Source organism: Hydrogenophaga intermedia (assembly GCF_023715105.1).
Taxonomy (GTDB): Bacteria; Pseudomonadota; Gammaproteobacteria; order Burkholderiales; family Burkholderiaceae_C; genus Hydrogenophaga; species Hydrogenophaga intermedia_A.
Window position 1 is genome coordinate 1 of record NZ_JAMBNO010000018.1, and the last position, 86,901, is coordinate 86,901.

79 protein-coding genes and 4 tRNA genes are annotated in these 86,901 nt (G+C 68.1%); 40 read left to right on the forward strand and 43 right to left on the reverse strand.

The genetic code is table 11. The annotated features are described in order from the left end of the window. Nucleotides 1–277, forward strand: a 277-nt coding sequence (locus tag M3149_RS16715; RefSeq protein WP_251710683.1) for an IS3 family transposase, incomplete at its 5' end; no start/stop codon positions are given. Nucleotides 278–438: 161 nt separating this feature from the next. On the opposite strand, the gene M3149_RS16720 is transcribed toward M3149_RS16715, so the two are convergent. Next, nucleotides 439–1,008, reverse strand: coding sequence for an HNH endonuclease (locus tag M3149_RS16720; protein WP_251710684.1), 570 nt, complete (start codon nt 1,006–1,008; stop codon nt 439–441). Further along, nucleotides 1,005–1,517: an HNH endonuclease gene (locus tag M3149_RS16725; RefSeq protein ID WP_251710685.1), complete on the reverse strand. Its 513-nt coding sequence runs from the start codon at nt 1,515–1,517 to the stop codon at nt 1,005–1,007. The genes M3149_RS16720 and M3149_RS16725 overlap by 4 nt, the downstream gene beginning before the upstream one ends. A gap of 159 nt (nt 1,518–1,676) precedes the next feature. On the opposite strand from M3149_RS16725, the gene M3149_RS16730 reads away from it, so the two are divergent. The 6 genes from M3149_RS16730 to M3149_RS16755 all read left to right on the forward strand — a co-directional run bounded on the left by M3149_RS16730 (nt 1,677) and on the right by M3149_RS16755 (nt 9,245). Next, a complete protein-coding gene (locus M3149_RS16730; protein WP_251710686.1) occupies nt 1,677–2,741 on the forward strand; it encodes a bifunctional riboflavin kinase/FAD synthetase in 1,065 nt (354 codons plus the stop codon). A 120-nt stretch (nt 2,742–2,861) separates the two neighbouring features. Then, nucleotides 2,862–5,726, forward strand: coding sequence for an isoleucine--tRNA ligase (ileS, locus tag M3149_RS16735; RefSeq protein WP_251710687.1), 2,865 nt, complete (start codon nt 2,862–2,864; stop codon nt 5,724–5,726). Further along, a complete protein-coding gene (gene lspA / locus M3149_RS16740; RefSeq protein WP_251710688.1) occupies nt 5,726–6,241 on the forward strand; it encodes a signal peptidase II in 516 nt (171 codons plus the stop codon). Before ileS ends, lspA begins: the two co-directional genes overlap by 1 nt. Before the next feature lie 80 nt (nt 6,242–6,321). After that, nucleotides 6,322–7,473, forward strand: a complete 1,152-nt coding sequence (locus M3149_RS16745; RefSeq protein WP_251710689.1) for an aminotransferase class V-fold PLP-dependent enzyme — start codon at nt 6,322–6,324, stop codon at nt 7,471–7,473. Between the two features lie 111 nt (nt 7,474–7,584). After that, complete coding sequence (locus M3149_RS16750; RefSeq protein ID WP_251710690.1) at nt 7,585–7,929, forward strand: helix-turn-helix domain-containing protein; 345 nt, start codon at nt 7,585–7,587, stop codon at nt 7,927–7,929. Further along, nucleotides 7,926–9,245 (forward strand): type II toxin-antitoxin system HipA family toxin, encoded by a 1,320-nt coding sequence (locus M3149_RS16755; protein ID WP_251710691.1) that lies wholly within the window; start codon nt 7,926–7,928, stop codon nt 9,243–9,245. The genes M3149_RS16750 and M3149_RS16755 overlap by 4 nt, the downstream gene beginning before the upstream one ends. A gap of 30 nt (nt 9,246–9,275) precedes the next feature. Here M3149_RS16755 and M3149_RS16760 read toward each other — a convergent pair whose 3' ends face one another. After that, complete coding sequence (locus M3149_RS16760; protein WP_251710692.1) at nt 9,276–10,268, reverse strand: quinone oxidoreductase family protein; 993 nt, start codon at nt 10,266–10,268, stop codon at nt 9,276–9,278. Nucleotides 10,269–10,371: 103 nt separating this feature from the next. Between M3149_RS16760 and M3149_RS16765 the strand changes: the two genes are divergently transcribed. Continuing rightward, nucleotides 10,372–11,310, forward strand: a complete 939-nt coding sequence (locus tag M3149_RS16765; RefSeq protein ID WP_251710693.1) for a DMT family transporter — start codon at nt 10,372–10,374, stop codon at nt 11,308–11,310. A 12-nt stretch (nt 11,311–11,322) separates the two neighbouring features. Here the strand turns inward: M3149_RS16765 and M3149_RS16770 are convergent, their stop codons facing one another. The 6 genes from M3149_RS16770 to M3149_RS16795 form a co-directional block, all read right to left on the reverse strand. Continuing rightward, nucleotides 11,323–12,120, reverse strand: a complete 798-nt coding sequence (locus M3149_RS16770; protein WP_251710694.1) for an SDR family oxidoreductase — start codon at nt 12,118–12,120, stop codon at nt 11,323–11,325. A 5-nt stretch (nt 12,121–12,125) separates the two neighbouring features. Then, nucleotides 12,126–13,064 (reverse strand): DMT family transporter, encoded by a 939-nt coding sequence (locus tag M3149_RS16775; protein WP_251710695.1) that lies wholly within the window; start codon nt 13,062–13,064, stop codon nt 12,126–12,128. Nucleotides 13,065–13,586: 522 nt separating this feature from the next. Next, on the reverse strand, nt 13,587–15,398 hold the full coding sequence (locus tag M3149_RS16780) for a GspE/PulE family protein (RefSeq protein WP_251710696.1): 1,812 nt from the start codon (nt 15,396–15,398) through the stop codon (nt 13,587–13,589). 7 nt (nt 15,399–15,405) lie between these two features. Then, the gene (locus M3149_RS16785; protein WP_251710697.1) at nt 15,406–16,158 is read right to left on the reverse strand and encodes a spermidine synthase; all 753 of its coding nucleotides are present in this window, start codon (nt 16,156–16,158) and stop codon (nt 15,406–15,408) included. Nucleotides 16,159–16,213: 55 nt separating this feature from the next. Next, nucleotides 16,214–16,708: a DNA-deoxyinosine glycosylase gene (locus M3149_RS16790; RefSeq protein ID WP_251710698.1), complete on the reverse strand. Its 495-nt coding sequence runs from the start codon at nt 16,706–16,708 to the stop codon at nt 16,214–16,216. A gap of 36 nt (nt 16,709–16,744) precedes the next feature. Then, nucleotides 16,745–17,575 (reverse strand): TatD family hydrolase, encoded by an 831-nt coding sequence (locus M3149_RS16795; protein WP_251710699.1) that lies wholly within the window; start codon nt 17,573–17,575, stop codon nt 16,745–16,747. A 71-nt stretch (nt 17,576–17,646) separates the two neighbouring features. On the opposite strand from M3149_RS16795, the gene M3149_RS16800 reads away from it, so the two are divergent. After that, nucleotides 17,647–18,069: an META domain-containing protein gene (locus M3149_RS16800; RefSeq protein WP_251710700.1), complete on the forward strand. Its 423-nt coding sequence runs from the start codon at nt 17,647–17,649 to the stop codon at nt 18,067–18,069. Here the strand turns inward: M3149_RS16800 and M3149_RS16805 are convergent, their stop codons facing one another. From M3149_RS16805 to M3149_RS16815, 3 genes are all read right to left on the reverse strand, one after another. Then, on the reverse strand, nt 18,070–18,471 hold the full coding sequence (locus tag M3149_RS16805) for a GreA/GreB family elongation factor (protein WP_251710701.1): 402 nt from the start codon (nt 18,469–18,471) through the stop codon (nt 18,070–18,072). It lies immediately after the preceding gene. 245 nt (nt 18,472–18,716) lie between these two features. Continuing rightward, nucleotides 18,717–19,391: a lipoprotein-releasing ABC transporter ATP-binding protein LolD gene (gene lolD / locus M3149_RS16810; protein WP_251710702.1), complete on the reverse strand. Its 675-nt coding sequence runs from the start codon at nt 19,389–19,391 to the stop codon at nt 18,717–18,719. An 84-nt stretch (nt 19,392–19,475) separates the two neighbouring features. After that, complete coding sequence (locus M3149_RS16815; RefSeq protein WP_251710703.1) at nt 19,476–20,732, reverse strand: lipoprotein-releasing ABC transporter permease subunit; 1,257 nt, start codon at nt 20,730–20,732, stop codon at nt 19,476–19,478. A 40-nt stretch (nt 20,733–20,772) separates the two neighbouring features. Here M3149_RS16815 and M3149_RS16820 point away from each other — a divergent pair, with 40 nt between their 5' ends. Both M3149_RS16820 and recJ read left to right on the forward strand, forming a co-directional pair. Continuing rightward, nucleotides 20,773–21,720: a phosphoglycerate mutase gene (locus tag M3149_RS16820; RefSeq protein WP_251710704.1), complete on the forward strand. Its 948-nt coding sequence runs from the start codon at nt 20,773–20,775 to the stop codon at nt 21,718–21,720. Beyond that, the gene (gene recJ / locus M3149_RS16825) at nt 21,717–23,453 is read left to right on the forward strand and encodes a single-stranded-DNA-specific exonuclease RecJ (protein ID WP_251710705.1); all 1,737 of its coding nucleotides are present in this window, start codon (nt 21,717–21,719) and stop codon (nt 23,451–23,453) included. The genes M3149_RS16820 and recJ overlap by 4 nt, the downstream gene beginning before the upstream one ends. Before the next feature lies 1 nt (nt 23,454). On the opposite strand, the gene msrA is transcribed toward recJ, so the two are convergent. Next, complete coding sequence (gene msrA, locus M3149_RS16830; protein ID WP_251710706.1) at nt 23,455–23,991, reverse strand: peptide-methionine (S)-S-oxide reductase MsrA; 537 nt, start codon at nt 23,989–23,991, stop codon at nt 23,455–23,457. Between the two features lie 54 nt (nt 23,992–24,045). After that, nucleotides 24,046–24,945 carry a LysR family transcriptional regulator gene (locus tag M3149_RS16835; protein WP_251710707.1) on the reverse strand — a complete coding sequence of 300 codons (900 nt, stop codon included), beginning with the start codon at nt 24,943–24,945 and terminating at the stop codon, nt 24,046–24,048. 100 nt (nt 24,946–25,045) lie between these two features. Between M3149_RS16835 and M3149_RS16840 the strand changes: the two genes are divergently transcribed. The 11 genes from M3149_RS16840 (at nt 25,046) to M3149_RS16890 (ending at nt 39,031) form a co-directional block, all read left to right on the forward strand. Continuing rightward, a complete protein-coding gene (locus M3149_RS16840; RefSeq protein ID WP_251710708.1) occupies nt 25,046–26,239 on the forward strand; it encodes an acyl-CoA dehydrogenase in 1,194 nt (397 codons plus the stop codon). An 82-nt stretch (nt 26,240–26,321) separates the two neighbouring features. Then, nucleotides 26,322–26,984 carry a TetR/AcrR family transcriptional regulator gene (locus tag M3149_RS16845; RefSeq protein WP_251710709.1) on the forward strand — a complete coding sequence of 221 codons (663 nt, stop codon included), beginning with the start codon at nt 26,322–26,324 and terminating at the stop codon, nt 26,982–26,984. Then, on the forward strand, nt 26,981–28,147 hold the full coding sequence (locus tag M3149_RS16850; protein WP_251710710.1) for an efflux RND transporter periplasmic adaptor subunit: 1,167 nt from the start codon (nt 26,981–26,983) through the stop codon (nt 28,145–28,147). Before M3149_RS16845 ends, M3149_RS16850 begins: the two co-directional genes overlap by 4 nt. Before the next feature lie 16 nt (nt 28,148–28,163). Then, nucleotides 28,164–31,343, forward strand: a complete 3,180-nt coding sequence (locus M3149_RS16855; RefSeq protein ID WP_251710711.1) for an efflux RND transporter permease subunit — start codon at nt 28,164–28,166, stop codon at nt 31,341–31,343. 38 nt (nt 31,344–31,381) lie between these two features. Beyond that, nucleotides 31,382–32,059, forward strand: coding sequence for a protein-L-isoaspartate O-methyltransferase family protein (locus tag M3149_RS16860; protein ID WP_251710712.1), 678 nt, complete (start codon nt 31,382–31,384; stop codon nt 32,057–32,059). A 13-nt stretch (nt 32,060–32,072) separates the two neighbouring features. Continuing rightward, on the forward strand, nt 32,073–32,417 hold the full coding sequence (locus M3149_RS16865; protein ID WP_251710713.1) for a rhodanese-like domain-containing protein: 345 nt from the start codon (nt 32,073–32,075) through the stop codon (nt 32,415–32,417). Between the two features lie 25 nt (nt 32,418–32,442). Next, the gene (locus tag M3149_RS16870; RefSeq protein ID WP_251710714.1) at nt 32,443–33,843 is read left to right on the forward strand and encodes a TolC family outer membrane protein; all 1,401 of its coding nucleotides are present in this window, start codon (nt 32,443–32,445) and stop codon (nt 33,841–33,843) included. Nucleotides 33,844–33,901: 58 nt separating this feature from the next. Further along, entirely contained in the window at nt 33,902–34,672 is a 771-nt protein-coding gene (locus M3149_RS16875; protein WP_251710715.1) for a glycosyltransferase, read from the forward strand. Further along, nucleotides 34,648–36,720 (forward strand): 3-deoxy-D-manno-octulosonic acid kinase, encoded by a 2,073-nt coding sequence (locus M3149_RS16880; RefSeq protein WP_251710716.1) that lies wholly within the window; start codon nt 34,648–34,650, stop codon nt 36,718–36,720. The genes M3149_RS16875 and M3149_RS16880 overlap by 25 nt, the downstream gene beginning before the upstream one ends. Continuing rightward, complete coding sequence (locus tag M3149_RS16885; RefSeq protein ID WP_251710717.1) at nt 36,717–37,964, forward strand: O-antigen ligase family protein; 1,248 nt, start codon at nt 36,717–36,719, stop codon at nt 37,962–37,964. Before M3149_RS16880 ends, M3149_RS16885 begins: the two co-directional genes overlap by 4 nt. Further along, the gene (locus M3149_RS16890; RefSeq protein WP_251710718.1) at nt 37,961–39,031 is read left to right on the forward strand and encodes a hypothetical protein; all 1,071 of its coding nucleotides are present in this window, start codon (nt 37,961–37,963) and stop codon (nt 39,029–39,031) included. Before M3149_RS16885 ends, M3149_RS16890 begins: the two co-directional genes overlap by 4 nt. 29 nt (nt 39,032–39,060) lie before the next feature. On the opposite strand, the gene M3149_RS16895 is transcribed toward M3149_RS16890, so the two are convergent. The 3 genes from M3149_RS16895 to M3149_RS16905 are packed head-to-tail and all read right to left on the reverse strand — an operon-like array spanning nt 39,061 to nt 42,089. Further along, on the reverse strand, nt 39,061–39,846 hold the full coding sequence (locus tag M3149_RS16895; protein WP_251710719.1) for a glycosyltransferase family 2 protein: 786 nt from the start codon (nt 39,844–39,846) through the stop codon (nt 39,061–39,063). After that, nucleotides 39,839–40,705, reverse strand: a complete 867-nt coding sequence (locus M3149_RS16900) for a glycosyltransferase family 2 protein (RefSeq protein WP_251710720.1) — start codon at nt 40,703–40,705, stop codon at nt 39,839–39,841. The genes M3149_RS16895 and M3149_RS16900 overlap by 8 nt, the downstream gene beginning before the upstream one ends. Before the next feature lies 1 nt (nt 40,706). Further along, complete coding sequence (locus tag M3149_RS16905; RefSeq protein ID WP_251710721.1) at nt 40,707–42,089, reverse strand: phosphomannomutase/phosphoglucomutase; 1,383 nt, start codon at nt 42,087–42,089, stop codon at nt 40,707–40,709. A gap of 123 nt (nt 42,090–42,212) precedes the next feature. On the opposite strand from M3149_RS16905, the gene M3149_RS16910 reads away from it, so the two are divergent. The 3 genes from M3149_RS16910 to M3149_RS16920 are packed head-to-tail and all read left to right on the forward strand — an operon-like array spanning nt 42,213 to nt 45,141. Further along, nucleotides 42,213–43,715, forward strand: a complete 1,503-nt coding sequence (locus M3149_RS16910; RefSeq protein WP_251710722.1) for a DNA-3-methyladenine glycosylase 2 family protein — start codon at nt 42,213–42,215, stop codon at nt 43,713–43,715. Then, nucleotides 43,712–44,233: a methylated-DNA--[protein]-cysteine S-methyltransferase gene (locus M3149_RS16915; protein ID WP_251710723.1), complete on the forward strand. Its 522-nt coding sequence runs from the start codon at nt 43,712–43,714 to the stop codon at nt 44,231–44,233. The genes M3149_RS16910 and M3149_RS16915 overlap by 4 nt, the downstream gene beginning before the upstream one ends. After that, nucleotides 44,230–45,141: a DMT family transporter gene (locus M3149_RS16920; RefSeq protein WP_251710724.1), complete on the forward strand. Its 912-nt coding sequence runs from the start codon at nt 44,230–44,232 to the stop codon at nt 45,139–45,141. The genes M3149_RS16915 and M3149_RS16920 overlap by 4 nt, the downstream gene beginning before the upstream one ends. A 34-nt stretch (nt 45,142–45,175) precedes the next feature. Here M3149_RS16920 and cphA (M3149_RS16925) read toward each other — a convergent pair whose 3' ends face one another. The 3 genes from cphA (M3149_RS16925) to M3149_RS23320 form a co-directional block, all read right to left on the reverse strand. Beyond that, on the reverse strand, nt 45,176–47,749 hold the full coding sequence (cphA, locus tag M3149_RS16925; RefSeq protein ID WP_251710725.1) for a cyanophycin synthetase: 2,574 nt from the start codon (nt 47,747–47,749) through the stop codon (nt 45,176–45,178). Continuing rightward, the gene (cphA, locus tag M3149_RS16930) at nt 47,749–49,989 is read right to left on the reverse strand and encodes a cyanophycin synthetase (RefSeq protein WP_251710726.1); all 2,241 of its coding nucleotides are present in this window, start codon (nt 49,987–49,989) and stop codon (nt 47,749–47,751) included. Before cphA (M3149_RS16930) ends, cphA (M3149_RS16925) begins: the two co-directional genes overlap by 1 nt. 202 nt (nt 49,990–50,191) lie before the next feature. Continuing rightward, nucleotides 50,192–50,593 carry a hypothetical protein gene (locus tag M3149_RS23320; protein ID WP_435370755.1) on the reverse strand — a complete coding sequence of 134 codons (402 nt, stop codon included), beginning with the start codon at nt 50,591–50,593 and terminating at the stop codon, nt 50,192–50,194. 24 nt (nt 50,594–50,617) lie between these two features. Here M3149_RS23320 and M3149_RS16935 point away from each other — a divergent pair, with 24 nt between their 5' ends. Together M3149_RS16935 and M3149_RS16940 are read left to right on the forward strand one after the other, a co-directional pair. After that, a complete protein-coding gene (locus M3149_RS16935; protein ID WP_435370756.1) occupies nt 50,618–52,423 on the forward strand; it encodes an ABC transporter ATP-binding protein in 1,806 nt (601 codons plus the stop codon). Beyond that, nucleotides 52,420–52,905 carry a DUF1854 domain-containing protein gene (locus M3149_RS16940; RefSeq protein WP_251710728.1) on the forward strand — a complete coding sequence of 162 codons (486 nt, stop codon included), beginning with the start codon at nt 52,420–52,422 and terminating at the stop codon, nt 52,903–52,905. Before M3149_RS16935 ends, M3149_RS16940 begins: the two co-directional genes overlap by 4 nt. A 9-nt stretch (nt 52,906–52,914) precedes the next feature. Here the strand turns inward: M3149_RS16940 and M3149_RS16945 are convergent, their stop codons facing one another. The 10 genes from M3149_RS16945 to folC all read right to left on the reverse strand — a co-directional run bounded on the left by M3149_RS16945 (nt 52,915) and on the right by folC (nt 60,803). After that, a complete protein-coding gene (locus tag M3149_RS16945) occupies nt 52,915–53,316 on the reverse strand; it encodes a hypothetical protein (protein ID WP_251710729.1) in 402 nt (133 codons plus the stop codon). 336 nt (nt 53,317–53,652) lie between these two features. Then, nucleotides 53,653–53,729: transfer RNA gene (locus tag M3149_RS16950), tRNA-Asp, on the reverse strand. A 67-nt stretch (nt 53,730–53,796) separates the two neighbouring features. Then, a tRNA-Glu gene (locus M3149_RS16955) sits at nt 53,797–53,872 on the reverse strand. Between the two features lie 83 nt (nt 53,873–53,955). Beyond that, nucleotides 53,956–54,031 (reverse strand) — tRNA-Ala (locus M3149_RS16960). A gap of 75 nt (nt 54,032–54,106) precedes the next feature. Next, nucleotides 54,107–55,489, reverse strand: coding sequence for a glutamate--tRNA ligase (gltX, locus tag M3149_RS16965; RefSeq protein ID WP_251710730.1), 1,383 nt, complete (start codon nt 55,487–55,489; stop codon nt 54,107–54,109). Further along, nucleotides 55,486–56,697, reverse strand: a complete 1,212-nt coding sequence (locus M3149_RS16970; protein ID WP_251710731.1) for an O-succinylhomoserine sulfhydrylase — start codon at nt 56,695–56,697, stop codon at nt 55,486–55,488. Before M3149_RS16970 ends, gltX begins: the two co-directional genes overlap by 4 nt. A 3-nt stretch (nt 56,698–56,700) precedes the next feature. Beyond that, on the reverse strand, nt 56,701–58,203 hold the full coding sequence (purF, locus tag M3149_RS16975) for an amidophosphoribosyltransferase (protein WP_251710732.1): 1,503 nt from the start codon (nt 58,201–58,203) through the stop codon (nt 56,701–56,703). Nucleotides 58,204–58,219: 16 nt separating this feature from the next. Beyond that, nucleotides 58,220–58,705 (reverse strand): CvpA family protein, encoded by a 486-nt coding sequence (locus tag M3149_RS16980; protein ID WP_251710733.1) that lies wholly within the window; start codon nt 58,703–58,705, stop codon nt 58,220–58,222. 13 nt (nt 58,706–58,718) lie between these two features. After that, entirely contained in the window at nt 58,719–59,408 is a 690-nt protein-coding gene (locus tag M3149_RS16985; protein WP_251710734.1) for an SPOR domain-containing protein, read from the reverse strand. A gap of 48 nt (nt 59,409–59,456) precedes the next feature. Next, nucleotides 59,457–60,803 (reverse strand): bifunctional tetrahydrofolate synthase/dihydrofolate synthase, encoded by a 1,347-nt coding sequence (folC, locus tag M3149_RS16990; RefSeq protein ID WP_251710735.1) that lies wholly within the window; start codon nt 60,801–60,803, stop codon nt 59,457–59,459. A gap of 56 nt (nt 60,804–60,859) precedes the next feature. Between folC and M3149_RS16995 the strand changes: the two genes are divergently transcribed. The 3 genes from M3149_RS16995 (at nt 60,860) to argG (ending at nt 62,973) form a co-directional block, all read left to right on the forward strand. Continuing rightward, nucleotides 60,860–61,207: an ArsC family reductase gene (locus M3149_RS16995; RefSeq protein ID WP_251710736.1), complete on the forward strand. Its 348-nt coding sequence runs from the start codon at nt 60,860–60,862 to the stop codon at nt 61,205–61,207. 92 nt (nt 61,208–61,299) lie between these two features. Beyond that, complete coding sequence (locus M3149_RS17000; protein ID WP_251710737.1) at nt 61,300–61,617, forward strand: pyrimidine/purine nucleoside phosphorylase; 318 nt, start codon at nt 61,300–61,302, stop codon at nt 61,615–61,617. A gap of 24 nt (nt 61,618–61,641) precedes the next feature. Further along, a complete protein-coding gene (gene argG / locus M3149_RS17005; RefSeq protein WP_251710738.1) occupies nt 61,642–62,973 on the forward strand; it encodes an argininosuccinate synthase in 1,332 nt (443 codons plus the stop codon). A gap of 53 nt (nt 62,974–63,026) precedes the next feature. Here the strand turns inward: argG and murB are convergent, their stop codons facing one another. Beyond that, nucleotides 63,027–64,079 (reverse strand): UDP-N-acetylmuramate dehydrogenase, encoded by a 1,053-nt coding sequence (gene murB / locus M3149_RS17010; RefSeq protein WP_251710739.1) that lies wholly within the window; start codon nt 64,077–64,079, stop codon nt 63,027–63,029. A gap of 33 nt (nt 64,080–64,112) precedes the next feature. Between murB and M3149_RS17015 the strand changes: the two genes are divergently transcribed. Together M3149_RS17015 and M3149_RS17020 are read left to right on the forward strand one after the other, a co-directional pair. Further along, nucleotides 64,113–64,598, forward strand: coding sequence for a YajQ family cyclic di-GMP-binding protein (locus M3149_RS17015; RefSeq protein ID WP_251710740.1), 486 nt, complete (start codon nt 64,113–64,115; stop codon nt 64,596–64,598). Nucleotides 64,599–64,600: 2 nt separating this feature from the next. Further along, on the forward strand, nt 64,601–65,245 hold the full coding sequence (locus M3149_RS17020) for a retropepsin-like aspartic protease family protein (protein WP_251710741.1): 645 nt from the start codon (nt 64,601–64,603) through the stop codon (nt 65,243–65,245). Here the strand turns inward: M3149_RS17020 and M3149_RS17025 are convergent, their stop codons facing one another. The 4 genes from M3149_RS17025 to M3149_RS17040 are packed head-to-tail and all read right to left on the reverse strand — an operon-like array spanning nt 65,246 to nt 67,805. After that, nucleotides 65,246–65,602, reverse strand: a complete 357-nt coding sequence (locus tag M3149_RS17025; RefSeq protein ID WP_251710742.1) for a RidA family protein — start codon at nt 65,600–65,602, stop codon at nt 65,246–65,248. After that, nucleotides 65,599–66,228 carry a glycerol-3-phosphate 1-O-acyltransferase PlsY gene (gene plsY, locus M3149_RS17030; RefSeq protein ID WP_251710743.1) on the reverse strand — a complete coding sequence of 210 codons (630 nt, stop codon included), beginning with the start codon at nt 66,226–66,228 and terminating at the stop codon, nt 65,599–65,601. The genes M3149_RS17025 and plsY overlap by 4 nt, the downstream gene beginning before the upstream one ends. Before the next feature lie 33 nt (nt 66,229–66,261). Further along, entirely contained in the window at nt 66,262–66,756 is a 495-nt protein-coding gene (locus M3149_RS17035; RefSeq protein ID WP_251710744.1) for an aminoacyl-tRNA deacylase, read from the reverse strand. After that, on the reverse strand, nt 66,753–67,805 hold the full coding sequence (locus M3149_RS17040; RefSeq protein ID WP_251710745.1) for an aldo/keto reductase: 1,053 nt from the start codon (nt 67,803–67,805) through the stop codon (nt 66,753–66,755). Before M3149_RS17040 ends, M3149_RS17035 begins: the two co-directional genes overlap by 4 nt. A 156-nt stretch (nt 67,806–67,961) precedes the next feature. On the opposite strand from M3149_RS17040, the gene M3149_RS17045 reads away from it, so the two are divergent. Continuing rightward, complete coding sequence (locus M3149_RS17045; protein WP_251710746.1) at nt 67,962–68,633, forward strand: OmpA family protein; 672 nt, start codon at nt 67,962–67,964, stop codon at nt 68,631–68,633. A 48-nt stretch (nt 68,634–68,681) separates the two neighbouring features. Here the strand turns inward: M3149_RS17045 and M3149_RS17050 are convergent, their stop codons facing one another. The 7 genes from M3149_RS17050 to M3149_RS17080 form a co-directional block, all read right to left on the reverse strand. Beyond that, on the reverse strand, nt 68,682–70,040 hold the full coding sequence (locus M3149_RS17050) for an Ig-like domain-containing protein (protein ID WP_251710747.1): 1,359 nt from the start codon (nt 70,038–70,040) through the stop codon (nt 68,682–68,684). 1 nt (nt 70,041) lies between these two features. Next, nucleotides 70,042–71,463, reverse strand: coding sequence for a hypothetical protein (locus M3149_RS17055; protein ID WP_251710748.1), 1,422 nt, complete (start codon nt 71,461–71,463; stop codon nt 70,042–70,044). Between the two features lie 267 nt (nt 71,464–71,730). Beyond that, nucleotides 71,731–73,185, reverse strand: a complete 1,455-nt coding sequence (locus M3149_RS17060; protein ID WP_435370757.1) for a gamma-aminobutyraldehyde dehydrogenase — start codon at nt 73,183–73,185, stop codon at nt 71,731–71,733. Between the two features lie 29 nt (nt 73,186–73,214). Beyond that, on the reverse strand, nt 73,215–74,021 hold the full coding sequence (locus M3149_RS17065; RefSeq protein ID WP_251710749.1) for an ABC transporter permease: 807 nt from the start codon (nt 74,019–74,021) through the stop codon (nt 73,215–73,217). 138 nt (nt 74,022–74,159) lie between these two features. Then, nucleotides 74,160–75,110, reverse strand: coding sequence for an ABC transporter permease (locus M3149_RS17070; protein ID WP_251710750.1), 951 nt, complete (start codon nt 75,108–75,110; stop codon nt 74,160–74,162). Nucleotides 75,111–75,112: 2 nt separating this feature from the next. Next, nucleotides 75,113–76,132: an ABC transporter ATP-binding protein gene (locus M3149_RS17075; protein WP_251710751.1), complete on the reverse strand. Its 1,020-nt coding sequence runs from the start codon at nt 76,130–76,132 to the stop codon at nt 75,113–75,115. Between the two features lie 4 nt (nt 76,133–76,136). After that, a complete protein-coding gene (locus tag M3149_RS17080; RefSeq protein WP_251710752.1) occupies nt 76,137–77,336 on the reverse strand; it encodes an ABC transporter substrate-binding protein in 1,200 nt (399 codons plus the stop codon). Nucleotides 77,337–77,550: 214 nt separating this feature from the next. On the opposite strand from M3149_RS17080, the gene M3149_RS17085 reads away from it, so the two are divergent. Continuing rightward, nucleotides 77,551–78,471 carry a LysR substrate-binding domain-containing protein gene (locus M3149_RS17085; RefSeq protein ID WP_251710753.1) on the forward strand — a complete coding sequence of 307 codons (921 nt, stop codon included), beginning with the start codon at nt 77,551–77,553 and terminating at the stop codon, nt 78,469–78,471. Between the two features lie 51 nt (nt 78,472–78,522). Here M3149_RS17085 and M3149_RS17090 read toward each other — a convergent pair whose 3' ends face one another. Then, nucleotides 78,523–80,247 carry an acyl-CoA synthetase gene (locus M3149_RS17090; RefSeq protein WP_251710754.1) on the reverse strand — a complete coding sequence of 575 codons (1,725 nt, stop codon included), beginning with the start codon at nt 80,245–80,247 and terminating at the stop codon, nt 78,523–78,525. Nucleotides 80,248–80,282: 35 nt separating this feature from the next. Here M3149_RS17090 and M3149_RS17095 point away from each other — a divergent pair, with 35 nt between their 5' ends. The 6 genes from M3149_RS17095 to M3149_RS17120 all read left to right on the forward strand — a co-directional run bounded on the left by M3149_RS17095 (nt 80,283) and on the right by M3149_RS17120 (nt 86,745). Further along, a complete protein-coding gene (locus tag M3149_RS17095; RefSeq protein WP_251710755.1) occupies nt 80,283–81,200 on the forward strand; it encodes an alpha/beta fold hydrolase in 918 nt (305 codons plus the stop codon). Between the two features lie 70 nt (nt 81,201–81,270). Further along, the gene (locus M3149_RS17100; RefSeq protein ID WP_251710756.1) at nt 81,271–81,777 is read left to right on the forward strand and encodes a hypothetical protein; all 507 of its coding nucleotides are present in this window, start codon (nt 81,271–81,273) and stop codon (nt 81,775–81,777) included. Nucleotides 81,778–81,844: 67 nt separating this feature from the next. Beyond that, a protein-coding gene (prfB, locus tag M3149_RS17105) for a peptide chain release factor 2 (RefSeq protein ID WP_251710757.1) occupies nt 81,845–82,949 on the forward strand; the annotation gives its coding sequence in 2 pieces (ribosomal slippage) (nt 81,845–81,925 and nt 81,927–82,949; 1,104 coding nt in all). Between the two features lie 3 nt (nt 82,950–82,952). Next, a complete protein-coding gene (gene pepN, locus M3149_RS17110; RefSeq protein WP_251710758.1) occupies nt 82,953–85,625 on the forward strand; it encodes an aminopeptidase N in 2,673 nt (890 codons plus the stop codon). Nucleotides 85,626–85,627: 2 nt separating this feature from the next. Then, nucleotides 85,628–86,635: a class 1 fructose-bisphosphatase gene (locus tag M3149_RS17115; RefSeq protein ID WP_251710759.1), complete on the forward strand. Its 1,008-nt coding sequence runs from the start codon at nt 85,628–85,630 to the stop codon at nt 86,633–86,635. 34 nt (nt 86,636–86,669) lie between these two features. Beyond that, a tRNA-Thr gene (locus M3149_RS17120) sits at nt 86,670–86,745 on the forward strand. The last annotated feature ends 156 nt before the right edge of the window (nt 86,746–86,901 follow it).

The following is an 86,901-nucleotide window of genomic DNA, read 5'->3' on the forward strand; positions in this document are numbered from 1 at the left end:
CCGCTGGCCGGGTTGGCTCAAGCGCATGGCCGACGCAAAGCTGGTGCGCTCTATGTCGCGCAAGGGGTACTCGCCAGACAACGCAGCGTGTGAAGGCTTCTTCGGCCGGCTGAAGACCGAGCACTTCTATCCCCGAGACTGGCAGTCCGCCACCATCGAACAGTTCATGCAGGCCTTGGACGCCTACATTCGCTGGTACAACGAGAAGCGGATCAAGATCTCTCTGGGCTCTCTCAGTCCAGTCGAGTACCGACGCAGCCTCGGAATCGTCGCTTAACCAGTCCAAGATTTGTACCGCACCCCCCCCCTGACTTACTGGGTCACTTCTGGGTGGAAATCAACACGTGATGGTCAAGGACAAGCGGTGGGAGTCGATCGAGGCGAGCTTCTAGCCGCTGATCCGTGGCTGCCCGGCGAGCCAAGACTTGTCTAGGCTTGTCAGGCTGTCTTTGACGCCAAGCGGGAGTGCTTTGGCAGCATCGCCCGGAGCAGTTCCATCTGATCGGCCAGGATCTGCCTGTTCTGGAGGATCAGGCCTTCCTGATGGCTTGGCGCGTACGGCACGTACAGCAAGTCCCAGCCTAACTCGTCCAGCGTGTGCGAACCCTTGGCTGCATTGCAGGACGAGCAACAGGCGCAGCAGTTCTGCCAAGAGTCGAGCCCGCCTTTGGACAGTGGCTTGATGTGATCTCGCGTCAGGCCCCTCAATCCGACCTTGCCGCAGTACGCGCACATGTTGCGATCCCGGCGGAACAAGGCCTCATTGGTCAGCGCGATGGTCGGTTGCTTGCAGGCCTCTGGTGTGCGTCCCTTGAGCACCAGGATGCTCTTCAGCTCGATCCGCGACTGCACGCCTGACTGGCGGTTCGTACCGCCCCGGAAGGCGAACTCGAAGTCTCCGAAGCCGTAGGCGAACTTCCCCAGCACGTCATCAACGATGGCCTCCTGCCAGGTCAGCCAGCGTGCTGGGAACCCGGCGCTGTCGATGGCGAGAAGTAGGGGTGTCATTGGGCCTCCTTGCGAACTCGTAGCGCCAACTGGTAACGTTTACGGGTTCGGTTCGAGACCCTGCGCGCCTCTCTACGAGGAGCCCACTCACTCACATCATGTACTGGTAGTGCTTTTGATCGGTATAATGAGCAGGCCGTGACCACGTTCATCCACATGTCGCGTCCGCTCTGGGCCAGCGGCACGATGTGCTCGCGCGTGAGGTCTTCCTCGTGGAAGTGGTCGCCACAGTAGGCGCACACATTGCGGTCGCGCGCGAACAGCTTGTGGTTCGTGAGCGTGGGCCGCAGGTCGAAGGGGTTGATGCGCGGCACGCCCTGGGTGCCGATGATGGAGTTGACCGTGATGATCGACTGGCGGCCGGTGATGGCGTTGTGCCCACCGTGAAAGACCGCGATCTCGGCGCCCATCTCCCAGCGCACCTCGTCGGCCGCGTAGTGCAGCACGGCTTCTTCGAGGCTGATCCAGGACTGCGGCAGTCCCTGGGCCGAGAGCTTGAGTACCTTCAAAACGGGCTCCTTCGTGCGATCAAGACACTGGAAGAACCCGGAACCCGCGAGGGGCCCGGGGCCTGCGTTTTCGTGTGCCAATATAACAATCTTTGATGACCCATCGCGCCCATGTGGGACATGGCCCCGCGATGTGACAAAACCACCCCCGAGCGACCCATGCAGATCATCCGCGGCCTCTGGAACCGCCCCCATGGCACGCCCGACGGCGTGCGCGGCTGCGCCCTCACGATTGGCAACTTCGACGGCGTTCACCGCGGCCACCAGGCCATGCTGGCCCTGCTGCAGAACGAGGCCCGCCACCGCGGCGTGCCCAGCTGCGTGATGACCTTCGAGCCGCACCCGCGCGACCATTTCGCGGCGGTGCACCGCAAGCCCGAACTCGCGCCCGCGCGCATCGCCACGCTGCGCGACAAGCTGGAGGAGTTGGCCCGCTGCGGCGTCGACCGCTGCGTCATCCTGCCCTTCAACGAGCGCCTGGCAGCGCAGAGCGCCACCTCGTTCATCGAGGACACGCTGGTGGGCGCGCTGGGGGTGAAGTACGTGCTGGTGGGCGACGACTTCCGCTTCGGTGCACAGCGAAAGGGCGACTACGCCATGCTCGACGCCGCTGGCGCGCGCCTGGGCTTCGACGTGGCGCGCATGCAGAGCTACGAGGTGCACGGCCTGCGCGTGTCGAGCTCGGCCGTGCGCGAGGCCCTGGCGCAAGGGCGCATGGGCGATGCTGCCGCCCTGCTGGGCCGGCCCTACGCCATCAGCGGCCACGTGGTGCACGGTCGCAAGCTCGGGCGCGCGCTGGCCGAATCGGCGCCCGGCAAAGGCGACGGTTTTCGCACCCTCAACCTGCGCTTTGCGCACTGGAAGCCCGCGGCCAGCGGGATCTTCGCGGTGTGGGTGCACGGGCTGTGGCACGAGCCCCTGCCCGGCGTGGCCAACCTGGGCGTGCGGCCCTCGCTCGACCCGAACGACGTCAACGGCGGGCGTGTGCTGCTCGAAACCCATTGCCTCGAGTGGCCGGCGGGCCTGGCGGCCAGCCTGCCCGGCGGGGAGGCCTACGGTAAAATCGTGCGCGTGGAACTGCTGCACAAACTGCACGACGAGCTCAAGTACGACGGCCTGGACGCCCTCACACAGGGGATCGCCAAGGACGTCGCCGACGCGCGTGCCTTCTTCGAGGCCATGCACGGCCGCACGCACCGGCAGACCACCCGCGACCGAATTTGACGGGCCCCGGCCCCGCTCGCCGCCCTTCGACAAGCTCAGGGCGAACGGCTGCTGAACCTCTCGCACACGCGCTCCTCCCCCGCTCGGGCTGAGCTTGTCGAAGCCAACACGCGAACCACCATGTCCGAGACGAAGAACGCCTACCCCGTCAACCTGCTCGACACGCCCTTCCCCATGCGCGGCGACCTGCCCAAGCGCGAACCGGGCTGGGTGAAGCAATGGAACGACGAGGGCCTGTACCAGCGTCTGCGCGATGCGCGCCGCGGCGCGCCCCTGTTCGTGCTGCACGACGGCCCGCCCTACGCCAACGGCCAGATCCACATGGGCCACGCGGTGAACAAGGTGCTCAAGGACATGATCGTCAAAAGCCGACAGCTCGCCGGCTTCGACGCGCAATACATCCCGGGCTGGGATTGCCACGGCCTGCCGATCGAGAACGCGATCGAGAAGAAGCACGGGCGCCACCTGAGCCGCGACGACATGCAGGCGAAAAGCCGCGCCTACGCCACCGAGCAGATCGGCCAGCAGCGCGAGGACTTCAAACGCCTGGGCGTGCTCGGCGACTGGGAGCGCCCGTACCTGACGATGGCGCCCGGCAACGAGGCCGGCGAGATCCGCGCCTTCAAGCGCGTCATCGAGCGTGGCTTCGTCTACCGTGGCCTGAAACCCGTGTACTGGTGCTTCGACTGCGGCAGCTCGCTCGCGGAGTTCGAGATCGAGTACGCCGACAAGGCCAGCGACACGCTGGACGTGGCGTTCGAGACGGACGACGCGGCCAAGCTCGCGGCCGCCTTCGGCCTACCCGCCCTGCCCGCGGGCAAGAGCGGCTTCGCTGTCATCTGGACCACCACCGCCTGGACGATTCCCGCCAACCAGGCGCTCAACGCCCACCCCGAACTCAACTACGCCCTGGTCGACACGCCCAAGGGTTGCCTGGTGCTGGCCGAGACGCTGGTGGTGAAATGCCTGGAGCGCTTCGGCCTCGAGGGCAAGGTCATCGCCACCGCCCTGGGCGAGAAGCTCGGCGGCCTGAATTTCCGCCACCCGCTGTACGACGCCGACAAGGGTTACCGGCGCCTGTCGCCCGTGTTCCTGGCCGACTACGTGAGCGACAGCGACGGCACCGGCATCGTGCACTCCTCGCCCGCCTACGGCCTGGACGACTTCAACTCCTGCATCGCCAATGGCTTCACCGTTGACCAGGTGCTCAACCCGGTGCAGGGCAACGGCGTCTACGCGGCCGATTTCCCGCTCTTCGGCGGCCAGCACATCTGGAAGGCCGTGCCCGTGATCATCGCGGCGCTCAAGGCCGCAGGCCGGTTGATGAGCACCGTGGGCATCACCCACAGCTACCCGCACTGCTGGCGCCACAAGTCGCCGGTGATCTACCGCGCCGCCGCGCAGTGGTTCATCCGCATGGACGAAGGCGAGGGCGTGTTCACCAAGGACAAGGCGCCCAAGACCTTGCGCCAGCTGGCGCTCGATGCCATCGAACAGACCGGCTTCTACCCCGAGAACGGCCGTGCCCGCCTGCGCGACATGATCGCCAACCGGCCCGACTGGTGCATCTCGCGCCAGCGCAGCTGGGGCGTGCCGATCCCGTTCTTCCTGCACAAGGCCACGGGCGAGCTGCACCCGCGCACCATGGAGATCCTCGACCAGGCCGCCGACATCGTCGAGAAAGGCGGCATCGAGGCCTGGAGCCGCGTGACGGCCGAAGAGATTCTTGGCGCCGAAGACGCGCCCCACTACGACAAGAGCAGCGACATCCTGGAGGTCTGGTTCGACTCGGGCTCCACCTTCTGGCACGTGCTCAACAGGCAGGAAGGCAGCCACGCCCACGCTTACCCCAATGGCGCTTGCCACTCGCAAGGTCCAGAGGCCGACCTCTACCTCGAAGGTCACGACCAGCACCGCGGCTGGTTCCACAGCTCGCTGCTGCTGGGCTGCGCCATCTTCGACCGCGCGCCCTACCGCGGCCTGCTCACGCACGGCTTCACGGTCGACAGCCAGGGCCGCAAGATGAGCAAGTCGCTCGGCAACGGCATCGACCCGCAAGAGGTCAACAAGAAGCTCGGCGCCGAGATCATCCGCCTGTGGGTGGCCGCGAGCGACTATTCCGGCGACATCGCGGGCGACGACAAGATCCTCGCGCGCGTGGTCGACGCCTACCGCCGCATCCGCAACACGCTGCGTTTCCTGCTCGCCAACCTGAGCGATTTCGACGCTGCGCAGCACGCGGTGCCGCTGGGCGAACTGCTCGAGATCGACCGCTGGGTGCTGGCGCGCACGGCGCAGTTCCAGGCCGAGGTGCTGGCGCACTACGAGCGCTACGAGTTCCACCCGGTGGTGGCCAAGCTGCAGGTGTTCTGCTCCGAAGACCTCGGTGCGTTCTACCTTGACGTGCTGAAGGACCGGCTCTACACCACCGCGCCCGCCAGCCACGCGCGCCGCAGCGCCCAGACCGCGCTGCACCACATTGCCCACGCCATGCTGCGCTGGATGGCCCCCTTCATGAGCTTCACCGCCGAAGAGGCGTGGCCCGTGCTGGCTGGGGCGCAGAACCGCGGTTCGATCTTCTTCGAGACCTGGGCCGACCTGCCGCCGGCCGAGGAAGGCCTGCTCGCCAAGTGGGCGCGCATCGGGGAGATCCGCGCCCTGGCCAACAAGGAAATCGAGGCGGTGCGCACGCAGGGGGCGGTGGGTTCGTCGCTGCAGGCGCTGCTCACCATCGCCGCACCGGCCGACGACGCCGCCCTGCTGCGCTCGCTCGGCGACGACCTGCGCTTCGTCACCATCACCTCGGCCGCCACGGTGGTCGACGGCGACGCGTTGACGGTGACGGTCACGCCCGCCAGCGCCGCCAAGTGCGAACGCTGCTGGCACTACCGCGACGACGTGGGCCACGACCCGGCGCACCCGACGATCTGTGGCCGCTGCACCAGCAACCTGTTCGGCGCGGGCGAAGCGCGCACGGCGGCCTGATGGCGCGCACCGGCCTGCGCGAGATCGCGCCCTGGCTCGGGTTGGCAGGCCTGGCCTTCGTGCTGGACCAGCTCACCAAGTGGCTCATCCTCGCGAGTTTCGCGCTCGGCGACAGCGTGACCGTGACGTCGTTCTTCAACGTGGTTCGGGTGCACAACCCGGGGGCGGCCTTCTCCTTCCTCGCGGGCGCGGGCGGCTGGCAGCGCTGGTTTTTCACCGCCATCGGCGTCGCGGCCTCGGTGTTCATCGTCTGGATGCTGCGCAGCCACCCGGGGCAACGCCTGTTCAGCTTCTCGCTGGCCTGCATCCTGGGTGGCGCGCTCGGCAACGTGCTCGACCGCCTGGTGCATGGCTACGTGGTCGACTGGCTCGATTTCCACTGGGGCTTTCTGGCCGGGCTGTTCCCGGGTGGGCATTTCCCCGCCTTCAACCTGGCCGACACCTTCATCTCCATCGGCGCGGCCTGCCTGATCCTCGACGAACTGCTGCGCCTGCGCAAACCGCGCCCGGCCTGACAAAGTCCGCGAGCCGTGCAATGGCGCGGCCGCGATGCCAGAATGGCCGGCCCGAAGCCCGCCCTTGTGAGGAGACAGCCATGCCCGGCCTGCTGCCCGACGTCGATCCCGACGGCCTGTACGAGTTCTCCGTGGTCTACACCGACCGCGCGCTCAACCACATGTCCAAGCGCTTCCAGGGCGTCATGACCGGCATCTCGGCCATGCTCAAGCGCGTGTACGGCGCCCACTCGGCGGTGCTGGTGCCCGGCAGCGGCACCTTCGGCATGGAATCGGTGGCGCGCCAGTTCGCGCACGGCAAGCACGTCCTCGTCATCCGCAACGGCTGGTTCAGCTACCGCTGGACGCAGATCTTCGACATGGGGTCCATCCCCGCGAGCCACACGGTTCTGAAGGCGCGGCCCCAGCACAAGGGCGCGCAGGCCCCGTGGGCGCCGGCGCCGATCGACGAGGTGGTCGCCACCATCGCGCGTGAGAAGCCCGCGCTGGTGTTTGCGCCGCACGTGGAAACCGCTGCCGGCATGATCCTGCCGGACAACTACCTCAAGGCCGTGGCCGACGCGGTGCACGCGGTGGGTGGCCTGTTCGTGCTCGACTGCATCGCCTCCGGTGCCATGTGGGTGGACATGAAGGCCACCGGCGTCGACATCCTCATCAGCGCGCCGCAGAAAGGCTGGAGCAGCTCGCCCTGCTGCGCGATGGTGATGCTCAGCGAGCGCGCCCGCACTGCCATCGATGCCACGCAGAGCACCACTTTCGCGATGGACCTCAAGAAGTGGCTGCAGATCATGGAGACCTACGAAGGCGGCGGCCACGCCTACCACACGACCTTGCCCACCGACGCGCTGGCGCGCCTGCACGCCACGATGCTCGAGACCGAGGCCTACGGCTTCGACCGCGTGCGCCAGGAGCAGATCGCGCTGGGCCAGGCGGTGCGTGCCCTGGTGGAGCGCCACGGTTTCGCCAGCGTGGCGGCCGAGGGCTTCAAGGCCCCGGGCGTGGTGGTGAGCCACACCACCGATGCCGAGGTGCAGTCCAGCAAGGCCTTCCTGGCCCTGGGCCTGCAAACGGCGGCTGGCGTGCCCCTGCAATGCGACGAAGGCCCCGACTTCAAGACCTTCCGCCTGGGCCTGTTCGGCCTCGACAAATGGCACGACGTGCCCGCCACGGTGGCGCGGCTGGAGGTCGCGCTGCGGCAAGTGGCGCCGTTGCAGGAAGCGCGGGCGGCTTGATCCAGCCCGCTCCGATCATGCAAAACCATGATCGGAGTCGAAAATCATAGTCAACTTTTATCAGTAAGCATGATTTACCATGCTAGCGTTCGATCATGAAAGGAAACTTTTATGAAAACGCTGGCAGAACTGGGCCGTGCCCTCGATGAAGCCCGTCGCCGAAAGGGGCTGAGCAACAAGGAGTTGGCCGAGCGCGTCGGCCTCACGCCCTTGACGGTGGGCCACGTGCTGAACGGCAAGTCGGCTGTGCGCGCCACCAACCTCATGGCCATGGCCGACGAACTCGATCTGGCGCTCGTCCTGCTGCCCAAGGCCATGGCCGAAGCGGTCGAGCAGGCGCCGCCCCCGGCTGTGCCGGGCTACATGAGCCCGCTGGAGCGCGTGCTGCAGCCATTGAACGACGACCGCGCAGGCCACCCGGCACGCAGCGCCAAGCCCGGGGAACAAAGCCGATGAGGTACCGCGCGCTGCGCATCGCCATCGGGGAGCGGCATTGCGGGCTGTTGTTCCAGTATGGGCAGGGCCACTCGGCGCTGATGCGCTTCGTGCCGGACCGTGACTTCTGGCTGGACCCGGGGGCACCCGTGGTGTCGTGGGCGGTTCGCGCCAGCGACGAACGCGATCGCGAACGGCTCCTGGCGCACGCCGCCGATCACCCGTTCTTCCAGGGCAGTGGCGAGCGCCTGCCGCCCTTCTTCCAGAACCTGCTGCCCGAAGGGCCCTTGCGCAAGCACCTGGAGCAACTGCGCGGATGCCCCCCGGACGACCACATGGAGATCCTTGCCATGTGCGGCACGGACCTGCCAGGCAATGTGTATGCCTCACCCGCGCCCGAAGACCGCGAGGCCGTAGCCAGGGTGGTCACCCAGGGGCACGACGCGCTGGAGATGACCGTGATCGAAGCCCCGGTGGCGGGTGCAACCTCCCTGTCCGGCATCCAGCCCAAACTCGGTCTGGTCGAGCACGGTGGACGTTACGTTGCCCGCACGCGGGATTCGCGCAGCAGCACCCACATCATTGCCAAGCTGCCGGCCAACGGGTATCCGCTGCTGCCGGAGGTGGAGGCGTTGTCACTTCGCCTGGCCCGCGCGGCCGGCGTGAACACCTGCGACGCCGAACTGCGCCCGATGTCGGACATCGTTGCGCATGACCAGCCGTTCGCCCTGGACCCCGAGCACCGTTTCCTCGCCGTGCGCCGCTTCGACCGCGGGCCGGGCGGGCACATCCACTGCGAGGACTTCGCGCAGATCCTGGGGCTGGACCCGGAGAACAAATACACGGACCGCGAAGGCCGGGCGAACTACGCGTCCGTGCTGTTGACACTGCACGCCGCCATGGGCATTGCCGACGCAGCCGGCGCTCACGAGGTGATGCGACGCCTCATGGTCAACGAGATGCTGGGCAACTACGACGCCCACCTCAAGAACGTCGGCGTGCTGTACCCGGACGGCGTCACGCCGGTGCTGTCCCCCGCGTACGACGTGGTGGCCTACGCGGCTTACCTCGGTGGTCGCGGGCATGCGCTGAGGTTTCACCCGGGCGCGCCCGAGCGTGCGCAGATCACGCCCGCACTGGTGCGCGATCTCTGCAATCGGGTGGGCCTGGTGGAAACCAAGGTCAAGGCCGTGCTGGCCGACGCGGTGGAACGCGCCAGAACGCTCTGGCCCGCGATGATCGAGGACAGTGCCCTCACCGACGCGCAGCGCTCGCGGCTGCTCGAACACTTTCATCAGGTGCCGGCGGTGCAGGCACAGGCGCGTCGCACCCGATGAGGCGCTGAAACGCCGCCCGGCCCGCCGCGGTCAGGGCAGCAGCACCGTGCAACCGGTGGTGGCCCGAGCCTCGAGGCTTTCGTGGGCCTTGCGCACGTCCGTGAGCGCAAAGCGCTGGTCGATGCGGATCTTCACCGCGCCGCTACTCACCACGCCAAACAGGTCATCGGCCATGCGCTGCGTGCGCTCGCGGCTGGTGATGTGGGAGAACAGCGTCTGGCGCGTCACGTAGATCGAGCCCTTGGGACCCAGGATGCCGGGCGCGAACGGCGCCACCGGGCCCGAGGCGTTGCCGAAGCTGGCCATCAGGCCGAAGGGGCGCAGGCAGTCGAGCGATTTGTCCCAGGTGTCCTTGCCCACCGAGTCGTAGACCACCTTCACGCCCTTGCCACTAGTGATCTCCTTCACCTTCGCGGCAAAGTCGTCCTTGCGGTAGTTGATGGCGTGGGCCGCGCCGTGCGCCAGTGCGAGCTGGCACTTGTCGTCCGAGCCGGCGGTGGCGATGAGCTGCAGACCCAGGTGCTTCGCCCACTGGCAGGCGATCAGCCCGACCCCGCCGGCAGCGGCGTGGAACAGCACATGGTCGCCCGGCTCCAGGCCTTCCACCGGCTTGCAGTGCTTGAGCAGGTACTGCGCGGTCAGGCCCTTGAGCATCATGGCCGCGCCGGTCTCGAAGTCGATGGCGTCGGGCAGCTTGCACACGTTCATGGCGGGCATCACGCGCACGTCGCAATAGCTGCCGGGCGGGTTCGATGCGTAGGCCGCGCGGTCGCCCGCCTTGAGGTGCGTCACGCCCTCACCCACCGCTTCGATCACGCCCGCGCCTTCCATGCCCAGCGCCAGCGGCATGGCGTTCGGGTACAGGCCGGTGCGCTGGTAGACATCGATGAAGTTCAGGCCCACCGCATGGTGGCGGATACGCACCTGGCCCGGGCCGGGCTCGCCCACGTCCACGGTGTCGATCACGAGTTGTTCGGGGCCGCCGTGGGCGTGGATGCGCACGGCGCGGCTGGGGGTGCTCATGGGAGGTCTCCTCGTTGTGGTTGTCGCGGGCGCGATGCTGCCACGATTGCGCCGGCCCCGTGCCGCGTGCGGACATGCCCGTGGGTTGTTACAGTCGCGCCCCATGTCTGTTGCACCCCAAGGAAGGCTCTCCGCCTCGACCATCGCCCTGCTGCTGTTGCCACCGCTCATGTGGGCCGGCAACGCGATCGTGGGGCGGATGATGCAGGACGTCGTGCCGCCCATCACGCTGAATTTCCTGCGCTGGGTGCTGGCCTTCGTGCTGCTGCTGCCCGTGGCCGGCTGGGTGCTGCGCCGCGGCAGTCCGCTGTGGCCGCACTGGAAGCGCTTTGCGTTGCTGGGGCTGCTGAGCGTGGGTTGCTACAACGCGCTGCAATACCTGGCGCTCAAGACGTCCACCCCCATGAACGTGACGCTGGTGGCCGCCAGCATGCCGGTGTGGATGTTGCTGCTCGGACGCGTGCTGTACGGCGTGCCCGTGTCGCGCCGTGCGGCGCTGGGCACGGCGCTCTCGCTCGCGGGCGTGGCGGTGGTGCTCACGCGCGGCGAACTGGCCAACCTGCTGTCGGTGAAGCTGGTGCCGGGCGACGGCTGGATCGTGCTCGCCTCCATCCTGTGGGCCTGGTACAGCTGGCTGCTGGCGCGCCCCGCGCCCGGCAGCGAGCCGGCGCAGATCAAGGCCGACTGGGCCGCCTTCCTGTTCGCACAGATCGCCATGGGGGTGGTCTGGTCGGGCCTGTTCGCCGCCGGCGAATGGCTCACATTGCCCACCCTGCCCGAGGGGCAACAGCACATCCAGTGGGGCTGGCCGCTGGCGCTGGCGCTGCTGTACGTGGCGGTGGGGCCGTCGCTGGTGGCCTACCGCGCCTGGGGCGCGGCCGTGGGCCGCGTGGGGCCGGCCATGGCGGCCATCTTCAACAACATCACACCGCTGTTCGCGGCGCTCATGTCGGCCACGCTGCTGGGCGAGCCGCCGCGGGGATACCACGCGGCGAGCTTCGTGCTCATCGTCGGCGGCATTCTGGTGTCGTCGCGGCGCTGAACGCCGCGGGCATCAGAACGTGCCCGGGTATGCGCCGCCGTCGGCCAGGATGTTCTGGCCGTTGATGTAGGCGGCCTGCGCGCTGCACAGGAACGCGCAGATGGAGCCGAACTCGGCCGGGTGGCCATAACGACGGGCCGGAATCTGGGCCACTTGCTGGGCACGGACCTGCTCCTCGCTCAGGCCGCTCTTGGTGGCCGTGCCCGCAATCGTTCCCTTGAGGCGATCGGTGTCGAACTTGCCCGGCAGCAGGTTGTTGATGGTGATGCCGCGAGCGGCCAGGCCGCTGCGCGACAAACCCGCCACGAAACCCGTGAGCCCGGTGCGCGCGCCATTGGACAGACCCAGGATGTCGATCGGCGCCTTCACGGCACTCGACGTGATGTTCACGACGCGCCCGAAGCCGCGCTCGGCCATGCCGTCGATGGTGGCCTTGATGAGCTCGATCGGCGTGAGCATGTTGGCGTCCAGCGCGGCGATCCAGGCGTCGCGGTCCCACTGGCGGAAGTCGCCCGGCGGGGGGCCACCCGCGTTGGTGACCACGATGTCGAACGCCTTGCCCGGCCCCCCGGCCGCACCGAACACCGCCTCACGCCCCGCGGGCGTGGTGATGTCGGCCGCCACCGGCAGCACCTGCACACCGGGGCATGCCTCGCGAATGCCGGCCGCCGCGGCCTGCAGCGCCTCGGCGCCGCGCGCGATCATCACGACGTTCACGCCCTCGGCCGCGAGCGCTTGCGCGCAACCCAGCCCCAGGCCCTTGCTCGAACCGCCCACCAGGGCCCACTTGCCTTTGATACCCAGATCCATTTCGATCAATCTCCGGTTTTCTCGATCACCCTGGGCGCGCCGAAGCGCGTCACCAGATACACACCCGCGAGCACGAGCACCGTGCCCACGATGATCCACGCATTGAACGGCTCGCCGAGGATGAACACCCCCATCACGATGGTCGACATCGGCCCGATCATTCCGGTCTGCGCCGTCAGCCCCGAGCCGATACGCTCGATCGCCATCATCACCAGCAGCACCGGCACGAAGGTGCACAGCGAGGCGTTGAGCAGTGACAGCCAGATCACCTCGGGCGCCACCACGGCCGACGACAGCGGCCGCAGCAGCGCAAACTGCGCAATGCACAACACACAGGCCACGCTCGTGGCCAGCCCCACCAGCCGCAACGAGCCCAGGCGCTTCACCAGTTCACCGCTGTAGACGAGGTAGATGGCGTAGCTGATGGCACTGCCGAACACCAGCGCCGCGCCCAGCGCGGCGTCCGGCCCTTGTTGGCCGGCCTCATGCCCGAACACGAGCAGCACCCCCGCGTAACTGACGGCCATGGCCACGGCCTGCAGCCGCGTGATGCGCCGGCCGTACAGCAGCCAGCCGAGCACGAGCACGATGGTGGGGTTGAGGTAAAGGATCAGCCGCTCCAGGCTGGCGGTGATGTACTCCAGCCCCCAGAAATCGAGAAAGCTCGCGAGGTAGTAACCCGTGACGCCCAGGCCGATGACGCCCACCCAGTCACGCTGCGTGAGCGGCGCCGGCCGCACACCATTGCGTGGCCGCCCGGCCCACCACACCAGCGCCAGGAACAGCGGCAGCGCGAACAGCATGCGATACATGATGAGCGTGACCGCATCCACCCCATGCCGATACGCCAGCTTCACGATGATCGCCTTGCCACTGAACGCGATGGAGCCGAGCGAGGCGAACAGCAGGCCGGTGGCGAGGTGGGGGTGGGGGGTGGTCTGCATGAAGCCGTGGATTATCGGCGGGCGTGTTGCTTCGCCTTCGTGGCGGGGGTTTGTTCGCGGCGGCTTGCTTCGCGCGACCACCTCGCGCACGCCCGCGGTCGCCGGGTACGCTGCTCCGCGAATGTCCCCCGGGCCGGCTGCGCCGACCCTCCTCCTTTATTTCGCTGCGCAGCGCACCCGACACCCGCGGGCTGAAGTGTTGGGTTGGCGGGCCAGCAAGACGCGGCCCTGGACATGCTGAGCGAGGTGGTCGCTATCGTGTTGCGGACCATTGGCCGCCGGCAGCTTCCGGCCAAGAGCGGGCTGTCATCCTGCGGCATTCCCACTGCAACGGTCGACACCGAGACGGCCCATGACCACCGTCCTGACCAGATCGTTCGCTCACCCACGAGGGCCTCGGTGATCGGGGTGTCCGATGGAGCGAAGTAAAGGAGGAGGATCGGGCTGCAGGCCCGATCCGGGGGACATGAGCGGAATCGGACACCCCGGTCGCCGAGGCCCGTCGCATCCGGAGACAACAACCTATTGCAGCGGAGGCGTCGCCGCCAGCACCTCATCCAGCGTCGTCAGCCCCTCCGCCACCCTCGCCGCCCCCGCCAACCGCAACGGCCGCATCCCATCCGCAATGCCCTGCGCGCGCAGGGCTTCCATCTTCGGCTCGCGGCTTACCTTGTCCTTGAAGGCCTCGGTGACGGACAGCAACTCATACAGCCCCATGCGCCCGCGATACCCGGTCATGCGGCAGTCGATGCAGCCCACGGGTTGGTAGGGGCGGTAGCCGCCGGATATCTGCCAGGGTTTGACGATGTCGGCGAGTTGCTCGCGGCTGCTGGCGATGTCGTCCTTGTCCAGCGGTTGCTTGCAGGCGGGGCACAGCGTGCGCACCAGGCGTTGCGCCAGCACGCCCAGCACGGTGGCGTTGATGAGGTACGGCGGGATGCCGAGTTCCATCAGGCGCATCACGGCCGAGGGCGCGTCGTTGGTGTGCAGCGTGGAGAACACCAGGTGGCCGGTGAGCGCGGCCTGCACCGCCATTTCGGCGGTGGCCAGATCGCGGATCTCGCCGACCATGATGATGTCGGGGTCCTGCCGCATGAGGGCACGCAGGCCCTGCGCGAAATCCAGGTCGAGCTGCGGTTGCACCTGGGTCTGGTTGAAGGCCGGCTCGATCATCTCGATCGGGTCTTCCACCGTGCTCACGTTCACCTCCTCGGTGGCCAGGCGCTTGAGCGTGGCGTAGAGCGTGGTCGTCTTGCCCGAGCCGGTGGGGCCGGTCACGAGCACGATGCCGTGCGGGCGGCGCGTGAGCCCTTCCCAGCGTTGCGCATCGTGCGCGGCGAAGCCCAACGCCGACAGATCCTTCACCGTCGACTCGGGGTCAAAGATGCGCATCACCAGCTTTTCGCCGAAGGCGGTGGGCAAGGTGGACAAGCGCATCTCCACCTCGTCGCCCTTGGCCCCACCACTCGCGGGCTTGAGCGTCTTGATGCGCCCGTCTTGCGGGCGGCGGCGTTCCACCACGTCCATGCGGCCGAGCAGCTTGATGCGCGCGGTCATCGCGTTCATCACGCCGATCGGCATCTGGTAGACCGGGTGCAGCACGCCGTCGATGCGGAAGCGGATCACGCCCTGGTCGCGCCGCGGCTCGAGGTGGATGTCGCTCGCGCGCTGATCGAAGGCGTACTGCCAGAGCCAGTCCACCACCTGCACCACGCCCTGGTCGTTGGCGTCGAGCTGTTTGTTGGTCTTGCCGAGTTCGACCAGTTGCTCGAAGCTCTGCAACCCCCCACCGCTGCCCGATTTGTTCGCCGCGCGAACCGATTTTGCGAGCGCGAAGAACTCGCCCGTGTAGCGGGCGATGTCGGCCGGGCTCGCCAGCACCAGACGCACGCGCTTGCGGGTCTGGCGTTCCACCTCACCCACCCAGTCGCGCACGAAGGGCTCGCCGGTGGCCACCACCACTTCGGTGGGGCCCACCTGCACCGGCAGCACGCGGTGGCGCTCGGCGTAGGCGGCGCTCATCACATCGGCCACCTTGCCCACGTCCACCTTCAGCGGATCGATGCGCAGGTAGTCCAACCCACTACGCTGCGCCAGCCACTGTGTGAGCGTTTCGGCGTCGAGCACGTGGCCGTCGGCCGCGCGCGCCATGCCGACCACCGCCAGCCGCTGCAGCGGGTGCTGCGCGCTGTGGGCAGACCCGATGCGCGCCTCGGTGCGTTGCGCTTCGGCCTCGTCGATGACGCCATCCTCGCGCAGCCATTGCAGCAGGCGGCGCCAGTCCAGCGGGCCCTGGTGGGCAGGCAGGTCGGGCTTGGCGTTGGGGGTTTTCATGGCGGGATCAACGGACCAGGGGATGGAACAGGCGCAGCCACTTCACCGCGGGCAGGCCCCAGCGCTGCTGCACGGCCTCGGCGCGGGCCAGCATGTCCAGCCGCGCGGGGCGGCTGGCGTGGCGCTGGGCGAGCACCACGGTGTTGCCTTCGCGCGTGGACTTGAACGGCCACACCGCGTCCGCGCCGAAGGCGTCGGCGATGTGACGCAGCGAGCGCTCGAAGCTGGCGTCGCGCCCGAACAGGTTGACGGTGAGGCAACCCTCGTCGGTGAGGGCATTGCGGCAGTCGGCATAGAAGTCGGTGCTGTCGAGCACAGGCGCGGCGGCCTCGTGGTCGTACAGGTCGACCTGCAGCGCGTCGTAGCGACCGCGGTGTTCGGGTGCGCGGATGGCCTCGCCCGCATCGGCCAGCAACACGCGCAGGCGCGCGCTGTCGGGCGGCAGCTTGAACCAGCGACGGCACACCGCCACCACCTGCGGGTTGATCTCGATGGCCGTGGTGTCCATGCGCAGGCGCTTGAAGCAGAACTTGGTGAGCGCAGCCGAGCCGAGGCCGAGCTGCAACACGCGGCGCTTGTGTACGGTGTCGGGCTCCACGAACAGCAGCCATGCCATCATGCGCTGCACGTACTCCAGCTCGATATCGAACGGTGCGTCGAGCAGCATGGATCCCTGGATCCATTCGGTGCCCAGGTGCAGGAAGCGCACCTCGCCGTCTTCGGAAATGTTGACTTCGGGCAAGTGGGTCGTGGCTTTCATGGGCGGGCGCAAAAGGCCATTATGAACAGTCGTTCTGCATTGCTGCGAGCACTGCTCAGGCCACCCCGTGGCGCTGCAGCACCTCGGCCCAGGCAGCGAGCTTGCGCTCGAACGACCAGCCCGCGTTGGCCGGGCTGGTGGAAGGCAGGCGGTACACCGGCAGGCCAAGCGTGCGCGTGTGGCGCGCGTGGCGATAGCTCTCGCCGCCGTTGTGCGCCACCGCCTGCAGTTGCGGGCATAGCGCTCGCAGGCCGGGAAGGTCGTTGAGGGTGGCATCGCGGATGTCGGCGTCCAGGCTGCCTTCGCGCTCACAACTGGCGTACACGTCCCACACGCCCAGGCCGTGCTCGCGCAACGCAGCCAGGCGCCCGGCGTAGTCGGCCTGCAGCAGGGGCCGCTGCCACAACGCGCCAAGGATGCGCCAGAACGCGTTTTGCGGATGGCCGTAGTACTGCTGCGCGCGCAGCGAGGCCACGCCAGGAAAACTGCCCAGCACGATCAAGCGCGTGTTGGCGTCGGCAACAGGAGGCAGGCCGTGCAGGCGTGTCATGCGGGTGTCATGCAGGCATCGGGCGCAGGTCGGCAATCACGCCATGGCAGCCAGGCGTGGCAGCACGCGCCGCGCGTTGTCGCTCGTGGCGCGGGCCACGTCGGCGACGTTCTGGCCGCGCAATGCCGCCAGTGCCGCGCCGATGCGGGGCAGCTCGCGCGGGTGGTTGATGCCCTGCGGCACGCCCGCCGCGCGATCGGCCGCGGGCACGTACAGCCACTGCGGCGGGATGTCGGGCGCATCGGTCTCGAGCACCAGCGCGCTCATCGGCAGTTCGCTGGCCAACCGGCGCAACTGGCGCGCGGGCTCGAAGGTGAGCGCGCCGCCAAAACCCAGCGCGAAGCCCTGGTCAATGAAGGCCTGTGCCTGCTGCGCACTGCCGTTGAAGGCGTGTGCGATGCCGCCGCCCGGGGGCAGCTCGCGCAAGGCCTTGAGCAGCGCGTCGGCACTGCGCCGCACATGCAGGATGACCGGCAGGCCATGTTTGCGCGCGAGCCGCAGTTGCGCGCGGTAGAAGCGGGTCTGGCGCTCGCGCATGGCGGGCTCGGTGAGCGCGGACACGAAGAAGTCGAGCCCGATCTCCCCCACGGCCACGAGGCGCGGGTCGTCACGGTGCTCGCTGAGTGCGGCGTCGAGAGCGTCCAGGTCGTCGTCCCGCGCGCGCGGCACGTACAGCGGGTGGATACCCAATGCATACGCATCGCCCAACCGGTGAGCGAGCGCACGCACGGCGTCCCAGTTGCTGCGTTCCACGGCCGGAATGACACAGCGCGCCACGCCGAGCGCGCGTGCCTCATCGCGCTGCGCGGCGGCGCAAGCCGGGTCGAACTCCGGCGCGTCGAGATGGCAGTGCGTGTCGGTCCACATTGGGCGTTGGCGGCGCTTTCGGCGGTATAAGTTGCGCGGTCACGCATTGTCACCCCCGAAGGAGGAAGCCCATGAGCCCGATCCGTATCGCCTTGCTGTTGCCTGTGTTTGCCGGCCTGATGGCCTGCGCCATGCCCGGTGCGCCGGGCGCCACCCCCAACCTCGTGGGCACCGAATGGCGCCTGCAGGACATCGGCGGCGCGCCAGCGCTGCCCGAGGTGCAGGCCACGCTGGCGTTCCCGGAGGCCGGCCGTGTGGCGGGCTTCAGCTCATGCAACCGCTTCTTCGGCACCTACACGCTGGTGCAGGACAAGGTCGCGTTCGGCCAGATGGGCATGACACGCATGGCCTGCATGGGCCCGGCGGGCGAGCAGGAGACACGCTACATGGCCGCGCTGCAGAAAGCGCAGACGCTGCGCGTGGACGGCAGCACGCTGCTGATCGCGGTGCAGGGGCAGGACAAGCCGCTGCGCTTTGCGCGCAGCAAGCCCTGATCAGGTGGTGTAGTCGCCGCTGGCTTCGGGCTGGAACAGCAGCGCCACGATCTCGGCGCTGTGCTGCGTTCCGTCAGGCGTCTGCCAACGTGCCACGCTGCCCACGTGCAGGCCCAGCAGGGCCAGGCCCACGGGCGAGAGCACGGAGATGAAACCCTGCGCGGGCTCCGCGTCGTCCGGGTAGCACAGCGTGAGGCGGTTTTCGCCGCCTTGTGCGTCGCGCACCAGCACCTGGGAATACATGGTCACCACGTCGGGGGCGACGTCGCGCGAGGGCACGACGCTGGCGGTGTCGAGCAGGTCATCCATGCGCAGGGCGGCGCCCTGGCGACGCAAGCGCTCAAGGCGCACGGCGTCCAGTTCGGTGAGGGTGCGATCGTTCAGGGAGAGTACGTTTGCCATGTTCGGCTCCATCGGGTGGCCGCCGCGCGATTGCGACAGGGACGGCCAAAGCTGCGCCTGGGCGGTGGCCCGGCGATCAGAGGAAGCGCGAAATGGGGGGGTGGGGGGTGATCGCCGGGCTCAGGAATGTGCGTCGGGCTGCACGGCACGCGCCCACGCGAGGGGGCGGTATCGGGACAGAGGAAGCACACGAGCGGGCGAAAACATGCCGTCGATGGTACCAGCCGGGGGGAAATCGCGCTCGCTCAGGTCAGGCGACCCGCCGAGAGATGCAACACGCGCCCGCAGCGCGCAGCCAGCGTTTCGTCGTGGGTGACGACCACGAACGCCGTGCCCTGATCGCGCGCGAGCTCGAGCATGAGCTCGAACACGCCGTCGGCGGTGTTGCGGTCGAGGTTGCCGGTGGGCTCATCGGCCAGCACGCAGGCGGGTTGCGTGACGAGGGCGCGCGCGATGGCCACGCGCTGGCGCTCGCCGCCCGAGAGCTCGGACGGCCGGTGCGCCACGCGCTCGCCCAGGCCCACGCGCGTGAGCATTTGCGTGGCGCGCTCGCCCGCCTCGGCGCGCGGCTGGCGGCGGATCCACAGCGGCATGGCCACGTTGTCGCGCGCGCTGAACTCGGGCAACAGGTGGTGGAACTGGTAAACGAAGCCCAGGTGGCGGTTGCGCAGCTCGCCCTGTTGAGCCGCACTGAGCGCCGACAGCGCCTGACCCTTGAGCGTGACCTCGCCGCTGCTGGGCGCGTCAAGCCCGCCCAGCAGGTGCAGCAGCGTGCTCTTGCCCGAACCGGAGGCACCGACGATGGCCACCGTTTCGCCCGCGCGCACGTCCAGGTCCACGCCCTGGAGCACGGTGACGTCGATCAGGCCTTCGTGGAAACGTTTGGTGAGGCCGCGCGCTTGTAAGACAGTAGAAGTCATAGGGGTTTCGCCGCCGGGCCGCCCCAAGGCGAAACGCGCCCCCTCGGGGGGCAGCGACCCGCGCAGCGGCGGAGCGTGGGGGCTTTATTCATATCGCAGGGCCTCGGCGGGGTTGACGCGGCTGGCGCGCCAGCTCGGATAGAGCGTGGCCGCAAAGGCCAGCACGAGCGAGATCACGGCCACGGGCACGATGTCGGCCTGCTGCGGATCGCTGGGCATGCGGCTGATGAGGTAGATGTCCTGCGGCAGGAAGCTCGCACCGAGCAGGCGCTCCAGCGCTGGTACCAGGGTGTCGATGTTGAACGCCACGCCCAGGCCGAGCAGCAGCCCCAGCCCGGTGCCGATGACGCCCACCGCCGCGCCCTGCACCACGAAGATGCCCATGATGCTGCGCGGGCTCGCGCCCAGCGTGCGCAGGATGGCGATGTCGGCGCGCTTGTCGGTCACCGTCATCACCAACGTGGAGACGAGGTTGAACGCGGCCACCGCCACGATCAGCGTGAGGATGATGAACATCATGCGTTTCTCGAGCTGCACGGCAGCGAACCAGGTGCGGTTCTGGCGCGTCCAGTCGCGCACCACCAGACCGGGCGGCAAGTCGGCCGCCATGTGCACGGCCACTTCGCGCGCGGCGTGCAGGTCGCGGATCTTCACGCGCACGCCCGTGGGCCCTTCGACGCGGAAGATGCGCGCGGCATCGTCCTGGTGCAGCATGGCCAGCGCCGAGTCGTATTCGTAGTGGCCCGAATCGAAGGTGCCCACCACCGTCATGCTGCGCACGCGCGGCACCACGCCGGCGGGCGTGACCTGCCCGCTGGGTGCGATCAGTGTGACCGTGTCGCCCGCGATCACGCCCAGGCTGCGCGCAAGCTCGCCGCCGAGCACGATGCCGAACTCGCCGGGTTTGAGGCGCGGCAGCACGGTGTCGGCCAGCTCGGCTGCCAGATCCGTCACCTTGGGCTCCAGCGCCGGGTCGATGCCACGCACCAGCGCGCCTTTCATGTCCTCACCGCGCGCGATCAGCGCCTGCGCGCCCACGAAGGGCGCCGCACCCAGCACCTCGGGGCGCGCCTCGATGGTCGCCAGCGTGGTGGCCAGGTCGGGGATCGCCTGGCCGTTGCCCTCGAACACCTCGATGTGCGAGAGCACGCCGAGCATGCGGTCACGCACTTCCTTCTGGAAGCCGTTCATGACCGAGAGCACGATGATGAGCGCGGCCACGCCGAGCGCGATGCCCAACATGGACACGCCCGAGATGAAGGAGATGAAGCCGTTGCGCCGCGTGGCGCGGCCGGCGCGCGTGTAGCGCCAGCCCAGCAGGAGTTCGTAGGGGGTTTGCATGGGTGTCGGCGGGCATTGTGGCATCCCCGACAATCGCGGCATGCCCATTGCCCCGGATCCCGAACACCACTGGGTGGTTCCGTTTGCCGCCATCGGCACGGGCGATGCGCGCCCCGAATGGCCTGCCCTGCCCCATCTGCAGGCCCTGCTGCTGCGCGTGCGCGAATCGCAGCGCAGCGATGGCGAAGACACCAGCTACACCGCCCCGCATGAACGCGCGCTGGCCGACGCGCGCGGCGTGCCGCTGCGCGATGGCCATTGGCCTGGCGCCGCGCTGCACAGCGATCAACCGCACACACCGCAGGCCTGGGTGCATCCGGTGCACCTGCAGGTCGGCATGGGTGAGGTCAGCTTGCAGGCAGCCACGCTGTTCGGGCTCGACGAAACCGCCTCTCGCCGCCTGTTCGATGCCCTGGCACCGCTGTGTGCCGAGGACGGCGTGGCGTTGCATTTCGACCACCCCACGCGTTGGCGCGCGAGCGGTGAACGCCTGCGTGGTCTGCGCTGCGCCAGCATCGACCGCGTGGTGGGCCGCTCCATTGCGCCCTGGCTGCCCGGGGGCAGCGAGGCGCGCTGGCTGCAGCGCCTCACCAGCGAAGCGCAGATGCTGTTCTACACGCACGCCGTGAACGATGCGCGCGAGGCCGCGCGGCAGCTGCCGGTCAATGGTGTGTGGTTCAGCGCGGCGGGCGCGGTGGAGGCGGACGTGGTGCCGGGTCCGGCGCCCGTGCTGGCCGATGCCCTGCGCGAGCCTGCCCTGCGCGGCGACGCCGCTGCGTGGCGCGCGGCCTGGGAGGCGCTGGACGCCACGCTCATCGCCGGCCTGCACGAGCGCGCCTTGCGCGGGGAAGCCTTTGCGCTCACCCTGTGCGGTGAGCGCGGCACCACCACGCTGGAGCCCGTCGCACCGGGCATGGGGCAGCGCCTGGCGCGCGCCCTGCGCCTGGCGCGCACACCGACCGTTCAAGACCTGTTGACCACCCTATGAAGATCATCACCCGCGACGTGCCGCCCCGCGCCGCCTGGGCGCTCGAACAGAGCGGCCTGCACCCGCTGCTGGCACGCCTGTTTGCCGCGCGCGGCATTTCGCAGCGCGAAGAGCTCGACGACGCGCTCGCGCAGTTGCTGCCGCCCTCCACCATGAAGGGCGCCGACGAGGCTGCGCGCGCGCTGGCCGACGCCATGGCCGCCAAGCGGCGCATCTGCATCGTGGCCGACTACGACTGCGACGGCGCCACCGCCTGCGCGGTCGGCGTGCGCGGCTTGCGCCTGCTCGGCGCGGCCCTGGGCTTTGACGCGGTGCAGTACCTGGTGCCCGACCGCGTGGTCGACGGCTACGGCCTCACGCCTTCGATCGCACAGCGCGTGAAGGCCGCGGGCGCCGACCTGCTGGTGACGGTGGACAACGGGATCGCCAGCCTCGATGGCGTGCGCGCAGCGCGCGAGCTTGGCCTGCAGGTGATCGTGACCGATCACCACCTGCCCGCGCAGCACGATGGCCGCGTGGTGCTGCCTGCCGATTGCATCATCGTCAACCCCAACCAGCCGGGCTGCGACTTCCAGAGCAAGAGCATCGCCGGCGTGGGCGTGATGTTCTATGTGCTGTTGGCGCTGCGCGCCGAGCTTCGCGCGCGCGGGGTCTTCGATCAACAAACCCAGCCCAAGATCGACACCCTGCTGCCCCTGGTGGCCCTGGGCACCGTGGCCGACGTGGTGAAGCTCGACACCAACAACCGCCGTCTGGTGGCGCAGGGTTTGAAGCGCGTGCGCGCAGGCGCCCTGCCCGCCGGCATGACTGCACTGTTCAACGCCGCCAGCCGCCGCCCCGAGGCCGCCACCACCTTCGACTTCGGCTTTGCGCTGGGCCCCCGCCTGAACGCCGCCGGCCGGCTGGCCGACATGACGCTGGGCATCGAATGCCTGCTCACCGACGACGCCACGCGCGCCGACGAACTCGCGCGCACGCTCGACGGCATCAACCGCGAACGCAAGGTGATCGAGGGCGAGATGCGCGAGCAGGCGCTGCAGATGGTGGATGAGATGTTCGACGAGAGCGAGCAGCCGCCGCCCGCGCTGGTGGTGTTCGACCCCGACTTCCACGAAGGCGTGGTGGGCATCGTGGCCTCGCGGCTGAAGGACAAGCTGCACCGCCCGAGCTTCGTGTTCGCGGCCAGCAGCGCGCCGGGCAAGGAGCACGAGCTCAAGGGGTCGGGCCGCTCCATCGCGGGCTTTCACCTGCGCGACGCGCTGGACCTGGTGGCCAAGCGCCACCCGGGCGTGCTGCTGCGCTTCGGCGGGCATGCCATGGCCGCGGGCTGCACCATCGCGGAGGAACACCTGGACACCTTCGAGCAGGCCCTGCAGCAGGTGGCGCACGAATGGCTGGACGCCGCCACGCTGCAGCGTCGCGTGGAAACCGACGGCCCGCTGGACCGCCAGTACCGCCGCCCGGATCTGGTGGACACGCTGCACGGCCAGGTGTGGGGCCAGGGCTTCGCGCCGCCGGTGTTCAGCGAAGAGGTGCGCGTGGTCAGCCAGCGCATCGTGGGCGAGAAGCACCTGGCGCTGAAGCTGCAGCACCAGGGCGATGCGGTGGACGGCATCTGGTTCGGCCACACCGAGCCGCTGCCCGAGCGCGTGCGCATTGCATTCCGCCTCGACGCTGACGAGTGGCAGGGCCAGCGGCGTGTGCGCTTTCTGGTCGAGGCGGCGGAGCTCTGAACTACTTCGCCAGCCGCGCGAAGGTCTTGCGGAACTTGGCCACCTTGGGCGCGGCCACGGCCATGCAGTAGCCCTGGTGCGGGTTGCGCTCGAAGAAATCCTGGTGGTAGGCCTCGGCGGGCCAGTAGTTCTGCAAGGGCAGCACCTCGGTCACGATGGGACGGCCGAAAGCGTCGTCGCGCGCGAGTTCGGCGATCAGCGCGCGCGCCTCGGCTTCCTGCTCGGGCGTGGTGAAGTAGATGCCGCTGCGGTATTGCGTGCCGACATCGTTGCCCTGGCGGTTCAGCGTGGTCGGGTCGTGCACCACGAAGAAGATCTCCAGCAGCTCGCGCGTGCTCACCTCGGCCGGGTCGTATTCCAGCCGCACCACCTCGTTGTGGCCGGTGGTGCCGGTGCAGACCTGCTCGTAGCTCGGCTGCTTCGCGTGGCCGTTGCTGTAGCCCGACTCGACGTCGCTCACGCCGCGCACGTCCTTGTAGACCGCCTCGGTGCACCAGAAACAGCCTCCGCCCAGCACCAGCACTTGTTTGTCGCTCATCGTGAACTCCGCTTTTTGTGTACCCCGGTGCGTCGGGCGACGCGCCGTTTTCTTTCAAGCACCCGATTCTGAGGCGGGCGCGAAGCCCCGCACGGCGTCCAGGAATGCGGCGAGCGCAGCGCTTTCGTCACCGCTGCGCCAGAGGCAGCGTGTCTCGTAGGGCGGCGTCTCGCCTTGCAGCGGCAGGAAGGCCGCGCCCGGCAGGCCGGCCTGCTGCAGGGCGGCCGGCACCAGCGACACGCCCAGCCCCTGCGCCACCAGCGAGACCACGCTGAGCCAGTGGCGTAACTCGAAGCGCACGTCGGGCTCGAAGCCGTGGTCGGCACACAGGGCCAGCAGGCGGTCGTGGTAATCGGGCGAGACGGCGCGCGAGATGGCCACGAAGGGCTCGCCCGCCAACGCGGCGGGCAGCACGCGGCGCTTGCGCGCCAGCGGGTGCTGCGCCGGCACGCAGGCCACGAAGGCCTGGCGCGACACCAAGATCTGCGCGCAACCCGGTGGCACGCGCGTGGTGTGCACAAAGCCGGCCTCGAGCCGGCCGTGCTGCAGGTCGATCAGCTGGTCGCTCGAACTCATCTCGCGCAGCACCAGCTTCAGGCGCGGGTGGTGCTGCGCAAAGCCGCGCAGGATTTGTGGCAGCCCGCGGTAAAGCACGGTGCCGGCAAAACCCACGCGCAACTGACCGCTCACGCCTTGCGCCACCTCGCGCGCCTCTCGCGCGGCGGCCCCGGCGGCGTCCAGCAGCGCCCGCGCGCGCGGCACGAACGCCAGGCCCGCCGGGGTGAGCGCCACGCCGCGGCTGTTGCGCACGAACAGCGGCGCGCCCACCGAGGCCTCAAGCTGCTGGATGTTGAGCGACAGCGGCGGCTGCGTCATGGCCAGGCGCGCCGCGGCGCGGCCAAAGTGCAATTCCTCGGCCAGGGCCAGGAAACAACGCAGGTGGCGGAATTCCATCAATACACCAAGCAGATCGTTGAATACAGGATCGATATTAGACAGCTATGGCCTGCGGGCGGACAATCCGCCGATTCACCACCGTACCCGGAGACAGACCATGCTCTCGCCGACCAAGACCAAAGCCAGCTTCAGCTGGGAAGACCCGTTCCAGCTCGACGGCCAGTTGAGCGACGACGAGCGCGCCGTGCGCGACGCCGCCCACACCTACTGCCAGGAGCGCCTGCTGCCGCGCGTGACCGAGGCTTTCCGCCACGAAAAGACCGACCCGGCGATCTTTCGCGAGATGGGCGAGCTCGGCCTGCTGGGCGTGACGATCCCGGAGCAGTACGGCGGCGCCGGCCTCAACTACGTGTGCTACGGCCTGGTGGCGCGCGAGGTCGAGCGCATCGATTCGGGCTATCGCTCGATGATGAGCGTGCAGAGCTCGCTGGTGATGGTGCCGATCAACGAGTTCGGCACCGAGGCGCAGAAACAGAAGTACCTGCCCAAGCTGGCCAGCGGCCAGTGGATCGGCTGCTTTGGCCTGACCGAACCCAACCACGGCTCCGACCCGGGCAGCATGGTCACCCGCGCGAAAAAGGTCGACGGCGGCTACAGCCTGTCGGGTGCCAAGATGTGGATCACCAACAGCCCGATCGCCGACGTGTTCGTGGTCTGGGCCAAGGACGACGAAGGTTCGATCCGCGGCTTCATCCTGGAGAAGGGCTGGAAGGGCCTGTCGGCTCCGGCCATCCACAGCAAGGTCGGCCTGCGCGCCTCCATCACTGGCGAGATCGTGATGGACAACGTGTTCGTGCCCGAAGAGAACGCCTTCCCCGAGGTTCGCGGCTTGAAGGGCCCGTTCACCTGCCTCAACAGCGCGCGCTACGGCATTGCCTGGGGCGCACTCGGTGCCGCCGAGGACTGCTACTTCCGCGCCCGCCAGTACGTGCTGGACCGCCAGCAGTTCGGCCGCCCGCTGGCGGCCAACCAGCTGATCCAGAAGAAGCTGGCCGACATGCTGACCGAGATCAGCCTGGGCCTGCAGGGCTGCCTGCGCCTGGGCCGCATGAAGGACGAAGGCACGGCCGCGGTGGAAGTGACCTCGATCCTCAAGCGCAACAGCTGCGGCAAGGCGCTCGACATCGCCCGCCTGGCGCGCGACATGATGGGCGGCAATGGGATCAGCGACGAGTTCGGCGTGGCGCGCCACCTGGTCAACCTCGAGGTGGTCAACACCTACGAAGGCACGCACGACATCCACGCGCTCATCCTGGGCCGCGCGATCACCGGCATCGCCGCGTTCAACTGACGTTTCCTTTACCCGGCGGACATCGCCGGTACAGGGGGGTGGGGTATATTACTAACCGATCGGTCAGTAATTGCCCCCACCCATGCCCACGAACCGCCCGTCAGACGAACCCGCCACGCACCGCCGTGCGCGGCGCAAGGAGGCGCGCCCGGGCGAACTGATCGAGGCCGCCCTTCACCTGTTCGTGGAGAAGGGCTTTGCCGCCACCCGCGTCGAAGAGGTGGCCGCGCACGCCGGTGTGTCCAAGGGCACGCTGTTCCTGTACTTCCCGAGCAAGGAAGACCTGTTCAAGGCCGTGGTGCGCGAGAACATCGCGGGCCGCTTCACCGAGTGGAACGAGGAATTCGAGCAGTTCACCGGTGACAGCGTGGAACTGGTGCGCTACGCCATGCAATCCTGGTGGGAGCGCATCGGCATGACCCCGGCCTCCGGCATCACCAAGCTGGTGATGAGCGAGGCAGGCACCTTCCCCGAAATCGCGGCCTTCTACCAGCAGGAGGTCATCGGCCCCGGCCATGCGCTGATCCGCCGCATCCTGCAGCGCGGCGTGGATCGGGGCGAGTTCCGTGACCTGCCGCTGGACTACGCGGTCTACAGCCTGATCGCACCCATGATCTTCCTGCTGATGTGGAAGCACTCCATGGCGCCGTGCTGCCCGCCGTCGCACCAGCTCGACCCGGTTTCTTTCATCGACACGCAGGTCGACCTGATCCTGCGCGGCATGCTCAAGCACCCCCGACCATGACCACCTCGCGTACCCGGACGTTCATCTACTGGCTGCTGCCGGTGCTGCTGGTTGCCGGCCTGGCCTGGGGCGTGGTGCGTGCGCTCGACAAGCGGGCCACCAAGGCCGAGCAGGCGCAGGCCGCAGCCCAGGCGCTGCAGACCGCGCCGGTCTACGAGGTGAACGAACGCGACGTGGTGCGCGTGCGCAGCGTGGCGCTGTTGCAGACAGCCAGCGTCTCGGGCTCCATCGAAGCACTGCAGACAGTGGCGATCAAGGCCCGTGTGGCGGGCGAGCTGCAAGGCCTCACCAAACGCGAGGGCGACAGCGTCGCGGCGGGCGAGGTGGTGGCACGCATCGATCCCACCGAGGCCCAGGCGCGCGTGCGCCAGGCCGAGCAGCAGGCCGAGTCGGCCCTGGCGCAGGTGCGCATCGCGCAACGCAGCCAAGCCAACAACCAGGCCCTGGTCCAGCAAGGCTTCATCTCGGCCACGGCGCTGGAGAACTCGCAGGCCAACCTGGCCGCGGCCGAGGCCACGCACCGCGCGGCCGTGGCGGCGCTGGACATTGCGCGCAAGGGGCTGGGTGACACCGTGCTGCGTTCTCCCATCGCGGGGCAGATCGCTGCACGGCTGGTGCAGAACGGCGAGCGCGTGGGCCTGGACGCCCGCGTCGTGGACGTGGTGGACCTCTCGGCCTTCGAGATGGAGGCAGCGCTCAGTCCCTCGGATGCCGCGAGCGTGCAGGTGGGCCAGAAGGCGCGGTTGCAGGTGGAGGGTCTGGCCGCACCGGTGGACGCCACCGTGGTGCGCATCAACCCCAGCGTGCAACCCGGCAGCCGCAGCGTGCTGGTGTACCTGCGCCTGCCGGCAACCTCCGGCATGCGCCAGGGCCTGTTCGCGCGCGGCGAGATTCTGGCCGGCAGCACAGCCGCGCTCGCGGTGCCGGCATCGGCCGTGCGCAACGACCGCCCCGCGCCTTACGTGCAGGTGGTGCGCGAAAACACGGTGCGCCACGTGAATCTGCCCGAGCCGCTGCCACCGCGGGGCCTGGCCGATGGCGTGCCACACCAGGCCGTGCCCATGCTGGCCGATGGTGACGTGGTCCTGGCCGCCACGGCCGGTGCCATTCGCGACGGCACGCGCGTGAAACTCGCGGCCACGCCGACGAACAGCCCCAACTGAACAGGCGCACACCGCGATGTGGTTCACCCAGGTCTCGCTGCGCAACCCGGTCTTTGCGACCATGGTGATGCTGGCCTTCGTGGTGCTGGGCGCTTTCTCGTACCAGCGTCTGCAGGTCGACCAGTTCCCGAACATCGACTTCCCGGTGGTGGTGGTGACCACCGCCTACCCCGGCGCCTCGCCCGAGATCGTGGAGAGCGAGGTCACCAAGAAGGTGGAGGAGGCTGTCAACGCCATCGCAGGCGTGAACACGCTCACCTCGCGCAGTTACGAGGGCAGCTCGGTGGTGATCATCGAGTTCCAGCTCACGGTCGACGGTCGCAAGGCCGCCGACGACGTACGCGAGCGCATCGGCATCCTGCGCCCGCTGCTGCGCGACGAGGTGGAAGAACCGCGCGTGCTGCGCTTCGACCCGGCCAGCCGCGCCATCTGGTCGGTGGCGGTGGTGCCCGAGGCGGTGAACGGCGCGCGCGCGCCCAGCCCGGTGGAACTCACCACCTGGGCCGAACAGGTGCTCAAGAAGCGGCTGGAGAACGTGCGCGGCGTGGGTGCCGTCAACCTGGTGGGCGGTACCGAGCGCGCCATCAACATCGAGCTCGACCCGGTGGCCATGCAGGCCCTGGGCGTGACGCCCGAGCAGGTGAACGCCGCGCTGCGCAGCGACAACCAGGACGTGCCGGTGGGCACGCTCAAGACGCGCGACGCCGAGCGCGTGGTGCAGGTGCTCTCGCGTGCACAGAACCCGCGCGACTTCGAAAACATCATCGTCACCCGCCGCGGCGGCACACCGGTGCGTCTGGGCCAGGTGGCGCGCGTGGTGGACGGCACGCAGGAGGTGGAGAGCCTGGCGCTCTACAACGGCCAGCGCACGCTGCTGCTGCAGGTGCAGAAATCGCAGGATGAAAACACCATCGCCGTGGTCGATGGCCTCAACGCCGCCATCCAGGCCGTGGGGCCCGAGTTGCCCGCGGGCGTGAAGCTCGAACCCATTGCCGACGGCTCGCGCCCGATCCGCGTGTCGGTGCAGAACGTGCGCCAGACCCTGATCGAGGGCGCCATCCTCACGGTGCTGATCGTCTTCCTGTTCCTCAACTCCTGGCGCTCCACCGTCATCACCGGGCTCACCCTGCCGATCGCGGTGATCGGCACCTTCTTCTTCATGAACCTGCTCGGGTTCACGATCAACATGATCACGCTGATGGCCCTCACGCTGTCGGTGGGCCTGCTGATCGACGACGCCATCGTCGTGCGCGAAAACATCGTGCGCCACGTGCAGATGGGCAAGAAGCCGTTCCAGGCCGCCATGGACGGCACGCAGGAGATCGGGCTGGCTGTGCTCGCCACCACGCTGTCGATCGTGGCGGTGTTCCTGCCCATCGGCTTCATGGGCGGCATCATCGGCAAGTTCTTCCACGAGTTCGGCATCACCATGGTGGCGGCCGTGCTGATCTCGATGCTCGTGAGCTTCACGCTCGACCCGATGCTGTCCTCGGTGTGGCACGACCCGGCGATCGACGCGCACGGCAAGCCGCCCGGCAAGGGCCTGTACGACCGCACGCTGGGTCGCGTCACGCATTGGTTCGATCGCTTCCAGGACGACCTCGCCGAGGGTTATCAGGGCGCGCTGCGCTGGTCGCTCAAGCACAAGCTGGCCACGCTCGGGCTCGCGCTGGCCACCTTCGTCTCCAGCATCTTCATGCTGCCGCTGCTGGGCACCGAGTTCGTGCCCAAGGCCGATTTCTCCGAAACCTCGTTGAGTTTTCACACACCGGTGGGTTCGTCGATCCAGGCCACCGAAGCCAAGGCGCGCGAGGTGGAGTCCATCCTGCGCGAGTTCCCCGAGGTGCGCTACACCCTGGCCACCATCAACACCGGCAACGCGCAGGGCCCCATGTACGCCAGCGTCTACGTGCGCCTGGTGGACCGCAAGGACCGCTCGCGAAATGCCGACGCCATGTCGGCCCTGCTGCGCGAACGCCTGCGCAGCGTGCCGGGCATCACCGTCACGCACGTGGGGCTGCTCGACGCCGTGGGCGGCAACAAGCAGATCGAGTTTTCGCTGCAGGGCGACGACCTGGGCGAGCTGGAGCGGCTCAGCCGCCTGGTGCGCGAGAAGCTCGAACCCATTGTCGGCCTGGTCGACCTCGACGCCAGCGTGAAGCCCGACAAACCCACGGTGGACGTGGTGCTCAACCGCGAGCTCGCTTCCGACCTCGGCCTGTCCACCGCCGCCGTGGGTGGCGCGCTGCGCACCCTGGTGGCCGGCACCACGGTGGGCAACTGGCGCGCGCAGAACGGCGAGACCTACGACGTGATCGTGCGCCTGGCGCCGGACGCGCGCCAGCGCACCACCGACCTCGCTCAGCTGCCGCTCATGGTGGGCAGCGCGGCCGACGGCACCGCGCGCACGGTGCCGCTGTCGCAGGTGGCGCAGCTGGTGGAGACCACCGGTCCGAACCAGATCAACCGCAAGAACCTCAACCGCGAGGTGGCCTTCAACGCCAACGTCTATGGCCGATCGGCCGGCGAGGTCACGGCCGACATCCGCGCAGCGCTGGACGGCATCGCGCTGCCGCCGGGCTATCGCTACGAGTTCGGCGGCTCCACCAAGAACATGCAGGAATCCTTCAACTACGCGCTGTCGGCGCTGGCGCTGGCCATCATCTTCATCTACATGATCCTGGCCAGCCAGTTCCAGAGCTTCCTGCAGCCGCTCTCGCTCATGACCTCGCTGCCGCTCACGCTCATCGGCGTGGTGCTGGCGCTGCTGATGTTCGGCTCCACCATGAGCATGTTCTCCATCATCGGCATCGTGCTGCTCATGGGTCTGGTGACCAAGAACGCCATCCTGCTGGTGGACTTCGCCATCCGCGCCCGCGAAGGCCGCGCCGGCGGGCCCGCGCTGCCACGCGACGAGGCCCTGCTGCTGGCCGCCAAGGTGCGGCTGCGTCCGATCCTCATGACCACGCTGGCCATGGTGTTCGGCATGGTGCCGCTGGCCTTTGCGCTCACCGAGGGCTCGGAGCAGCGCGCGCCCATGGGCCAGGCCGTCATCGGCGGCGTCATCACCTCGTCGCTGCTGACGCTGGTGGTGGTGCCCGTGGTGTATGGCTACCTCGACGACTTCGCCGCCTGGTTGCGCCGCAAGGCGGGTCTGCCGCCCGCCTTCACCGCGCCGAGCGGGTCCGCCTCCTAAAATTTGCGGGTTTTGCCGAACACACCTGGAGAACCGAGATGAACACCGCGATGAGCCTCGAGCAGGCCCGCTTCAACATGATCGAGCAACAGATCCGCCCCTGGGAGGTGCTCGACGCCCGCGTCCTCGACCTGCTGGCCCGCGTGCCGCGCGAGGCCTTCGTGCCCGAGGCGCACCGCGCCCTGGCCTTCGCCGACCTGGAACTGCCGCTGACCGGTGACGCCTGCATGCTGGCGCCGCGCGTGCAGGCTCGTCTGGTGCAGGACCTGGCGCTCCAGCCCACCGACAACGTGCTCGAGATCGGCACTGGCAGCGGCTACACCGCCGCCCTGCTCGCCAGCCTCTCGCAGCGTGTGGTCAGCATCGAGATCGACCCCGCGCTGGCCCGCGGCGCACGCGAGAACCTGCAGCGCGCCGGGATCGGCAACGTGCAGGTGCGCGAGGGCGATGCTTGCGCAAACGACTTCGCCCTGTGCCGCACCGACGCGCCGTTCAACGCCATCGTGCTGGGCGGCTCGGTCGCCGAGGTGCCGCCCGCGCTGCTGAGCCTGCTCGCCCCGGGCGGACGCCTGTTCGCGATCGTCGGCGAGGAACCGGTGATGCGCGCCACGCTCATCACGCGCCGCGCCGAGGCCGACTTCCACACCGCCCAGCCCTGGGACACGGTGGCACAGCGCTTGCGGAACTTCCCGGCGCCGTCGCGCTTCCGTTTCTGAGCCGACGCGCACCATGCAGGCCATCACCCCCGCCCAGCTCGACGACTGGGTCCGCCAGCACCAGACGGACGGCGCCGCGCTGCCCGTGGTGCTCGACGTGCGCGAGCCCTGGGAGCTGCAGACCGCCAGCGTCACACCGCAAGGCTTCGAGCTCGTGCACATGCCGATGCGCAGCATTCCGCAACGCCTGGGCGAGCTCGACCCCGAACGGCCCATCGCCTGCCTGTGCCACCACGGTGCGCGCAGTGCGCAGGTCACGCACTTCCTGACGAACCAGGGCTTCACCCAGGTCGTCAACATCCATGGCGGTATCGACCTGTGGTCGCGCGAGCGCGACCCCTCGGTACCGCTCTACTGACCATCCCCGCCCAAGGACCCCGACCATGCACGCCGCCCTGCCCGACCGCCGCCCCGCCCGACGACGACTGCATCCGCTCGTGCTGGCCGCCTGCCTGGCCCTGGGCGGCATGTCGGCGGCGCAAGCGCAGAGCCTGGCCGAGCTGTTCGAGGCCGCGCGCGGCTACGACGCCACTTACCTGGCCGCGCGCTCGCAGTACGACGCCAACCTGGCGCAGTCCGCGCAGGCGCGTGCCGGGTTGCTGCCCGAGGTGGGCCTGGGTGCCGGCGCCAACTGGAGCCGCCGCGACAGCAACAACAACCTGCTCGACGGCACGAGCAACAGCCAGAACGTCACGCTCTCGGCCAGCCAGCCGCTCTACCGCCCCGCCAACAAGCTCGCCAACTACCAGGCCCAGCTGTCGATCGACATCGCCCAGGCCCAGCTCACGCAGGCCGAGCAGGACCTGATCATCCGCACCTCGCAGGCCTACTTTGACGTGCTCGCGGCGCAGGACACGCTGACCTTCGTGCGTGCGCAGAAAACCGCCGTGGCCGAGCAGCTGGCCGCCGCACGGCGCAACTTCGAGGTCGGCACCGCGACCGTGACCGACGCCCGCGAGGCGCAAGCCAGCTTCGACCTGGTGGTCGCGCAGGAAATCGCTTCGGAAAACGACCTGCGCGTCAAGCGCCTGGCACTTGACCAGCTGGTGGGCCGCAGCGGGGTCACGCCGCGCCCGCTGGCCGCCCCCGTGAACCTGCCGCCGCTGCAGCCCGCCGAGCCGCAGGCCTGGCTCGAGCGCGCCGGCGAGAACCACCCCACCGTGCTGCAGGCGCGTCGCAACCTGGAGATCGCACAGCTCGAAACACAGCGTGCCGAGGCGGGTCACAAGCCCACGCTGGACCTCGTGGGCCAGTACCAGGTCAGCCGCGCACCCTCGAGCATCCAGGGCATCCCGGGCAACGTGCGCAACAACAACGCCAGCGTCGTCCAGGGCATCCCGGGCAACGTGCGCAACAACAACGCCAGCGTCGGCCTGCAATTCAACCTGCCGCTGTTCGCGGGCTTCGCGATCCAGAACCGTGTGAAGCAGACGCTCGCGCTGGAGGAAAAGGCCCGCGCCGATCTCGAATCGGCGCGCCGCGGTGTCGACCTCGCCACGCGCAGCGCCTTCTTCGGTGTGGTCTCGGGCCAGGGCCAGGTCAAGGCGCTGGAAGCCGCCGAAGCGTCCAGCCAGAGCGCGCTCGAAGCCAACCAACTCGGATACCAGGTCGGCGTTCGCATCAACATCGACGTGCTCAACGCCCAGAGTCAGCTGTTCCAGACCAAGCGCGACCTCGCGCAGGCGCGCTACAACGTGCTCCTGGGCACGCTGCGGCTGAAGCAGGCGAGCGGAGAGCTCACGCCCACGGATCTGCAGCCGGTGGATGCGCTGCTGGCGCGCTGAGGCAGCCAGCGCGGGCGGGGCGGCCCGACCCGCGAGCCAGAACCGATAAACTCCCGCGATGCCCGCCCAACCCCCCTCCGGAGACGACGTGCAAGCCGTCAACGTGCTGTGCATCAAATGGGGCCGCAAGTACGGCCCCGAATACGTCAACAAGCTCCACAGCATGGTGTCGCGGCACCTGCAGCGGCCGTTCCGCTTTGTCTGCCTCACCGACGACGGTACCGGCATCGATCCGTCCATCGAAGTCAAGCCGATCCCGGCCGTGGGGTTCGACGAATTCGACCAGCGCAAACCCTGGACCTTCGGTCACGGCTGGCTCAAGCTCACGAGCTTTGCCGATCCGCTGTACGACCTGAAGGGCCGCACGCTCTTCCTCGACCTCGACATCGTCATCGTCGACAGCCTGGATCCGTTCTTCGATGAGCCGGGCGAGTTCATCGTGATCAAGGAATGGGACAAGCAGGACGGCACAGGCAACACCTCGTGCTACCTCTACACGATCGGCGCCCACACCGACGCGCTCGAACATCTCAAGCGCGGCTACCCGCAGTCCATCGCTGACGTGCGCAACGAGCAGGAATACATCACCGGCTTCCTGGGCCGCCAGGGCAAGGTGCGCTACTGGCCCGAGGGCTGGTGCGTGAGCTTCAAGCGCCATTGCATGCGCCGTGGCCTCATGGGCTGGTTCCAGCCACCGGTGATTCCACCGGGCGCGCGGATCATCGCTTTCCACGGCAAACCCAATCCGCCCGACGCCATCGCCGGCGTGAGCGGCAAGTGGTACCGGCGCGTGCTACCCACGCAATGGGTGGCCGACCACTGGCGTTGAGCCCGCCGCGCGCCACCGCCGCGCTGCGCGCCTGGCGGCTGCTCATGCGCGGACTCGCGCTCCCCCTGCTGGGCTGGTTCTGGTGGCGCGGTCGGCGCGAGCCAGGCTACCGCGAACGGCTGCGCGAACGGCTGGGTTTCATCCCGGTAGAGCCACGCCACATGGGCGGCCTGTGGCTGCACGCCGCCTCGTTGGGTGAGGTGCAGGCCGCGCGGCCCTTGATCGAAGCCTTGCTGCAGGAATGGCCGGACCACACGATCGTGGTCACCACACAGACACCCACCGGCCTGGGCGCCTTGCGTGCCGCCTGGGGGGATCGCATCGCGCACCGTTACGCGCCGCTCGACACGCCGGGCGCGGTGAGCCGCTTTCTGGACCGCCTGCAACCGCAGGCGCTGGTGCTGATCGAGCGCGAACTCTGGCCGCAGTGGCTGTTCGCCTGCGCCGATCGGGCCATGCCGCTGGTGCTGTTGAACGCGCGCCTCACCGAGGCTGCGGCGCGCCGCTACCAACGATGGCGGGGCGTGATGGCCCACGCCTGGCCGCGCCTGCAGGTGGCCGCGGTCGACGCGGCCAGCGGCACGCGGTTCGCGGCGCTCGGTGTGCCAGCGTCGCAACTGGCCGTGAGCGGCAACCTCAAGTTCGACATCGCCCCACCAGCCAACCTGCCACCTCTGCCGCCCGATCTGCAGGGCCGCCCACTGGTGGTGGCGGGCAGCACCCACGAAGGCGACGAGGCCGTGTGGCTGACGGCCTGGCAGGCCATCGCCAGGACGCATCCCGACGCGTTGCTGGTGCTGGTACCACGCCACCCGCAGCGCTTTGACGACGTGTCGCAGGCGCTGAGCCGCGCTGGCTGGGCCCACGCGCGGCGCAGCCGCGGTGAGGCGGTGCGCGCCGAACACCACGTGCTGCTGGCCGACACCATGGGCGAGCTGCTGTTCTGGTACCGCCACGCGGCGTTGTGCTTCGTGGGGGGCACGCTTGCGCCCGTGGGCGGGCACAACCCCCTGGAGCCCTTGTCGCTGGGGCAGCCCGTGTTGTTCGGCCCGCACACGCACAACGCGCCCGCGCTGTTCGACGAGGCTGCGCAATCGGGAGCCGGCCTGTGCGTGGACGATGCCGCGACGCTGCAAGCCGCCGTCACACAGGCACTGGCAAACCCCGCTGGCTGGATGGCGCGCGGCAAAGCCGCGCAGGCACTGATGGCGCGCCACCGCGGTGCGACCGCGCGTTGCCTGAGCACGTTGCACGCAGCCATCGGGTTGGTGCGAGCGCAACGCCTTTGCAACGTGGTGGCCGGCACGCTCGACGACGGCAGCATCGTGTGGCGCGATCCCGCGCGTGCGGCCACTCTGTCACCCCGTGATTTCGCGCCGCCCGCGGACAAGGCGGGCGATGCACCGCAGGCGTCCGCGCAAGCCGTGCAACGCCTGGCCACTGGCAGCGGTCGCGGACAGGCCGCGCTGGTGCCCTCGCCCTTGGGCGCGTACGTGCTGCGCCACTACCGCCGCGGTGGCCTGGTGGCACGCCTGAGCGACGATCGCTTCGCCCACGAACCCGTGCACCGCGGCCGCGCCATGCGCGAATTCGCGCTGCTGCGCCTGATGCAGGCCTGGGATCTGCCCGTGCCCGCACCCGTGGCCGCCAGGCACCATCCTCACGCCTTCAGCTACAGCGCCGACATCGCCGTGGCGTGGCTGCCCGGCACGCGCAACCTCGTGCAATGCCTGCGCGAGGCGCGACCCACACCCGACACCTGGGCGGCTCTGGGCGATGCGATTCGACAGCTGCACGCGCGCCAGATCTTCCACGCCGACCTCAACGCCCACAACCTGCTGCTCGACACCCAGGGCCAGGCCTGGGTGGTGGATTTCGACAAATGCGAACGCCGACCCGGTGACGAATGGAAAGCCACCAATCTGGCCCGCCTGCTGCGCTCGCTGCGCAAGGAAGCGAAGCGCGAGCCGGTGTTTCATTGGCATGAAGACGACTGGGCCTTGCTGAACAAGGCATACCGGACGCACCGGGAGCCGGAATCCACATGACCCTGGAACGATCACTCACCCTCGCAGCACAGGCGAGCCTTGCACTGGTGTTCCTTGCCTTCCCGATGTCGGTGGCGCTGGCCAACGTCGGCCTGCTGCTGATGCTGGCATTCTGGTTGCCCACCCTGGCGTGGCCTGGCGCGCGCTCTCGATTGCGTGAGGCGATGCGCAACCCGCTGGCTGTGTGCGCTGTGGCCCTGTTTGCATGGATTCTGCTCGCCAGTGCCTGGTCCCCGGCCCAGGACAGGGACATCCTTGGTTTCTGGCAGAAGTACCTCAAGTTCCTGATGGTGCCGGTGTTCATTGCGCTGATGCACGATGAAGCGGTGCGCCGCCGGTGCTGGCAAGGCTTTGCATTGGCGCTTCTGATCACGCTCACCATCTCATGGCTGGATGTGTTCCTCGACTTCCCATGGACACGGGGCCACCGCATGGGTCTGGCGTCCGATCACACCGTCTTCAAGGACTACATCTCGCAGGGCCTGATGATGACACTGTTCACCACGATATGCGCCTTCACGGTGGTCACCTCTGCGTCACGCGTGAAGCAGGCGATGGCCATGGCCCTCTGGGTGCTGGCCGCAATATCGATCGTCGCCCTCTCCCATGGGCGCACGGGGTACTTGACGCTGACCGCCGCCACCGTGGTATTCGGTCTGACCTTCGTGGCCTCGCGCTCACGCATGCAGGCCTGGTCGATCGGTGCCGGGTTGTTGGTCCTGATCCTGATGACCTGGTGGCTCTCGCCGGTTCTGCACGAGCGGCTGGCCAACGCCTGGACAGACGCAATGGCCGCCTTGGCACAGTCCGGCCTGGGGAACGTGACGTCCGCCGGGGCGCGCGTGGAGATGATCAAACTGGCACTCAGCGCGGCGGGAGAAGCACCCTTCTTCGGCCAAGGCACGGCGGCATACCCGGTGCTTGCCAGCAAGTATTTTTCGACCGTCGAGTGGTGCTCGGTGACCTGCCCACACCCGCACAACCAGTTCCTGTTCTTCCTGGTCGAGCAAGGCCTCATCGGCCTGAGCCTCTTTCTGGCCTACCTGGCCGTCATCGGGCGCACGGCCTTGCGGCAACCACCCGCACACAAGGCCTTCACACTGGCCTTCGTGGCCGTGGCTGTCGTGGCGGCCAGCACGCACAGTGCCTTCTGGCTCTCCACAGAAAGCCACTGCCTCATCCTCATGAGCGCACTCATCATGGCAGGGCTGCGTGCGCGGCGGACGGCGGGAGCGCCGACATGACCGCGCTCACCATCGCCTTCCACTCCAACCAGCTTTCGCTGCGCGGCACCGAGGTTGCCTTGTACGACTACGCCGAGGGCGCAGAACAACAGCTCGGCCATCGCAGCGTGGTGCTGTACCCGGCCGACAGCGCACACAACGATCCGCAGGCGGTCGACAGATTCGCACACCGCTTCGAGCTGCTGTGCTACCGAGACCGAAGCGAAATCGATGGGCTTTTGCAGCGCTGTGGTGCGAACCTGCTTTACGCCATCAAGGCCGGGCGGCCTGACGGCTTGCTCTCGCTGCGTGTGCCAACCATGGTCCACGCGGTGTTCCCCACCGCGCCGCGCCAGGCGCACGGCGCGTCCTTTGCCTTCATTTCCAACTGGCTCAGCGAGCGCTGTTCGCGCGGCAACATTCCAGCCGTTCCACACATCGTCACGCTGCCTGCGGTCGATGACGACCTGCGCGCCGAACTGGGCATTCCCGATGAGGCCACGGTGCTGGGTTGCCACGGCGGTGCAAAAAGCTTCGACGTGCCTTGCGCCGTCGAGGCCGTGCGTCGCGTTCTCGACACCGCCCCCGCGGTGTGGTTCGTCTTCCTCAACATCGAGCGTTTCGTGGATCACCCGCGAGCGATCTTCCTGCCTGGCACCGGTGACCTGCTGCGCAAGACGCGCTTCATCAACAGTTGCGACGCCATGCTGCACGCGCGCCTGCAGGGCGAATCCTTCGGCCTGGCGTGCGGCGAGTTCTCGGTGCGCAACAAGCCGGTGTTCACCTACGCATACAGCAAGCACCGCCATCACCTGGCCGTGCTGGGCGACGCGGGCTGGCCTTACCACGACGCCGACGGTCTGGTGCACGCCATCACCACGCTCGACAAGATTGCCGTGCGCGCCGGCCATTGGGACCGCTACACCGCGCTCTACAACCCCGCGCGCGTGATGAACCTGTTTGACCGGCACCTGATCCAGCCCGCGTTGCGCAACCCCGACCGCCGCCACCCGCAACTGACGATCGGCTGGCGCGATACGCTCGCATACTGGCAACTCAAACTGGAAATGCGCCTGGGCGGCAACTGAGCCGCGCTGAGCCGGATCCGATACTGCGCTCAGCGGCGCGCCAATTCGCTCGCGGCGTCGACATCGTAGTGCAGCGCGGCGTAACGGAAGAAGGTTTCCAGCGCGATGAACTGTGCGTACAGGAACCCCGGCCCCCCGCACAGGAAGGCGCGCTGGAACAGATAGACGCGCAGGAACACCACGCCGCCCATCACCAAGCCCCGCAGCACACCGCCTTTCTTGCCCTGCGCACCACGCTTGGCCGCGCCGAGTTGCACGTACTGCGCGAGCTTGCGCAGGCTGCCGTACACCGTGGGACGCGAGTGGTGCAGCAGTCGCTCACGCAACGAACGAACCGGCACCGAGTGACGCAGCACCGGCGCCTCGTGCACCACACCCTCGAAGCGTTCCAGCGTTTCGCGCTTGAACAGACGTTGTATGCCGCCGCGTGGCTTCATGCGCGATAGCGCGCGGCCAAAGGCCACCTCGTCCCACCACACGCGCCAGGCTGCGTCATCGCCCGATGCGACCGCGGCTTCGATCTCGGCACGCAGCGCGGGCGATATCTCCTCGTCAGCGTCGAGGAAGAAAACGAAATCGGTATGCAGCCGTTGCAACGCGCGCGTGCGCTGCAGCGCAAACCCCTGCCAGTCGGCGTGCAGATGCACTTCGGCACCCAGCGCTGCGGCTTTCTCGCGCGTTCCGTCGGTGCTGCCGCTGTCGACCACGACCAGTTGATCGGCGAATGCGGCGCTTCGCAGGCAGGCCTCGATGCGCTGCGCTTCGTTGAGCGTGAGGACCGCAATGCCCAGCGTGGGACGAGGTACGTCAGGCATCGTGCCTCCAGCGCAGCAACCCCACCCACCGCCCCGCCATGCGCGCCAGCAGCCGCGGCGACCACGCGATGGCACGCAGTGGCAGGACCAGCGTGGTGCCCGCCAGCACACGCCAGCGCTGGCTGCGCGCCTGCGTCACCGAGCGGTGCTTGGCGGTGTAGATGAGCTTGGATTGCGCGTGGTGGTAGCCGCGCAGGTATTCGCTTTTCCACGGTTTGCTGCCCTTGACCGAGCCGCGCGCTCGGTGCACCGCGGCCACGGCGGGCCAGACCACGATGGGACGGCGCGCCTGGAACAGGCGCAGGCAGAGATCGTCGTCTTCGTAGTAGAGAAAGAAGCGTTCGTCGAAGAAGCCCACGCCGTCGAAGCGCTCGAGGCGAAACAGCATGGCCGCGCCAACCACGAAACCCACGCAGGCCGGCGCGTCGGCGCCGGGGCCGCTGGACTTCCACAGCACATTGGGCCAGCGGTAGTTCACGTCGGGCTGTCCGGGGGCGCCTTCGAGCTGCGGGGCCAGGATGGCCGCTTCGGGCATGTCGTGCGCAGCGCGGACCAGCGCACCCAGTCCATCGGGCGTCACCTCGCAATCGGGGTTGAGCAGGAAAGCGAAGGGCGTCTTCACCTGCGCCAGCGCACGGTTGTTCGCGGTGCCGAAGCCGAGGTTGCGACCATGCTCGAGCACCACGGCGTGCGGCCAGCGCGCGCGCGCCTTGGCGGGTGTGCCGTCGCCACTGCCGTTGTCGGAGACCACCACGTGCGGGCAGTGTGCGATCAGCGCGTCGAGCGCATCGAGGCAGTGGGCACTGTGGTAGGTCACCAATACCACCGTGACCTGATCGAGCGGATCGCCGGCGTTCATGTCAATGGGCGCTGGCACCGACCACCGCGTCGGGTTTGGCCCGCTTGAGCAGTTCGAGCATGGTGCTCTCGATGCGCTTGAGCGCCTCGGGTGTCTGACCTTCGAAGCGCAGCACCAGCACCGGTGTGGTGTTGGAGGCGCGGATCAGACCGAAGCCGTCGGGCCAGTCCACGCGCACGCCGTCGATGGTGGACAACTGCGCGGGCGCATCGAAGCGCGCGAGATCGACTAGCGTCTTCACCACCGCATGCGGCTCGCCTTCGGCGCAGGCCACGTTGAGCTCGGGCGTGCTGTGGCTGGTGGGCAGGGCTTCGAGCACCGCGCTGGCGTCGGCGTGGCGGCTCAGGATCTCGAGCAGGCGCGCGCCCGCATAGGTGCCATCGTCGAAACCGAACCAGCGCTCCTTGAAGAAGATGTGGCCGCTCATTTCACCACCGAGCGGGCTGTCGAGCTCCTTCATGCGCGCCTTGATCAGCGAGTGGCCGGTCTTGTAGATGTGTGGCACGCCCCCCGCGGCCTCGATGGCCGGGCCCAGGCGCTGCGAGCACTTCACGTCGTAGATGATGTTGCCACCCGGCACGCGCGAGAGCACGTCCTGCGCGAACAGGATCATCTGGCGGTCGGGGAAGATGTTGTCGCCCCGCTTGGTGACGATGCCCAGGCGGTCGCCGTCGCCGTCGAACGCGAGGCCGAGTTCGGCATCGGTCTCGGCCAGCGTGCGGATCAGGTCGCGCAGGTTCTCGGGCTTGCTGGGGTCGGGGTGATGGTTGGGGAAGTTGCCGTCGACCTCGCTGAAGAGTTCAATCACCTCGCAGCCCAGGGCACGCAAGATCGCCGGTGCCGACGCCCCTGCCACGCCGTTGCCGCAGTCGACCACGATCTTCATCGAGCGCGCGAGCTTGACATCGCCCACGATGCGGTCACGGTAAGGGCCCTCGATGTTGACGTTGCGCACGCGCCCCCCATCGGCACGCAGGCCACCTTCGCTCTCGATCAGCTTGCGCAGTGCCTGAATGTCCTCACCGTAGATGGCACGGCCGCCCAGCACCATCTTGAAGCCGTTGTAGTCCTTGGGATTGTGGCTGCCTGTGACCTGAATGCCACTGTTGCACAGCGTGGCGGCCGCGAAGTACAGCATGGGCGTGGTCACCATGCCGACATCGATCACGTCGATGCCTGCCGCCACCAACCCACGGATCAGGGCCGATGACAGCGCCGGCCCGCTCAAGCGTCCGTCGCGTCCCACGGCCACGCTGCGCTCGCCCTGCTGCCGCGCCACGGTGCCAAAGGTCAGACCCAGGGCCTCGGCCACACGCTCGTCGAGGGTGCTGGGCACGATGCCGCGCACGTCATAGGCCTTGAAGATGGAGGCGGACACTTGCATGCAGGGGCTCCCGTTTCGATTCCACAAAAGCGGCCATTGTAGAAAGCACGTACTTCACCGCGGCGAAGGATCATGTCCGGAAACGGCGAGTCGGGCGGCCCGCCGTGGCCTAGGATGTACCCCATGGACCAGCCCGAAGCCCTCGACGACGACGCCCGCTACCTGGCGCTGTGCACGCGCGACGCGCGCTTCGATGGCCGCTTCTTCACCGGCGTCACCTCCACCGGCATCTACTGCCGTCCGGTGTGCTCGGTGCGTACGCCACGGCGCGCCAACTGCCGTTTCTTCGACGGCCCGGCACAGGCCGAGCGCGCGGGTTTTCGTCCCTGCCTGCGCTGTCGCCCCGAGCTGGCGCCGCAAGCACGCACCTGGAGCACGCAGGACGCTGGCGAACTGCTGGTGCAACACGCCAGCCGCCTGCTCGACGACCCGGCGCAATGGAGCGGCGACGACGGCCCCGCCATGCAGCGCCTGGCCGCCCGCCTGGGCGTGAGCGATCGACACTTGCGCCGCGTGTTCGAAGCGCGGCTGGGCGTGTCGCCGTTGCAGGTGCTGCACACACGCCGCCTGCTGGCGGCCAAGCAATTGCTCACCGACACCACCCTGCCGGTGGGTGCGGTGGCACAGGCCAGCGGCTTTGCGAGCCTGCGACGTTTCAACGCCGCGCTCAAGGAGCGCTACGGCCTGAACCCGCTCGCGCTGCGGCGGCGTGGCACCGACGTCGGCGGCAGCCGGGCCATCGCATTGGGCTGGCGGCCGCCGTTGGACACCACAGCCATGCTGCGCTTCCTGGCCGATCGACTGCTGCCCGGCGTGGACGCGATCGACCTTGATGCCTTGCGTTACTGGCGCACGCTGCGCATCACCAGTGGTCACGGTACCCACAGCGGCTGGTTCGGCCTGCAGTTCGAACCCGCGCGCCACCGCGTCTGGTTGCACGCCAGCGACGGGCTGTTGCCCGCCCTGCCCGCACTGATCTGGCGCGTTCGAGCGCTGTGCGACCTGGACGCCGACCCGCAAGCCATCGATGCCGTGCTGGGCGCGCACTTCCCCGGCGGCACCGGCCTGCGCGTCCCAGGTGCCATCGACGGCTTCGAGCTTGCGGTGCGCGCGGTGCTGGGCCAGCAGGTCACGGTGGCGGCGGCTCGCACGTTGGCGGCGCGGCTGGTGTCGCGCTTCGGCGAGCCCATCGACACGCCCGACACCGGCCTCACGCGCTTGTTCCCGGCGCCCCAGGCACTGGCCGCAGCCGACGCCGACGCGCTCGGCGAACTGGGCATCGTGCGCCAGCGTCAGGGCGCGATCCAGGCCCTGGCGCGCGCCGTGCACAGCGGCACACTCGACCTCGGCCCGCATGCCGACCCGACACACACCGTTCAGGCGCTGCAAGCCCTGCCCGGCATCGGCGCCTGGACGGCGCAGTACATCGCCATGCGCGCGCTGCGCTGGCCCGATGCCTGGCCCGCGGGCGACATTGCCTTGCACCACGCGCTGGGCCTGCAGGGCACACCGCGCGAGCGCGAACGCGCCTGCGAGGCCGCCGCGCAGGCCTGGCGGCCCTGGCGCAGCTACGCCGTGCTGCGTGCCTGGGCCGGTCTGCATCAACCTTCCACGAGCACGCCATGAAACTGCCCGCCGACCTGCATTGCACCGAGCTTTCCACACCGCTGGGCCAGATGCGCGTGGCCGCCACCGACGATGCGCTGGTGGGCGTGTGGTTCCACGACCAACGCCACGCGCCCGATGCGGCCGTGGTGCAACGATGGAAGCCGAACCCGGCGCACCCCGTTCTGCGCGAAGCGAGGCAACAACTGCTGGCCTACTTCACGCGTCAGCGAACGGTGTTCGATCTGCCGCTGGACCTGTCGACCGGCACGCCGTTCCAGCGCGCGGTGTGGCAGGCGCTGCGCGGCATCGAGGCTGGCCACACGCTGAGCTATGGCGCGCTCGCGCAACGACTGGATGCACCCAGCGCGGTGCGCGCCGTGGCCGCCGCGGTGGGACGCAACCCGCTGTCCATCGTGGTGCCCTGCCACCGCGTGCTGGGCGCGCGCGGCGATCTCACCGGCTATGCTGGCGGGCTGCCGCGCAAGGCCGCGCTGCTGCAACTCGAGGCCGACGCCGCACAACCCCTGCTCGCATGACCCCGCTCCTCCTGCTCGAATTCATCGTCCTGGCCGCGCTCTGGGGCGCGTCCTTCCTGTTCATGCGCCTGGGTGCGGCCGAGTTCGGGCCGGTGGCCACGGCGGGGCTGCGCGTGGGCATCGCGGCGCTGTGCCTGCTGCCGGTGTTCCTGCGGCCTGCGGTGTGGCAAGGCTTCGTGGCGCGTTGGCGGCCCATCCTCATCGTCGGCTTGCTCAATTCGGGGCTGCCCTTCCTGCTGTTCTCGTTCGCGGTGCTGCACATCCCCACCGGCATCTCGGCCATCCTCAACGCCACGGTGCCGCTCACCGGCGCGCTGGTGGCCTGGCTCTGGCTGAAGGACCGCCCGGGTGGTTCGCGCGTGCTCGGTCTGGCAATCGGTTTCGTGGGCGTCACCCTGCTGGTGCTGGGAAAGTCCGGCGTGGATGCGCGTGGCGTGGTGAGCGCGGGTGGCCACGCGATGTCGCTGGTGGCCATGGGTGCCTGCCTGTTGGCCACGCTGTGCTACGGCGTCGCGGCCAGCTTCACCAAGCGCTACCTCACGGGCGTGCACCCGATGGCTTCGGCCACGGGCAGCCAGATCGGCGCCACACTGGCCCTGGCCCTGCCCACCTGGTGGCTGTGGCCTGCGCAGGCACCCGGCGCCGGGGCGTGGCTGGCGGTTGCGGCGCTGGCCGTGCTGTGCACATCGATCGCCTACATCCTGTACTTCCACCTGATCGAGCGCGCCGGCCCGGCCCGGGCGCTGACCGTGACCTTCCTGATCCCGGTGTTCGCGCTGTTCTACGGTGCGGTGTTCCTGGGCGAGACGATCAGCGCCTGGATGCTGACCTGCGGCGTCGTGATCGTCTGCGGCACGGCGCTGTCCACCGGACTGGTGCGGTTGCGGTGGCTGGAACCGGTGCGTTGAGCGCCGATCCACAAGGCGGCATCACACCACTGCGTCAGGCCGCCACCGGCTCGGGCTGAACGCTGGCCTGCAGGTGGGCCAGCGCAGCCTCCACCTGGTCGACCAGAACGAGACACAGATCGCCCGGTTGCAGCCGCTCCAGCGCCGTGTCGATGGCCTTGAATTCGCCCTGGATCTCCAGCACGTCGCGCGCGCGCGTGGCGCCCGCCAGCCCCTCGCGCAGCAGCGCAATCACCTCGCCATCGGCACGGCCACGCTGGCACGCGTCCTGGTAGAGGATCACCTCGTCGAACGCCGCACCCAGGATCTGCGTCTGCTCGCGGATGTCCTGGTCGCGCCGGTCGCCTGCGCCGCTGATGACCACCGAGCGGCGGCGCGCCGGCAGCGCCTCGACCGCCTGCACCAATGCGCGCATGGCGTCGGGGTTGTGGCCGTAGTCGGCGATGACGGTGGCGCCGTGGTGCTCCATCACGTTGAAGCGACCCGGCGCGTTGTGCGAATCGCTCAGGAAGCTCGCCAGGCCGCGACGCACCGCGCCCCAGGACAGGCCGACGCCCCAGGCCGCGCCGATGGCGGCCATCACGTTGTCCACCTGGAAGCCGATCTGGCCATTGCGCGTGATGGGAATGGCGCGCAGGTCGAAGCGCTCGCTGAAGTCACCCTGCTCCACCACCACGCTGCCATCGTCCACATAGACCACGCGGCGGCCCTGCGCGCGGTGTGTGGCCATCACCGGCTGCTGGCGATCGCGCGCGAAGTAGATCACCTCGCCCGGGCAGTTGTGGATCATGTCGGCCACGATCGGGTCGGCCGCATTGAGCACCGCAAATCCCTGGTCGGCCACGTTCTGCACGATCACGCGCTTGAGCACCGCGAGGTCCTCGACGGTGGTGATGTAGTTCAGCCCCAGGTGGTCGCCCGCGCCCACGTTGGTGACGACCGCCACCTGGCAGCGGTCGAAGCCCAGGCCTTCGCGCAGGATGCCGCCGCGGGCCGTCTCGAACACCGCCGCGTCGACGTCGGGGTGGGCCAGCACGTTGCGTGCGCTGCGCGGGCCGGCGCAGTCACCGCTGTCGGTCTGGCGGCCATTGACGTACACGCCATCGGTGTTGGTCATGCCCACGCCCAGGCCGCTGGCAGCCAGCAGGTGGGCAATCAAACGCACGGTGGTGGTCTTGCCGTTGGTGCCGGTCACGGCCACCACGGGAATGCGCCCGTCGTCGCCCGGGGCGAACATGTCGTCGATGACGGCCTTGCCGACATCGCGCGGATGGCCGTAGGAGGGCGAGAGGTGCATGCGCAGGCCAGGCGCGGCATTGACCTCGACCACACCACCGGACTGCTCTACCAGCGGGGCAAGCACGGTTTCGCAGACCACGTCGACACCGCAGATGTCCAGGCCGATCATCTGCGCGGCGGCCACCGCACGCGCGGCCACCTCCGGGTGCACGTCGTCGGTGACGTCGGTGGCGGTGCCACCGGTGCTCAGGTTGGCGTTGTTGCGCAACACCACGCGGCGGCCCTTGGCGGGCACGCTGTCGGCCTGCAGGCCCTGCGTGGCCAGGCAACCCAGGGCGATGTCGTCGAAGCGGATCTTGGTAAGCGCGGTGCCGTGGCCTTCGCCGCGGCGCGGATCGGTGTTCACGCTGTCGACCAGCTCGCGCACGGTGTGCTCGCCGTCGCCGATGACCTGCGGCGGGTCGCGGCGCGCCGCCGCCACCAGGCGATCACCGACCACGAGCAAACGGTAGTCGCTGCCGGGCAGGAATTTCTCGACCATCACATCGCCATAGGCAGCGGCACCGGCGAACGCGGCGTCCAGCTGCTCGCGGGTGTTCACGTTCACCGTGACGCCCTTGCCCTGGTTGCCGTCACGCGGCTTGAGCACCACGGGCAGGCCCACCTCCAGTGCGGCCGCCCAGGCATCGTCGGCGTCGCTCACGGGGCGCCCGGTGGGCACCGGTACACCCGCCGCCTGCAGCAAGCGCTTGGTGAGCTCCTTGTCCTGCGCGATCGATTCGGACACCGCGCTGGTGCGGTCCACCTCGGCGGCCTGGATGCGGCGCGCGCGGCTGCCCCAGCCCAGTTGCACCAGGCTGCCGCTGGTGAGGCGGCGATAAGGAATCCCGCGCGCGACGGCCGCGTTGACGATGGAGCCGGTGCTGGGCCCCAGGCGCTCGTGTTCGTCGAGCTCACGCAATTCGGCCACCGCCGCGTCGAGGTCGAAATCGCCACCGGCCAGCACGGCCTCGATCAGCGCATGGGCGAGGGCCAACGCACGGCGGCCCACGGCCTCCTCGCTGTACTGCACCACCACCTGGTAGACACCCGCATCGACGGTAGCCGAGGTGCGGCTGAAGGTGACCGGACAGCCGGCCTGCGCCTGCAGCGACAGCGTGGCCACCTCAAGCACGTGGGCCAGCGAGAGGGAGCCGCCGGCCTTGTGCAGCGCGCCGGGGTGCGGAAACTGCGCGCGCAGCCGCGCCTCGAAACCGGGCAGGCTGGCCAGCGCGCGCTCGTTGTCGTCGCAGCGCACCACCGTCTCGATGGCGGTGTGGCGGCTCCAGAGGTTGGGCCCGCGCAGGGCCCGGATACGGGTGAGTTCCATCAGGCACTTTCAAGAGGTTCGGTTGTGGTGCTGGCGCGAGCCGTTTCCATGGCACGGCGCACCGGCGCGAGCGCGATCGGGGCTTCACGCGCGAAGGTCTGCAGGCCGGCGCCCATGAGCTCTGGCGAGATGCCCAGCGCCCAGGCCGCGGCCAGTGCGGCCAGCAGCACCGGCGCCTTGTCTTCGGCCGACACGTCCTCGCCGAGCGAGACATCGGTGAGCGCGGCCACGGCGCGCTCGCTCTGGCCGTCGCCCAGCACCACCACGCCATGGCGCAGATACACCGCGCGGCGGTACTGCGCCAGGTGCTCGACGATCACGGGCAGTGCCGGGTCCTGCGCGAAGAAGATCACCTCGCCATCGCACAGGGGCGCCATCTCGGCCACCACCGGGTCGGCGGCGTTGAGCACGGCCACGCCATCGGGCAGGACCACGTCGACCTGCGTGCGCAGCACCTTGAACAGGTGCTCGTCCTCACGGATGTGGAAGGCCTCGAGCGCGGGACTGCCGGTGGCGTCGGTCACCACACCCACGTGGCAGCGGTCGTAGGCCAGGCCTTCGCTGACGATGGTCAGCGGCGGGTTCTCGAACACGGCGGCCTCGACGCCACGATTCATCAGCAGGCGCTTCGCGGCGCGCGCCTGGGAGAAATCGCCGTGCTGCAGCGGGCGGCGCCCCACGAACAGGCCGGCGCGGCAGGCCAGTCCCACCTGCGGTCCATTGAGGTTGGCCAGCCAGGCGATCAGGCGCGCCACCGCGGTGGTGCCGCGGCTGCCCGCCACGCCCACCACCGGCACGCGACCGCTGTCGCCAGGTGCGAACAAGTGATCGACGATGGCGCGTCCCACCGGGCGCGGTGTGCCCACGGCCGGCTTGAGGTGCATCAGCAGCCCCGGGCCGGCGTTGACCTCGACGATCGCACCTCCCTGCTCGTGCAGCGGACGCGAAATGTCTTGCGCAACCAGGTCCACGCCGGCGATGTCGAGCCCGATCACGCGCGCGGCCAGCGCAACCAGGGCGGCCACGTCGGGGTGCACATCGTCGGTGCAATCGATGGCGTGGTTGCCGTTGCGCATGATCAGCACGCGCTCGCCCTCGGCGGGCACGCTGTCGGTTGACTTGCCCTGGCGCTGCAGTTCCACCGCCACTGCGGGGTACTCCTCCAGGCGGATGGCGTTGAGCGGGAAGTCTTCGTTGAGGCCGCGGCGCGGGTCGCTGTTGATCTGGCTGTCGATGAGCTGCAGCACCGTGCTGCGGCCATCGCCCGTCACCCAGGCCTCGTCGCCGCGCGAGGCCGCCACCACACGATCGCCCACCACCAGCAGGCGGTGCTCGAAGCCGCGGATGAACTGCTCCACGATCACGCCGCTGCCTTCCGCATCGGCCACGGCGAACGCGGCCCGGACTTCCTCGGGGCGCGTGAGTTCGAGCGAGACGCCGCGGCCGTGGTTGGCATCGGTCGGCTTCACGACCACCGGCAGCCCGATGTCCTGCGCAGCCTCCCAGGCGGCTTCGGGGCTCTCGACCACGCGGCCTTCGGGCACCGGCACGCCGCAGGCGGCCAGCATGCGCTTGGACAGGTCCTTGTCGCTGGCGATGCTCTCGGCGATCGCGCTGGTGCGGTCGGTCTCGGCCGTCCAGATGCGGCGCTGGCGCGCGCCGTAGCCCAGCTGCACCAGATTGCCGTCGTTCAATCGGATGTGTGGAATGCGCCGGCCGGTGGCCGCGTCGACGATGCTCGCGGTGCTCGGGCCAAGGCACAGGTCGTCCACCAGTTCGCGCAGCTCGTGCACCGCGGCCGCCACGTCGAAGTGTCCGCCGTTGACGGCGACCATGAGCAAGTCGTGTCCCAGCGTGAGGGCGCGTCGCGCCACCTGCTCGTCGCGCGCGCGAAACACCATCTTGTAGACGCCGCGCACCGGTGTGCTGCGGGTCTGGCCGAAGCCGGTCTGCACGCCCGCCATGTTCTGCAGCTCGATCACCACGTGCTCGAGGATGTGCCCCGCCCACGTGCCTTCACGCAGGCGCTGCAGGAAGCCACCGCGCTCGCCCACGCCGCAGTGGTGCTCGATGAGCCCGGGCAGCATGGCCGTCAGGCGCTCGTAGAGGCCGGGCAGTTTGTCCGAAGGAAGGTCTTCGAGTTCGCCGATGTCGAGCCAGCTCTCGAGCACGGGACGGTAGGTCCAGATGTTGGGCCCGCCGAGATAACTCACGCGCAGGAACCGGATGGGATTCTTCATGGTGGGGTTGTCGTGTCAGCACAGCGTGCCTGCATTCGGCGCATCCCGGACAATGCGGGCTCGCCAATACGCGCCCTGACAATTGCCGGAAACATCCGCTTCAATGAATTCACCATCAACCGAAACCGCGCCGGTATTCAGTGCCGGGGAGCAGCCATGGATGCCCACGCTGCGTTCCCGTTTACTGCCCAACGAAGACGTTTCAAGTTGGCTGCAGCTTGACCTCGATTCGCAATTGAATTTTTCGGCCGGCGTGCTGGTGCTGACGACCCAACGGCTGTTGAGCTGGGAGCCCGGCGGGGCCGCTGCCGGCTGGCGTGAATGGCCCCTGGAGCCAGAATTGTGCTTGAAGCACAGCGATTTCGCTGGGGTTGCGCAGTTGAGTCTGCACAACGAAATGCAACGTCTGGGCACTTGGCGTTGCACGGCGACGCAAAACCCGCGTCTCGTTCGATTTGTCGCTGATTTCGGACAAAAACTGCAGCGATTGAAAACCGGTTCGCCCGCCACGGCGACCGTGAAATCGCCCACGCAGCACTGCGATTTGTGCAATGCAGAATTGTCGCCAAACAGCGACGAGTGTCCGCAATGTGCGCGGGAACAACACACCCCTCCTTCGACCTGGGTCTTGTTGCGTTTGTGGCGCTTTGCCCGGCCATACCGCGGCCAGCTGGCGCTCGGTTTCGGGCTCACGCTGGCGGCCACCGCGGCCACGCTGGTGCCGCCTTACCTGGCCATGCCGCTGATGGACGATGTGCTCATCCCGTTCCAGAGCGGGCAACGCATAGACCCCATGCAGGTGGCCTGGTTGCTCGGTGGCCTGCTGATGGCAGCGCTCGCGGCCTGGGGCCTGGGTTGGGCCCGCACCTATGTGCTCTCGCTGGTGTCCGAGCGCATTGGTGCCGATCTGCGCACCACCACTTTCGAGCACTTGCTCGCGCTCTCGCTCGAGTACTTCGGCGGCAAGCGCACCGGTGACCTGATGGCCCGCATCGGTTCCGAGACCGACCGCATCTGCGTCTTCCTCTCGCTGCACGCGCTGGACTTCGCCACCGACGTGCTGATGCTGCTGATGACGGCCGCCATCCTGTTCAGCATCAACCCGTGGCTCGCGCTGGTCACGCTGCTGCCACTGCCCTTCATCGCCTGGATGATCCACCTCGTGCGCGACCGCCTGCGCACCGGCTTCGAGAAGATCGACCGCGTGTGGTCTGACGTGACCAACGTGCTGGCCGACACCATTCCGGGCATTCGCGTGGTGAAGGCCTTCGCGCAGGAGAAGCGCGAGGCGCAACGGTTTCGTGCCGCGAACCAGCACAACCTGGAGGTCAACGACAAGCTGAACAAGATCTGGTCGTTGTTCACGCCCACGGTGACGCTGCTCACCGAACTTGGCCTGCTGGTGGTGTGGGCCTTCGGCGTCTGGCAGGTCTCGCGCGGCGACATCACCGTCGGTGTGCTCACCGCCTTCCTGGCCTACATCGGGCGTTTCTACGGCCGGCTCGATTCGATGAGCCGCATCGTTTCGGTCACGCAGAAGGCGGCCGCGGGCGCCAAGCGCATCTTCGACATCCTCGACCACGTCTCCAGCGTGCCCGAACCAGCCAGCCCCGTGCACAAGCCCCAGGTTGAAGGCAGTATCGAGCTGCGCAATGTGAGCTTCAGCCACGGCAGCCGCGCCATCATCCGCGGCATGAACCTGCAGATCCGCCCGGGCGAGATGATCGGCCTGGTGGGGCACAGCGGCGCCGGCAAGAGCACCCTGGTCAACCTGATCTGCCGCTTCCACGACGTGAGCAGCGGCAGCATCCGCGTCGACGGCACCGACGTGCGGCAGTTCGCGGTGGCGGACTACCGCCGCCACATCGGCCTGGTGCTGCAGGAACCTTTCCTCTTCTTCGGCACCGTGGCCGAGAACATCGCCTACGGCAAGCCGGGCGCCACGCGCGCCGAGATCGTGGCCGCGGCGCGCGCCGCGCACGCGCACGAGTTCATCCTGCGCCTGCCGCAGGGCTATGACTCGCTGGTGGGCGAGCGCGGGCAGGGTCTCTCGGGTGGCGAGCGCCAGCGCATCTCGATCGCGCGCGCCCTGCTCATCGACCCGCGCATCCTGATCCTGGACGAGGCCACCTCCAGCGTGGACACCGAGACGGAGAAGGAAATCCAGAAGGCGCTGGACAACCTGGTCACTGGGCGCACCACGATTGCCATCGCGCACCGACTGTCCACCTTGCGCAAGGCCGACCGGCTCGTGGTCATGGACCGCGGCGAGGTGGTGGAGGTGGGCCCGCACGACGAGTTGATGGCGCGCGAAGGCGCCTACTGGCGGCTCTACACCGCGCAGCTGCGCAACGTGGACACCGAGGACGGGCCGCTGCTGGCTGCGAGCATTCCCAACCCGAACGCGCACAGCGCCACCGCAGGCACGCCATGAACGACAGCCCGAACCTAATGAACGGCTGGACCCTGCGCCGCGACCCGCACGGCAGGTTGCAGCTGATCACCGCCGACGCCCAGGTGCACGATGGCGTGACACCCGTGCGCGCCTTCCCGCTGGCAGCGCCCGACGAAGGCGTCTCGCTGGTCGGCGCCGACGGCCACGAGCTGGCGTGGATCGAACGCCTCTCCGCGCTCGATACCACCACGCAGGCAATCATTCACGAGGCGCTGGCACCGCGAGAACTGATGCCGCGCATCCAGCGCATCGTCGCTGTCTCGACCTTTGCCACGCCCAGCACCTGGACGGTGGAGACCGACCGCGGCACCACGCAGCTGGTGCTCAAGGCCGAGGAGGATATCCGCCGCCTGGGCAACGGCCGCTTGCTCATTCTCGACAGCCGCGGCATCCAGTTCATCGTGCCCGACCAGTTCGCGCTGGATCGCGCCTCGCGGCGTTTGCTCAACCGCTTCCTTTGAAGGAGCGGGTCAGGACGACAGCAGGCCAGGCACGACCCTGGTGCCCGCTTGTCGCGCCAGGATGGCGGACGCATCCTGCAGCGCACCGATGCCCGCCATGGCCCCGGTGCGCATCACGAAATCGCAGGCCGCCTGCACCTTGGGGCCCATGGAACCGGCGGCGAACGCCGACACGTCGAGCTGCTGCGGCGTCACATCGCCCAGGGCACGCTGTGCCGGTGTGCCCCAGCCGGTGAACACCGCGGGCACGTCGGTCAGCATGAGAAAGGCATCGAATTCCAATGCCGCCGCCAGCAGGCCGCTGGCGTGGTCCTTGTCGATCACGGCCTCCACGCCGATGAAGGCGCCGTCCTCGCGCTGCGCCAGTCCCCAATGACTTCCACGACTGGCCCGCATGTTGTGGAAATGCATTTGCCACGTCGCTGGGTATCTTGCGCTTGAAGTAGAGCGTGCGGCCGCGTCGGGCCATGCACCTGGGCAGGGTCTCGGCGCGGGGTTCGGGGTGGGCGCGAACGACACGAATGGGCTTGGTCAGTGGCATGTAGAGCTCCGCAGATAGGTCATGACAGACCCAGCGGCGCAGGCACTTCGAGCATTGCAAGGGAGGCACTGAGATGTTCCACCATGACCCTGCCGGAGTGCTACACCGAAGGGTCTTCGGGGTAGTACCGTCAAACAGTAGACTGTGTAGTGGAGAAAGAAAAAAGCCGTTGCAAATCGAAGACTTGCAACGGCTTTTCGTGTGTCTGGCGGAGTGGACGGGGCTCGAACCCGCGACCCCCGGCGTGACAGGCCGGTATTCTAACCAACTGAACTACCACTCCTGGCAGGCGGCTTTCGTTCTTGCGAACCAAGTGCCACGACTTGTGCCTACTTGCCTTGCGGCTTGTTTGGCGACCCTACGGGGATTCGAACCCCGGTACTCACCGTGAAAGGGTGATGTCCTAGGCCTCTAGACGATAGGGTCATAACCTGGACGCAAGCTTCGCATTGTATCAGCGGCAGAGTTCGTTTTTTCTGCCGTCGCCACCATGCGCGACTTCGAATCTGTGGTGGAGGTAAGCGGGATCGAACCGCTGACCTCTTGCATGCCATGCAAGCGCTCTCCCAGCTGAGCTATACCCCCACAGGGTTCGTTGCATTGCCTCGGGACCAAAGTCATCGATGCGTTGCAGCGAGCCTCGCATTATATGCCAGAAATTCAGGCTTTCTGCAGCCGCCTGAGAACCACGTCACGCGAATGCATTTCGAGCACCGCGTCCAGCGAGGGCGTCTGGGCCGTGCCCATGACCAGCACCCGCACCGGCATGGCCAGTTGCGGCATCTTCAGGCCGTGGGCTGCGAGGACCTGCTTGAGCGAGACGGCGATGGAGGCCTTGTCCCAGGCCACATCGGCCAGCGCGGCGGCCAGCGCGGCCAGCGCAGGCTTGACCGCATCCGTCACGTGCTGCGCGTGCTCGGCGGCGTCGGGTGTCACGTCGGCGTAGAACGCGGCAGCCCAGTTCGCCAGCGCCACCGTGGTGTCGCAGCGGTCCTTGAACAGGGCGCAGATGCGCGGCAGGCGATCGTCGGCGGTGATGCCCTGCTTCGTGAGTTGCTCGGCCACCAGCGGCGCCAGCGCCTCGTCGGCCATCGCCTTGAGGTGCTGTGCGTTCACCCAGCGCAGCTTGGCTTCGTCGAACTGCGCGGCGCTGCGGCCCAGATGGTCGAGGTCGAACCATTCGAGGAACTGGGCTCGGCTGAAGATCTCGTCATCACCGTGGCTCCAGCCCAGCCGCGCAAGGTAGTTCACCATGGCATCGGGCAGGTAGCCTTCGTCGCGGTATTGCGTGACAGGCTTGGCGCCGTTGCGCTTGCTCATCTTCTCGCCTTGCTCGTTGAGCACGGTGGGCAAATGCGCATACACCGGCGGCTCCTTGCCCAGGGCGCGGAAGATGTTGATCTGGCGCGGCGTGTTGTTCACGTGGTCGTCGCCACGGATCACGTGCGTGATGGCCATGTCGATGTCGTCCACGACCACACAGAAGTTGTAGGTGGGCGTGCCGTCGGGCCGTGCGATCACGAGGTCATCAAGTTCGTCGTTGCGGATCTCGATGCGGCCTTTCACCTTGTCATCCCAGGCCACCACACCACGCTGCGGGTTCTTGAAGCGCAGCACGGGTTTGACGCCTTCGGGCACCGGCGGCAGCACCTTGCCCGGCTCGGGGCGCCAGGTGCCGTCGTAGCGCGGCTTTTCCTTGTTAGCCATCTGGCGTTCGCGCAGCGCATCGAGTGCTTCGACGCTCATGTAGCAGGGGTAGACCAACCCCTGCGCCTGCATCTGCGCCAGCACCGCCTTGTAGCGGTCCATGCGCTGCATCTGGTAGTAAGGGCCTTCGTCGTGATGGAGGCCGAGCCAGGCCATGCCCTCAAGGATCACATCGACCGCGGCCTGCGAGGAGCGTTCGAGGTCGGTGTCCTCGATGCGCAGGATGAAGTCGCCCTGCTGCGAGCGCGCGAAAGCCCAGGGATACAGGGCGGAGCGGATGTTCCCCAGGTGGATGAAGCCGGTCGGCGACGGTGCGAAACGGGTGCGGACTTTCATGGAAGCGTCTCGAGACCCCGGGCCAGATCGGCCTGGATGTCGGTGATGTGTTCGAGGCCAACGGCCACGCGGATGAGCCCCTGGCCGATACCGGCCGCCTGGCGCTGTGCCTCGGTGAGGCGGCCGTGCGAGGTGCTGGCGGGGTGAGCGCACAGGGTCTTGGTGTCGCCGAGGTTGGTGGAGAGCGAGAGCACGCGCAGCGCATCCAGCACGTGGAAGGCGCGGGCGCGCGCCTGCTCGGGGCTTGACGCCTTGACATCGAAGGACAGCACCGCGCCGCCCACACCCGATTGCTGCTGCATCGCCAGCGCGTGCTGCGGGTGGCTGGCCAGGCCCGGGCAATACACGCGCGCCACCGCGGGGTGAGCTTCCAGCCACTGACCGAGCGCGAGCGCGTTGGCGCTTTGTGCGCGCATGCGGATGTCCAGCGTCTCCAGGCCCTTGAGCATGACCCAGGCGTTGAACGGCGCGAGCGTCATGCCCGCGCTCTTGAGGACCGGCAGGAACTTCTCGGTGACCAGTTGCTGCGAGGCGCACAGCGCACCCGCCATCACGCGGCCCTGACCGTCAAGGTACTTGGTGCCCGAGTGCATGACGATGTCGGCGCCGAGTGCCATTGGCCGTTGCAGCGCGGGCGTGGCGAAGCAGTTGTCCACGCATAGCTGCGCGCCCGCGTTGTGCGCAATGTCGGCCAGCGCAGCGATGTCGCAGACCTCGGTGAGCGGGTTGGTCGGCGTCTCGGCGAACAACAGCCGCGTGTTCGGCTTGATCGCTGCTTTCCAGGCCGATACATCGGTCTGCGGGACGAAGCTCGATTCGACACCGAACTTCGCCAGGTCGCTGCCGATGAGCTTGATGGTCGAGCCGAACATGGACTGCGAACACACCACGTGGTCACCCGCCTTCAGCAGGCCCAGGCACATCAGCAGGATGGCTGACATGCCCGAGGCGGTGGCCATGCAGGCCTCGGCACCCTCCAGCGCGGCCAGCCGCTGCTCGAAGCTCGCGGTGGTGGGGTTGCCGTAGCGGCCGTAGGTGAAGCCTTCCTCGTCGCCCGCGAAGCGCTGCGCGGCCGATTCGGCCGAGCGCTGCACGTAGCCGCTGGTGAGGTACAGGGCTTCGGAGTTCTCGCCAAAGGGCGAGCGCTCCACCGCTTCGCGCACAGCCAGCGTGTCGCGGTGCAAGGTCTTCTTCAGCGACTCATCCACGGCTCACGCCTCCTGCGCGTTGGGCAGCGCCAGACGCGACGTGTCGCTGTCGTTCTCATCGCCTTGCGGGCGCCCGGCGTTCAATCGCTCGATGTCCTGCGGCGTGATGTCGCCAGTGACATAGACGCCGTCGAAACAGGAGGCGTCGAATCCGTCGAGTTTGGGATTGAGCGAGCCGATGGCCTGCCTCATGCCGTCCACGTCCTGGTAGATCAATGCGTCACAGCCGATGATCTGGCGCACCTCGTCCACACTGCGGTCATGGGCCACCAGTTCGCTCGTGGTCGGCATGTCGATGCCGTAGACGTTGGGGTAGCGCACCGGCGGTGCGGCACTGGCCAGATAGACCTTGCGTGCGCCGGCGTCGCGCGCCATCTGCACGATCTCGCGGCTGGTGGTGCCGCGCACGATGGAGTCGTCAACCAGCAGAACATTGCGGCCCTTGAACTCGCTGGCGATGACATTGAGTTTCTGGCGCACCGACTTCTTGCGCACCGCCTGCCCGGGCATGATGAAGGTACGGCCCACGTAGCGGTTCTTCACGAAGCCTTCGCGATAAGGCAGACCGAGCAGGCGCGCCAGTTCCATCGCGCTCGGGCGCGAGGACTCGGGAATCGGAATCACGACGTCGATCTCGTTCGGCGGTACGGTGGAGATCACGCGCTTGGCCAGCGTGGCGCCCAGGTTAAGCCTGGCCTGGTAGACCGAGATGCCGTTGAGCGTGGAGTCGGGCCGCGCAAGGTAGACGTACTCGAAGATGCAGGGCTTGAGCACGGACTGCGTTGCGCATTGCTCGAAGTGCAAGTCGCCCTCGAGGTTGACGTAGACCGCCTCGCCGGGCGCCACGTCGCGCTCGAAGTGGAAGCCCGTGCCTTCGAGCGTGACGGACTCGCTGGCCACCATCACGCTGTCCTCGTTCCTGCCCAGGCACAGCGGGCGGATGCCGTAGGGGTCGCGGAAGGCCAGCAGACCATGGCCCGCGATCAGCGCGACCACCGCGTAGGAACCCCGCACGCGCGCGTGCACGCCGCGCACCGCCGCGAACACATCGCTCGGCTTGAGCGGCTCGCCGCGGGTGGCTTTCTCAAGTTCGTGCGCCAGCACGTTGAGCAGAACCTCGGAGTCGCTCTCGGTGTTGATGTGGCGATGGTCGGTCTGGAAGAGTTCCTGCTTGAGCGCGTGCGCGTTGGTGAGGTTGCCGTTGTGCACCAACACCAGACCGAAGGGCGCGTTCACGTAGAAGGGCTGCGCCTCTTCTTCGCTGTAGGCGTTGCCTGCCGTGGGGTAGCGCGCCTGGCCCAGGCCGCAGTTGCCCGGCAACGCGCGCATGTTGCGGGTGCGAAAGACGTCGCGCACCATGCCCTTGGCCTTGTGCATGAAGAACTTGCGCCCTTGCTGCGTGACGATGCCCGCGGCGTCCTGGCCGCGGTGCTGCAGCAGCAGCAAGGCGTCGTAGATCAGCTGGTTGACAGGCGTCTGGCTGACGACGCCGACGATTCCGCACATGGTGGGTTCCTTCGTTTCAGGGGATGTGGCGCGCCAGTGGGTCGGGCAGCAGCGGCTTGACGGTGTGCAGGGTGCTGCTGAGCACGCTGGCGGTGGGCGATGCGCGCCACCAGTTGTCGTTCTGCATCTGGGTGATGGTGACCACGAGTGCGATGGCCAGCAGGATGATCGCGCCACGCAGCAGGCCAAAAGCACCACCGAGCACGCGGTCGACCGGCCGCAGACCGACCGAGGCGACCAGCTTCTGCACCAGCCAGGCGATGAGCCCGCCCAGGAAGGCGATGGCGATGAACACCAGCGCAAAGCCGATGGCCAGTTGCAGCGGTGGCGTGACGCGCTCGATGGGCAACCAGGGCACGATGTCGTCGGCCCAGGCCTGGGCCAGGAAAAACGCGGCTACCCAGCCGGCCACCGAGAGCACCTCGAACATCAGGCCCCGCCACAGACCCAATAGCACCGACAGCACCAGCAGCGCAAGCAGCACCCAGTCGGTCAACAGCATGGGTCGCTCCCGATCACAGCGTGAGGATGGCCGCGGGCAGGCCCAGGGCCTTCACGCGCGCAGCCGCCTTTTCCGCGTCGGCACGGTTGTCGAACGGCCCCACGCGCACGCGCACGCGCCGCCCTTCTGCCGTCTGCGCCACGTGCACGTAAGTCTTGAGCCCGGCGCGCTCGAGTTTCTGGCGGGTTTCGCGCGCGCGCGCCTCGTCGGCAAAGGCACCGACCTGAACGACCACGCGTTCGGACACCGCGCTGGGCGTGGCAACGGGTGTCTTGCCCTGCAGGATGGCCTGGGCCCGCGCCGCCTCGGCACTGTCGCGCTGGGATGTTGCGGGCGCTGGCGCTGGCACAGGTGCGGGAGCTGGTGCGGGTGCGGGTGCTGGAGCCGGGCCGGGAGCGGCTGCCGCAGCGGGGGCAGGCGCAGGCGCAGGCGCAGGCGCAGGCGCAGGCGCAGACGCGGGCTCGGGCGCAGGGGCAGGCCTGACGGCCACCGGCGGGGGGCTGTTGCGTGCCGGGATCTCGATCGGGATGTCGACCGCAATCGGGCGCGGCTGGCTGTCGAAGAACAACGGGAAGCCGACCACACCCGCTGCCACCAGCACGCTGGCGCCGATGAGGCGGTGGCGGGCACGGCGGCGCACGGCCTCGATGGTGGGCGGGGGAGACGACGGGCTGCCCTGGGAGCCGGAGCGGGGGCTGGTCATGGGGTCGCTGGGCCTCGGACGGGGCGGTGGATCGACGGCTCCGGACCTTCAAGTGCCCAGGTGTTTGGCCGCCCGCTTCGGCAGGCCGTCCTGCAGCACACCACCGACGGTGTAGAACGAGCCAAAGACCACAATTCTATCAGCCGGCCCCGCAGCACCGAGGGCCGCGGACAGCGCCAGCGAGGGGCTGGCAAAGGTGCCCGCAAGTGCCTTCTCGCCCGCCGGCAGCGCCTGGATGTGCGGCACCAGATCGACCGCCTTGATGGCCCGGGCGATCGGCAGGTCGCACAGGTACCAGCGGTCCACCAGCGGGGCCACGCGCGACAGCATGGCGTCCAGATCCTTGTCGGCCATGGCGCCGAAAACGGCGTGCGTGCAGGGGTAGAAGCCCATGGCATCCAGGTTCTCGGTCAGCGCGGCCACCGAATGCGGGTTGTGCGCCACGTCCAGCACCAGGGTGGGCGTGCCGGGCAAGATCTGGAAGCGCCCGGGCAGCTCGACCAGCACCAGGCCCGTGCGCACCGCCTGCGCAGTGACGGGCAGTCGCCCGCGCAAGGCCTCGAGCGCCGCCAGCACGCCCGCGGCGTTGACGAGCTGGTTGGCACCGCGCAGTGCCGGGTATGGCAGGCCGCTGTAGCGGCGCGCGCCGCGCGTAGGGTGGGTGGCCCAGCCCCACTGCTGCTTGTCACCCGCGAAGTGGAAATCGGCGCCCACGCGCCACAGGTCGGCGTCGATTTCGCGCGCGTGGTCGATCACGCTTTGCGGCGGCGCCGGGTCGCTCACCACCACCGGGCGGCCAGTGCGCATGATGCCGGCCTTCTCGCGCCCGATGCTCTCGCGATCAGGGCCGAGGATGGCGGTGTGGTCGAGGTCGATGCTGGTGATCACCGCGCAATCCGCATCGATGATGTTCACCGCGTCCAGCCGCCCGCCCAGGCCGATCTCCAGGATGGCCACATCGACACCGGCGCGCGCAATGCAGCGCAGGATGGCCAGCGTGGTGAACTCGAAATAGGTCAGGCTGATCTCGGCCTCGCCGCCCTGCCCCCGGCGCGCCACCTCGACCTCGGCCAGGGCCGGCACCAGCTCGTCGGCCGCCACGGGCTGGCCCTCGATGCGGCAGCGCTCCTCGAAATACACCAGGTGCGGCGAGGTGTACACACCCGTGCGGTAGCCCGACTGGGTGTAAATCGACTCGAGCAAGGCGCAGGTGCTGCCCTTGCCGTTGGTGCCCGCCACTGTGATCACCGGGCAATCGAGTTGCAGGCCCATGCGCCGCGCCACCACCTGCACGCGTTCGAGCCCCATGTCGATGACGACCGGGTGCAGGCGTTCGGCATGCGCCAGCCAATCGGCCAGCGTCGTGGGATGGTCGGGAACGGGGATGTGCAGCATGGCGCGAATTGTCCCACCCGCCACTTGCCCGTCGGGGCTCGCGGACAATGCCGGCCATGATCACGCTGCATGGCATCCCGAACTGCGACACGGTGAAAAAGGCGCGCGCCTGGCTCGACGCCAACGGACGCGAACACCGCTTCCACGACTTCAAGAAACTCGGTGTGCCCGAGACCGGACTGGACGCCTGGATCGCTGCCGCGGGCTGGGAGGCCGTGCTGAACCGCAAGGGCACCACATGGCGTGCGCTGGACGACGCCACGCGCGCCGCCGTGACCGACGCCGCCAGCGCCCGCGCCCTGATGATCAGCCAGCCCAGCCTGATCAAGCGCCCGGTGGTGGTGTGGAACGACGGCGCCATCACGGTGGGCTTCGACGCGGCGGACTGGGCCACCCGACGCTGAAGGCGGCCGCCCGGTCCTACCGGCACCGGGACCGCCGCGCGCGGCCAGCGGCCTAAAATCCGCGGTTTGTCCCTCCGCAGCCCCACCATCCCATGAGCACCACCCAGATCAGCGGCGTGACCGTCGCCACCCAGGCCAACGTCTATTTCGACGGCAAGTGCGTGAGCCACAGCCTCACGCTGGCCGACGGCACGAAGAAGTCGGTGGGCGTCGTTCTGCCCGCCACGCTGACCTTCAACACCGGCGCGCCCGAGATCATGGAATGCGTGGCCGGTGGCTGCGAATACCTGTTGGCTGGCAGCAGCACCTGGCAGAAAAGCGGCCCCGGTGACAAGTTCCACGTGCCCGGCAACAGCAGCTTCCAGATCCGCGTGAGCGAGGCCTACCACTACATCTGCCACTTCGGCTGACCCGCTGACACAGGACACACAACCATGGCCACCATCCTGCAACACCTGCCCACGCAACAGAAGGTCGGCATCGCCTTCTCCGGCGGCCTGGACACCAGCGCCGCCCTGCTGTGGATGAAGAAAAAGGGCGCCGTGCCCTATGCCTACACCGCCAACCTCGGCCAGCCCGACGAGAGCGACTACGACGCCATCCCGCGCAAGGCCATGGCCTATGGCGCCGAAAAGGCGCGCCTGATCGACTGCCGCCAGCAGCTCGCGCACGAAGGCATTGCCGCGTTGCAGTGCGGGGCCTTTCACATCAGCACCGCGGGCATCACCTACTTCAACACCACGCCGCTGGGGCGCGCCGTGACCGGCACCATGCTCGTGGCCGCCATGAAGGAGGACGACGTCAACATCTGGGGTGACGGCTCCACCTTCAAGGGCAACGACATCGAGCGCTTCTACCGCTACGGCCTGCTCACCAACCCGAGCCTGAAGATCTACAAGCCCTGGCTCGACCAGACCTTCATCGACGAGCTCGGCGGGCGCAAGGAGATGAGCGAGTTCCTCATCGCCAACGGCTTCGACTACAAGATGAGCGTGGAGAAGGCCTACAGCACCGACAGCAACATGCTCGGCGCCACGCACGAGGCGAAGGATCTGGAGCACCTCAACAGCGGCATCCGCATCGTCAACCCCATCATGGGCGTGCCGTTCTGGCGCGAGGACTGCGTGGTCAAGCCCGAAGAGGTGACGGTGCGCTTCGAGGACGGCCAGCCGGTGGCCCTCAACGGCCAGACGTTCGACAGCCTGGTCGACCTGATCATGAAGGCCAACGAGATCGGCGGTCGCCACGGCCTGGGCATGAGCGACCAGATCGAGAACCGGATCATCGAGGCCAAGAGCCGCGGCATCTACGAGGCCCCGGGCCTGGCGCTGCTGTTCATCGCCTACGAGCGCCTGGTCACGGGCATCCACAACGAAGACACCATCGAGCAATACCGCATGAACGGCTTGAAGCTCGGCCGCCTGCTCTACCAGGGCCGCTGGTTCGACCCGCAGGCCATCATGCTGCGCGAATCGGCGCAGCGCTGGGTGGCACGCGCCATCACCGGCGAGGTGACGATCGAGCTGCGCCGCGGCAATGACTACTCCATCCTCAACACCGAGAGCCCCAACCTCACCTACGCGCCCGAGCGGCTGTCGATGGAAAAGGTGGAAGGCGCGCCCTTCACCCCGCTGGACCGCATCGGCCAGCTCACCATGCGCAACCTGGACATCACCGACACGCGCGGCAAGCTGGGCGTGTACGCGCGCGCCGGCCTGGTGTCGCTGGGCTCGGGCTCGGACATGCTCAGGCTAGAAGGCGAGTGAGCGTCTGAAAGACCATCGAAAAAGCCGCCCTCGGGCGGCTTTTTCGTGGGTGCTCAAATGACCACGGGTTCCGGTTCGAGCCGGATGCCGAAGCGCTCGTACACGCTGGTCTGGATCGCCCTCGCCAGCGTCACGACCTCACCGCCGGTCGCACCGCCGCGGTTCACCAGCACCAGCGCCTGCTTCTCATAGACACCGGCGTTGCCCACACCGCGGCCCTTCCAGCCGCAAGCGTCGATCAGCCAGCCCGCAGCGAGCTTCACCGTGCCGTCGGGCATGGGGTAGTGCACCACCTTGGGTTCGCGCGCGATGATGTCGGCGCACTGCTCGGGCGTCACCGTGGGGTTCTTGAAGAAACTGCCGGCGTTGCCGATCACGGCCGGGTCGGGCAGCTTGGCACGGCGGATGGCGCAGACCCAGTCGAACAGGGTCTGTGCGTCGGGCGCGGTGTTGCCGGTCTCGGCCATCTTGCGCTCCAGATCAGCGTAGCCCAGCACCGGCTTCCAGGCCTTGGGCAGCCAGAAGCGCACCCGCGTGATGAGCGCGCGGCCGGCCAGGCCGAAATCGCGCATGTCGGCGGAGGCGTGCTTGAACACCGAGTCGCGGTAGCCGAAGCCGCATTGCGCGGCGTCGAGCGTGAACGCCTCGCCGCTGCGCAGGTCGATCGCGTCGAGCGAGTGAAAGCGGTCTTGCAGTTCCACGCCATAGGCACCGATGTTCTGCACCGGCGAGGCCCCCACCGTGCCCGGGATCAGCGCCAGGTTCTCCAACCCGGGCCAGCCCTGCTGCAGCGTCCATTGCACGAAGGCGTGCCAGTTCTCGCCCGCGCCGGCCTCGATCAGCCAGCCCTTGCCGGTCTCCTCCACCAGGCGGCGGCCCATGATCTCGACCTTGAGCACCAGCGGCTTCACATCGCCCGTGATCACCAGGTTGCTGCCCCCGCCCAGCACGAAGGGCATGGCGTCGCGCGTGAGCACCTCCCACTCGGGCGTGGCGCGCAATTGCGCCAGATCCGCCTCGCTGCGGATGCGCGCCAGATGGTGTGCCTTGGCCACGATGCCAAAGCTGTTGTGGGCCTGTAGCGGTACCTGCTTCTCGACTATCATGGCCGCGATTTTCTCACCCACACCAGTCCTGCCATGCCGTCGTTCGACACCGTCCTCGAAGCCGATCTCGTTGAAGTCAAGAATGCCGTCGATCAGGTGGCGCGCGAAATCGGCACGCGCTTCGATTTCAAGGGCACCAGCGCGGCGATCGAATTCAAGGACAAGGAAATCACGCTGCACGGCGACGCTGATTTCCAGCTGCAGCAGATCGAGGACGTGCTGCGCAACAAGCTGGCCAAACGCAACGTGGATGTGCGTTTCCTCGACATGGGCAAGGTCGAGAAGGTGGGCGGCGACAAGGTCAAACAGGTGGCCAAGGTGCGCAACGGCATCGCCACCGAGGATGGCAAGAAGATCCAGCAGGCCATCAAGGCCAGCAAGCTCAAGGTACAGGCCGCCATTCAGGGCGACGCGGTGCGCGTCACCGGTGCCAAGCGCGACGATCTGCAGGCGGCGATGGCCATCATCCGCACCGAGATGAAGGACTTGCCGCTCTCGTTCAACAACTTCCGCGACTGACGATGCGGCGGGCACTGATCGCGGCGGTGCTCGCTGGCGCAACCGGCGCGGCATGGGCGCAATCGGTGGCGCTTTCCGGCGTGTCGGGCAGCAAGGCGCTGCTGGTGATCGACGGCGGCGCGCCGCGCTTCGTGGCTGCGGGACAGACGCACCAGGGCGTGCGCGTGGTGTCGGTGCAGGGCGAAAACGCGGTGGTCGAATTCGACGGGCAGCGCCACACGTTGCGCGTGGGCGATGCGCCCGTGAGCCATGGCCGCGTGGCCACGGCAGAAGCCGCCAGCGCTCGCGTGGTGCTCACGGCCGACGCGCGGGGTCACTTCATGCCGCAGGGCCAGATCAACGGGCGCGCGGTGCAGTTCCTGGTGGACACCGGCGCCAGCCAGGTCGTCATCGGCGAGGCCGAGGCGCGCCGCCTGGGCCTGGCGTTCGAGAAGGGGCAGAAGGTGCAGGTGGGCACGGCCAACGGCAACGTGGTCGGACACCAGCTGCAGCTCGATTCCGTGCGCGTGGGCGACGCGCAGATTTACGGCGTGGCGGCCATCGTGCTGCCGCAGCCCATGCCCTTCGTGCTGCTGGGAAACAGCTTTCTCACGCGCTTCCAGATGCAGCGCACCAACGACCAGCTCACGCTGGAGCGGCGGTATTGATCAGGCCTGCGCGGCCGTGACCACGATCTCGATGCGGTAAGCCGGATTGGCGAGCGCGGCCTGCACCGTGGCGCGCGGCGGTGCGGCGCCGGGCACCACCCAGGCATCCCACACCTCGTTCATGGCCGCGATGTCGCGGATGTCGGTGAGGAAGATCTCGGTGCGCAGGATGCGCGACTTGTCGCTGCCGCACTCCTTCAGGCGCTGCTCCACCTGCTGCAGCACGTCCGCGGTCTGGCCGCGGATGTCGACGTCACCCCGTTCGGGGACCATGCCGGCCAGAAACACGATGCCGTTGAACACGGCGGCCTCGCTGTAGCGCGCGGCCATGCCGATGCGCGTGATGTCGGGGTTCATTTCTTCTTCGCTCCCAGCTTGCTTTCGGTGCCTGCGATCAGGCGGTTGATGTTCTCCGCGTGACGCCACACCAGCAACACCGCCATGGCGGCCAGGGCCAGCACCATCACGCCTGGCGCCTCCCAGGCCACGCCGCCGCCCAGCAGGTAGTAAGCCGGCGCGAACACCGCGGTGACGATGGACGCCAATGACGAGTAACGGAAGAAGAAGGCGATGATGACCCAGGTGGCCAGCGAGGCCAGGCCCAGCCAGGGGTTGAAGGCCAGGATGACACCGGCCGCCGTCGCGACGCCCTTGCCGCCCTGGAAGCGGAAGAACACCGGGAACAGGTGGCCCAGGAAGGCCGCGAAACCCGCCAGCGCGACCGTGCCAGCGCCCAACCCGTAGCGCTCGCCGTACACCTGCACCAGCACCACCGGCAACCAGCCCTTCAAGGCGTCGAGCAGCAGCGTGACGACGGCCGCGGCCTTGTTGCCCGAGCGCAGCACGTTGGTGGCGCCGGGGTTCTTGCTGCCGTAGGTGCGCGGATCGGCCAGGCCCATGAAGCGGCTCACGACCACGGCGAACGACAACGATCCGATCAGGTACGCGGCCAGGGTGGCCAGCGCGGGGTACAGCGCTTGCAAGCTCGTCTCCTCACTCGTTATGGAAAGCGGGCGTCATTCTGCCAGCGCACATTGCACCGGCTTCGCACCCAGCGGGCCGCTCAGCACCGACGGATCGATGCCGACCAGGAAGCCGCGCCGCCCGCCATTGATCCAGATCTTCGGCAACGCCAGCACCGTGGACTCCACGTACACCGGCATCGCGCGCTTCAGGCCGAACGGCGAGGTGCCGCCCACCAGAAACCCGCTGTGCCGATTGGCCACCTCCGGTTTACAGGGTTCGACCGACTTGGCGCCGATCTGGCGCGCGAGGTTCTTGGTCGACACCGTGCGGTTGCCGTGCATGAGCACGGCCAGCGGCTTCGCGCTCTCGTCCTGCATGATCAGCGTCTTGACCACCGCGAACGGGTCGAGCCCGAGCACCTGCGCGCTGTGTTGCGCGCCGCCGTGCTCGAGATACTCGTAGGGATGCTCGGTGAACGCCACGCCGTGCGCCTTGAGCCAGACGGTGGCGGGCGTCTCGCTGACGTGCGCGGCCTTCTTGCTCATTGCGCCGGATCGCGCGACTCCCAGCGGATCGCGTCGATGGCGGCCAGCAGTTCGGGCGAGAGCTGCACGCCCCAGGCGTCCAGACACTCGTCGAGCTGGGTCACGCTGGTCACACCGATGATGGTGCTGGCCACGCGCCAGTTGCGGTAGCAAAACGCCAGTGCCAGTTGCGACGGCGTGAGGCCATGCTCGCGCGCCAGCGCGTTGTAGCGCTTCGCGGTGGCCAGCGCCTCGGGGCGGCCCCAGCGCTGCTTGCGCATGCTCTCAAAGATCGCCATGCGACCGTGATCGCCAACCAGGCCAGTGTTGTCGTACTTGCCCGTGAGCAAGCCGAAGCCCAGCGGCGAATACGCCAGCAGCGACACACCGAGGCGATGGCAGGTTTCGTCCAGGCCGTTCTCGTACGAGCGGTTGATCAGGCAGTACGGGTTCTGCACCGTGGTCACGCGCGGCAGGCCGTGCTGTTCGGCCAGGCGCACGAACTCGTGCACGCCATACGGGGACTCGTTGGACAGGCCGATCGCACGCACCTTGCCGGCCTTCACGAGCTCGGCCATGGCATCGAGCTGTTCGTGGATCGAGGCGTGCGGCTTGTCCTTCGTGGGGTCGAAAACCATCGCGCCGAACGCCGGCACGTTGCGCGCCGGCCAGTGGATCTGGTAGAGGTCGATGACGTCGGTCTGCAGGCGGCGCAAGCTGCCCTCGCAAGCCTGCACGATCTCGGCCTTGCTCAGGCCAGCCACCTCGCCGCGGATCCAGGGCATGCCGCGCGACGGCCCGGCCACCTTGGTGGCCAGCACCACCTTGCGGCGCAGCCCGGGCGTGCGCGAGAACCAGTTGCCGATGATGGTTTCGGTCGAACCGCAGGTTTCGGCGCGCGCGGGCACGGAATACATCTCCGCCGCGTCGAGGAAGTTCACGCCGCGCTCGATCGCGCGGTCGAGAATGGTGTGCGCGGTGGCCTCGTTCACCTGTTCACCGAAGGTCATCGTGCCCAGGCAGATGGGCGTCACTTGCAGGGGGCTCTGGCCCAGGGTCAGCGTTTTCATGAAAGCATTTGTAAGTTCGTCGGATACCTGTCAGGCGAACACCCGAGAGGGGTATAAGTTTAGGCGTTGGTCTACAACCCACGGGTCGCGGTGGTGGCATCGCGGCCTCATACTTTCCCTTCAACAATCGACAAGCACCAGCGAGGAGTACCCATCATGACCATCCGAACCACATCTCTCACCCGAGGCTTCACGCTCGTCACCGTGGCCGTTGCGCTGGCCGTCAGCGGCTGCGCCAACATGAGCGAAACGCAGCAGGACTCCGCCAAGGGCGCCGGCATCGGTGCCGCGGCCGGTGCGGTGCTCGGCGCACTCACGGGCGGCTCCAAAGGCGCGGCGCGCGGGGCTGTCATCGGCGCGGGCGCCGGCGCCCTGGGCGGCTACATCTGGTCCACGCGCATGCAGGAGCAAAAGCGCCAGATGGAAGCGGCCACCGCAGGCACCGGCATCGGCGTGAGTCAAACCGCCGACAACCGCTTGAAGCTCGACATCCCGGCCGACGCGGGCTTTGCCAGCGGCCGCGCCACCCTGAGCCCAACGCTGGTGCGCGTGCTGGGCCAGTTCGCCACCACGCTGCAGCAGAACCAGGGCACACAGGTGGCCATCATCGGCCACACCGACAGTTCGGGCAGCGATGCGATCAACAACCCGCTCTCGTTCGATCGCGCCAACGCCACGCGCGACTACCTCGTCTCGCGCGGCGTGTCTGCCGCACGCATCGCCACCGACGGCCGCGGCTCGCGCGAGCCGATCGCCGACAACAGCACGCCCGCCGGCCGCGCCATGAACCGCCGGGTCGAGATCTACGTGGCCGAGCCGGCGAGCTGATCCACTGCTGCTGTCACCCCTCATCAGCCCGGCCACCGCCGGGCTTTTTTACGGCACGGGGAGCACCCTGCGCCGGATGGGGGTGAGATCGATATCCACCCCGCCAGTGCCCAGCACGGGGCCAGAAGGTGGCGGGTCGTAGTACTCGACGTACACGGTCACCTGCTTCTTTGCCTCCAAATGGCGCAGTTCATCGGCGGGCAAGGTGGCGGTGATGGTGGCCTGGCCGCGGCGGTGCACCAACAGGGTATTGCCCTCGATGGAAGCCACGGAGCTGTATCCGTCGATGGTGAAGATGAAATCGGACGTGCTGCCCGCGGGCTTCGCCAGATCTGTCGGGAGCGAGTACTTGGTCGGTATGGCTCCCCGCCCCAGGATGTAATCGACCTCGAAGTCGGTGAAGTCCGTGATCTGGAAGGGCGCCGGCTTGACCGTGAGGCTGGCCACGACACGAGTCCCCTGGCAGCCGTTCTGAGCCGGTTGTGTCAGCACCACCTCGGCCTCGCCCGCCAGCCCGGTCAGCACAATGGTCCGGCCGTCGCTGGCCAGCTTGGCCACCACGTGCGAGCCCGGGTTGTTCAAGGACACCTGGATGGAGGTGGGGTCGCCGACAGCACCGGTCCATGCGGGCATGAAAGCCGGATCGGTCGTGACTTTGGTGATGGGCGCCAATGCCAGTGTGTTGGGGCTCAGGGGGGCCTCCTCCCCTGGCGTGTTCGGCGCAATGGCCTCATCGACCGTGAGCGTCACGGTGAGGTGGGCATCCTTGTGGTTGCCTGCCGCCGCCTGCGTCACTGTGATGGTGGTGCTGCCCACGCGGGATGGCGTCAGCACCTTCGTCTGGTTGTCGACCGTGGCGATGATGCTGCCGGCGCTGTCCGGGTTGACGACATAGCTGAACGCGCCAAGCTTGTTCGGCGAGTCCGTGGGGTCGTTCAGGGTCAAGGTGTTGCCCAGTCGAACCGTTTGATCGGACCAAGTAAACGTGGGTGTGACCGGGGTGCCGTTCACCTTGAGTTTGTAGCTGGCCGTGGCATGCCGGTAGGGCGGCTGGGCGGCCTGGGTGGCGATGATGGTGGTCTCGCCATCGAGCACGGCGGTAACCTCGCCCGTCAGCGCGTCCACGGTGGCAATGGCCGGGTTGACGCTGCGGTAGCTGACGGTGCCGCTGCTGTGGCGGGTGGTGGCGGTGCGTGTGATCTTGTCACCCTGGCCTATGCTGATCTCGGCCTCGGCGAAGGCGATCTGCTTGAAGGTGGTGATCGTCAAGTTGCTGATGGAAACGCCGGAGGCCCAGGCAACCGGCATGCCGAGCATGAGGAACAGCAGGGCTTGCCAGGCTGTATCTGCGATGCGGGCGGCGATGCGGCTCATGGTCGCCATGCAGGGCCGCAGCGGGTTGCTCATGTCAGAACCCCTGAACGATGAAAGTCGCCGAGGACAAGGTCGGGCCATGGATGGGATCAATCACCTCGAACACCACTTCGGCCGGCAAGCCCACCCCGGCGCCAGGGTTGGGGAAGCGGCGCACACCGATGTGCAGCGCGCCGCCCTGCACCCAGACCACCGGGTGGCCATCGGCGCCCACGTTGGGGATGGACGCACCGTTGACGAGGAGGTCGAGCACGGTTGTGGCGGGCAAGGCCGTTCGCAGGATCAGCGCATCGGGCGTGGCACTGACGGTGGCACCGGACAGGCCGGCTTTGTCCAGCGTGGCGAGCACGCTGGGCCGCGCAGTGAGGTCCACCTTGGCCAGCGCACGGGTGGGCAGCTCGCGCGGGCGCTGGAACACCTCGTCGAGCCGGTGCACCTCGGCCGCGCGCCGCGACCTGACGCCGCCACAACGAGGCGGTGCAGCGCCCAGGGACGTCTGCATGCCGACCAGCAAACGGGTTCGCGCCTTCATGCCCGCAGAACCGCTGTCGCGCGTCAGCGCAAGGTGCCAACTGCCGCGGCGCAGACCGAATGACGCCCGGTCGCCGGCAGCGGCGGTGTCGTAGCGACCCAGGACCTCCCAGCAATCGGAGAGCGAGTGTGCGTAGGTCAGCCCGGCCGTGGTGTGGGCGGATTTTTCGAACGAGCCGTCCTGAAATCGGTACCGCAGGCGCTCACGGCCCAACGAGAGCCTGATGTCGACGTTCGACCAGGGGGTCAGACCCAAGCCGAGGTTGAATCCCTGCAGGTGCCCGGGCGAGATCTCGCGCGGATCGACCAGCACGCGCAAGGTCGTGGGTGAGTCCTCGAACATGACCGCATCGGGCACATCGGGCTTGCGCGCACGGCTGACATACGCGCTGGCATTGAGTTCGCTGAGCCAACGATGCTGCTCGAAGCGTTTGATGACGCGCACCAGTGCCGAACCCTGCGCGACCACCACGTCGTCGGGCCCGGAATGGAACGGGTAAGTGTTGGTGTCCCGCAGCCATCCCAGCGAGGCCCCGACATGCAGATCGGGGCGCGGGGAGTACAGGCCGTTGAGCACGATCTCCTGGTGCTCGATGCCGGCCACACCGTTGAGGCCCACGGCCCAGGTGTCGCTGATCAGGCGCGCGTAATCGACGCCCAGCCGCAGGCCGCCTGCACTGCCCCAGTCGCGCCCGATGCTGGCGCTCAGCCGCCCGTCGCTTGTGTCGCTGCGGTAGCGCGCACCCGACTCGTCCAGACTCAGGCCACCCGCCTGCAGGCGTGGGCGTTCGCCGGGCGCGGAACCAGGGTGGCGGTCGGGAATGACCGGGCTTGCGTGCGCTGCGGCCAGTGCCGTTGGTGACTTGCGCGATGGTGATGGGGAGAGCGACTGGGCCAGACAAGGCCCCAGGGCAAACGCGAGCAACGCGGCTGCATGAACACCGCGGCAAATCGACGAAACGGACATTGAACGAGCGCAAGTGTGACGCCATGGACCGCGGAGGCGATCGCCGAGACGGGTAACCGCCGTTTGTCGCTCGTGGTGGAAACTTCGTGAATACCGCGTTGGTACGAAATTTCCAGATGGTGTGGCGCGGCAAGCACCGCCACACCAGAAAACGCGGGCCGGCCCGGGCGCAACCACCCGGGACCGCCGTGGGCGCGCGGCGCGTGCCGCGCGCCCCGGATCAGGTCACAGTTTCGCCATCACATGGCGGGCCACGGTGTAGTCCTCCAGCGCGTACATCGACATGTCCTTGCCGTAGCCGCTGTGCTTTACGCCGCCGTGCGGCATCTCGTTGACCAGCATGAAGTGCGTGTTGATCCAGGTGCAGCCGTACTGCAGTTTGCGCGCCACCTTGAGCGCACGGCCGACGTCCTGCGTCCACACCGAAGAGGCCAGGCCGTAGTCGGAATCGTTGGCCCAGGTGATGGCCTCGTCGGGGTCGGAGAAGCGCGTGACCGAGACGACCGGGCCGAACACCTCGCGGCGCACGATTTCGTCGTCCTGGCGCGCACCGGCAATCACCGTGGGCTCGTAGAAAAAGCCGTTGCCCGCGCGCATCTTGCCGCCGGCGGTGATCTCCATGTGGCCCACCATCTGCGCGCGCTCCACGAAGCTGGCCACACGGTCGCGCTGGCGGTCGCTGATCAGCGGGCCGAGTTCCACACCGGCCTCGTCCTGCGTGCCCATCTTGATCGTCTTGACCGCGCTGCTGAGGTCGGCCACCAGGCGGTCGTACACCTTGGCGCCCGCATACAGGCGGCAGGCTGCGGTGCAGTCCTGCCCGGCGTTGTAGTAGCCGAAGGTGCGGATGCCTTCGACCACGGCGTCGATGTCGGCGTCGTCGAACACGATCACCGGCGCCTTGCCGCCCAGCTCCAGGTGCGTGCGCTTCAAGGTGCCGGTGGCTGCCTGCAGGATCTTGCGGCCGGTGGACACATCGCCGGTGAGCGAGACCATGCGCACCAGTGGATGCTCCACCAGCGGCTGGCCCACGCTGGCGCCGCGGCCGCACACCACGTTGAACACGCCCTTGGGCAGGATGTCGGCCACCACACGCGCGAGCAGCAGGCTGGTCAGCGGCGTCTGCTCGCTGGGCTTGAGGACCACCGTGTTGCCGGCCGCCAGCGCGGGCGCGATCTTCCAGGCGGCCATCATCAGCGGGTAGTTCCAGGGCGCGATGGAGCCGACCACACCGATCGGATCGCGCCGGATCATGCTGGTGTGGCCCGCGAGGTACTCGCCCGCCAGCGGGCCGTGCAGGTTGCGCGCCGCGCCCGCGAAGAAACGGAAGCAATCGGCGATGGCGGGGATCTCGTCCTCGAAGGCGCGCGCATAGGGCTTGCCGCAGTTGAGCGACTCGATGCGCGCGAAGGCCTCGGCGTTGGCCTCCACCGCGTCGGCCATCTTGAGCAGCAGGCGCGCGCGTTCGGCGGGCGTGGTGTCGCTCCAGCTGTCGAAGGCGCGGTTGGCTGCCAGCACCGCGCGGTGGATCTGCTCATACGACGCTTCGGGCACCTGCGCCAGCAGTTCCCCGGTGGCGGGGTTGAGCACCTTCTCGGCCTCGCCTTCGCCGGCGACGAACTGGCCATCGATGAACAGTTCCGTGTGCAGCGAGCTCGTGAAATCGGGGGTCTTGCCCATGGTGGTCTCCGTATCGTGCAGGTGTTGGGTCAGCGGCCGGTGGGTTGTTCGTCGGCGCGGGTGAGGTAGTAGGCCGCGAGGATGGGAATGAAGGTGAGCGCGATGATCACCACCGCCACCACGTTGGTCACAGGGCGCTGGCGCGGGCGGATCAGCTCCTGCAGCATCCAGATCGGCAACGTGGTCTGCTGGCCCGCGGTGAAGGTGGTGACGATGACCTCGTCGAAGCTGAGCGCGAAGGCCAGCAGCCCGCCCGCCAGCAGGGCCGAGCCCAGTTGCGGCAGGATCACGTAGCGGATGGTCTGGAAGGTGTCGGCGCCGAGATCCATCGAGGCCTCGATGAGCGAGGGGCTGTTGCGCCGCAGACGCGCCACCGCGTTGTTGTAGACCACCACCACGCAGAAGGTCGCGTGGCCGATCACGATGGTCCAGAAACTGAAGGGTATCTCCATCGTGCTGTAGGCGCTGCGCAGCGCGATGCCGGTGACCACGCCGGGCAGCGCGATCGGCAGGATCAGCAGCAACGAGATCGCGTCGCGTCCGAAGAAGCGCGTGCGCGCCAGGCCCGCAGCGGCCAGCGTGCCCAGCACCATGGCCACGGCGGTGGCGATCAGCGCCACGCGCATCGACAGGCCGATGGCGGCCCACACGTCCTCGCGCTCCCAGGCCACCGCGAACCACTGCGTGGTGAGCGCCGGCGGCGGGAACACGTAGCTCTTGTCCTCCGCGCTGAAGGCATACAGGATGATGAGCGCGAGCGGGATGTGCAGGAACAGCACCGCGGCCCAGGTCGCGCCGCGCAGGCCCCAACCCGCGCGAGAGGGATCTCGCTTCATGACCACCTCCCCGCAACGTGACCATCATGGCGCGCCCGCGCCGAAACCAGGGGTACCGCGGAACCGGCTTTGCCGGGCCGCTGGTACCGCCCCCTTGCAGGGGGGAAGCGGCGCCAGCCGCTGCGGGGGTGGGCTTGTTCAAAGCGCATCGAAGGCCCCCAGCTTCTTCGCGAACCACAGGTACACGCCGATCACCACGATGGGCACGAGCGAGAACGCGGCCGCGAACGGGATGTTGCCCGCCACGCCTTGCTGGCGGTAGACCACCTGGCCGATGAACAGCGTGGAGTCGCCGATCACCTGCGGAATGATGTAGTCGCCCAGCGTGAGCGAGAAGGTGAAGATCGAGCCTGCGGCGATGCCGGGCATGGCCAGCGGGAAGATCACCTTCCAGAAGGTGGTGCCGCCGCGCGCGCCCAGGTCGTTCGAGGCCTCGATGAGCGAGCCCGGGATGCGTTCGATGGCTGCCTGGATCGGCAGGATCATGAACGGCAGCCACATGTAGACGAACACGATGAAGGTGCCCAGGCGCGAGAACGACAGCGAGTTGCCGCCGATGCCGGGCGTGGCGAGCACCGCGTCGAGCACCCAGGTGAGGTGCAGCTCGGCCAGCACCCAGCCGATGGCGCCCTCCTTGGCCAGCAGCAGCTTCCAGGCGTACAGCCGCACCAGGTAGCTCGACCACAGCGGCAGCATGACCGCGATGTAGAGCAGCGCCTTCTGCGGCCCGCGCGCGTAACGGGCCATGTAGTACGCGATGGGAAACGCGATCACCGTGCACGCCACCGTCACCAGGGTGGCCATGAGCACGGTGCGCCACGCCACGTCGAGGTTGGCGGGCTGCAGCAGGTCACGGAAGTTCTGCAAGGTGAGCGTCGAGCGGTCCACCAGACCCGAGAACTCGTCGAGCGCGAAGAAGCTGTTGGCCAGCAGCGCGAACAACGAACCCAGGTAGATCACGCCGAACCACAGCAGTGGCGGCACCAGCAGCGCGGCAAGCGCCAGCGCGCGGTGGCGGTACAGCACGTCCGACAGGCGCCGCAGCGGGCCGGGGCGCGCGGGCGGTACCAGGGGCAGTGCGGCGGCCATGGTCATTGAGCCCCCTGGGCGGCGGCCAGCGGGTGCACCGCGTCGGCGGCCCATCGCAGGCCCACGCTGCTGCCCGGCGCGGGCAGCGTGGGGTGCTGCTCGGGGCTCAGGTCGATCGCGATGGCTTCGCCGTGCCAGTCCACCCGCAGGCGCGAGAAGGCGCCGAAGTACTGCGCGTCGATCACGGTGGCGCTGATGGTGCCCTCGCCGTCGGCCACGAGCTGGATGCGTTCGGGCCGCAGCATGGCGCTGGGCAGTCCGGTGAGCGTGCGCGCGCGCTGGCCGTCGAGCACGTTGGCTGCGCCCACGAACTCGGCCACGAAGCGCGTGGCGGGCCGGTTGTAGATGGTGGCCGGATCGCCCACCTGCTCGAGCCGTCCGTTGTTGAACACGCCGATGCGGTCGCTCATCGAGAGCGCCTCGTGCTGGTCGTGCGTGATGAAGAGAAAGGTGATGCCGAGTTGACGTTGCAGCGCCTTGAGCTCGGTCTGCATCTGCTCGCGCAGCTTGAGGTCGAGCGCGCCCAGGGGTTCGTCGAGCAGCAGCACCTGCGGGCGGTTGATGAGCGCGCGCGCCAGCGCCACGCGCTGGCGCTGGCCGCCCGAGAGCTGACCGGGCCGGCGATCGCCCACGCCGGGCAGGCGTACGAGCTCGAGCATTTCCTCGGCACGGCGGTGCCGCTCGGCCTTCTCCACGCGCTGCACCATCAGCCCGTAGGCGACGTTGTCGCGGATGCTCATGTGCGGAAACAGCGCGTAGTCCTGGAACACGGTGTTCACCGGGCGCGCATAGGGCGGCTGGTGCGTCACGTCGAGCCCGCCGATGCGGATGGTTCCGCTCGTGGGCAGCGTGAAGCCGCCGATCATGCGCAGGCAAGTCGTCTTGCCCGAGCCCGAGGGCCCGAGCAAGGTGAAGAACTCGCCGCCGTCGATCGTGAGGTCCACATGATCGACAGCGCGCACCGCTTGTGCGCCGCTGCCGAACACGCAGGACACCGCCTCCAGGGTGACTGCAACCGTCATGGGATCAACGGCCCCCGAGCACCGCGATGTAGTCGGTCACCCAGCGGTGGTACGGCACGCAGGCGTTGTTCTGTGTCGCGCACTTGGTGGTGGGTGTCTTCCAGAACGAGATGCGATCGAAGCTCTCGAAGCCCTGGCGCTTGCAGCCCTCGTCAGTGAGCAGCTTGTTGCCCTTGCAGGCCGCCGGCACCGCGGGCACCGAACCGAACCACGCCGCCAGGTCACCCTGCAGCTTGGGGTTGAGCGAGTGCTCCATCCACAGGTAGGCGCAGTTCGGGTTCTTGGCCTCGGCGTGCATCATGGTCGTGTCGGCCCAGCCCGTGGCGCCTTCCACCGGCACCACCGTGGCCACCGGGCGGTTTTTGCTCTTCAAGATATTCGCCATGAACTGCCAGCTGCTCGACGCGACCACACCCTCGTTGGTGAAGTCGTCGATCTGCACGAAGGCGTCGTGCCAGTACTTGCCCACCAGCTTGCGCTGGCCGCGCAGCAGCTCGAGCGCCGCCTTGTACTGCGCCTCGTTGAGCTCGTACGGGTCCTTGATGCCCAGCGCCGGGTTCTTCTTCATCAGGTAGAGCGCGGCGTCGGCGATGTAGATCGGGCCGTCGAAGGCCTGGATGCGGCCCTTGTTGCTCTTGCCGTCGGGCAGCGTCATCTCCTCGAACACCACGTTCCAGCTGGTGGGCGGCTTGTCCTTGAAGACGGTGGTGTTGTACATGAGCACGTTCCAGCCCCACTGGTACGGCGTGCCGTAGTGCGTGTTGTTCACGTAGTGCCAGGGCGCCTTCTGCAGGCGCTGGTCCACGTTCTTGAAGCTGGGGATCAGGTTCACGTTGATCGGCTGCACGCGCTTGCCCGCGATGAGGCGCATCGACGCATCGCCGGAGGCGGTGACAAGGTCGAAACCACCCTCGTTCATGAGCGCCACCATCTCGTCGGAAGTGCCCGCGGTCTTCACGTTGACCTTGCAGCCGGTCTTCTTCTCGAAGTCGGTCACCCAGTCGAAGTTCTTGTCGGTCTGGCCGCGCTCGATGTAGCCGGGCCAGGCCACGATGTCGACCTGGCCTTCGGGCTTGCCGAGCTTGTCCAGCGCCTTCTGCGCGTGGGCACTGGTGCTCAGCGCGCCGAACGCGAAAGCGGTTACGGCCATGCCCGCCAGGGCGCGGGCCAGGGGCCTGGAAAGTGGGCGGTGTGCGTGTTTCATGGGTCAATCACCTCGGTTGTCTGCGGGTTGAACACGACCACAGGGGCCGCACGGCGCCTGGGCTGGCACGCATGCTAGGCAGGGGCTTGACCGTTTCAAAATACAAAATAAGCTCGTCCAGCATTCGAAAAAAACGATAGCTAGGGTTTACCCGTTCCTTTTTTGCACCGCAACAGGGCGCACCGAAACGACGCACGCCCCGGTGCGCACCGCGATGAACCGACACGTCACGCCCAAGCAGTTCCGCTATTTCCTGGCCGTGGCCGAGTCCGACTCGGTGGCCGCGGCTTCGCGCATGCTCAACATCGCGCAGTCCGCCATCACCAAGAGCGTGCTGGAACTGGAAGACGCGGTGGGCCTCACGCTGTTCGAGCGCAGCCCCAAGGGCATGCGACTCACACCCGAGGGACACCGTTTTCTGGTGAAGGCGCGCCGCGTGATCGGCGCCGTGGCCGACGCCACGCGCGGCGTGCGCCAGGGCGCCACGCCCCTGGCGGGCTCACTGTCCATCGGCGTGACCAGCCTGGTGGCGGGCTACTACCTCTCCGAGGTGTTCGCGCGCTTTCGGCGCACCTGCCCGGCGGTGGACGTACACGTGGTGGAGGATCAGCCGCCCTTTCTGGAGCACCTGCTGATCAACGGCGAGCTCGACATCGCAATCATGGTGTCGAACGCGCTGGGCGAGCCGCAGGCGCTGGTGGCCGAGACGCTGACGCGATCACCGAACCGCGTGTGGATGGCCGCCGACCACCCGCTGGCCGCACAGGAGGAAGTGAGCCTGGCCGAATGCGCGGCCAACGACCTGGTGGTGCTGCAGGCCGACCGCATCGAGTTGCTGATGCGCCCGGTGTGGGCGCGCCACCAACTCAAGCCGCGCACCGTGCTGCGCACCTCTTCGCTGGAGGCGGTGCGTTCGCTGGTGGGTGTGGGTGCGGGCCTGGCCGTGCTGCCCGACTTTCTCTACCGCCCGTGGACCCTGGACGCCGAGCACGTGGAGGTGCGCACGCTGCGCGACGCGGTGCCGACGGTGGACGTGGGCCTGGTGTGGCGGCGCGGCTCGCAGCCCCGGGCGGAAGTGCTGGAGTTCATCGAGGTCGCACGGGACCAGTCGCGGTCACGCCGGCCGGCGGCTTGAGTGCTTTCGCCGGTGGGTCCGGCTGCCGGCGACCGCGGGCGTGCGCGAGGTCTACGAGCGAGACGCGTCCCGAGCCAACGCCTCTTCCCGCAACCGCAGCACCCGCCGCTGCACCTTCCCCGTCGTTGTCATCGGCAAGACGTCGATGAATTCGATCTCCTTCGGGTACTCGTAGGGCGCGAGCCTGCCCTTCACGTGCGCCTGCAATTCGGCGATCAACGCGTCATTGCCCACGTGGCCTGGCGCCAGTACCACGTAGGCCTTCACCACCGCGCCGCGCTCCTTGTCGGGCTTGGGAACCACCGCCGCGTTCGCCACCGACGGGTGCTTCACCAGGCAGTTCTCGATCTCGCTCGGGCCGATGCGGTAACCCGCGGCCTTGAACACATCGTCGGCGCGGCCCTGGTACCAAAGGTAGCCATCGGCGTCGCGCACCGCGAGGTCGCCGGTGCGGCACCAGCTGTTGGCCGGGTTGCCGGTGAACTTGGCGCGCGTGGCGCCTTCGTTTTTCCAGTAGCCCAGGAAGAAGATCGGATCGGGCTCGCCGTGCACGTCGCGCCGGTGCACCGCCACATCGCCGGGCACGCCCACCGGGCATTCGTTGCCGTCGTCGTCGATCACCGCCACGCGGTGGCCCGGGTAGCCCTTGCCCATGCTGCCCGGCCGCGCCGGCCAGAGCCGGGCGCAATTGCCCACGATGTAGTTGATCTCGGTCTGACCGAACATCTCGTTCACCGTGATGCCGAGCTCGTCGCGGCACCAGTTGAACACCGCGTCGCCCACCGCCTCGCCGGCACTCATGAGGCCTTGCAGTTCGACGCGGAAGTGCTCGCGCGGCCTGGGGTAGGCCTTCATCATGGCCTTGAGCGCGGTGGGGAACAGGAAGCTGTGCGTGACGCCGTGGCGCTGCATCAGCTCGAACGCCAGCTGCGGCGAGAAGCGGCCGTTGTGCGCCACGATGGGCCGGCCGAAGTACAGCGTGGGCAGCAGCGCGTCCATGAGCCCACCGGTCCAGGCCCAGTCCGCCGGCGACCAGAACACCGCGTCGCTCGGCTTCGCCGCGTCCCAGGGGTCAAAGCCGAACCAGTTCTGGCTGCAGACGAAGCCGGTGAGGTTGCCGATCAGCGCGCGGTGCGGAATGAGTGCGCCCTTGGGGTTGCCTGTGGTGCCGCTGGTGTAGATCAGCACCGCGGCCTCGTCGGCCAGCGTGTGCACGGGCTCGAAGTCGGCGGGCTCCTGCGCCAGCAGGGCGGCCCATTCAAGCGCGCTGCCGCCGTTTGCGTCGATCGCGATCACGTCCTGCAGGCGCGGGCAGTTCGCGCTCACCGACTGCACCGCGGCCAGGGTGCTGGCGTCGCAAATCGCGACCACGGCTTCGCTGTCGTGCAGGCGGAACTCCAGCGCTTCGGGCCCGAACAGCTGCGACAGCGGCATGCCCACCGCACCCATCTGCAGCACCGCCATGTAGGCCACCGAGGTCTCGAAGCGCTGCGGCAGCACGATGGCCACGCGATCGCCGCGCTGTACACCGAGCACCTGCAGTGCGTTGGACAAGTGGTTGGCCTGCGCCATCAGTTCGCCGTAACTGTGCACGCGATCGGGCTGGCCCGGGGCGGTGGCGATCACCGCGGTGTTGCGCGCCGATTTCGGGTCGCGCGCCCAGCGGCGCATGCAGGCCTCGGCCATGTTGAACTCGGCCGGCACCTGCCAGCCAAAGCGGGCATGCAACGCCGCGTGGTGGTCGGTTCGGGTGTCACGGTCTTGACGGCGGGGCATCGGTCGTCTCCTCGGCCTTCTCTATGATCGATCGAATGTACCAAGTGCAACGACCCTCCCGCAGCGAATACGCGTCCATCCGCGGCTGGCGCTACCACGTGCGCCACTGGGGCGAACCCGACGCGCAGCGCCCGCCGCTGGTGCTGGTGCATGGCTGGATGGACGTGGCTGCATCGTGGCAGTTCATGGTCGACGCGATGCGCGAGCAACGCCACATCGTCGCGCCCGACTGGCGCGGCTACGGCGACACCACGTTCATGGGACCGGCGCCCGACAGCTACTGGTTCCCGGACTACCTCGGCGACCTCGATGCCCTGCTCGACACACTCTTCGGCGATCGCGCGGTGGACTTGGTGGGCCACAGCATGGGCGGGCATGTGGCCACGCTGTATGCGGGCGCGCGACCCGAGCGCATCCATCGGCTGGTCAACCTCGAAGGCTTCGGCATGCCGGCATCGGTGCCAGCGCAGGCGCCTGGGCGCTATGCGAACTGGCTCGACGAGATCCGGGCCCAGCGCCGGGGCGACATGAACCTGAGCGACTACGACGACGCCAGTGGCGTGGCGCGCCGCCTGATGAAGACCAACCCGCGCCTGGCCGCCGACAAGGCCGACTGGCTGGCGCACCAGTGGGCGCGCCCCAACGAGAAAGGCCGCTGGGCCATCCTGGGCGATTCGGCCCACAAGGTGAGCAACGCGGTGCTGTTCCGGCCCGAAGAGGCCATCGCGGTCTACCAGCGCATCGCCGCGCCGACGCTGGTGGTGACCGCCAGCGACGACAGCCTGGGCCAGTGGTGGAAGGGGCGCTACACGCTGGAGGAATTCCAGCAGCGCATCGGCCATGTGCCGAACCTGCGCCGAGCGGTGATCGACAACGCCGGGCACATGATGCATCACGACCAGCCGCAGGTGCTTGCGCGGCTGGTCGAGGACTTCCTGGGTGCCGCGGGCTGACAGGCATCGCGCAATACCTCCTGTTGCATTCCACCGGGCAACAGACACACAAGCCGGGCAAACTGTGCGGATGCGACCCCGACACACCCTCGCGCTGGCCGCACTGATCGGCAGCGGCCCTGTTCTTGCCCTCAACCTCTGCCCCGGCTGGAACGACCCGCTGCCCGCGGGCCAGCCCCGCCACGAGGTATTCGCCTCGCCGTACACGCACCACTGGTCCTACGACGAAGAGCACAAGCAGGTTTACACCCTGAGCCTGAGCCGGCGATTGCCCGACGACCGCTTCTGCGGCCTGGCGGTGTTCAACAACTCGTTCGGCCAGCCTTCGGCCTACGCCTTCGCGGGCAAGACCTGGCCCGGCCTGCTGTCCCGCTGGCCTGATCTGTACCTGAGCGTGAGCGCGGGGATCATCTACGGCTACGTGGGCAAGTACAAAAACAAGGTACCGCTCAATGTGGGCGGCTTCGCTCCGGCCATCATTCCCACCATCGGCTACCGCCTCAGCGACCGCTACGGCCTGGAGGTGCAACTGCTCGGCACCGCGGCCTTCATGGTGGGTGTCAGCGGGCGCTTCTGACCCCTGCCCTGCTGCGGGCCCCTGCGTGCGAAAATCGCGGCTTTGCCGACAGAACGCAGGAATCACCATGGACGCCGAACAGATCAACGCCATTCAGAACCAGCTCGCGGACCTGAGCACGCGGGTGGTCGAGTTGCGGAGGTATCTTTGACTACGATGCCAAGGCATCGAAGCTGAAGGAAGTCGAGTCCGCGCTGGAAGAACCCACCGTCTGGGACAACCCCAAGCGCGCGCAGGAACTCAGCAAGGAGCGCAAGTCGCTCGAAGACGTGGTGCACGTGCTCGACCGGCTGAGCAGCGAGCTGGCCGACAACACCGAGCTGTTCGAGATGTCGGCCGCCGAGGATGACCACGCCGGCCTGCGCACGATCGAGGCAGAGGCCACCAAGGTGCAGGCCGAGGTCGAGAAGCTCGAGTTCCGCCGCATGTTCAACAACCCGGCCGACCCGCTGAACTGCTTCCTGGACATCCAGGCCGGCGCCGGCGGCACCGAGGCCTGCGACTGGGCCAGCATGCTGCTGCGCCAGTACCTGCGCTACGCCGAACGCAAGGGCTTCAAGACCACGGTGGAAGACGAAACCCCGGGCGACACCGCGGGCATCAAGAGCGCCACCATAAAGATCGAAGGCGAGTACGCCTTCGGCCTGTTGCGCACCGAGACCGGCGTGCACCGCCTGGTGCGCAAGAGCCCGTTCGACAGCTCGGGCGGGCGCCACACCTCGTTCGCCTCGGTGTTCGTTTATCCGGAGATCGACGACTCGATCGAGATCGACATCAACCCGGCCGATGTGCGCGTGGACACCTACCGCGCCAGCGGTGCCGGTGGCCAGCACATCAACAAGACCGACTCGGCCGTGCGCCTGACGCACATGCCCACGGGCATCGTGGTGCAATGCCAGGACAGCCGCAGCCAGCACAGCAACCGCGACCTGGCCTGGCAGCGCCTTCGCTCGCGCCTGTACGACCACGAGATGCGCAAACGCATGGAAGAGCAGCAGAAGCTGGAAGACACCAAGACCGACGTCGGCTGGGGCCACCAGATCCGCAGCTACGTGCTCGACAACAGCCGCATCAAGGACCTTCGCACCAACGTCGAAATCTCGGCCACCCAGAAGGTGCTCGACGGCGATCTGGATGCGTTCATCGAAGCCTCGCTCAAACAAGGGGTGTAACCCATGAGTTCCCTGCGTGAAGGACCCAGCACCCTGGTGCGCCGAGAAGACTACGCTCCGCCCGCGTACTGGATCGACAGCGTCGATCTCACGTTCGATCTCGACCCGGCCAAGACGCGCGTGCTCAACCGCATGACGCTGCGTCGCAACGCGGCCGTGCCCGCCCAGCCGCTGCGCCTTGACGGCGAAGAGCTCAACCTCGCGCGCGTGCTGGTCAACGGCGCGGGCTGCTCGTTCAAGATGGACGGCGGCCAGCTGGTGCTGGACAACCTTCCCGAGGGCGAAGCGCCCTTCACGCTGGAGATCTTCACCACCTGCGCCCCCGAGAAGAACACCCAGCTCATGGGTCTGTATGTGAGCGAGGGCACCTTCTTCACGCAGTGCGAGGCCGAGGGTTTTCGCCGCATCACCTACTTCCTCGACCGGCCCGACGTGATGGCCAGCTACACCGTGACGTTGCGCGCCGACAAGGCGCGCTACCCGGTGCTGCTGTCCAACGGCAACCTGGTCGATTCGGGGGCGCTGGAGGACGGCCGCCATTTCGCCAAGTGGGTCGACCCTCATCGCAAACCGAGCTACCTGTTCGCACTGGTGGCGGGCAACCTGGTGGCGCGCGAGCAGCGCATCGTCTCGCGCTCGGGCAAGGAACACCTGCTGCAGGTCTTCGTGCACCGCGGCGACATGGACAAGACCGAACATGCCATGCAGTCGCTGATTGCCAGCGTCGCCTGGGACGAGGCCCGCTTCGGCCTGCCGCTCGATCTGGAACGCTTCATGATCGTCGCCACCAGCGACTTCAACATGGGCGCGATGGAGAACAAGGGCCTCAACATCTTCAACACCAAGTACGTGCTGGCCAACAGCGCCACCGCCACCGACACCGACTTCGCCAACATCGAATCGGTGGTGGGCCACGAGTACTTCCACAACTGGACGGGCAACCGCGTCACCTGCCGCGACTGGTTCCAGCTCTCGCTCAAGGAAGGCCTCACCGTCTTTCGCGATCAGGAGTTCAGCATGGACCTGTGCGCCGAGCCGTCGGCGCGCGCGGTCAAGCGCATCGAGGACGTGCGCGTGCTGCGCACGGCGCAATTCCCCGAGGACGCCGGCCCCATGGCGCACCCGGTGCGCCCCGACAGCTACGTCGAGATCAACAACTTCTACACCGTCACCGTCTACGAAAAAGGCGCCGAGGTCGTGCGCATGATGCAGACCCTGGTCGGGCGTGACGGCTTCGCGCGTGGCATGAAGCTCTACTTCGAGCGCCACGACGGCCAGGCCGTCACCTGTGACGACTTCGCCCAGGCGATCGCCGATGCCAACCCCGACAGCCCGCTGGCGCGCCAGCTCGATGTCTTCAAGCGCTGGTACAGCCAGGCCGGCACACCGCGCCTGCGCGCCGACGGCCGCTACGACGCTGCCGCCCAGCGCTACACCCTCACGCTGAGCCAGCGCTGCGCGCCCACGCCGGGCCAGGCGGTCAAGCAGCCGTTCCTCATCCCGGTGGCGCTGGGCCTGCTGGACGCCGACGGCCGCGAGCTGCCGCTGGCGCCCGAGCAGCGCCTCGTGGTACTGAGCGAAGCGAGCCAGACCGTGGTGTTCGACGGCATCGCCAGCGAACCCGTGCCCTCGCTGCTGCGCGGCTTCTCCGCGCCCGTGGTGCTGGAGCACGACGACACCGACACCCAGCTGCTCACCCAGCTCGCACACGACAGCGACCCCTTCAACCGCTGGGAAGCCGGCCAGCGACTGGCCCTGCGGCGCGCCCTGGCCGCAGTCCGCACGGGTGGCCCCATCGGCCAGCCGCTGGACGCCGCCTTCATCGACGCCATGCGCGCCGTGCTGCGCCACGAACAGCTCGACGCCGCCTTCAAGGAGCTCACCCTCACCCTGCCCAGCGAGACCTACATCGCCGAGCAGCTCGACGAGGTGGACCCGCAGCGCGTGCACGCCGTGCGCGAGGCGATGCGCGAGCAACTGGCCCACGCGCTGCACACCGACTGGGCCTGGGCTTACGAGCACCACAAGGACAACGGCACCTACCGCCCCGACCCGCTGAGCGCGGGCCGGCGCGCGCTGACGGGCCTGGCGCTCACCATGCTGTGCCTGGAGGCCCGCAGCTCGGGCAACCCGGTGTGGCCGGGCAAGGCGTACCAGCGCTTCAAGGACGCCGGCAACATGACCGACCGCTTCAACGCGCTGTCGGCCCTGGTGGTGAGCGACCACACACTGGCCCGTGAGGCGCTGCCGCGTTTTCACGCAATGTTCCGTGACGAGGCCCTGGTGCTGGACAAGTGGTTCGCGCTGCAGGCCGGCGCGCCCGACCGGGGCGGCAACATCCTGCCCGCGGTGCGCCAGCTCATGGCCCACCCCGATTTCCAGTTGCGCAACCCCAACCGCGCTCGCAGCGTGATCTTCAGCTACTGCAACGCCAACCCGGGCGCCTTTCACCGCGCCGATGCAGCCGGCTACGTGTTCTGGAGCGAGCGCGTCATCGAGATCGACCGCTTCAACCCGCAGGTGGCCGCGCGCCTGGCGCGCGCGCTCGACCGCTGGAAGAAACTCGCCGAGCCCTATCGCAGCGCAGCCCGTGAGGCCATCGCACGCGTGGCTGCCCAGACCGAGTTGAGCAACGACGTGCGCGAGGTGGTCACCCGCGCACTTTCGGAAGACTGAACATGAGCAAACGCATCTCCCTCACCCGCTACCTCGTCGAGAAGCAACGCGTCGACGGGCACATTCCCTCGCAATTGCGCCTGCTCATCGAGGTGGTGGCGCGCGCGTGCAAGAGCATCAGCCACGCGGTGAACAAGGGCGCGCTCGGCGGCGTGCTCGGCAGCGCCGAGAGCGAAAACGTGCAGGGCGAGGTACAGAAGAAGCTCGACATCATCGCCAACGAGGTGTTGATCGAGGCCAACGAATGGGGCGGCCACCTGGCAGCCATGGCCAGCGAGGAAATGGACGGCATCTATGTGGTGCCCAACCGCTACCCGCAGGGCGAATACCTGCTGCTGTTCGATCCGCTCGACGGCTCCAGCAACATCGACGTGAACGTGAGCATCGGCACCATCTTCAGCGTGCTCAAGATGCCCGAGGGCGACCGCGGCGTCGATGAAGCCGACTTCCTGCAACCCGGCCACAAGCAGGTGGCGGCGGGCTACTGCATCTACGGCCCCCAGACCACCCTGGTGCTCACCGTGGGCGACGGCGTGGCCATGTTCACGCTCGACCGCGAGCAGGGCTCCTTCGTGCTGACCGAGGAAAACGTGCAGATCCCTGCGGACACCAAGGAATTCGCGATCAACATGAGCAACATGCGCCACTGGGATGCCCCGGTGAAGCGCTACATCGACGAATGCCTGCAGGGCAAGGAAGGCCCGCGCGGCAAGGACTTCAACATGCGCTGGATCGCCAGCATGGTGGCCGACGTGCACCGCATCCTCACGCGCGGCGGTGTCTTCATGTACCCCTGGGACAAGCGCGAGCCCGACAAGCCGGGCAAGCTGCGCCTGATGTACGAAGCCAACCCCATGGGCTGGCTGGTCGAGCAGGCCGGCGGCGCCGCCACCAACGGGCGCGAGCGCATCCTGGACATCGTGCCGGGCAAGCTGCACGAGCGCGTGAGCGTGATCCTGGGCAGCAGGAACGAGGTGGAGCGCGTGACCGCCTACCACCGCGAGGCCTGAGACCCGCCCCGCGCTGGCTATAATCACGGACTTCGCCGGTGTAGCTCAGTTGGTAGAGCAGCTCATTCGTAATGAGAAGGTCGGGGGTTCGACTCCTCTCTCCGGCACCACCTTCCAAAGCCCCGCAAGCCCTCAGGCTCTAGCCGTTCGACTAAGGAGTTGACGGTCTAGGCCTTCAGCCAGGTTGATTCAAAGCCCCGTCCTGCTCTTGCAGGGCGGGGCTTTCTTCTTTCTGGGGGACCACCTGGGCGCGGGGCTGGAAGTAC

Coding starts and splice junctions, on each gene's coding strand:
- M3149_RS17115 (WP_251710759.1), top strand. CDS start 85,628: ATGAGCAAACGCATCTCCCTCACCCGCTACCTCGTCGAGAAGCAACGC.
- M3149_RS16760 (WP_251710692.1), bottom strand. CDS start 10,268: ATGAGCACCCCCAGCCGCGCCGTGCGCATCCACGCCCACGGCGGCCCC.
- M3149_RS17060 (WP_435370757.1), bottom strand. CDS start 73,185: ATGGGCAAGACCCCCGATTTCACGAGCTCGCTGCACACGGAACTGTTC.
- M3149_RS17035 (WP_251710744.1), bottom strand. CDS start 66,756: ATGAGCAAGAAGGCCGCGCACGTCAGCGAGACGCCCGCCACCGTCTGG.
- M3149_RS16800 (WP_251710700.1), top strand. CDS start 17,647: ATGAGCCCGATCCGTATCGCCTTGCTGTTGCCTGTGTTTGCCGGCCTG.
- M3149_RS16805 (WP_251710701.1), bottom strand. CDS start 18,471: ATGGCAAACGTACTCTCCCTGAACGATCGCACCCTCACCGAACTGGAC.
- M3149_RS17045 (WP_251710746.1), top strand. CDS start 67,962: ATGACCATCCGAACCACATCTCTCACCCGAGGCTTCACGCTCGTCACC.
- M3149_RS16750 (WP_251710690.1), top strand. CDS start 7,585: ATGAAAACGCTGGCAGAACTGGGCCGTGCCCTCGATGAAGCCCGTCGC.
- M3149_RS16945 (WP_251710729.1), bottom strand. CDS start 53,316: ATGCATTTCCACAACATGCGGGCCAGTCGTGGAAGTCATTGGGGACTG.
- pepN (WP_251710758.1), top strand. CDS start 82,953: ATGAGTTCCCTGCGTGAAGGACCCAGCACCCTGGTGCGCCGAGAAGAC.
- M3149_RS16940 (WP_251710728.1), top strand. CDS start 52,420: ATGAACGACAGCCCGAACCTAATGAACGGCTGGACCCTGCGCCGCGAC.
- M3149_RS16790 (WP_251710698.1), bottom strand. CDS start 16,708: ATGACACGCCTGCACGGCCTGCCTCCTGTTGCCGACGCCAACACGCGC.
- M3149_RS16860 (WP_251710712.1), top strand. CDS start 31,382: ATGAACACCGCGATGAGCCTCGAGCAGGCCCGCTTCAACATGATCGAG.
- M3149_RS16885 (WP_251710717.1), top strand. CDS start 36,717: ATGACCCTGGAACGATCACTCACCCTCGCAGCACAGGCGAGCCTTGCA.
- M3149_RS16850 (WP_251710710.1), top strand. CDS start 26,981: ATGACCACCTCGCGTACCCGGACGTTCATCTACTGGCTGCTGCCGGTG.
- M3149_RS16730 (WP_251710686.1), top strand. CDS start 1,677: ATGCAGATCATCCGCGGCCTCTGGAACCGCCCCCATGGCACGCCCGAC.
- M3149_RS16845 (WP_251710709.1), top strand. CDS start 26,322: ATGCCCACGAACCGCCCGTCAGACGAACCCGCCACGCACCGCCGTGCG.
- M3149_RS16910 (WP_251710722.1), top strand. CDS start 42,213: ATGGACCAGCCCGAAGCCCTCGACGACGACGCCCGCTACCTGGCGCTG.
- M3149_RS17020 (WP_251710741.1), top strand. CDS start 64,601: ATGCGGCGGGCACTGATCGCGGCGGTGCTCGCTGGCGCAACCGGCGCG.
- M3149_RS17000 (WP_251710737.1), top strand. CDS start 61,300: ATGAGCACCACCCAGATCAGCGGCGTGACCGTCGCCACCCAGGCCAAC.
- cphA (WP_251710726.1), bottom strand. CDS start 49,989: ATGAAGAATCCCATCCGGTTCCTGCGCGTGAGTTATCTCGGCGGGCCC.
- M3149_RS17025 (WP_251710742.1), bottom strand. CDS start 65,602: ATGAACCCCGACATCACGCGCATCGGCATGGCCGCGCGCTACAGCGAG.
- M3149_RS17015 (WP_251710740.1), top strand. CDS start 64,113: ATGCCGTCGTTCGACACCGTCCTCGAAGCCGATCTCGTTGAAGTCAAG.
- M3149_RS16815 (WP_251710703.1), bottom strand. CDS start 20,732: ATGCAAACCCCCTACGAACTCCTGCTGGGCTGGCGCTACACGCGCGCC.
- recJ (WP_251710705.1), top strand. CDS start 21,717: ATGAAGATCATCACCCGCGACGTGCCGCCCCGCGCCGCCTGGGCGCTC.
- M3149_RS17085 (WP_251710753.1), top strand. CDS start 77,551: ATGAACCGACACGTCACGCCCAAGCAGTTCCGCTATTTCCTGGCCGTG.
- M3149_RS16770 (WP_251710694.1), bottom strand. CDS start 12,120: ATGGATCTGGGTATCAAAGGCAAGTGGGCCCTGGTGGGCGGTTCGAGC.
- M3149_RS16905 (WP_251710721.1), bottom strand. CDS start 42,089: ATGCAAGTGTCCGCCTCCATCTTCAAGGCCTATGACGTGCGCGGCATC.
- M3149_RS17075 (WP_251710751.1), bottom strand. CDS start 76,132: ATGACGGTTGCAGTCACCCTGGAGGCGGTGTCCTGCGTGTTCGGCAGC.
- M3149_RS16840 (WP_251710708.1), top strand. CDS start 25,046: ATGCTCTCGCCGACCAAGACCAAAGCCAGCTTCAGCTGGGAAGACCCG.
- M3149_RS16995 (WP_251710736.1), top strand. CDS start 60,860: ATGATCACGCTGCATGGCATCCCGAACTGCGACACGGTGAAAAAGGCG.
- M3149_RS16745 (WP_251710689.1), top strand. CDS start 6,322: ATGCCCGGCCTGCTGCCCGACGTCGATCCCGACGGCCTGTACGAGTTC.
- ileS (WP_251710687.1), top strand. CDS start 2,862: ATGTCCGAGACGAAGAACGCCTACCCCGTCAACCTGCTCGACACGCCC.
- argG (WP_251710738.1), top strand. CDS start 61,642: ATGGCCACCATCCTGCAACACCTGCCCACGCAACAGAAGGTCGGCATC.
- M3149_RS16875 (WP_251710715.1), top strand. CDS start 33,902: ATGCCCGCCCAACCCCCCTCCGGAGACGACGTGCAAGCCGTCAACGTG.
- M3149_RS16895 (WP_251710719.1), bottom strand. CDS start 39,846: ATGCCTGACGTACCTCGTCCCACGCTGGGCATTGCGGTCCTCACGCTC.
- M3149_RS16920 (WP_251710724.1), top strand. CDS start 44,230: ATGACCCCGCTCCTCCTGCTCGAATTCATCGTCCTGGCCGCGCTCTGG.
- M3149_RS17095 (WP_251710755.1), top strand. CDS start 80,283: ATGTACCAAGTGCAACGACCCTCCCGCAGCGAATACGCGTCCATCCGC.
- M3149_RS16755 (WP_251710691.1), top strand. CDS start 7,926: ATGAGGTACCGCGCGCTGCGCATCGCCATCGGGGAGCGGCATTGCGGG.
- M3149_RS17050 (WP_251710747.1), bottom strand. CDS start 70,040: ATGAGCAACCCGCTGCGGCCCTGCATGGCGACCATGAGCCGCATCGCC.
- M3149_RS16985 (WP_251710734.1), bottom strand. CDS start 59,408: ATGACCAGCCCCCGCTCCGGCTCCCAGGGCAGCCCGTCGTCTCCCCCG.
- M3149_RS16835 (WP_251710707.1), bottom strand. CDS start 24,945: ATGGAATTCCGCCACCTGCGTTGTTTCCTGGCCCTGGCCGAGGAATTG.
- M3149_RS16880 (WP_251710716.1), top strand. CDS start 34,648: ATGGGTGGCCGACCACTGGCGTTGAGCCCGCCGCGCGCCACCGCCGCG.
- gltX (WP_251710730.1), bottom strand. CDS start 55,489: ATGAAAGTCCGCACCCGTTTCGCACCGTCGCCGACCGGCTTCATCCAC.
- cphA (WP_251710725.1), bottom strand. CDS start 47,749: ATGGAACTCACCCGTATCCGGGCCCTGCGCGGGCCCAACCTCTGGAGC.
- M3149_RS16890 (WP_251710718.1), top strand. CDS start 37,961: ATGACCGCGCTCACCATCGCCTTCCACTCCAACCAGCTTTCGCTGCGC.
- lolD (WP_251710702.1), bottom strand. CDS start 19,391: ATGACTTCTACTGTCTTACAAGCGCGCGGCCTCACCAAACGTTTCCAC.
- M3149_RS16865 (WP_251710713.1), top strand. CDS start 32,073: ATGCAGGCCATCACCCCCGCCCAGCTCGACGACTGGGTCCGCCAGCAC.
- M3149_RS16855 (WP_251710711.1), top strand. CDS start 28,164: ATGTGGTTCACCCAGGTCTCGCTGCGCAACCCGGTCTTTGCGACCATG.
- murB (WP_251710739.1), bottom strand. CDS start 64,079: ATGATAGTCGAGAAGCAGGTACCGCTACAGGCCCACAACAGCTTTGGC.
- msrA (WP_251710706.1), bottom strand. CDS start 23,991: ATGAGCGACAAACAAGTGCTGGTGCTGGGCGGAGGCTGTTTCTGGTGC.
- M3149_RS17040 (WP_251710745.1), bottom strand. CDS start 67,805: ATGAAAACGCTGACCCTGGGCCAGAGCCCCCTGCAAGTGACGCCCATC.
- M3149_RS16785 (WP_251710697.1), bottom strand. CDS start 16,158: ATGAAAGCCACGACCCACTTGCCCGAAGTCAACATTTCCGAAGACGGC.
- M3149_RS16915 (WP_251710723.1), top strand. CDS start 43,712: ATGAAACTGCCCGCCGACCTGCATTGCACCGAGCTTTCCACACCGCTG.
- folC (WP_251710735.1), bottom strand. CDS start 60,803: ATGCTGCACATCCCCGTTCCCGACCATCCCACGACGCTGGCCGATTGG.
- M3149_RS16820 (WP_251710704.1), top strand. CDS start 20,773: ATGCCCATTGCCCCGGATCCCGAACACCACTGGGTGGTTCCGTTTGCC.
- M3149_RS16720 (WP_251710684.1), bottom strand. CDS start 1,008: ATGACACCCCTACTTCTCGCCATCGACAGCGCCGGGTTCCCAGCACGC.
- M3149_RS17080 (WP_251710752.1), bottom strand. CDS start 77,336: ATGAAACACGCACACCGCCCACTTTCCAGGCCCCTGGCCCGCGCCCTG.
- M3149_RS16795 (WP_251710699.1), bottom strand. CDS start 17,575: ATGTGGACCGACACGCACTGCCATCTCGACGCGCCGGAGTTCGACCCG.
- M3149_RS16870 (WP_251710714.1), top strand. CDS start 32,443: ATGCACGCCGCCCTGCCCGACCGCCGCCCCGCCCGACGACGACTGCAT.
- M3149_RS17090 (WP_251710754.1), bottom strand. CDS start 80,247: ATGCCCCGCCGTCAAGACCGTGACACCCGAACCGACCACCACGCGGCG.
- M3149_RS17100 (WP_251710756.1), top strand. CDS start 81,271: ATGCGACCCCGACACACCCTCGCGCTGGCCGCACTGATCGGCAGCGGC.
- lspA (WP_251710688.1), top strand. CDS start 5,726: ATGGCGCGCACCGGCCTGCGCGAGATCGCGCCCTGGCTCGGGTTGGCA.
- M3149_RS16980 (WP_251710733.1), bottom strand. CDS start 58,705: ATGCTGTTGACCGACTGGGTGCTGCTTGCGCTGCTGGTGCTGTCGGTG.
- M3149_RS16775 (WP_251710695.1), bottom strand. CDS start 13,064: ATGCAGACCACCCCCCACCCCCACCTCGCCACCGGCCTGCTGTTCGCC.
- M3149_RS16780 (WP_251710696.1), bottom strand. CDS start 15,398: ATGAAAACCCCCAACGCCAAGCCCGACCTGCCTGCCCACCAGGGCCCG.
- M3149_RS16765 (WP_251710693.1), top strand. CDS start 10,372: ATGTCTGTTGCACCCCAAGGAAGGCTCTCCGCCTCGACCATCGCCCTG.
- M3149_RS17070 (WP_251710750.1), bottom strand. CDS start 75,110: ATGGCCGCCGCACTGCCCCTGGTACCGCCCGCGCGCCCCGGCCCGCTG.
- M3149_RS17065 (WP_251710749.1), bottom strand. CDS start 74,021: ATGAAGCGAGATCCCTCTCGCGCGGGTTGGGGCCTGCGCGGCGCGACC.
- M3149_RS16900 (WP_251710720.1), bottom strand. CDS start 40,705: ATGAACGCCGGCGATCCGCTCGATCAGGTCACGGTGGTATTGGTGACC.
- purF (WP_251710732.1), bottom strand. CDS start 58,203: ATGTGCGGAATCGTCGGCGTCGTCAGCCAGACGCCTGTCAACCAGCTG.